Raw genomic sequence first — 111520 nt, forward strand, 5'->3', positions numbered from 1 at the left:
CGCCCCGGCCTCGGCCTGCGCCAATAGCGCGCGGATCAGAGCTAGAAGGCCGGTTTCTGCCGCGTCCAACTGATCGCGGACCCACAGTTTGAAGTCGGTCGCCACTTGGTCATTGCGGCTGCGGCCCGTGTGCAAACGGCCTGCAGGCTCACCAATAACTTCCTTCAGCCGCGCCTCGACATTCATGTGGATATCTTCCAGCGCGGTCGAGAACTGAAATTCTCCGTTCTGAATTTCTGACAAAACGGTGAGCAGCCCTTCCCGAATGGCTTCGGCGTCACTATCAGTAATAACGCCTGTGGCGGCCAGCATGGCGGCATGGGCGCGCGAGCCTGCGATGTCCTGGGCTGCCATCCGCTGATCGAACCCGATCGAGGCATTGATTGCCTCCATGATCGCGTCTGGACCGGCGGCAAAGCGGCCGCCCCACATCTGGTTCGAGGATTGATCGGTCATGTAAGAAAACCCGGAGTTGATATGCGCCTATTTCGTCTGATCCCCCTTTATATGGCCCTTGCGCTGGGTGCAAATGCCGCTTTGGCGACCGATGCCGAAACGCTCGGCCCCTTGCGTGAAGACAGCCTGAAACGGCTGATCCTACACAAAGAACCCAAACCGGTGACGCCGGTTGATTTCCAGCTAGAAGATGACGGCGGCACGGCCTCACTTGCGGACTATAAAGGCAAATACGTCCTGCTGAACTTCTGGGCCACCTGGTGCGCGCCTTGCCGCAAGGAAATGCCCCAGATCGCCGAGTTGCAAGACGAGTTCGGCGGCGACAAGTTCGAGGTTCTGACACTGGCAACTGGGCGCAACTCGCCTGCCGGGATCAAGAAATTCTTCGAGGAAAACGGCATCGTTAACCTGCCCCGCCATCAGGACCCCTCGCAAGCTGTGGCGCGTGAGATGGGTGTCATCGGACTGCCGATCACGGTCATCATCGACCCGGAGGGCAATGAAATCGCCCGCCTGATCGGCGATGCTGAATGGAACTCGGAGAGCGCGAAGGCGATCATTTCGACTTTGGTCGAGGCCAACAGCTAAGCTGACGCAACGCCACCTTTGACAGCCCATCCTCCGATCCGCACTCTGTGCGCAGGAGGATGGAATGCCACTGGAAATTCTGTTGGTGCTTGTGGTCGGCGGAATTGCCGGGGTCACTCTGTTGCTGCATCTGACCGGCAGATCGCAGCGGTGCGTTCTGTCTCCTGAAACCGCACGCGATCAATGGGTCCGGCATTTCCCGGAAGACACAATTATCGACGTCACAGTTGCCCATGATCGCCACGCCGCGCTGGTGCGGACGGAAAAAGGGCCGGGTCTCCTCTGGTCCTTTGGTGCGGATACTGTGGCGCAGCATCTGCTGGACTATGACTTGCTGGACCGCACCGACGGGTTCGAGATTCTGTTCCACGATTTCGGCACCCCCAAAGCTATCATCCACCTGGATGAGTTTGAGCGCCCCCACTGGCGCAACTTGATGGAGCCCGCATGACCGACCAGATCACCTTTCCCGATGCCGTCCAATGGGCCGTCCCGTTCTTCATCGCCGCAATTTTGGCCGAGTTCGTCTGGATCGCCGTTAAAGGTCGCGGCGGGCGATATGAGACGCGCGATGCCGTGACCTCCCTGATCATGGGGGCGGGCAATATTGCGTCGGGGTTTCTGCTGGGGTTCATCGCCTATGGGTTCTTCATGTGGCTGTGGCGGATCACGCCGCTCGATCTGGGTACGTCGATCCCGATCATCATCCTGTGCTTTGTGCTGGATGACCTGCGGTACTACTGGGTGCATCGGTTTGGCCACCGTATCCGCTGGGTCTGGGCCAGCCATGTGAACCATCACAGCTCGCAGCACTACAACCTGACCACCGCGCTACGGCAGACATGGACCTATACGTTTACCTTCATGATGGTGGTGCGCGCGCCGCTGATCCTGCTGGGCTTTCACCCGGCGATGGTGCTGTTCGTGGGCGGGCTGAACCTGATCTACCAGTTTTGGATTCACACAGAAGCCATCGGCAAAATGCCCCGCTGGTTCGAAGCTGTCATGAACACCCCTAGCCATCACCGGGCGCATCACGGGCGCAATGCGCGTTATCTGGATTGCAACTATGCTGGCGTTTTCATCATCTGGGACAAAATGTTCGGCACTTTTGTCCCTGAGCAAGATAACGACCGCGTTGACTACGGGCTGGTTCACAACATCGCCACCTTCAACCCGCTGCGCGTAGCCTTTCACGAATGGGTCGGCATCTGGCGCGATGCGACCCAACCGGGGCTGACGCTGAAGCAACGCCTCGCCTATTGTTTTGCCCCGCCCGGCTATAGCCATGATGGAAGCCGCGACAGCTCAGCGCAAATCAAGGCAAAGCATCTGGCCCGCCACCCTGAAGATCTCGGAACGCCCGGATTCGAGCAGACTCGCGAAAACTTGCCTAATTCCGCAGCAAAACAGGCCTGATCCTGGCGTTACACCACGCCGCTTTGGTTGAAATCCGGCCCGAACGGTCCATATGGAGCGTCAGGTGTGACGTAACCAGTGACCGGAGGCCGGAATGACCCGAGTGACAACCGTATCAACCACAGTCGGACTGCTAGGTGTGCTTCTGGCCATGTTTGCCGCCATCGCAACGGCAGCATCAGCGCTTGTCCTGATCGGGTTTTCCATGATGATCCTTGGCGTGATGGGCGCGGTGTTCGGCGCCGCGGCCTCCCTCAGCCACGCGGGGCAATCTGCGCGCTAATCATCACCTGCATTAACCGCAGATTCATCTGTTTGCTGCGACACTGCTACCGAAGAGCCATTCGGGGACAGCGCGCATGCGGGACAAGACAGTTGCAGAGTCACAGGACGGGCCAGACAGCCCTTTGACCTCTGCGGTTTTCGGTCGAGATCAATCTGTACTGCAGATGGCCTCGGATGCGGTGCGGCACAAACAATGCAAACTGGCCTTTCAGCCGGTGATGCAGGCACAGGCGCCTCATAACATTGCCTTCTATGAAGGGCTGATCCGCGTGTTGGATGAAACCGGACGGGTCATTCCTGCACGGGATTTCATGCCTCAGGTGGAAAACACGCCAATCGGACGTGAGTTGGATTGCATCGCGCTGGAGATGGGGTTGCAGACGCTGGTCAGGAACCCTCAGATCCGGTTGTCGATCAACATGTCGGCGCGCTCGATCGGGTATTCGCACTGGTCACGTATTCTGGATCGTTTTCTCAAACGGGATAGCAATCTGGGCGAACGACTGATTTTGGAGATCTCCGAGAAATCGGCGATGCAGGTGCCCGAGCTGGTGATCGACCTGATGGACAGGTTGCAGGAGCGTGGTATTGCCTTTGCTCTGGATGACTTTGGCGCAAGCAATTTCTGCTTTCGGCATTTCCGGGAATTCTTGTTTGATGGCGCCAAGATCGACGGTCAGTTCATTCGCGGTATCAGTACCGACCCCGACAACCAGGCCCTCGTCCGCGCATTGATCGCAGTCGCGCGAGAGTTCGAAATTCTGGTCACAGCCGAATCAGTCGAAAATCCGCAAGACGCAGCTTTTCTGAGCGCAAGCGGTGTCGACTGCATGCAGGGTTTCCTGTTTGGCGCGCCGTCGTTGTTGCCGCCGTGGAAGGCAGAAAGAAATTCCAAAACAGGGACTTAGTTGACCCACCGGCGCGCGAACACTTGCCTGATTGCCGCCTGAGGCAAGCTGTCCGTTGCTGCAAGTGCAGCATTGCGCTATTGCAGAAGGCACTAGAGGGGGGAGAAATTGGCGCTCTGGTACGGGCAGAGGGAGCCCTCTGCGGTCCGCGTCGTCACATTTCCCGCTGGACCACGACGGTAAAGGACAAATTATATGACCAATGTAGTAATCGCATCCGCCGCACGCACAGGTGTGGGCAGCTTTGGCGGCTCGTTTGCCAATACCCCCGCACATGATCTGGGCGCTGCCGTCCTCGAAGCCGTCGTCGAACGCGCCGGCGTCGACAAAGGCGAAGTCAGCGAAACCATCATGGGTCAGGTCCTGACCGCCGCTCAGGGCCAGAACCCTGCGCGTCAGGCGCATATCAACGCCGGTCTACCGCAGGAAAGCGCGGCTTGGGGCATCAACCAGGTTTGCGGCTCGGGCCTGCGCGCTGTTGCGCTGGGCGCTCAGCACATCCAACTGGGCGATGCGGATATCGTTGCCGCTGGTGGCCAGGAAAACATGACCCTGTCCCCCCACGCCGCAGCCCTGCGCGCTGGCCACAAGATGGGCGACATGAAATACATCGACACCATGATCCGCGACGGTCTGTGGGATGCGTTCAACGGCTACCATATGGGCCAAACCGCTGAGAACGTCGCCGAGAAATGGCAGATCAGCCGCGACATGCAGGACGAATTCGCCGTTGCCTCGCAAAACAAAGCTGAGGCTGCGCAGAACGCAGGCAAATTCGCGGATGAGATCGTTCCGTTCACCATCAAAACCCGCAAGGGCGACATCGTAATGGACAAGGACGAATACATCCGTCACGGCGCAACAATGGAAGCAATGGCCAAACTGCGCCCGGCCTTCACCAAAGACGGCTCGGTCACTGCGGCAAACGCCTCGGGCCTGAACGACGGCGCGGCGGCGACCCTGCTGATGTCGGCTGAGAACGCCGAAAAGCGCGGGATTGAACCTCTGGCCCGTATCGCATCCTACGCGACTGCCGGTCTTGACCCGTCGATCATGGGTGTTGGCCCGATCTATGCCTCGCGTAAAGCGTTGGAGAAAGCAGGTTGGTCGGTTGATGATCTGGATCTGGTCGAAGCCAACGAAGCCTTCGCCGCGCAGGCCTGCGCCGTGAACAAAGACATGGGCTGGGACCCGTCGATCGTGAACGTGAACGGTGGCGCGATTGCCATTGGCCACCCGATCGGAGCATCCGGTTGCCGTGTTCTGAACACGCTGCTGTTCGAAATGAAGCGCCGTGATGCCAAGAAGGGTCTGGCCACCCTCTGCATTGGTGGCGGCATGGGTGTCGCCCTCTGCGTGGAGCGCGACTAAGTGCGTTGACATCTAAATAGAAAAGGGCGTCCACTGGGCGCCCTTTTTTGTTACAATCAAGCTTTACACAACCGCTGCGACAATATCGCCAGACAGAAAGACAAGATCGAACACGAAACGATATTGCGCAACATTCTCTCTCAGAGTAACAGAATTACCAAGACGACCAAAATTGGAGGAGTCATCCATGGCACGTACAGCACTCGTAACCGGCGGTTCTCGCGGCATCGGCGCAGCAATTTCCAAGGCGCTCAAGGCCGAAGGATACAATGTTGCCGCCACCTATGCGGGGAATGACGAAGCCGCAGCAAAATTCACCGAGGAAACCGGCATCGCCACCTACAAGTGGAACGTGGCCGACTATGACGAATCCAAAGCGGGCATCGAAAAGGTCGAGGCCGAGGTCGGTCCCATCGACATCGTCGTCGCTAATGCGGGCATCACGCGCGACGCGCCCTTCCACAAGATGACGCCTGAACAGTGGCATCAGGTCATCGACACCAACCTGACCGGCGTTTTCAACACCGTACACCCCGTCTGGCCCGGCATGCGTGAACGCAAGTTTGGCCGCGTTATCGTCATCAGCTCGATCAACGGTCAGAAAGGCCAGTTCGCTCAGGTGAACTATGCAGCGACCAAAGCGGGTGATCTGGGTATCGTGAAGTCGCTCGCGCAGGAAGGCGCGCGTGCGGGCATCACTGCCAACGCGATCTGCCCTGGCTATATCGCAACCGAAATGGTTATGGCCGTGCCTGAGAAGGTCCGCGAGTCAATCATCGGCCAGATTCCGGCCGGCCGGTTAGGTGAGCCAGAAGAAATCGCGCGCTGCGTCGCATTCCTTGCGTCGGACGATTCGCAGTTCATCAATGGGTCGACCATCTCGGCCAACGGCGCTCAGTTCTTCGTCTGATTTCAGAGCATTGAACGAAAACGGGCCGGTCCTTTTGGACCGGCCCTTCTTTATCCCGTAAGTCCGCGCGCGCTGCGGTCAGCGGGAACCAAACACCCATCCCAGAACTTTGTGAACAAGCTTGCTGCGCTCTTCATGGGCACGACGAATTGCAATCTGGACAGACGGGTTTGTTGACATCTCGATCATGGCGGATCCCCTTTGCTAAAGCTGAACTTGACTTGCCCTAAACATGACCCTTGATTGAAAAAGGCACAAACGAGAGTTTTCAAGCATTCAGATAAGTATTACTTAAGTGACATGAGTGATCGCCTCCCCCCTCTCACCGCTTTGCGTGCCTTTGACGCTGCCGCGCGACACATGTCGTTCGCCAAGGCCGCAGACGAGTTGAACGTCACGCCCGCGGCGCTGTCCTTTCAGATCAAATCGCTTGAAGACCATTTGGGCCATCCGCTGTTTCGCCGCCTGAATCGCGCGGTTGAACTGACCGAGGCGGGCAAAGCCCTCGCCCCAGGAGCTGCCGAGGGGTTTGCGTCACTCAAAGCGGCTTGGGCCGCTACGCGAAGGCTTCAGGACAACAACACCCTCACCGTGACGGCCGGACCTGCGCTGACGGCCAAATGGCTGGCTCCACGCCTTTATGATTTTGCCCGCGCCCATCCCGAAATCGACCTGAGGTTTTCGGCCACCCTGCGCAATATGGACCTTGAGAGGGACGACGTGGATGTCGCGATCCGGTTTGGCTATGGCGGGGATGATGGGCTCTATTGCCTGCCGGTTCGCAAGGAATGGCTGACCCCCGTTATGACGCCCGAACTGGCCGCCGAGTTCACAACTCCCGAAAGCCTGCGTGACGCGCCACTGATACATGACGATTCGATTGCGTTTCTGAAGCCTCCGGCAGATTGGCCGACTTGGTTTAGGGCTGTTGGCGTCGAGTTCACGCCGACCCACGGGGCGCATTTTTCCAACGCAGACCACGCGATTGACGCGGCTGTCGCCGGAGTTGGCGTGGCCTTGGGGCGACGGGCGATGATCATCAAGGACATGATGGAGGGGAGGCTTGTCGCGCCGTTCAAAACCGCCATTGAGACCAAAGGCCGCTTTCGATTTCTCTGCCTGCCCGGAGCGGAGAACCGGCCTCAAGTCGCAGCATTTCGCGATTGGTTTGTTGCGGAGATTGAAAAAACCGCTCATATCTCGGATGAATTCACCATCGTTCCTGTAGAAGACGTCTCATCCACATGACCAGACAACGCGCCACCGCCATCGGCTTCATTGCGGTTTTGCTTTGGGCGCTGCTGGCCCTGTTCACGGTGGGGTCAGCTCCAACACCGCCGCTGCTGCTGAATGCGATCTGCTTCAGTATCGGCGGTACTTTGGGGCTTGTCTGGACGTGGCGATCGGGCGGGTTGTCCCAGCTGCGCCGCATCAGCTGGAAGGTCTACGCCTTTGGAACGGTGGGACTGTTCGGCTACCACGCGCTGTATTTCTCGGCCCTACGGATGGCCCCAGCGGCCGAGGCAGGGCTGATCGCCTATCTCTGGCCGCTGCTTATCGTTCTGTTCTCTGGCCTGTTACCCGGAGAAAACCTGCGCGCAGGCCACCTGATCGGGGCGTGCTTGGGCTTTGCCGGGGCCGCGCTGATCATCACCGGAGGCGGCAGCGCCGGGTTTCAAGCCGACCACCTACCGGGATACGCGCTGGCGTTCCTATGCGCATTGACATGGTCGGGCTATTCCGTGTTGTCACGGAAGCTGGGAGAAACGCCCACAAGCTCGGTCGCTGTGTTCTGCGTGTTCACGGCGATCGCCTCATGGGGCCTGCATTTCGCGCTAGAGGCACCGGTCTGGCCGGACACCACGCTCAGTTGGTTGTCGACACTGGCCCTTGGTCTGGGGCCGGTCGGTCTGGCGTTCTATGTCTGGGATATCGGGGTCAAGCAAGGCGACATTCAGATGCTGGGCACCAGCTCTTACGCGGCGCCTTTACTGTCTACCGTGGTTCTGGTTCTTGCCGGGATCGCCATGCCGACATGGACATTGGCGATCGCGGCGGTCTTGATCACCGGCGGGGCCGTGGTTGCGGCGCGCGCCAGTCTTAAAGGTTAAGTCGATAAGCGCTCGATCTCTTCCTTCAGCCTTAGCTTCTGTTTCTTTAGCTGGGCGATATGAAGATCATCAATGCCTGGCGCGCGTTGAGCTTGTTCCACTTCGAGACCGAGAGATTCGTGCTTCTTCTTCAGTTCCGTCAGATGTGCGCTCACGCTCATGGCGATCCTCCTTGTTTACGTGTCTAGATGTCACGTAAGAAGTTGAGCATATCGTTTCCACCCTGTCACGCCGCAGACGCGAAGAAAAAGTGATAAATCCGACAAATTCGGCTGGTCATTGCCGATTGACGTGAAACGGCCCCAACGCAGCGCCTTGCCGCAGCACATCCGAGAGTTCCGGCGTATAGCTGTCACCGTCGCGCTCATGCCGTTGACCGGTGTGCAGGATGACCGGCGCATGTAGCCGGAACGCCGCCCGCCCGCCTTTTCGGGCTCGTAGAATCACAAGCTCGGCCTCTCGCCCCACGCGGGCCGCAAGTGGCAGCACTTCGACCGAGCCCAGACGCCCCTGACAGGCCAAAAGCATATCGTGCAGGCGATCCGCCTTTTGGATCATGTGCAGATAGCCGCGCGGGGCCAGTCGTTTGGCCGCCACATCAATCCAATCGGCTAGGGGCGTCTCCTCTCCCAAAGCCACACTGCGCCCCCTGTCCGTGGCTGCGCTATGCGCGCCTGCGCGATAGTAGGGCGGGTTGGCGATCACATGGTCGAACTGGCGCTGCTTCAGATCGGAGGGCAGCTCATTCAGATCAGCCGAAACGACCTCCAACACCATGTTGTTTTCTACGGCATTGCGGCGGGCCAGATCCGCATAGGCCGTTTGCAGTTCAACACCGCACAGGTCCAAACCGGGGATTCGTGTCGCAAGGCACAGGATTGCAGCCCCTGCCCCGCAGCCAAGCTCCAGTACCGACTGACCAGAGGTTGCGGATACGCTGGCCGCCAGCAAAACAGGGTCGACCCCAGCGCGATAGCCAGACACGGGTTGCCATAGACGCAACCGCCCGCCGAGGAAATCGTTCCGGCTTAGCTCATCCTCCTTGAACCCGGTCATCGCCCCAGCGGGATCTCGTTGTCGCGCATCACACGCTCTGCTCGGGTCAGGTCGTCAGCCCGAACCATCAGGCGGCGGGGGAAAATTCCGATGCCGCCTTCGAGGATGCTCATATTTACGTCCATCTGAAAGCAGTCTATATCCTCGCCCTCAAGAAGAGCGGATGCAAAGGCCAGGATTGTCGGATCGGTGCTGCGCAATAGTTCTTTCATGGGGATGGATGTAAGGGCAAGGCAAGGCGAAAGTCGAGCCTTGTATCAGGAGTGTGATGGGCATCAGCACAATCTCGAAGCCGCACGAACGGCTGGCCGAAATGTTGACCGGCGAAATGGAGGCGGTGAATACGCTGATCCGGACCCGGATGGCGTCCGAACACGCGCCCCGTATCCCCGAGGTGACCGCGCATCTGGTCGAAGCGGGCGGCAAGCGCCTGCGCCCGATGCTGACATTGGCGGCGGCCCGGCTGTTTGGCTATACGGGCGAGCATCACGTGCGTCTGGCCGCGACGGTCGAGTTCATTCACACTGCGACCTTGTTGCACGACGATGTGGTCGACGAAAGCGCCCAACGACGCGGGCGCCCCACGGCGAACCTGCTGTGGGACAACAAATCCAGCGTGTTGGTCGGCGACTATCTGTTTTCCCGCAGCTTCCAGCTAATGGTAGAAACCGGATCGCTGCGTGTTCTGGATATCCTCGCCAATGCCTCGGCCACGATTGCCGAAGGCGAGGTGCTGCAGATGACCGCCGCCACCGATCTGAACACGGATGAGAGCATCTATCTGCAGGTCGTACGCGGCAAGACCGCGGCTTTGTTTTCCGCAGCGACCGAGGTTGGCGGCGTGATTTCTGAAGCCTCAGACGCGCAGGTCAAAGCTCTGTTCGACTATGGAGATGCCTTGGGCATTGCCTTCCAAATCGCCGACGATCTGCTGGATTATCAGGGTGACAGCAAGGCAACTGGCAAGAATGTGGGCGACGATTTCCGCGAACGCAAACTGACCCTGCCGGTGATCAAAGCCGTCGCGCAGGCCACCGCGGATGAGCGTATCTTCTGGGAGCGCACGATCGAGAAAGGCCGCCAGCAGGACGGCGATCTGGAGCATGCGCTTGGGCTTATGAACAAATACCAGACGCTCGAGGCGACACGTCAGGATGCGCTGGGATGGGCGAACAAGGCCAAAGCCTCGCTCGAGGTTCTGCCTGATCACGAAATCCGCACTCTGCTGCGCGATCTGGCCGACTACGTGGTCTCGCGCCTTAACTGAGCATCGTTGCGCGGCACCACCAATCTGGCTGGGCCGCGCCGATCTCATAGGCTGCGAAATGCGCGGCCTTCATCGACGGGTAGAGCGCAAAACAGGTAGACCCTGACCCCGACATTCGGGCCAGCAGCACATCCCTTGTGTCCGCCAATTCCTCCAACACACGCCCGATTTGCGGGGCCTGGCTTATGGCGGGCTGTTCAAGGTCGTTTCTCTGGTTCGAGAGCCACGCGACGCAGTCTTCCACGCCCGCGAATGAGGGGATTTGATCTGGCAATCCCGGATTGTCCCGCGACGCCAATGCGCCGAAGACCGATCCGGTCGGAACCTCGACACCCGGATTGACCAGAAGAGCGGGCAATGGGGGCAAAGCGACCCGTTCCACCTGCTCGCCAATCCCACGCATCCGCGCAGCCTCGGCCACCATGCAAACCGGAATATCGGCCCCTAACGCGGTCGGAAGATGCGTTGGGATATCAAATCCTTGCGCCGCCGCGTGGCGCAGCATGGCCGCCGCGTCCGAGGACCCTCCGCCAACGCCGCCGCCATGAGGCAGCGCCTTGTTCAACCTGACATGGCCCGTCCACCCGGTGCCCTCAGCCGCTTTCCAAACGAGATTTCGGCGGTCCGTGGGAACCCTGTCGGCATGCTCTCCGCTCACCGAGATCGAAATACCTACGCCCGGGTCAAACGTCAGCTGATCGCCAATGTCGGCAAAAGCCACTAGTGAATCCAACAGATGATAGCCATCGGCGCGCTGGCCGGTGACATGCAGGGTTAGATTGACCTTGGCGGGCGCAAAGGCGCTAGTTGCCATTGGCAACCTTCAACGGATCCGCGCCCTCTTCGGACAGAACCGTATCCAGACCGACCTCAAGCTTGCGTCGGATGCGTTCGGGATCAGCCTCACCATCGGTGTCTTCGGGATCAACGAAGGACAGGGCCCGTTTCCACTGGAATTCGGCCTCGCGGGCGCGTCCAACGGCCCAGTAGACATCGCCCAGATGGTCATTGACCACCGGATCCACCGGCATCAGCTCTACCGCGCGCTCCATATGCTCGACCGCTTCGTCATAGCGACCAAGGCGGAACAGGACCCAGCCAAGGCTGTCGACGATATAACCACTGTCGGGTCGCGCCGCGACGGCGCGTTCGATCATGTCCAGCGCCTCGTCCAGTTTCTCGCGCCGTTCGACAAGCGAATAGCCCAGATAGTTCAGAACCTGCGGCTGATCCGGGTTCAACTCAAGCGCACGCCGGAAATCGGCCTCGGCCTGATCCCATTGCTTGAGGCGCTCATGAGAAATCCCGCGCGCGTAGTGCAGGAACCAATTCGCGGCCGAGACACCCTCGGCCAGATCAATCGCCGTGTTGTAGGAGTCAACGGCGGCGGCATAGTTTTCCTCGCGGCGCTGCAGATCGGCCAAAGCGACATGGACACTGGGCAGATCAGGCTTTTCCGCAGCCAGTGATTGCAGAACCTCAACCGCCGCATCGGTTTTGCCGGATTGCCCCAAAACATCAGCCCGGCCCAGTTCGGCCACGTGGTGATCGGTGCTGTCCTTGGGAACCGCGCGATACGCTTCGACCGCAAGATCAAGCTGGTTGAGTTCCGACAGAAGCTCGGCGCTCATCAAAAGAGCATCGACGTGATCGGGGCGCAGGAAGCTAGCCGTGCGGGCATAAAGCAGAACGTAGTCCGGAGCGGCCTCCTCATTCAACGCAGCACCCACCGAAAAGAAGATCTCGGCCATGCCGTCTTGCGCCGTTCCTGCATGGGTGAAGGGCAGCGTTTCGCCATCAGACAATCGGCTTGTGTAATCTGTGATCGACGGATCGCTTCCGGCCTGAAACACATCGGCCAAGAAGGTCAGAGCGTCCTCATTCCGGTCAAGCTGCGACAGAACCTCGGTCCGGGCTAACGCGGCGCGGCGTGTGAACCGGGCCACGACCCCGTCATCGGCCGCGAAAATCGCCTCAGCCCCTTCGAAATCACCGATCGACGCCAAAGCCATCGCTTTGTGATAGAGGGCAAACTCGCGCAACCCTTCCTGGGTTGTAACCGAGTCGAACTGCTCCATCGCCTTGGTCATCTCACCCTGACCAAGATAGGCCCAGGCAATCATCAACCCATCGACCAATGGACCCACGCCCTGCGTTTCGGGATCACGTGACAGCAGGGTCTCCCAATCGCCCTCTGCGATCAGGTTTGCGGCGATGGCAATCCGGGCTGCTTGGCTCGGAAGGCCATTCTCTTCAATCGTCTCAGCGATGGGCAGTGCGCGCTCAACTTCGCCCAACGCCAGCCGCGCGACGACGACGCTTTCCAACAGCAATGCGTTCTGCGGATCAGACCGCAACGCCTGCGCATAATACCTTTCGGCGGCGGCATAGTCGTTTTCGTAGATTGCCTGACGTCCGGCTAAATAGGCTCCTGACCCGGTATCCGAAAACGCCGGGATTGCGACCGAGGATGAAAGCAGCGCGGCCAGTGCCACGCGACGAACCAGGGAAACCACCAGAATCCTGCCTTGCTATCGTTGACTGCACGTTAAGCTAGGGCCTCGGCCCGCAAGAGGCAATGGTTCAAGGTTCACGACGCCGCCATTGCACCGGTTTTCGCCTAAGAACTGGCCGCCCTGTTGCACGGATCAAGCAGAAGCGCCGTCCAACACTCAATGGCAACCCATCAATAGAGCTCTTAGTCAACTCACCCTAGCTGAGGACTTGGGTACCCAGCGCGTTTCACAAGGCACTTGTTTGGCTTGGGTGACTTCAACTCATTCAGAGTGAAATATTTTTCCAATTGCGCAAAAGACCGACTGACGGAATGGTGCTTCCAAACACTGTTGGCAAACCAGACACGGTATAAACATACGATGAAGTCACATGCGAAAGTAGTTGTGGTCGGGGGCGGCTGCGTTGGGGCCTCGATCCTGTATGGTCTGACCGAACATGGCTGCACGGATGCGGTGATGGTGGAACGGACAACGCTGACATCCGGGTCCACGTGGCATGCCGCCGGTCTGCTTGTGACCTTTGTGCGCTCGCATAACGTGTCGAAGATGACCATGGAGACCATCCGCATCTATTCCGAGGTTGAGGAAAAGATGGGCGCCTCGGTGGGCCTTCGCAAAGTGGGCCAGCTGCGCGTTGCCAATACCGAAAAGCGCTGGGATGAGTTCCAGTCCTATATCTCGATCGCCGAGGCCGCCGGGGTGCCGTGCAAGCTGCTGACACCGGAAGAGATTGCCGAGGTTCACCCCTTGCTGAACCAAAGCCCGGATATTCGCGGCGGCATCCTGCACACCGAAGACGGCTATGTGAATCCCGCCGACATCACCATGGCGCTGGTCAAGCTGGCGCGCGATGCCGGGGCCACGGTCTATCAGAACACCGAAGCCACCGCTTATGAAAAGCTTGAAAACGGCCACTGGAAAGTGACCACCAACCAGGGTGAGATCACCTGCGAGCATCTGATCTTTGCCACCGGCAACTACGCCCGCGAAAACGCGCGCCGTGTGGGACTCGACCTGCCCTGTATCCCGATCGTTCACCAATATTGGACAACCGAGACCGTTCCCTTGCTGAAAGAGCGCAAGGCACAGGGTCTGCCGGAATTCCCGATCCTGCGGGACGAGGACTATGGCGCCTATCTGCGCGAGGACGTGGGCGGCATCCAGTTTGGCCCCTATGAATTCACCAAGGACCTCAAGCTGTTCGCCGAAGACCGCGTGCCACCGGATTTCGGCGCCGACCTTCTGCCCGAAGATTTCGATGCTGTGGAAACCCAGTGGGAACGCGCAATCGAACGGGTTCCGACGCTGGGCGAGGTTGGCATCAAGGCCAACACCCGCGGTCCGTTCCAGATGACCCCGGACGAGCTGCCTCTGGCTGGCCCCGCGCCGGGGCACGAGAACCTGTGGCTGGCCGAAGGGATGCCCGGCGGCATCCTGTGGGGCGGCACGGTCGGGAACCGTCTGGCCAAATGGATCGTGGATGGCGATCCGGGCATGGACATGTCGGAACTCGACCCGCGCCGGTTCTCGGACTATGCCTCGAAACGGTGGACCATGGACAAGGTCCGCGAGACATGGGGAACCCATATGGATGCCCATGTCCCCGGTGAGGATTTCCCCGAGGCCCGCCCGATGAAAACCGCGGGCTCCTACGATCTGTTGACCGCGCAGGGTGCCGTCTGGACCAGCTTCAACGGCTATGAATTCCCGCGCTGGTTCGCCAAATCACCCGAGGAGGCGATCCCCGAACACTCCTTCCGCCGCACCAATCATATGGAGCTGGTTCAGGAAGAAGTGCGCCGCACGCGGGAAGAGGCAGGCTTCATCGAGATGTCTCCGATGACCAAATTCACCGTGCGCGGGCCGGGCGCGGCCAAATGGCTTGACGGCCTGATGGCGAACAAACTGCCCAAGGTGGGGCGCATGACCCTGTCGCTGATGCTGAACGACAAGGGCGGGATGGATGCGGAATACACCATCGTGCGCTACGCCGAAGATGATTTCTACCTGATCTCGACCCCAAATTGGCAGGCCTATAACTGGGACCAAATGCAACGTCTGCTGCCCAAAGAGGGCTCAGTCGTGATGGAGGATATCTCGGAACAGCTGGGCGTGATCGCTCTGGCCGGTCCGAAATCGCGCGAGATTCTGTCGAAACTGACCGACAATGATCTGTCGAACGAGGCCTTCCCGTGGCTCTCGGCCCAGATGGGTGAAGTCGGCTATGCCAAGGGCGTTCGCCTGCTGCGCGTCTCCTACACCGGTGAGCTGGGATGGGAGCTGCACCATCCGGCGGGCTACAACCGCCACCTCGTGGATCTGCTGCTGAAGGCGGGCGTGAAACCGTTCGGTCTTGAGGCGCTGGAATCCATGCGGCTCGAGAAATCCTACCGCGCCATCAACCGCGAGATCTGCAAGGACCTGACCCCGTTTGAGGCCGATCTGGGCCGGTTCGTCGCTATGACCGAGAAGATCGGCGGGCAAGTGGTCGAACGGGACTTCATCGGCAAACCCGCGCTGCTGAAACAGCAGGATGCGGGGGGATACAACACTCTGGTCACGTTGAAATTGCCATATTGCGATACGTCGGTGATGTTTGACGAAGGTGTCTACTCCGATGGTAGGTTGATCGGGCGCATCACCTCGGGCGGGTTCTCATACTATTGCAACCACGACATCGCGATGGCGCTGGTGCCGCAGAACATGACGGCACCGGGCACCAGAATGCAGGTGCTGGTCCATAACGAGCTGCGCGAGGCCGACGTCATCGACACCTGCGCCGTGGACCCCACCAGTGCCCGCGCACGCGCCTGACAAGAACAACAAGGGGGCTTGCGGTCCCTTTCACGAACACAAGGACAGGATTTGCCAATGACCGATATCTCGACGAAAACGCTCTCACTCCAAGAGGTTAGGGAATTGGCGAAATCCGTCCTTGTGGCTGTGGGCATGGATGATACGTGCAGCGACATGATCGCTGAGATCGTCGTCAAATCCGAACGTGACGGCCCGCGCAGCCACGGTTTGCGCATGCTACCGGTCTACGCGCAGAGCTTTACCTCGGGCTATGCCAACCCCGCTGCCCACCCTACGTTCGAGCGTATCGCGCCGGGTGTTCTGCGCGGCGACGCGGACAACGGGTACTACCAGATCGCCGCAGCCGCAGCCCGGGATGAGCTGATTGCGATGGCCCGTGAAAACGGGATCGCCGCCTTCACCTGCGCCAACAGTCACCACCTAGGCGCGTTGCGCTTTGACACCGAACCGCTGGCCGAGGCGGGGTTGGTGGCTTTGGCCGTAGTGAACTCACTGTCGATGGTGGTTCCGCAGGGCGGTGTGCGCCCGGTCTTTGGCACCAACCCGATGTCATTTGCCTGCCCGCGTGACGGCATGGAACCGATCGTCTGGGATCAGGCGTCCTCGACAGTGGCCTTGATGGATATCCGCATGGCCGCTGCCGAAGGGCATGACCTTCCGCGCCCAGCGGGTCTGGCCCCGGACGGCCAGCCCAGCGCTGATCCCAACGCCATCCTCGAAACTCGCAGCCTTCTGCCGTTCGGCGAACACAAAGGGGCCGCAATTGCCCTCCTGATCGAGGTCATGGGCGCGGCGTTGGCCGGGGGCACCCTCTCGGTCGACAATGCCGAGCGCGAGGCGCATGGCGCGCTGAACGTCAAGGGCGGCGCGACCCTGATTGCGATTGATCCGACACGGTTCGGAAATGCCGCCTTCAACGACTATGTCACGCGCATCTGCGCTGAGATCGAAGGCAATGGCACCGCGCGCATACCCGGTGACGGGCGGCTGAAGAACCGCGCGGCGTCTCAGGCCGATGGCGTCGTTGTCAGCACCGAAGTGCTGTCGCAGTTGCAAGACTTGCAGTAAGGCGTCCAACCGATGGCAAAGGTGGTTGTGATCGGCGGAGGCGTCGTAGGAATCTCCTGCGCGCTGGCGTTGCAGGCCGATAGGCACGCGGTTTCGGTTGTCGAGCCCGGACCCGTGGGAGAAGGGGCTAGCTGGGCCTCTTGCGGCTGCATCGCAATCGGTGAGATCGTTCCGCTGTCGCAGCCGGGCATGCTGATGAAGGTGCCGGGCTGGCTGCTGGACCCCGAGGCCCCCTTGACGCTGCGTCCGTCCTCGGCGCTGCGGGTCCTGCCCTGGTTCGCGCGCTTCACCGCGAATGCGCGCCGGGCGCGGATGCGGGCCATCGCGGCGGATCTGACGCGGCTGACCTTTGCCGCCACCGATGACTTCAAGGCGCAACTGGCCGATATCGGTCGACCCGAGTTGCTGGTCGAAAAGCCAGTGATCAAACTGTTCGACGATGACAGCGACCGCGCCACCATGGCCGTCGCCTTTGATCTGGCCCGAGAGCTGGGCTGTTCTATCGAATACATCCCCGGCCCCGCAGCGCATGAGATTGATCCGGCCATCGCGCCCGATTTCAAACACGCCGCCCTGCTGCATGACTGGAGCTTCGTGACCGAGCCCAAGCGCCTGGTCGAAGCCCTGCATCAGGCCTTTGCCAGCCGAGGAGGCACAGTATTCACAGGCGAGGCCGAGGCGTTCCAACACAACGGTCGCAAAATTCAGGGCGTGCGCCTTGCAGACGGTCAGGTTCTTACGGCGGACGAGTTCGTGCTGGCGGCGGGCACAAACTCACGCGGCTTGGCGCGGGATTTGGGCGTGCCAATCCAGTTGGAAGGGGTGATCGGCTACTCTACCGCCTTGCCTGACAGCGGTGTCGACCCGGCCCACACCGTGTTCTACGCCAAAGGCGGGTTTGGGATCACACCGTATGAGGACGCTCTGGCCGTGGCTGGGACCATCGAGTTCGCGGATGCCGACGCGAAACCCAACTGGAACCGCGCCGATATTCTGGTCAAACGCGCGAAACGCGTGTTGCCGCGGCTTGGAACGGACAAGGCCGAGCGCCGCATGGGGCGACGTCCTTTTACTCCCGATACCCGCCCCATTATTGGCCGCAGCGACCGATTGGCGAATGTCACTTTCGCCACCGGCCACGGACAGTTGGGCCTGACGCTTGGGGCGACAACCGCGCAGCTGGTGGCGGATGAGATCGCGGGCCGCGCGCCCTCAATCGACATTCAGGCCTTCAGACCGGACCGGTTCCAGGGTCAGGGCAGGCTCAGCTTGGCCATCCGCCCGCCATCGACCGTGTAGACCTGCCCTGTGATAAAGCCGCTTTCCTCGGCGGCCAGAAACGCCGCCAATGCGGCCACTTCTTCCGGCCTGCCGGTGCGTGCGACCGGGTGAATCTGGCCGATATCCCGGCGAAACGCATCAGGGTCGGGCATCGAGTCGATGAAGTCGAGGTTCAACTCGGTGTCGATCCAGCCCGGAGCGATGGCGTTGCAACGGATACCCTCGGCGCCGTGATCCACCGCCACGGCGCGGGTCAGCCCGTGCAGACCGGCCTTGGACGCGCAATAGGCCGCATGGCCGGGATTGCTGCCCAGCCCCTCGATCGAGCCGGTATTGACGATGCTGCCCTTGGTTTTGCGCAGATGGGGCAAAGCGGCCTGAATCATCAGGAAGGGCGCGGTCAAGTTGACGGCTAGGTTTTTCTGCCAGTCCTCCAACGTCATCTCTTCGACGCGGGCCTCCTGCATCATCCCGGCATTGTTGACCAGAACGTCCAGCTGCCCGGCACGGGCGATAGCCTCGGCTACTACCTGTGCAGGCGCGGCTGGGTCGGTGAAATCGGCTGCGATCCCTTCGCACCGGTCATCGCCACCGCGCTGAGCGGTGAAGACGCGCGCGCCTTCCTCCGTCAACCGTGCCGCGATGGCTTTCCCGATCCCAGAGCGACCGCCTGTAACCAGCGCAATTTTACCCTCAAACCGCTTCATGCGACCGGCTTCCCGCCATTGACCTCGACCAACGTGCCGCACATGTAGCGCGCCGCATCCGAGGCGAGGAACAGGACCACGTCGGCAATATCCTCAGGCTCGGCGATCCGACCAAGAGGCACGGTCTTACCCAGTTCGGTCACGGCCTCGTCAGGATCAAACCCGCGCTTGGCAAAGCCCGAGCGCAGCATCGGCGTGTTGACCTCATTCGGGCACACCGCGTTGATGCGGATGCCCTGATGTGCGTGATCCATCCCCATACATTCGGTCAGCGAGGCAATCGCCGCCTTGGTCATGCAATAGAGCGCATGGTTCGGCCCCGGCGCCTTGCCGCCCCAGCAGGACGCGGTGTTGACGATGGCCCCGCCACCCGCCTCGGCCATCAGCGGAATGGCGGCGCGGCAAATCCGGAACGGAGCTTCGACATTCACGCCCATGGACAGGGTCCAGTCGGCGTCCGACGTCTCGGTCACCGGGCCGCGGGTGATGACGCCGGCATTGTTGATGACGATATCGAGGCCGCCCAAAGCCTGTTGCGCGGCAGAGGCCAGTTGGTCGCAATAGGCCGGGTCCAGAAGATCGCCGGGCAGATGCGCCTCGGCCTCGATCCCATCGGTCGAGCGATCTGCAACCGCGACCCGAGCACCCTGCGCGCGCAGCTGTTTGACGATGGCCTGCCCGATCCCTCCGGCCGCACCGGTGACGAGGGCGTTTTTGTCCTGAAACATGTCTTAGTCTTCCCAGATTGCGACGGCCTGCCCCAGCAGGTCCCGGCTCATAGTCACGCCGAGGCCCGGCGCATCGGGCGGCAGAACGCCACCGTTTTCGATTGGGGCGTCGAACGCCCCGGTCTGGATCGTCACCATGTCGCGCGGGTCCAGAACGCAGCGCAGCAGCCGTTCGGGCACAGTCGCACCCATATGGAAGATCGACGCGGCAGACAGGGTTGACCCCACCGTGTCCTGCACACTGATCGTCAGCCCTGCAGCGCGGCAGATGTCGCGGTGACGGCGGGCATGGGTCAGCCCCCCGGCTTTCGAGATCTTCAGCCCGATGCCATCGGCCACATCCAGCGCCACCAGCTTGGCGATGTCGCCATCCTCTTGCGCCAACTCGTCCAGAATGATCGGCACATCGCAACGCTGGCGCAGGGAAAGCGTCTCACGCCATGTGGCACAGGGGGCCTCCAGCACAAAATCCAGCCTGTTCGGCAGGGCGCGGAGCATCCGCAGCGCGGTTTCCGGGATCAGGCCGCCATTGGCGTCAACGATGAAGTACTCACCCGGTTGCCGATCCGCCAATGAAGCCGCGATGCGTTCGGCATCAAGCGCCGGGCCGCCTTCGGAATCCATCGCCCCGACCTTAACCGAATGGCCCATATAGCCCATCGCGCGGTGTTCCGCGACGCGGGCGCGCATGTCCTCGGGCGTGCCCGCGTAGATCGAGCTGATCGCGGGCAGGCGATTGCCCGTCGCGCCGCCCAGCAGTTTATAGACCGGCAGACCAACCGTTTTGCCGAACAGGTCCCAACAGGCCAGATCAAGCGCCGATTTCGCGTGGTTGTGACCAATCAGCGCCTCATCCATCGCATCGTTGATCCGGTCCACATCGCGCGGGTCACGACCGATCAGATAGGGCGCGATTTCTTCAACCCCGGCGCGGGCGCCCCGCGCATGGGCGGCGATGTAGTTCGGACCGAAGGGAGTGGATTCGCCCCACCCTTCGGTCCCGTCATCGGCGGTGATACAGACGATGACACTGTCAAACCCGGTGTAGATACGCCCGCCCGACAGCTCGTAAGAGCCGCCCGCATAGGGCAGATGCAGTTCAAAAAGCTCGATCTTGCGGATTTTCATGAGGCCACCTGCGGCGGGATCAGCACCAGCTGCCCGGTATGCGTTTTGGTCAGAAACTCTTCCTGCGCCTTCGCGATCTCGCTCAGCGGATAGGTCTTGGCGACAACGGGACGGATTTCTCCTGCGTCGATGTATTTCACGAGGTTTTCGAACACGATGTCCTCTTGAAAGGTGCAGCCAAACAAGGTGAGGTCTTTGAGGTAGAGCGTCCGCACGTCGATTTCACAGATCGGTCCAGCGATGGCCCCGGCGGTCGCATAGCGCCCACCCCGGCGCAGCACGTCCAGCAGGCTGGGCCATTGCGGGCCGGCCACCAGATCGACCACCACGTCGATCGAGCCTTCACCCAGTTCCGCCACCAGATCAGCGTTCCGGTCCAGTACGCGATCTGCGCCCAGAGCCCGAACAGCCTCGGCCTTTGCGGGCGAGCACAGCCCGATCACGTTAGCTCCACGCCGTTTCGCCAGCTGCACCGCAGCCGAACCAACACCGCCCGAGGCACCGGTGACCAGAACGGTCTCGGCCCCGACGCTGGCGCGGTGCAGCATGCCCTCGGCCGTAGAATAGGCGCAGGGGATGGCGGCTAGTTCCACATCCTCCCAGTCGCAATTCACCGCGTGGGTTTCCTGCGATGGTGCGACGCAGAACTGGGCAAAACCCCCATCGCATTCGCTGCCGATGGTCCAGCATTCATAAGGGCGGTAGTCGACATAGGTCCGCAGCATGTTGCGCACGATCACGCGCTCGCCAACGCGCGCCGGGTCGACCCCATCACCTACGGTAGCAACATAGCCACAGACATCGGCGCCCTGAATGCGAGGGAAGATCAAGGGCGTGCCCGACCAACTGGCATCGTCATCGTCCACAGTCTCAAAACCCGAGGCACCGCCGGTATTGGTGTCCTCGGTGACAGCCTTAGAGTACCAGCCGATCCGCGTATTGATGTCGGTGTTGTTCACACCCGCGGCAGCGACCCGGATCAAAACCTCTCCGCGCCCCGGTGTCGGGACTGGCACGTCCGAGCGGTAGTCAAGCATCTCGATACCGCCATGGCCGGTCAGTTGAACCGCATGCATGGTTTCGGGGATCATGGTGTTCTCCTTAGTATGAGGCGACGGGTGCGCCGAACATCGTCTCGTCGGGGGTGACGCCCAGACCCGGCCCGGTCGGGCGCTGGATGTGACCGCCTTGGATGGTGATGCCGTTTTCGGGATCATAGTTGCCGTCGATATAAGGAGCGGCGAGCCATGCGCCTTCCATCAGTGTCGGACGCACGGTGGATGCAATCTGCGTGCTGGCGGCGGCGATGATGTCCCCGCCCCAGCTGTCATCACAGGTATGCGGCAGGTTGCGCGCCTCGCAGATGTCGCGGAAGGTGCGCATGTTCTGAAGGCCGCCGATCCGGGTGACTTTCATGCCAAACCCATCCACAAGCCCAGTCCCGGCGGCCGAGATCACGGTGTTTAGGTCGACGCTGTTTTCATCCATGTAGATGCCATGGGTCACCTGAGGGCGGATCTTTTCCAGGTCCTGATAGGTGTTGCAGGGCTGTTCCATGATAAACGGCACATCTGGGCATTCGCGAGTGACGCGCAGCGCATCGCGCGTGGTCCACCCGCGATTGCCATCGACCGCAAGGCGCATGCCTGTTCCGCAGACAACCTCCCAGACTTTGCGGATGGTTTCGATATCAATCTCGACAGGACGGCCACCCACTTTGATTTGCAGGCGAGGATAGCCCTCGGCCAGCTTCTCTTTGGCAAGGCGCGCGATATCGTCCGGCGCGCCCACACCCGTCGCATAGTAGGACGGCACGCGATCGGTCTGTGCCCCGCCCAGCAGATCGGCGACGTTGACGCCCAGCTTTTTGCCAATCAGGTCATGGGCGGCGATGTCGATGGCCGCCTTGGCATAATTGTGCCCGTTCAGCAGCCCGTTCATCCGGTGATGCAGGGCCACAGGCCACAGATCCGCGCCGATCAGACCTTTTGCCATCGCCTTCAACGCAGCCCGCGCGCCCTCTGCATGCGCTTCGGCATAGGTTGGGCCGACCGGGCAGGTTTCTCCCCAGCCGGTCGTGCCATCCTCGGCCACCAGCTTGACCAGCGTTGTGTCAAGCGCCCAGACCTCGGCATTGGCCATGGTGTATGGGCCGTTTTTGACCGGCAGATCATGGGCGTAGATGTGGATTTCCTTGATCTTCATTTCCGTCTCTTTTGTCGTTTGCCGGAAGCCCGGCCTAGTGAATATCGGCAGTGGCCAGCAACGCGCGGGCACAGCGCATCGTGGCCGAGGTTGCAGCCTCGGCACCCATTAAACGCGCGCTCTCGGTCAGACCTTCGTGCAGGATGAACAGAGCCTCGGCCAAAGCCTCGGCATCACAATCAGGAGCCACGTGGATCAGCCGCGCGCGGAACATGTCGCGGACATGCTGTTTGTGCGTCGTGACAGCGTCGCGGATCGCATCACTTTCGGGATAGGCCGCCAGTGCATTACGGAACAGGCATCCGGTGTTTGAAACCTCGCGCAGCCAGTCCGCCAGGCGGGTCAGAACGTGCAACACATGATCCGCGCCCTCGAGTTGTTCGGTTCCAGTCCAATCGGAATAGGAGGCATCGCGGTGATTCAACGCGCCTATGACCATCGCTTCGCGGCTGGGAAAATACTTGTAGAGCGTGCGCAGGGAAACATTCGCTCCCTCTCGCAAGGCTTCGACGCCTTGGGTGGCAAATCCCATCTCTGAAAACTGCCGGTCAAGATTCTCTGCGATTTTCTGCTGTGTCTCAGTCATGTCACGGTGGTAGAGCGATCACTCTACCTACACATCACCGTTTGCGACACAGACTTTCTTACCAACGACAAAAAATGCCACCGGCGGGACCGGTGGCATGGAACAAGGGCGGGATGGCGGCAGGGTCGCGCCGCCATTGCCGGAGTTTTCAGTTACATGTTGGGATAGTTCGGGCCGTCGCCACCCTGCGGAGTAGTCCATGTGATGTTCTGGCTCGGGTCCTTGATATCGCAGGTCTTGCAGTGGACGCAGTTCTGGAAGTTGATCACGAACCGCGGGCCGTCTTCATCCTCGACCATCTCATAGACGCCAGCCGGGCAATAACGCTGCGCGGGCTCGGCGAATTTGGGCAAGTTGACAGCAACCGGGATTGACGGGTCGCCCAGTTTCAGATGGCAGGGCTGGCTTTCCTCGTGGTTGGTCATTGCGAAGGACACGTTGGTCAAACGGTCAAAGGACAGCGTGCCATCGGGCTTGGGATAGTCGATCGGCTTGTGCTTGCTGGCCTCTTCGGTCGACTCGGCGTCGTTCTTGCCGTGACCCATTGTGCCGAACAGCGAAAAGCCCAGCGTATTGGTCCACATGTCCAGACCACCCAGCGCCAGCGAGGGCATGAGGCCCCATTTCGACCACATCGGCTTGACGTTGCGCACTTTCTTGAGGTCCTGACCAATGGCACCTTCGCGCACGTCGGTTTCATAGGCCGTCAGTTCATCACCGGAACGGTCAGCCTTGATGGCGTCAAAGGCGGCCTCTGCTGCGGCTTTGCCCGACAGCATCGCGTTGTGGTTGCCCTTGATGCGCGGCACGTTGACCATGCCCGCCGAGCAACCCAGCAGCGCCACGCCCGGAGCGACCAGCTTCGGCATCGACTGATAGCCACCCTCGGTGATCGCGCGGGCGCCGTAAGCCACGCGCTTACCGCCTTTCAGCAGCTCAGCCACCATCGGGTGATGCTTGAAGCGCTGGAACTCCATGTAGGGATACAGATGCGGGTTCTTGTAGTTCAGGTGAACCACAAAGCCGACATACACCTGGTTGTTTTCCAGGTGATAGATGAAGGAACCGCCACCTGCGTTGCTGCCCAGAGGCCAGCCCATGGTGTGCGTGACGCTGCCTTCCTTGTGTTTGGCCGGGTCGATCTCCCAGATCTCTTTCATGCCGACACCGTATTTCTGCGGCTCTTTGCCAGCAGACAGGTCGTATTTGGCGATGACTTCCTTGGACAGCGATCCGCGCACGCCTTCGGACAAGAACACATACTTGCCGTGCAGCTCCATGCCCGGTTCGGTGCCGGGGCCGTAGGAGCCATCTGCTTCCAGACCGAAGACACCGGCGACCACGCCTTTGACTTCGCCGTTTTCGCCGTAGACCAGCTCGGAACAAGCCATGCCGGGGAAGATTTCCACGCCCAGCTCTTCCGCTTGTTCGGCCATCCAGCGGCAGACGTTGCCCATCGAGACGATGTAGTTGCCGTGGTTGTTCATCAGCGGCGGCATCGGCGCGTTGGGGATACGCAGCTTTCCGGCCTCACCCAGCATATAGAAGTTATCTTCGTTCACCGGCGTGTTCAGCGGCGCGCCTTTTTCTTTCCAATCCGGGATCAGAGCGTCCAGCCCGCATGGATCCAGCACCGCGCCCGACAGGATATGCGCGCCCACTTCCGAGCCCTTTTCCAGAACCACGACATTCAGGTCGGCATCCAGCTGTTTCAGACGGATGGCCGCCGACAGGCCCGCGGGGCCTGCGCCCACGATCACCACATCGTATTCCATCGCTTCGCGTTCAATCTCGGCCATCGCGGGCTCCTTAGCTAACTTTCCGAATTGGCGCTTTTCTCATGCGGTCGGCGCAATTTTGTTTCTCGGCTGATTACATGGTGAGAAAGACTCAGGTCAATCGAAACACGGCGTAACAATGCCGCTATTCGACACTTCAAGTGCTTGGCGAGTCGCCCATAAGGTATCTGGGACCGCTACCATGTGATTTGGCGCGGTCATCGGGGTTGTAAAGAGCGCATTTCGGCAGGCTGAGGCACCCACAGCCGATGCAGCCGTCCAGATTGTCGCGCAATCGCGTCAGGGTATTGATTCGCTGATCCAGATGGGCACGCAGGGTAACGCTTATGTCTTTCCAGTCCTGCGGCGTCGGGGTTCGGTTGCCGGGCAGGCCCGATAGCACCTCGCGGATCTCGGGTAGGGTCAGGCCAAATTGCTGGGCGATCATCACAAAGCTCAACCGCCTGATATCGGCCCGTTGATACCGCCGCTGCCCGCCTGCATTGCGCCAGGGCGAGATCAACCCCTGCTCCTCATAGTAGCGGATCGCCGACACCGCCAACCCGGTACGCCGCGCCAAAGCGCCAATTGCCAGACCTTCGGAAGCCGCCATTTCACCCTCGTAAAAATACCTTGACCTAAAGTTAGGTTTAGGAATTACGCTGAGTCGTGACAAGCCTTAAAAATGAAAGGACCTGCCATGATGGCCTCGCTTGAACACACCAACTTTACCGTCAACGATCCCAAAGCCTCGGCCGCCTGGATGCACAAAGTGTTTGGATGGGACATCCGTTGGGAAGGCGCCGCGATGGCGGGCGGCTATACGGTGCATGTCGGCACAAAACACACCTATCTTGCCCTCTACCGCCCCGAACACCCCGAGCCATCAAACGAAAGCAGCTATGACGTGGTCGGCGGCCTGAACCACGTGGGCGTTCTGGTCGAGGATATCGATGCGACCGAGGCCAAGGTGCGCGCGGCAGGTTTTACACCGCATAACCACGCCGATTATGAGCCGGGCAAGCGGTTCTATTTCGACGATGACAACGGGATCGAGTTCGAGGTGGTGCAATATGATTGAGATGTTGTGGCTCTGCACCCCGTCACAGCGGTGGCGCAGGAACAAGCCCCCGGACCACCGCCACAGGCGCGAACCGCCTCAGCGGAACGGCGTTAAGTCGCAAATCGACGTGTGACGCCCTCTTGGCCTCTTGCATTTCACGCTCCATTTGGGTCAGGTACTGAACGACCCATCATTCGCCCCGACGCTTTCCCCGCGGCGGGGCGGCTCAATTTATGCGTGGACAACAAGATTATGGAAAAGATTCCAATGACGCCTGCGGGCAATGCCGCGCTCGAGGCGGAGCTGAAAAACCTCAAATCCGTCGAGCGCCCGGCGATCATCAAAGCCATCGCTTCGGCCCGCGAACTGGGTGATTTGAAGGAAAACGCCGAATACCACTCGGCCCGTGAAAAGCAGGGCTTCATCGAAGGCCGCATCAAAGAGCTTGAGGGCATCCTGTCGCTGGCCGATGTAATTGATCCGGCCAAACTGTCGGGTGCGATCAAGTTCGGCGCCAAGGTCACGCTGTTCGATGAAGACACCGATGAGGAAAAGACCTGGCAGATCGTGGGTGAATACGAGGCCAATATCGAAAAAGGCCTTCTGAACATCAAATCGCCCATGGCCCGCGCCTTGATTGGCAAGGACGAAGGCGACAGTGTCGAAGTTCGCACGCCCGGCGGTGTACGTTCCTACGAAGTTCTCAATATCGAATTCGCCTGACCCGGAGGGTCTGTCATGTCGGGGCCACAACCTGACCAGGAAAGCGAACGGCCGACCTCTTTGGGCATCTATGATCGCCCTCAGCGCCCGTCTGTGACCTCGATCGAGATTGCGGCCGGGGTGCTGAGTGTCATCTGGCTGGTGGTCTCGGTCCTGTTCCTTGTGCTGCCCGACCAGACACAAGGCGGCGGGTTCATTGTGACCCTGTTGGCGGTTTTCCTGCCGGTAGCGATGATCTGGGTCGCGGCGACGGCGATGCGCGCCAGCCGCGTCATGCGCGAGGAAAGCGCACGGTTGCAAACCGCGATTGACGCGATCCGTCAGGCCTATGTCGTTCAGCAACAGCGCGCCGCCAGCTCGTATGAGCCGACGGTGTCCAAGAAGCTGGACGAAATCGCCGCTGTGACCAAAAAGGCCGAGGACGCGCTGGCGACTTTTTCAAGCAAACGGCGTGAACCCTTGCAGGTCGACCCGCCTGCGCCGGGCGGACAAACCTCGCTGGCGCTGGGCACCACCGCCGAAGAGATCACACCGCCGCTGACCACCGATACCTTCATCCGCGCGCTAAACTTCCCCGAGACCGAGAAAGACACCGAAGGGTTCACCGCGCTGCGGATGGCGTTGAAGGATCGCAAAGCATCCAAACTGGTGCAGGCCTCTCAGGATGTTCTGACCCTACTCAGCCAAGAAGGCATCTATATGGATGACCTGCGCCCCGATATGGCACGGCCCGAGGTCTGGCGTCAGTTTGCGCAGGGCGCACGCGGACGCTCGGTCGCGGCTTTGGGCGGAATTCGGGATCGCTCGTCGCTGGCGTTGACGGCGGCGCGGATGAAACAGGACCCGATTTTCCGGGATGCAGCACATCACTTCCTGCGCCGCTTCGACAACATGATCGTCGAATTCGAAGCCAATGCCAGTGACGCGGAGCTGACCGCCCTTGGTGATACAAGAACCGCGCGGGCCTTCATGCTGTTGGGGCGTGTGGCCGGAACCTTCGACTAGGTGGTAGGTACAGGCCAGCTCATCTTGGTGGCGCGGCTGAAGCCGAACAGGTGCCGAAACGGGCCGGTTTTCTCAACACCCACAGGTTTGAACCCTTCGCGTTCATACAGGGCCTGCGCGCGTGGGTTGGTGTCGATCACATCCAGTTGCACCTCGGCCATACCACGGCGCTGCGCCTCGGCCTTGATGGCACAGAGCAGCGTCGTGCCTATGCCCTGCCCGCGGGCCTCATCCGCGACAAAGATGCCGTCCATCTGGAACACACCGGGCTGCAGATCGCGCTCCAACACGCTCAGAACCACACCGCGCCAGATCGCCCCGAACCAGCCATAGACGCGGGAGAGGTCCGACAGGCTGCCGCCCGCCAAGCCGCCTTTGTTGGTCTTGAACCCCGCAAGGCCCAGCATCCGGCCATCAGCGGCGCGCGCAACCAGCGCGAATTCCGGATCGAGGGCCGTTTCAAAGAAGGCCAACCCTTTTTCATCCGGCCCCATCACCTTGTGCAGCTTGGCCGCAAAGGCCTGCCAGAACAGGGTTGCGGCTTGGGGCCTTTCAACCTCGCTAAAGCCTTTGGAAACCGTGACCGTCACAGCCCAAAACTGCCGTAAGGGATAAAGCGCACCAGATCGCCCGGCTGGATGTGGCGCGCGCCGTCTTCGATCTCGACCAGCCCCTCGGCCCAGCTTAGCCCGCTGATCCGGCCAGAGCCTTCCGAGTGGAAAACCTCGACCCGCCCCTCGCGAATACGCGCGCGCAGATATTCGCGGCGACCGGGTTTCTTGCGTTTCTCAAAAGCGGCGGGCACCTCGAAACCCTGTGGCTCTGCCCACCCCTGCCCTGACATCTGGCACAGGGCAGGGCGGGCGAAGATCAAAGTACAGACCTTGGCGGCCACCGGGTTGCCGGGTAGGCCAAAGACCGGTGTGCCCGACCACATGCCCAACGCCAGAGGGCGACCGGGTTTAAGAGCAATCCGCCATTCCTGCATCGCCCCCGCCTCGCGCAGAAGGGCTGAGACATGGTCCTCATCCCCCGCCGAAGCGCCGCCGCTGGTCAGGATCACATCGGCCTGTGTTGCGGCCTCATCCAACCTCGCCCGCAGGGTTTCGCGGTCGTCGGCGACGCGCCCAAAATCGACAGGCGCAAATCCCATACGGTCGATCAAAGACAGCAGCATCGGCCTGTTCGCGTCAAATATCTGCCCGATGCCGACTGTCTCGCCCGGCTCGACAATCTCATCCCCGGTGGACAGAACGGCCACGCGCAGAGGTTTGCGTACGGGCACCTCGGAAGTACCGACCGCCGACAATAGCGCCATGTCGGCCGGTGTCAGCTTGCGACCGGCTGTCAGAGCCACCTCGCCCGCTGAAACATCCTCACCCGCGCGACGCGTGTTTGCGCCCTGCTTCAACGGGCCGTGAAAGGCAATGTGGCCGTCCCGAACCGTCACGTCCTCTTCCAGAATGACCGTGTCCACGCCTTCTGGCAGAGCCGCGCCGGTCAGGATGCGCAACGCGTGGCCTGAGGGAACCGTGCCATCGAACGGAATACCCGCCGCGGCGCGCCCCTCGGTCAGTGGCATCACCTGCGCGCCTTCGGTCACGGGGCCTGCAAACCCATAGCCATCTACTGCCGTGTTGGGCTGCGGCGGGTTCGAACGCTGCGCTACCACGTCCTCGGCCAGAACGCGGCCCAACGACTGCGCAAGCGGCACCACCTCGGCCCCTGTGACGGGGCGCAAACGATCCCGCAGCAACGCGAGCGCGTCATCCACGGGCGTCCAATTCACCCCGGCGGGTAAGGCAAAACAATCGTTTCGCAATGGCGGAGGCGATATGTTCGGTTTGTCCTGCGCTACACCCAAGATCCACCCCTCCTCTGAGGCTGAAACGTTCAACTGTCTGTCCAATTCCTGATCCGTCATCCACGACAGAGTCAAGACAACCTGTTCGACCTGCCACGCATCCTTGATCCGATCCGGCGGCGCTGCACCAAGGTTGAGCGAGGGCCAGATCTCGACAAACGCAACCGGTTTATCCAGTGTCTGAAAGGGCCAAATAGCGATCTTGCCCGCGAAATTGTGGCGGAGCCGGTTCAACACGGGCAGACCCATCATCACCTGTCCGCCGACGGCGCCTGCGCCTGCCATTTGCCAGCAGGTAAAACTGCCCTTGGCCAAACGCTCCACCGCGCGTCGATCCGGAAACGGGTTGTGATAGTCCTGTTTCGTGCGCGGCAGCCCGGCAATGTCGCGCTGCAGGCCATTCATCCAGAATGGACCTTTGCCACCAAAGCCCATATTGATCTGCCCCGCGAGGTCAAAACGGTTGTTGGCGGTCGGGAAATCCTTGATCCGATCTTGGAACCAGTCCCACAACGCAAGCGGATCATTTGTCCCGGTGATCGCTTTGGCAAAGCCTGCGGGATAACCGAAGGGGAAATCAAACCCCAGCATCAGGCGGCGACCTGCAGACAGTTCAGTGCCGATCAGACTGCGCAGCCAATCCTCGGCGGCCACCCGATTGCGCAGATAGTCTAGCGCCTGTATTGCGCCGTCGCGCACCACGCAGGCCCAGATGGCATCTTTGCGAGGGCGCGGTCCAGTGTCGTTGCCACCGGACCAATCGACCATCGCAAAGCTGTCGAAAAGGCTCACAAACCGACCTCGGAGAGGATGAAATCCGCAATCGCCGATGTGTCGTTTAGATCGAACACGGGTCGGTCCAACTCCAGCGGAGTATCACTGGCCACAGCGCGGATCGTGCCATCCGACGGGGCGATCAGGTTATTGCCCGGCTCAGCGCGGAAGGCCTCGACCTTGGGGTGGCGTTCGCGTTTATAGCCCTCGATCAACACCAGATCGACAGGCGAGAGGCGAGCGAGCAGAGAGACCAGCTTAGGCTCCTCTGCGCCACGTAGCTCCTGCATCAGGGCAACGCGTTGACCCGAGGCCAGAAGAACCTCGCTCGCGCCTGCCATTCTGTGGCGATGGCTGTCGCGACCCGGCTGATCGACGTCAAAGGAATGATGCGCGTGTTTGACGGTCGAGACGGTGTAGCCGCGTCCGGTGATCTCGGCCACCAGCCGCTCCATCAGCCCGGTTTTGCCTGCGTTCTTCCAGCCGGTGACGCCGTAGACTTTCATGCCTGCTCCAACAGTTTTTCGGCGCGCGCGAGATCGTCCGGTGTGTTGACATTGAAGAACGGATCGAACGGGTCGGCGGGAAAAAGCGCCTCGCGCCCGTCATGCTTGTCGGTCCACAGTACGACCTTACGCAGCCCGTCGTTCAAAGCGGCACGCAGATCATCGCGCAGCGCCACAGGCCAGAGGCCGAATGTCGGGTGCCGGTTGACCTTCTTGCCGCCTGACTTCAAGGCCTCGTCTCCGGTGCGGGGCGTCGTGGCAAGGACCAAAGGATGCGTTTGACCCTGAGCTTCGTCGGTCAGCCGCGCCACCAAATCACGCGGGAAGAACGGCGTGTCTGCGGCAGCGGTGACGATACTGTCTGCGTCCTGCTCTGCCGCCCAATCCAGCCCGGCCAAAACCCCGGCCAAAGGGCCTGCAAACCCTTCAATCGAGTCCGGCAGAACGGGCAGATTCCATTCCGCAAACCGCGCTGCGTCTCCGTTGGCGTTCAACGCGAGGCCATCCACCTGCGGGCCGAGCCGGTCGATGACGTGCGACAACAGGCTCTCCCCCCCGATCTGCAAAAGCCCTTTGTCTCCACCGCCCATCCGGGTCGCAAGGCCACCTGCGAGGATCACTCCTAGGGGTTTGGTCATACCATCAGCCATTGGCACTTTTCCTGCGATGTTTCTTGTCCTCGACGGCCACGCTCGCCGGGTCCACGTCGCGTAGCAGGCGATCCTCGCCGGACAGGCACACAAAGCGCTGCCCGCGCATGCGACCGATCAGCGTCAGGCCGACCTCGCGGGCGATCTCGACGCCCCAGGCGGTGAAACCGGACCGGGAGGCCAGAACCGGAATGCCCATCATCGCCGTTTTGATCACCATTTCCGAGGTCAAGCGCCCTGTCGTGTAGAGGATCTTGTCCTCCGCAGTCTCATTCTCGGACAGCATCCAGCCGGCGATTTTGTCGACGGCGTTGTGGCGACCCACATCTTCCATATACACAAGCGGCCGGTTTTCACGGCAGAGAACCGTGCCATGGATCGCACCGGCCTCAAGGTACAAGGAAGGCGTACGATTGATCTTGGCAGCCAGATCGTAGAGCCACGAGGTCCGGACCGACACCTGTGGCAAGCGCACGTCCTCCAACCCCTCCATCATGTCCCCAAAGACCGTGCCCACGGCACAGCCGCTGGTGCGGGTCTTTTTCTTCAGCTTGTCCTCATAGGAGGTTTCGCGGGCCGTCCGCACAACCACGGTTTCGAGGTCATCATCATAGTCGACCCGAGTGATTTCATCATCAGCCAGCAACATCCCCTGATTGCGCAGGAAGCCCAGCGCCAGATACTCGGGATAGTCGCCAATGGTCATCGCGGTCACGATTTCCTGGGAATTGAGGAAGATCGTCAGCGGGCGTTCCTCGACCACCGAAATCTGGCTGACTTCGCCATTCTGGTCCACGCCTTCAACCGCACGCGTCAAACGGGCCGCGCCGGGATCGGGGGCGATGATATAGTCCGAGACATCCAGTTCTGTCACCAATTGCAACCCCTTCCCAAGACCGCTACTGCTGCTGCGAATACCATAGGATTTAGCCATGGCAGACGCCACATCCAAGTCATACTTCTGGAAAGGGTTTCGCGACGGGACACCCTTCATTTTTGTCGCGATTCCATTTGGCACCCTGTTCGGGGTTTTCGCCGCCGAGGCCGGGCTGGATATCGTGCAAGTCGTCGCCTTCTCGGCCACGGTTTTCGCCGGAGCAGCGCAATTCACCGCCCTGCAATTGCTGCAGGAGAACGCGCCGACAGCCATTGTGCTGGCCTCGGCTCTTGCGGTGAATTTGAGAGTGGCGATGTATTCAGCCTCACTGACGCCGTTTCTGGGGGCTGCCCCCATGTGGCAGAGGGCCTGCGCCGCCTATCTGACGGTTGACCAATCCTATGCCTGCTCGATCGTGCAGTTCGAGAAAGAGCCAAAGATGACCGTGCCGCAGCGCATGGCTTACTTCGTCGGTTCGGTCACGCCGATCACACCCTGTTGGATTTTGGCGACCTATCTGGGCGCGGTTTTGGGCACCCGGATTCCCGAAAGCTGGGCTTTGGATTTCGCCTTGCCAATTACCTTTCTGGCCATGCTGGGGCCGATGATGCGGACGCTGCCCCATGTCATTGCGGCCCTTGTGGCGCTGATCGTATCATTACTGGCCGTAAGCGTGCCGTTCAATCTGGGCCTGTTGATCGCCGGAACCGCTGGCATGATCGCAGGCGCTCAGGCGGAGGTGGTCTTGAACCGCAGAAAGGCGCCTGCATGACCCAGATCGACTCCACCACCATGTGGACCGTCATTGTTGGCCTGGCCATCGGTAGCTTTGCCCTACGCTTTGTGTTCATCGGCTTTGTCGGAGACCGCCCGATGCCACCCTGGCTGCTGCGCCACCTGCGCTACACCGCCGTGGCAATCCTGCCCGCGCTGATCGCGCCGCTGGTCGTGTGGCCTGCCGCGACCGAGGGCCAACCCGATGCGGCCCGAATGGCGGCTGCGGCAGTGACGCTGTCTGTTGGAGTGTTCACCAAAAACGTGCTGGCCGCGATCTTTTCAGGCGCGGCCACACTTTATGGTCTGCTATATTTACTGGCTTGAAGCCGCGTCCAGCTGGTTAAGAGCGGCGTTATTGGCCGCCAGACCTTTTTGCAGATCGGCATCGTCATTCTCGCGATATTCTTCAGTGATGACACCGGGAATTTCGGCGAACTGTTCCGAAAGCTTAATCGGAAAGAAGGTTACTTCGATCTGCTCGAAGCCGGGCACCTGCTGCAATAGCCGCGCGGTTGAATTTGCGCAAAAAGACCCTGCGACCGGCCCGGTCTGCTTGGCCAGTTGCAGCGCTATCTCAGCCTGTTGCGGCGTAACCTGAATGGTCTGGATGCGGGCAAAATGCGTCTCGCGCGCGTGAGAGCTGCGATACGCACGCTCAACCGCTGGGGTGATGCCGTATAGAACATCATCCCGCACCGGAACGATATCCGCCCGGAACGAGCCTGCTGGGTCAAAAATCACCCTCTCGCTGGCACCGATCATCAACGAGGTATGCGCCCCCGAACCGGAGCGCGTGTTGATCATCGTATAGAGCGTCAGGGTCGACGGCCCAGGATCACGGTAGGACCGCGATACGATCTCAGCCTGATCTGCCTGAGGGCGTTTAGAATTCGCGCAGCCAGCCACTGTTGCCGCCAAAAGGCAGGCGATCAAAATCCTGAACACGGTCGACCCCGAAAGATTTAAGAAGCATAAAGCGCCAGCAGGAACGCCAGTATCGCAATGGCGACACAGCACCAGACGGTGGCCTTGATGAAGCCCTCAAAGGTTTTGGTTTGAACGGTGATGTCCATTTCGCCGTGCTTGTGTTCAGCCATGAGTCTCAGATTCCCAATTCGCGTGTTTATCCGCTGGATAATCGAAAATTCCGGGCCTGTCACCACGTCATTCCAGCGCAGGGGCTCTGTCACCCAACACAAAGCATCCTGGATAGCCAAATCCCCAGCGCCACGGCAGTCCGCTGCAGGGGCCGCCGCCGAATCGGACCGCGCCGTAGAGGGTGTCCGAGGTCAGCGAATGGACCGAGCGGATCTGCTCGGGCGTCATGTCATAGCGTTCCGCATAGGCCTGCGCGTGGGTCTCGCCATGGGTTTCGACACAGACCTGCAAAGCCTGATCGGCAGCAAGGCGCTCGTCATAACTTTCTCTGGCCGTCTGCGCACCACCGGCGTTGTGATAGGCACGGTCATGGGTAACGCAGCAGTACTCCCAAGGCGGATGTTCCTGATACAGCTCGCCGATCTGAGGGAACGTATCGGCCACCCAGCGCCAGCTGGCCGACAACCCGCCCGAGCATCCGTCAGTTTCGAACGGGATCAGTTCGGCATCGCCGCGTTGTGCGATCAGGGCACGGTGCGAGGGCATCTCGACCGCGCGCATCAGGTCTTGAGACGTGGCCGGGCTGGCCAGCAGAAACAGACCCAGCGCCAGTTTACGGGCTGTCATCGCGCATCGCCTCGGTATCGACTGTCATGCCGAAAGTTGTGGCAAGCCAAAGCAGCACGCGTTCCGCCGGGCCCATCTCGGCGCGGACGCGCAGAACCTCGCGCGCCATGGCCGGGCGGTCCGTGATCAACCCATCCACCCCCATCGAGGCCATCGCCGACATCTGCAGCGGATCGTTCACCGTCCAGACATAGATCTCCTTGCCCGCCGAGTGGACCGAGCGGATCAGTCCCGGAGACACGGTTGCCGCGTTCACAGCAACAAAATCGCCTTCCAGCCCCGCCAGATTGCCCACCGCCGTCGCAGCCAGAACACCGGCGCGCCAATCCGGGCGCAGCGCCTTCATCTTTTGCACGGCCGGATATTTGAGCGACATGGTGGCGATGTCGTCCTGCATTTCGAACTCTTCGACCAACGCGGCGACCCGGTTTTCCAGGTCAACGTCGTGGCCGTAATATTTCAGCTCGATAATGACTTTGGATTTGCCTTTTGTCGCCTCTAGCACCTCACGCAAGGTTGGGGTGCGTTGGTCGGCATATTCAGGGCCAAACCAGCTGCCGATGTCGATGGTTTCAACATCCTCCATCGTGGCGTCCCAGATTTTTGTCGGGACTCCGGCCAGTTTCATGAAGTCACTGTCATGGGCCACGATAACAACGCCATCGGCTGTTTCCTGCACGTCGATCTCAACCCAATCCGCGCCATCTTCGATTGCCTTAAGAACCGAGGCCATGGTGTTTTCGGGCCGCAGCGCCGCAGCCCCCCGGTGGCCAATAACATCGGCATGATCCTCGGCTTGAACACGTTCCAGCAGATTGTGGCCGAACCAGCCACCCAGCAGAAGGGCAGCTGCCGCCAGCCCGACCGCTGTGAACAGCGAGGCCTGCATGCGGCGCGGCTCGGGGTGTGGCGGCTCATCCGTCTGAGGTTCAAAGAACTTGTCCAGCAGAACCGCCAATGCGCCCAGCGCAGAGGCGGCCAGCACCAGCCCGGCCAGAGACCACAGCCCTGCAATCGCGAGGCTATAGGTCAGCGCCAATTTTAGGTTACTGCCGCCTTGCAACGGCACCAGTCCAAACAAAAGCCCGGCCACCCATGCAATCGCCGCTGCAATCGCAAGGCGCATCGCCAGCCATGCGACCAAGGCCAGTTTCAAGCGCCCGCGTTTGCCCTCCATCCGGGACGTGCTGATATTGAACACATGCGCCGGGTGGACGTTTTCAAACAGCACCACATGAAGTGACAGAGCCCAGCCCGACAGCTTGCGGATCAGCACCCAAGCCATGGCCAGAGCCACCGCGCCGATCAGGGCCACAGCCACCATAAAGGCGGGCGGGTGGAAGGTCAGGTAGTAGTTGATGTCGTATTCGGTCAGCGTCCACCATGCGATCAACGCGGCGACCGCCAGAAACGGCAGCGCCAATAGCAAAACCCGCAGAATAAACCGGGCCGCAAAGCCAAAAAGCGACGGCAGGCGCGACAGGACCAAGCCGATCGCCGCACTGCCTGCGCGCCACGGATCAGCCTCTCCCATCCGCAGAGAGGCTGCCATGACCGCAAAGACAAACACCTCGGCCAATAGAAAAAGGCTCAGTACCACGATGGCCGCGATGAAACCGGCGGGCGAGAGGATGAAGGCCGCGATATCCTGATCCGTCAGCGCGGTTTGATCGGACAGCGAAACCGCCAGATTGACCGCCAGAGCGACACCGGGTGCGACCAGCGCGATCAGCAGCAGCCGTACCGCCAGATAGATGGGCACAAAGACCCTGCGTCTTGCCCAGGCGCCGGAATAGGCATTTGTAACGGTTGAAAAAATGGACATGCGAGCACCCTTGAATGATGCATGCATTCAAGGGTGTGCAGGCGTGAATTGCAAGTCAGCTGTCTTCGAGATCCGCAGCCAGACGGAACCCGATGCGATTGGCGGGCTTGTCCTCTACCGATTTGGGCAAGGCGCGCAGCATCACGTTCAACTGGCTGACATGCTGCACCAGCTGCGTTCGCGCGCCTGTTCCATCCGAGCCGAAGAACGTGATGATATCTGGGTCGAAATAGCCCATCCCCTGAATCCGCATCACACCCGCGTCACCGCCGGTAAAGCCCATTGCGACCTCATGATCGCCATCCAGCGTTTTCTCGAAATTCTGGATGTAAAGGATCAGACGCTCATACGCCCATTGCGCGGCGCTCTTGGTTTCAACAGGTTTTTTCAGTTGCCCCGGCAGGGGCTGGGTGCCGGACCCGGCCTCGGAATCCGCGTGAACCTCATAGCACCGCGGCAGGGCATCCGCTTCGGCGGCCTCAGCCGAGGTTTCAATCTTGTCCTGCATTTATCACCCTTTGCGCTGAAACGTCCACGCCCCGTCCGCGCGTCGCGTCCGGGTAACAGCGCCACTGTGATGAAGATGGTTCATATGTGCAACCGCTTCGACCAGCGCCAGCCCGTATTCACCTTCACGAATGGTACGCTTGAACAGCGGGGCAAAGCACTCGGCGGCGGCTTTGGGTTGGTCCAGATATTCCAGCAGACGCTCTAGCGCGCCGTGGTGGTTCTCGATCAGCTGACGCATGCGCAGCGGCAGACCGGTAAAGGGCAATTTGTGGCCACCCAGAACCAGATGATCCGGGCGGGCCAGCTTTTGCAGCCGCTCGCAGGTCTCGATCCAGTCCGAGACCGGATCGGCCATGGGTTCAGTTGCATAGACACCCAGATTGGGGCTGATCGAGCCGAGGATCTGATCGCCGCTCAGCACCAAATGATCATCGCGGCTCCAGAGTGTTACATGTTCGGGCGCGTGACCATTGCCCATATGCACGTCCCAGTTGCGCCCACCGATGCGGATCACGTCACCCTGTTTGACCCGCGTGAAGCCGAGGGGCATGGGATAGACCGTATCGGCAAAGTTGAACGGACGATCGGCCTTGCGCTTTTCCAAAAACGCAGGGTCCATCCCGGCGCTTTGATAGAAATCCAGCGTCTCGTGCGGCCAGTTCTCCTGCACGTCCAGTGTCAGCATCCGCGAAAACAGCCATGCGGTGCGGCTGGTGACCAGCTCGACCCCATGTTCGGCCTGAAACCAACCGGCATTGCCCACGTGGTCGGGGTGGTGATGGGTGACAACAGCGCGCCGAATGGGCTTTCCGGTCAGAGGGCCCGACATCAACTCAGCCCAGATGCGGCGGGTTTTGTTCGAGGACATACCGGTATCAATCACCGTCCACCCGTCGCCGTCATCCAGCGCGTAAATATTCACATGGTCTAGCGCCATCGGCAGCGGCAGGCGCATCCACAACACGCCCTCGGCAATCTCGATGGCTTCACCGGGGGCGGGCGGCTCGGGCCAAGGGTATCTGATGCCCGATGGCTGCACGCCGTCCATCACGCGCCCAGATCCTCGGCGCTTAGGGCGAAGAGGTCATCCGCCCCGTTCTGCGCCTGCGCCAGCAGACCGAGATATTCGGGCAGCAAGGCATTGATGTAGTAGCGCGCCAGTCGCGCCCGCGGGCCATCCGGATCGGCAAGGGCTGCGGCCAGATGGTAGTGCCCGCCCAAAACCCGCGCAAAAGCGCGCAGGTAGGCCGCGGCACCCGCAAAGCGCGCGTTCATATTGTCCTGCGCCACCATCCATTCGGTCGCTTCGCGCAGGGATTCCGTGGCCTCCCAGACCGGACCGGCAAGGTCGGGCATCTTGGAGCGGGCCTGTTCGGCGTGATCTTCGATCTCATCGAGCAAACTGGCAGCAGCGTCTCCGCCATCCATCATCTTGCGGGCGACCAGATCCATCGCCTGAATGCCGTTGGTTCCCTCATAAATCGCGGTCACGCGGACATCGCGGTAGTACTGGGCTGCCCCTGTTTCTTCGACGAAGCCCATGCCGCCATGAACCTGAACACCTGTTTCGGCGACGCGCATCCCGGTCTGGGTGCCAAAGGCCTTTCCAATCGGGGTCAGCAGAGCAGCCCGCGCGGCCCAGTCGGCATCTCCGGTCGCCTGCGCCATATCAATCGCTGCGGCATTCGCCAGCATGATCGCCCGCGCCGCAAACACATCCGCCCGCATTTCGGTCAGCATCCGGCGCACGTCCGCGTGGTCGATGATCGTGCCCGAGGGCGTCTTGCCCTGTTTCCGCTCCATCGCGTAGGCCAGCGCGTGCTGATACGCGCCCTCGCCGACGCCGACGCCCTCACCGCCGACACCGAGACGCGCGTTGTTCATCATGATGAACATGGCCGCCATACCGCCGTGCTCTTGCCCGACCAGCCAACCCGTGGCCCCGTCATACTGCATCACACAGGTCGGAGATCCATGGAGACCCAACTTATGTTCAAGCGACACGACGCTCAGGTCGTTGGCAGCGCCGGGGTTGCCCTGCGCGTCGGGCAGGTATTTTGGAACCAAAAACAGCGAAATCCCCTTGGTGCCCGGAACCGCGTCGGGCAGACGGGCTAAAACCAGGTGGCAGATATTCTCGCAGAAATCATTGTCGCCCCAGGAGATATAGATCTTCTGTCCGGTGACCGCATAGGTGCCGTCACCATTGGGTTCTGCCCGCGTCGTCAAGGCACCCACATCCGACCCGGCCTGCGGCTCGGTCAGGTTCATCGTTCCAGAATAGGCACCAGACATCAGCTTGGGCAGGTACAGTTCCTTAAGCTCGTCACTGGCATGCGCCTCAAGCGCTTCGATCTGACCCTGCGACATCAAGGGGGCCACCTGCAGCGACAGGCAGGCCGCGCTCATCATCTCATTGACCGCCGAAGTGACAGCCATGGGCAGACCCATGCCGCCATAATCGGGGCTACCGCTCATCCCGATCCACCCGCCTTCGGCGATGGCTTTCCAACCGTCAGAGTATCCGGGTGAGGTGCGCACAACGCCGTTTTCCAGCCGTGCCGGTTCCAGATCACCGGGGCGTTGCAGCGGGGCAAGAACCTCTTCGCACATCTTTCCCGCTTCCGTAAGGATCGCGCTGACCACATCCGGGGTTGCGTCAGCGAATCTCTCGGTGGCCGTGATCTGATCCAGACCCACCACATGGCGGAACAGGAATTCATAGTCAGAAACTGGGGCGCGGTATGGCATGGCTTCCCTTGCGGTCTGTCGGCACGGCCGCACTTGGAATCTGCGATCAGCGCCGGTATGCATCTTTGCGTATTGGGATTACCTACTCTTCCCCATGTTGCAAGCAACCAAAACGCGGCGTCACCAGATATGATCCCCACCACTCTTGAGCTGACAGCCGACCCCGACGGCATCGCCCGCGCCGCTGATCTTTTGCGTCAGGGCCTGCTGGTCGCCTTCCCGACCGAGACGGTCTATGGCCTGGGAGGTGATGCCCGAAACGGTCAGGCCGTAGCCGGGATTTACGAGGCCAAGAGTCGGCCCAGTTTCAATCCACTGATCGCCCATGTCGCCTCGGTCGAGGCGGCGCAGCGGTTCGTGCAATGGTCGGATCAGGCCGAGCGTTTGGCGCATGCGTTCTGGCCCGGTCCTTTGACATTGGTCTTGCCGCTCAAACCCTGGCACGGGGTGTCGTCGCTGGTCACTGCAGGGTTGGATACTCTGGCGGTGCGCGTTCCCGCGCATCCTACGGCGCGCGCTTTGTTGGCGGCTGTTGACGGGCCGGTTGCGGCACCCTCAGCAAATCCTTCGGGTCAGATCAGCCCAACGACGGCAGCCCATGTGCATGCGGGCTTGGGTGGTCGGATCGCTGCTGTTCTGGATGACGGCCCCTGTGGTGTCGGGTTGGAATCCACCATTGTCGGACTGACCGGAGACCCCAGCTTGCTGCGCCCCGGAGGCGTCGCGCTGGAACAGATCGAGACCGTACTGAACACCCGCCTTCACCTGCACAAAGCGGGGGATATGCTGACCGCTCCGGGGCAGCTGCAATCGCACTACGCGCCAGATGCGCCTGTCCGACTGAATGCTGAGATTGTGCAGGGGGATGAGGTTTTGTTAGGCTTCGGCCCGGTCACCTGTGACATGAACCTGTCTGAAACAAGCAGTCTGACCGAGGCTGCGGCCAATCTGTTCGCCGCGCTACACAGCCTGAATGAAACCGGGCGTCCGATCGCCATCTCTCCGATCCCCGATCATGGGCTGGGGGCTGCGATCAATGACCGTCTTCGCCGCGCCGCAGCACCGCGCGACAGTTAGCTAGGCGCGGCCTGCGCTGGCCGAAAGGGTCAGCGGGTCGACGCCGAGCGTGGACAAGGCCTTTTCCCATTTGTCGTCATCGGGCACATCGAACACCAATTCCGACGATGCATCCGCCGTCAGCCAGCCATTCATCGCGATCTCATCCTCCAGCTGACCGGGTCCCCAGCCGGAATAGCCCAGAGTCAGCATCGCGTTCAGCGGGCCACGCCCTGCGGCCATATCCTCCAACACGTCCAGCGTGGCCGTCATGCTGAAATCATCCGAAATCTGCATCGAGTGCAGGTTGGCATCATAGTCGGAGCTATGCAGAACAAAGCCACGCGACATCTCGACCGGGCCTCCGAAATGCACCAGACGCTCGCCTATGATGGGAATGCGACACGGGATGTTGAGCTGCCCCAGCAGGGTTTTGAACCGCAGATCAGAGGGTTTGTTGATGATCAACCCCATCGCGCCATCGTCGCCGTAGCTGCAGATATACACAACCGAGTGATCAAAGCGCGGATCGCCCATCCCCGGCATCGCAATCAACAGTTTTCCGGTCAAGTCCATGCGAGGTTTCTCTTGCTCGTTACCCCTCAACAATGGCCCTGCGGCACTGGTATTGGCAAGAGAGCAAAGCTGATTTCAGCAGATTTCACACAGGTGACCCGAACGTGACTTGGATTTCAGGTCCGCACAGCGCATGTAATGGGGTATGATGACTCGTATGAAATCCTCGGTTGCCCTTCTGATCTCCTGTCTGGGCCTGTCCGCACCCGCCTCGGCGCAGGGTTTGGATGGGGTTGTTGCGCTGGATGTTCTGGACGGAGGGCGCACGGCCAATGGGACCTATCTGGGCGCGCTGCGTCTGACCCTCAAAGAGGGTTGGAAGACCTATTGGCGCGCGCCGGGCGACGCCGGGATCCCGCCGCAATTCGATTGGAGCGGGTCCGGAAACGTGGGCGACGTGCGTATCACCTGGCCCGCGCCCGAGATTTTCGACCAAAACGGCCTGAAATCCATCGGCTACGAGGATCAACTGGTGCTGCCGGTCGAGATTACCCCAAAGAACCCTGCCAAACCTGTGCGCCTGCGTGGTGAGATGGATTTGGGGGTCTGCAAGGACGTTTGCATCCCGCAGCGTCTAGATTTCGACCACAAGGTTAACACCAATGCCGGGCGCAACCCCGCAATTGCGGCCGCGTTGGCGCAGCGCCCCTACTCGGCCCGCGAAGCGCGTGTGGCAAAGGCCAGCTGCCACCTGACACCGACTTCGGACGGTATGCAGATCGAGGCGCGGGTGACCATGCCTTCGGCCGGAGGGCAAGAGGTTGCGGTGATCGAGCCAGGGAACCCGGTCCTTTGGGCCTCGCAACCCGAAACGCAGCGGCAGGGTGGCACACTGATTGCCCGATCCGAGGTGATCAGCGCCTCGGGCGCACCTTTTGCGCTGGATCGGTCCGAGATTCGGATCACGGTTCTGGGCGCCAACCACGCTGTGGACATTCAGGGATGCTCTGCAGGCTGACCCTATGACCCAATCCCCCAAGATCGGTGCGCTGGCCGTTGTCCTGCATCAAGAAAACGTTCTGCTAGTGCAACGCAGCAAGGAACCGGATCGAGGCCTGTGGGGGTTTCCCGGCGGCCATGTGGAATGGGGTGAAACCGTCCTTCAGGCCGCAGAACGAGAATTGCTTGAGGAAACATCGGTCGCGGCTGAACCGCTGCATTATTTGGACAATCTAGACCTGCTGCGGTGGGATGCGGATGGGCAGGTCCTGTCGCACTATTTGCTGGTCGGGGTGGCTTGCCGTTATCAATCGGGCACGCCTTTGGCCGGGGATGACGCGCTGGACGCGAAATGGTTTCCGATCGAGCAGATTCTTGATGGCGACCTGCCGATGAGCAACCGCGTAGCAAGCCTGTTGCAGCTTGCGCTGAAGGAGCGCTAGGCCCCGACCCGGCTCTTGAACCGGGCATAGAACATCCCGGACAGCAGCACGCTCAGGATCACGATGGGGATGGCACCCGCCACAAACGCTCCCAAACCCATGCGCAGAATCTCGGGGGCCTCTGCACCTCCATAAAGACCGACCAATGGGTCTACAGGCGCACCCGAGACCATCGGCCAGACCAGCGTCACTCCGAACCAGATCAGCAGCACCCCAGCCGTAGCGCCAAGTGCGGCCTGCACCACGCGGTCCCGCGCATAGATCGCCCGGCGCATCGCGGTCATTGGGCGCGCGAAATCGTTCAGGATCGCCAGTAGTGCGGGCACCAGAACCAGCACCAGTACCATTCCAAAACCCAGCCCATAAACCAGCGTGATCACCGTCGGTTTAAGGAATTGTGCCTGTTGCGAGCCTTCGTAGAGCAGCGGCGTCAGCCCCAGCACCGTCGTTAGCGTGGTCAGCATCACAGGTCGCAACCTGTCGGCTGTGCCTTCGATGATTGAAGGCACCAACCCCCTCTCCTGCTGGTAGCCATCAATAGTTGTCACCAGCACAATCGAGTCGTTGACTATAATGCCTGTCATGCCCAGAAGCCCGACAACGGTGAACATGCTCAGCGGCACGTCCCAGATATAGTGCCCCCAGATCGCGCCCACCAATCCGAACGGAATGATCGACATCACCACCAGAGGCCGCGACCAGCTGGCAAAAACCCAGGCCAGAACAAGATAAATGCCGGTCAGGCACAGGATCAGGCCGGTGCGCGCCTCGGACAGGAACTCGTCCTCTTGTTCGCTCAGGCCAGCCATACGCCAGTCGACCTGATATTCGCCCGCAATGCGCGGTAGGATCTCTTCGTTCATGGCACGACCGATTTCGGCGGCGCGGGCAGGATCATCCTCGGAGATATCGCCATTCACCGAAATCACCCGCAACCCGTTCTCGCGCCGGACGGTCGAAAAGCCTGATTTACGCTCGACCGAGACGATGTCGGCCAGCGGAACATAGACCCCGTCCGGCGTGCGCATCAGGGTGCGTTCAAGGAAATCGGCGGTCAACTCACCCTCGGGCAGTTCCACGCGGATCTCGGCGCTGCGGGGGCCATCGGGGAAGGTCGCGGCCTCGATCCCGTTCAACCGGTTGCGCAGCACGCGGCCCAGCGTTTCGATGCGGAAGCCCAGCGCCTGACCCTGTGCCGTTAGATCGAGAATGTATTCCTCTTTGTCATAGGCCAGATTGTCCTCAAGCGCCGAGACTTCTGGGTATTTTGACAGTTCGGTCTGCAAATCCTCAGAGGCGGCTTTCAGCGTGTCTACATCCGCGCCGTAGAACTGCACGTCAATCGCGTCCCCTCCGGGACCCGAGCGCCAGCCCCGGAAACTCAGCAGCTCAACCTTGGGATGGCGAGGGACGAAATCCTGTAACTCACCAACAAACTCGAAGCTGGAATAGGGGCGCAGGTCGGCGTCGATCAGCTCGATCGAGATACCACCCAGTAGGTCGTCATCCTTGCCCTCAGCGGCGGACAAACCGAACCCTGCGCTGCCACCAACCTCGGCCAGAACATATTCCAAAGGATTGCGCCCGTGGCGCTCCTCGTAGATCTGGCCCAACTCTTCGGTGGCGCGCTGCAATTCGCGCATCATGGCAATCGTGTCGGCGCGGGTTGCACCTTCGGCCATGATGAAATTACCGGTGACCGAGCCACGCTCGGGCGCGTTGAAAAACCGCCAGTTCACATCGCCGCGAATAAACAGGGCGGCCTGGGTCGCCAGGATTACCAGCATCAATGCAACCACGACATAGCGCGCCCAGATAACCCAGCCGATAAACGGCCGAAACAGGGTGTCCCGCACCCAGCGGAAGCCCCAGTTCACCACCCGGTTGGGCAGGTCGTACCAATGCTCCTTGGCGGAATGCGCAATGGCGTGGGACATATGGTTGGGCAGGATCAGGAAGCATTCGATAAGTGAGGCCGCCAGCACCGCGATCACCGTAAAGGGAATATCACGGATCAATTCTCCGAACCGGCCACCCACGAGGGTCAGGCCGAAAAAGGCGATCACGGTGGTGATTGTGGCGGCAAAGACCGGCATGGCCATGCGGCGGGCGGCGCGTTCGGCGGCCACGATGGGCGACTCCCCCAATCGGCGAGCTCGAAAATCGGCGTGTTCACCCACAACAATGGCGTCATCCACAACGATCCCCAGCGTGATGATCAAACCGAACAGAGACACCATGTTCAGCGACAAACCACCGATATACATCAGCGCAATCGCCGCCGACATCGCAACCGGAATGCCCGCTGCAACCCAGAACGCAATGCGCGCGTTCAGGAACAGGAACAGCAGACACACGACAAGGCCAAGGCCGACCAACCCATTGTCAATCAAAATATCCAGACGGTCGGTGATGGCCTGCGCGCGGGTACGGATCATCTCGACCGAGACACCTTCGGGCAGGCTGGCCTGCATCTCGGTCACCACATCCTCGACCGTGTGCTGGATCGCGATGGCATCCCCCAGATTGGACCTGTCCACCCGAACCGACATAGCCGGGTTGTCACCGACAAAGTAGCTGCGGTTGCGATTGACCCCTTCCACCCGTATCTGCGCAACATCGCCGACAAACAGCTTCGATCCGTCTGCAAAGGTCCGCAGAGCGATGGTTTCGATCTCTTCCGGTGTGCGCTTTTCCGCGCCGGTCCGGATGCGTGCGTTGGCGCCCGTCACATCCCCGGCAGGGCTGGCATTGACCTCGGCCGAGATGGCCGAGGCGATGTCGGCCAAAGCCACATCATTGGCAATCAACTGCGCGGTCGGCACCTCAACCACCACACGCGGGGCGGCGAGACCGCGGATCGTGGTACGGGTCACGCCAGCGGCAAACAGGCGGTTGATCAGCTCATCGGTAAACTTGGCCAGTTGGTCCGGATCAACCGGGCCGGTGACGACCACATCTGTCACCCGATCGCGCCAGGCCCCACGCCGGATCGTAGGTTCTTCGGCATCTTCGGGCAGATTGGTGACGCTGTCGACGGCGGTGCGCACCTCCTCAACGGCGCGGGACATGTCCCAGTTCGGCTCGAACTCCAGCCGGATACTGGCAGAGCCTTCGCGAGAGGTCGCCGTGGTGCTTGCCACACCTTCGACCGCCAGCAATTCGGGTTCGAGCAGTTGGACGATGCCATTGTCGACATCTTCCGGACCAGCCCCTTCCCATTCGACATTCACGTCGACCCGTTCCAGAACCACATCCGGAAAGAATTGGGCTCGCATATTCGGGATAGCCGCCGCGCCCAGAACCAGCATCACCAGCAACAACAGGTTGGCCACGGTTCTGTGCCGGGTGAAATAGCTCAGGATACCACCGGCAGCGCTAGGGATGTCGCGCATCATGGCGCTTAGCCCCCGGCCAGGTTTTCAATGCGACGCACCAGCGAGACCGGAACCTTCGCCTCTTCCAACTGGCCGAGCATGCGTGTTTTCTCGGCCTCAGGCATATCCTTTCTCGCCTCGACATGAGTGATCAGTTCGGCCCGTTTCGCATCGGTCAATTCAACCAGATCAGGATCGGCACTGGCCTCGGGACGCAGGGGGCGCACGCGAACCCCAGACCCCAGCAGAGGCGTGCGGCCTATCACGACCTCGCGCCCTTCCAGCCCTTCGCCACGCAACAGAACCTCATCGCCCTGACGGCGGATCAGTTGCACAGGCAGGACTTCCAGACGATCATCCGCACCCAGAACCAGAACGGTTCCAGCTGCGTCCAGAACCGAAGACGGAAGGCGTGCGACCTGTTCCAAGGGCTGTTCCTGAACCGTCACGGTCACGAAATCGCCGGGCTTGAACCCCGAGGCATCGTCGAGCCGGGCATAGATCAGACGCCCGGTTTGCCCCTCACCCGCCGAACCGCTGTCGCGATTGATCCGGCCCCTCGCGGTCAGGTCGGCCCCCGTGACCTCAAGCGAGATGGTGAAGGGAGCGTTGATCAGCGCTCCGTCTTTGTCAAGCAAACGCACGAATTGCGCGGTTGAAACGCGGAAGGCCACCTCCAATGCGTTGGGGTCAACCAATTCAGCCAGCTTCTCATTTGCTGAAACCAAACGCCCTTCGACCAGCGTGACATCTGTCAGCGTGCCTCCGAACCTTGCGCGGATGGTCATGTCCTCCAAGTCACGCTCTGCCGCTTCCTGCGCGATCCGCGCACGGGCCAGCAGGGTCGTGGCCTGATCCACCCGCGATTCCGCCTGCGCAAGGGCAATGCGGCGCGCCAGAACCGATTGTTGTGCGGCGGCGGCGATCAATTCGGCCTCTTCCACACTGGCGGGTGCCCCCACACCGCGGGATTCAAGATCGCGCTGACGCTGCAGGGCCCTTTCACGCAGCTCGGCCTGCGCCTCGGCCGATTTCAATTCATCCTGCGCCAACAGCAAAGACCGTTCGGCGTCGCGTTCTTCGAACTGCGCATCCAGAACGTCCGACTTGGCACGATCCAGCGCCGATTGCGCATCCGCCGGATCAAGCTCAACCAAAACCTCACCCGCGGTAACGGTGCCGCCATCCTCGAAATCATCCGCCAATGCGATCACGCGGCCGCCCAGCGCCGCGCGCAACTCCAGACGTCGGCGGCTCTGCACCTCGCCGAAGGCTTCGAGATTGGGCGTGACGGTTTCGAATACAGCCGGACGGACGGTTACCGCAAAGACCCGCTCGCGCGCTTTGGGTTGTTCATTCTCGCGGATCAGGACCTCTTGCACGGCGCCTGTGACGATCTGAACGGCGACAAACAGCAAGGCCAGCGTCAGCGACGCCAGAAACACACCGACCAGACTCTGCCTTAAGAAACGCATCTACTATTCATCCCGGTTGCAAATGGGCTGCCCTGCGGAAAATGTAGCGGAGGCACGAAATATGCCAAGCCACAAAGCGGTTATAAGGTGTTGAACGTGCGACCAGTCTACTTCCGTCGCAGATGTTCGTCCAATCTGGGCATTATTTCCACGAAATTGCAGGGTCGGTGGCGATAGTCGAGCTGTTTCTCGAGGATACCGTCCCAAGCGTCCTTGCATGCCCCGGGGCTGCCCGGAAGTGCAAAAAGGTAGGTTCCGCCCGCCACGCCACCCGTGGCGCGCGACTGCACCGCTGAGGTTCCGATCTTCTCCATCGAAATGATGGTGAAAACGGTCCCGAAGGCGTCGATTTCTTTCTCGTAGACGTCGCGATGCGCCTCGACCGTCACGTCCCGCCCAGTCAGCCCGGTGCCACCAGTCGAGATCACCACGTCGATTCCGGTATCCGCAACCCAGGCGCGCAGTTGATCGGCGATTTGGGCGCGCTCGTCCCGGATGATCTTGCGATCTGCAACCAGGTGCCCCGCCTTTTCGATGCGGTCAACCAATGTCTGGCCCGAACGATCCTCATCAACCGAGCGCGTATCCGAGACGGTCAGAACAGCGATGCGGATGGGAATGAATTCAATCGTTTCGTCGATACGTGACATGAGGCGTCAAGCCCTTTCCATGATAGCAAGCCGCAGCGCGAGCGCGGTGAAAATCCCGCCCGTTACCCATCCCATGATGCGCGAGGCGCGCGGGTTGCCGATCAGCAACCGGCCGGTACCGCCTGCGAACACGCCAACCAATCCGTTCACGACAAAACCACCCAATGCGATGATCGCGCCAAAGATCAGGAATTGCCCAAGGATCGGGCCCGCCGCAGGATCAACAAATTGAGGGATAAAGGCCAGAACAAACAGAATAATCTTGGGGTTGGTCAGGTTGACCACCATCCCGTCTCGGAACGCCATGCGCGTCGGCCTTGCTGACCCTTCGGTCGAGACCGCTCCGTTTCGGATCGCGCCCCAGGCCAGATACAGTAGATAAGCAACACCCATCCAGCGGATGACATCAAACAGCCATGGCATTGAGTTGACCAAGGCCCCAAGGCCCAGCCCTGCCAACAGAACATGCACCATCAGACCCAGTGATATCCCGGCACTTGCCACCAGCGCCGGTCGGGGTCCGGATTTCAGGCCCTGCCCGAAGCAAAACATCATGTCAGCGCCGGGCGTGAAATTCAGCACCATCGCGGCGGGGATAAAGGCCAGCAGAGTAACGGTTTCGATCATACCGCAACCTCAAACCAATTTGGTCTGGGGCCAAGATTGGCGATTTCCGAACGACCCAATGACCCGCGATAGCCCCAGCTATCGTGGATATGCCCGCAAAAGACCAGTTCGGGCTGCAGGCGTTCCACCGCATCGCGCACGGCGACCGATCCGACGGACACACCTTGCGACGTAGTATCGCCAAACCCCTTGGGCGGAGAGTGAACGACCAGCACATCCGCCCCATCGCAACGATCCAGCATCTCTGCGGCTTCGGCCTCGCTCAGGTCACAGGACCAGTCGCCAAACGGCGTGACTGGCACGCCGTAGCCCAAACCAAACAAGCGCAAGCCGTCGACCGTCATGCCCGTGCCATGCAGCACGTGGACCCCCTCAGGGGCCGCGTCCGTCAACTCAGCGGCGCTTTCGGCATTGCCGGGGACCAGAACCAGAGGTGCCCCAATGCCCGAGAGCATCTGCATCGCCTCATCCAGCCCCTGCCGCATGTTGCAATAGTCTCCGGCCCCGATCACCAAATCCGCATCGGCGCTGGCGGCCACCAGATCAGTCGCCCGGTTGCGTGCCATGTGAAGATCTGAGAACGCCAGGATACGCATCACCCGGCCCCCAGTCGCGCTTTCAGCTCAAGCAAATCCGCCCAGGCCTGTCGTTTCATCTGCGGCTGTCGCAGTAAGAAGGCGGGGTGGAACATCGGGATGACGGGCAGGTCCAGCGCCTGATCCCAATTCCCGCGCAAGCGTGTGATGCCGCGTTTGCCCAAAACCGCCTGACAGCTGATATTGCCCATCACCACCAGCACCTCGGGTTTGGCAAGCGCCACGTGACGTTCCAGAAACGGCTTCATCATGCCGATCTCTTCGGGTTTGGGGTCGCGGTTCTGCGGTGGGCGCCACGGCAGCACATTGGTGATGTAGACATCCTGCGCGCGGTCCAGATCAATCGCCGCCAACATACGGTCCAACAGCTGCCCGGCCCGACCAACAAAGGGTTTGCCTTCGCGATCCTCATCCCGGCCCGGAGCCTCGCCAATGATCATCACCCGCGCACCCGGAATGCCATCGGCAAAGACCAACTGGCGCGCGCCGCGCTTCAGCTCACAATGATCGAACGCCTCCATCGCCGCGCGCAGTTGGTCCAGAGACCCGGCACCTTGGGCGGCAACTTTGGCAATCGCAACCGGATCAATCTGTTTGGGCTTGTCCGGCGCGGCTTGAGGGGTTGCGGGCTTTTTCGTCTTGGGCGTCGTATCCGGCAAGGCATAGCGGTCTACCGGCGCGTCCCCGATCGCCTCGGTCGCGCCCAGTTCGATCTGCCATTCCAGCAGCGCCTTTGCAGTATGATAGTCCAAGCCCGATTCCATGCCCCTCAATCTAACCAGCTTTTGCCTGAGGGAAAGCGAATAGACCTTGCCTCGGCACCAGGACAGACCGACCATGCGGGCGTCATGCTGTCTTTTCTGCGATTCCTTCTGCTTTGCCTGGTGCTTGCCTTCGGCGGCGAGTCCACCTCGGCCCAGTTGCTTGGCGGGGCGGATCAATGCCGGGCGGGTCAGTTCGCCTGCGGCAGTCGGTGCTGCTCGGGCGGGCAGAGGTGCAGCTTTGATGGTCACTGCATTCCCTTGGGCGGAACCTATTGCGGCGGCGGGCGCACCTGCGGCCCTTTTGAGCGCTGCGTCGCGGGTGGCACACGCTGTGCGCCTGCCAGGGCAAACGCCTGCACCTCAAGTCTCGATTGCCCCTCAGGCAGCTTTTGCAGTGCGCGTGGCCAATGTGAAAAAACCATACCCGACTTGAACCCCAGTTTGCCCGAGGCCCTTGACCCGCCGCAGATATGCGATGATGGCCTGACCTGCGCGCGCGGGTCGTCGTGCCTGCCGGGGGGCGGATGCACGCGTCCCGGATGGTTTCTATGCGAGGAAACCGGATCGCAATGCCGCCCCGGTTTCAAATGCTCGGAACATCAGGGATGCGTTCCGATCAAGGCCATCGACTGCGGCTACGGCAAGTGGTGCAAACCCGGCGAGCAATGCCTGCCCGAAGGCGGGTGCGAGAAACTGCCCGAAGAGTCGGAACCATAGAGCGTTTCGGGTTTGATTTGAAACACCAATACCCTGCCACGCCTGCGGCGTTCTCGGGACATTCGTGTCGCAGAGTGATTCAGACAAAACCCGAAACGCTTTAGGTTGCCTCTCCCCGCGTGGCTTTCTATAAGCGGTCCGATTGTCAGACAGGAGCCCGCCATGCGTTTTGCCCATCGTCACCTTCTTGGCATCGAGCATCTGTCGCAATCCGATATCACCGCCATTCTGGATCTGGCCGAAAAATACGTCGACCTGAACCGGCAATCGACCAAGCATTCGGATGTGCTGTCGGGTCTGACGCAGATCAACATGTTTTTCGAGAATTCGACCCGTACCCAGGCCAGTTTCGAACTGGCGGGCAAGCGGCTCGGCGCGGATGTGATGAATATGGCGATGCAAGCCAGTTCGATCAAAAAGGGCGAGACGCTGATCGATACCGCCATGACGCTGAACGCGATGCATCCCGACCTGTTGGTGGTGCGACATCCGCATTCCGGGGCCGTGGATCTGCTGGCGCAGAAGGTGAACTGCGCGGTTCTGAACGCAGGTGACGGCAAGCACGAACACCCGACACAGGCCTTGCTGGACGCGCTGACGATCCGCCGGGCCAAGGGCCGGTTGCATCGCCTGAACATCGCCATTTGCGGTGACGTTGCACATTCCCGCGTGGCGCGATCGAACCTGATCCTACTGGGCAAGATGGAGAACCGCATCCGCCTGATCGGCCCGCCGACACTGGTCCCCTCGCAATTCGCCGAGTTTGGGGCCGAGATCTATGACGACATGAACAAGGGCCTCAAAGACGTCGACGTGGTGATGATGCTGCGCCTTCAGAAAGAGCGGATGGATGGCGGCTTCATCCCCTCGGAGCGTGAGTATTATCACCGCTACGGTTTGGATGCCGCCAAACTGGCGCAGGCCAAGCCAGATGCCATCGTCATGCACCCCGGACCGATGAACCGCGGGGTTGAGATCGACGGTACGCTGGCCGACGACATCAACCGCTCGGTCATTCAGGAACAGGTCGAAATGGGCGTCGCCGTACGTATGGCTGCGATGGAGCTTCTGGCCCGCAACTTGCGTGAGGTCGCATGAACGATCTGACTGTCGCCCCCCAGGAACACGGCGTGATCCGCCTGTTCGCGCTGGACATGCGCCCGGAAGAGGCGAAATTCCTGCGCGAACCCGGTGCGGCGGATCAGGTTCTGGGAGTCGATGGTCTGGACCCCGATCAAATCGATATCTTCCCGGTCTCCGACCTCGAAGACCTTGGGCTTTATGGATACCTGCACGAAGGCGGTGGCGTGTCCGATGATCAGCTGGACCGCAGCATGCTCGAATCCATCGACGGCTGGGTCCTGGTCGTCCGCAGTGCGGCCTTTGGCGGGCGCGCAGCGCAACTGAACCCTGATCCTCGCCTGCATTTGCTGGGTCTATTCACTGAAGAAGCCGCGAACTGGACCGGCGGTGCGATAGAAACTGAAAGCGCCAAGCCGTTCTCTGCCCCGCAGGCGCCCATCGACAATGATGCCACTCGCCGTGTCGGATCGGCCCTGATGGCGGTTCTCGCCCTGCTTGTTATCGGAGGTGCCCTATGGCTGATCCTTTGACCTTCACCCCGGACAAACGCGCCTATGTCCAGACCAACCTGACCCTCGCCGCCATTGCGATGGCGGGGGCGATGCTGGTGCTGTGGTTGATCGGCAACCCCTATGTCTGGACCGGCGCGCCTGCCGGGTTAGCCGCAATCGGGTTGCGCGCCTGGTATCTGGCCTCGGAAGAGCTGAACAATACGTGGGAGTTGTCTGACACCACCCTCACCGGCCCCGGCCCTCGGGTCGTCGCGCTGAACCAGATCGAAGCCGTCAATACGATGGGCAGCTTTGTTCAGGTGGTGACACGGGGCGGTGACAAGCACCTCATCAAATATCAGGCGAACCCCGCTGCCACCAAAGCCGCCATCGAAAGGGCCGCGGGATGAGCGACGGGTGGTGGCGAACCCATATCCCTGAGGGCGAAGAGATCCTCTGGACCGGGCAACCTCATCAGGGTTATTTTCCGCCCCATGTGGCATGGGCTTATCGGCTTCTGATCCTGAGCCTCGGTCTGGCATGGCTGGCTAGCCCGTGGTTCGCCGACACCCTGCGCGACTATTGGAAACTGATCGGGTCCACGGGTTTCGTCATATTTCTCATTTGGTACGACCGCCTGTTGCGCAGGTGTCGTGTCTATGTGGTGACCACCCGCAATGCATGGTGGATCAGCAAGATCTTCAAGCCCAAACACGTCCCGATCGACCACGCGTTGAACTATCATCGCAGCGGTCAGAACGTGGTGTTTTCGCGCCGCCTGTTTCTTGTCTTCGAATACCTTTCCGACCCTAGTGCCGCTTTGGCGGCTTTGAACCAAGCCCGAGAGGCCTCTGCATGACTTCTGTCGTTTTCACCAATGCCCGCTTGATCAACCCGGAAACTGGCACGGAGAGCCTGGGCTGGCTACACGCCGAAAACGGACGCATTGTGGCGCTGGGGGATGGAAACGCCCCAGCCATCAGCGGAGACGTCATCGACTGCAACGGCAAATGCCTGGCCCCCGGTATCGTCGATATCGGCGTTAAGGTGTGCGAACCGGGTGAGCGGCATAAGGAAAGCTACAAATCTGCCGGGCTGGCGGCGGCGGCGGGTGGGGTGACCACCATCGTAACCCGACCCGATACGCTGCCCGCCGTCGACACGCCTGAAACGCTGGAATTTGCCACAAGGCGGGCGCAAGCGGATGCGCCTGTAAACGTCCTGCCCATGGCCGCCCTTACCAAGGGGCGCGAAGGGCGGGAGATGACCGAGATCGGCTTTCTGCAGGACGCGGGCGCGGTCGCCTTCACCGATTGCGATCACGTCATAACCAACACCAAAGTGTTTTCCCGCGCGCTGACCTACGCCAAATCCTGCGGCGCGTTGGTCATCGCGCACCCCCAGGAACCGGGATTGAGCAAAGGGGCGGCTGCGACCAGCGGCAAGTTTGCCGCCTTGCGCGGGTTACCAGCCGTCTCACCCATGGCAGAACGGATGGGGCTGGACCGCGACATTGCCCTGCTAGAGATGACCGGGGCCGCCTATCACGCCGACCAGATCACCACCACCCGCGCCCTGCCTGCGCTGGAGCGCGCCAAGCGCAACGGGCTGAACATTACCGCCGGGACCTCGATCCATCATCTGACGCTGAATGAGTTGGACGTGGCCGACTATCGCACCTTCTTCAAGGTCAAGCCGCCCCTGCGGTCTGAGGATGACCGGCAGGCCGTGATCGAAGCGGTGCGGACGGGTCTGATCGACATCATCAGTTCGATGCACACGCCGCAGGACGAAGAAAGCAAACGCCTGCCGTTTGAAGAGGCCGCCTCGGGCGCGGTTGCGTTGGAGACCTTCCTGCCTGCAGCTTTGCGCCTGTTTCATGCAGGGCAATTGGATCTGCCCACTCTGTTCCGTGCCATGGCGCTGAATCCGGCGAAACGGTTGGGGCTGGACAGCGGGCGTCTGGCGCATGGCGCGCCTGCCGATCTGGTTATGTTCGACCCGGATGTGCCTTTTGTGCTGGACCGGTTTGCCCTGAAATCGAAATCGCAGAACACACCGTTTGACGGGCAGCGCATGCAAGGTAAGGTCCTTGCAACCTATGTGGCCGGCAAAGACGTCTACCGGAGAACCTGATGCCCGAAATCGACAGCTCAATGACCGTACTCGCCCTGTGGGCGGCCTTGGGATATCTGATCGGATCGGTCCCTTTCGGCCTGATCATCGCGCGCGTCATGGGGCTGGGCAATTTGCGGCAGATCGGATCAGGCAATATTGGCGCAACAAATGTTCTGCGTACTGGCAGCAAACCCGCCGCCGCGCTGACGCTGCTGCTGGATGGCGGCAAAGGGGCGCTGGCAGTCCTGTTGGCACGCGCCTACGCGGGAGAGGACGCGGCGCAGATTGCCGCCCTGATGGCCTTTCTCGGCCATTGTCTGCCCATTTGGCTGGCCTTCAAAGGCGGCAAGGGCGTCGCAACCTTCATTGGCCTTTGGCTGGCGCTAGACTGGCGCGTCGGTGTTGCTTGCTGTCTGACCTGGCTGGTCTCCGTCGCGATCTGGCGCATGTCCTCGGCCGGAGCGCTGGCCGCAGCGGCCTTGTCGACCACTTGGATCATCACCCTGACAGACGGTTCGACATTCATCCTCGGAATTGCCCTGACCTTCCTGATCTACTGGCGTCATAAGGACAACGTGGCACGCATCAAATCCCGGACCGAGCCGAAAATCGGGAAATCGTGACCCCGCCAGAGGATTTTCTGTCGGCGCTTTTCGCCCTGCCCACCGGTACGTTCTCTGGCCGAGCAGACGCCAAGCGCTATGTGGTCTCGCGGCAGGTTCTGGCCGGAGGCAAATCCCACAAGCTTGTCGCGCATGAGCTGGGCGGGACGGACTATATCAGCCTGAACCTCTACCAGACGCGAAACAGCGGCGCGCTGCTGCGTCCCTGTGAAATGCCCGCCCCCAAAGTGGTGGATTTCGTATTGGCGCTGACCCCGGATATCTGATTGATATTCCGCATTTTTGCACAGCACCTCTGTGTCTTGGCACAATCACAATTCATTGTTTTGAACGTGATCAACCCGCCTCCCATCTGCAGTCCGTGGCGGCCAATTACCGGTCTCACAAGATAAAATCCCGGGTCCGCAAATCGCAATTCAGGCGAGGTCGCGCGGCCCTTTCACGAAAGGTGAAGCTATGAACACGTTTAAATCTCTGATCGGCGGCGTTGCCCTGTCTGTTGCTCTGGCCACTTCGACCTTGGCCGCTGGTGTTGAACTCAACGCAAGCTCGACCGGTCTGGCGATGCAGGGCTACGACCCGGTTGCCTATTTCACCGCTGGCGAAGCAACCAAAGGCGACTACCGCATCACCACCCTGCACAACGACGCTCTGTACCGCTTCTCTTCGGAAGAAAACAAAGTGGCATTTGAAGCCAACCCGGAGGCGTACCTGCCCGCATATGGTGGCTACTGCGCATTCGGTGCGGCCATGGGCTTCAAGTTCGACGGCGACCCGAACCACTGGAAAATCGTCGACAACAAACTGTACCTGAACCTGTCGCAAGACATCCAGGAACGTTGGGAAGGCGACATCCCGGGCTTCATCGAGCAAGCCAGCACCAACTGGGAAACCATCGCAGACAAAAGCCCGGCTGAACTGCAGCAATAATCCGCTGAAATTGACAGCACGCGTCGGCGGCAGAGTGATCTGCCGCCGCATTTCATTTGAAGCTTTGAAAACACTAACTATCTTATTGAGACAGACCCGGATTTAGCGGGCGGACATAGGGCCAAACGGCCTGAACGATCCAAGATCTAGTACGGAATATGCCACAAACGATGATCCGGTCCTGAGGCAGGGCCGTATTTGAGTATGGATATGCGTAGCCAGACCCACAAATTGGCGCGCGGTTATTTGGAATGAAAGGATCAAGACATGATAGGCAGATTGGCACTTGTGACAGCGGCGTCCACCCTGGCGGCAGGGGCCGCTATGGCCCAATCCTCAGGCAACTGGACAGGGTTCTACGGCGGTCTGCAATTGGGCTATATCGACGTGGACACCAGCGTCTCCGGCGTCGATGGCGATGGCGCGATTGGCGGTATCATCCTTGGATATGACTATGATCTGGGCGACTGGGTCGTGGGCGGCGGCTTTGACTATGACTGGACCAATATCGATCTCGGCCCCGCGACGGTCGAGGACGTCTGGCGGATCAAAGTGCGCGCTGGCTACAAGGTGAACCCTCAGGGTCTTCTATACGGCGTTGGCGGCTATGCGGATGCTGGCACCGACAATCTGGGCAGCGACGACGGCTGGTTCATCGGCGCAGGCTATGAGCAGATCGTGGCCCCGAATGTCAGCATCGCAGGCGAATTGCTGTATCACGAGTTCAACAACTTCAACTCGTCCAGCGTGGATGTTGACGCCACAACACTGCAGATCCGAGCGGCCTACCGCTTCTGATTTTTCCGATTTTGTGCTGGAGCAGACCCGGCGTCCTGCGCCGGGTCTTTGCGTTTATAAGTCCAGAATTGTGCTGCCGGTGGTTTGCCGCGCCTCTAGCGCGCGGTGCGCTTCTGCGATCTGATCCAGAGGGAAGCGCTGGTCGATATGGATCTTGACCTCTCCGCCCTGCACCTTGCCAAACAACCGCCGCGCCATGGCCTGACAGACCGCATGGTCCGCAATATGCGTGAACAGCGTCGGCCGAGTGATCTTGAGTGAGCCTTTCTGCCCTAGAATGCCGATATTCAACGGCGGCACCGGCCCGGATGCATTGCCGAAGGATATCATCATGCCCAAGGGCTTCAGACAGTCCAAAGAACCGTCAAACGTATCGGCCCCGACGGAATCCATAACCACATCGACACCTTTACCGCCGGTCAACTCGGCGACGCGTTCGGCGAAGTTCTCGGTCCGGTAGTTGATGCAATGGGCCGCACCGTTGAATTGCGCCAGGCTGCACTTCTCATCCGTTCCCGCGGTTCCGATCAGTTTGATGCCCTCGGATTTCGCCCATTGGCAGGCGATCAGGCCGACACCGCCTGCAGCGGCGTGAAACAGAACCGTGTCGCCGCGCTTCAAGGGGGTGGTGCGATGGAACAGGTATTCGACCGTCAGACCTTTCAACATCATCCCGGCGGCTATTTCGAAGGGGATGCCATCCGGCAGCGGGCATACCTGTGCCGCAGGCATCACCCGCGCCTCGCAATAGGCGCCGGACGGAGCGCTGGCATAGGCCGCGCGTTGGCCCGGCTGCAAATGCGTCACGCCTTCGCCGACAGCCTCGATCACGCCCGCAGCCTCCATGCCCAATGCATGCGGCAATTCAAGGGGATAGAGGCCCGTTCGTTGATAGACATCAATGAAGTTCAACCCGCAAGCCTCGTGGCGAATGCGAACTTCGCCGGGGCCGGGATCGCCCAAAGGTTGGTCCTTGATCTGTAGGACCTCAGGTCCGCCGAATTCCTCAATGACAACTGTACGCGCAGTTTGCTGCATTCTGACCTCCTCTTGCCTTTGCTCAAGCTAACACGCTTGCGCGGCAAGACAATCCGGGCGATGCGGCGGCAGCAATTCGGGAATTTCCAAAACTGTGCTATACTTCACGCAGGCGTTGCCGGCTGGTCCGGCCACGAGCAACCCTCAGCCGGATCCATTCCGCGGCGCACCACTCGCCAAGGAAGGGAACAAAATGGCAAAAACTATCGGTAATCCGATCAGCTGGGCGGCCCAAAGCCTTGGAGCAACCAGCGATCACGTCTCGGAAAGCGTCTCGCGCATGGGCAGTTCGGACGTGCACCACCTGCCCATGGTGCAGCCACTCACATTCGACGACCTGAAATACTGCCTGAGGGCGGGATACACGGACTTTCTGGAAACCCGCGCGGATGCGATCTTTATTGTGCTGATCTACCCGATTGCCGGGCTGTTGATGGTGGGCTTTGCAATGAACATGGACTTGGTGCCGTTGCTGGCCCCCCTGATCGCAGGCTTCGCTCTGATCGGCCCAATCGCAGCCGTTGGTCTTTATGAAATCAGCCGTAAGCGCGAACAAGGCGGAGAGGCCCATTGGCTGGACGCGTTCGGCGTATTCCGCTCGCCCTCCTTCGGGGCCATTCTCGCGCTCGGGTTCTATTTAGTCCTGCTGCTGCTTGTCTGGCTGATGGTCGCTCAAAGCGTCTATGCGCAGACGCTCGGCCCTGAACCGCCTGCCTCTCTGGGCGCGTTTGCGACCGAGGTTCTGACAACAGGCGCGGGGTGGACAATGGTCATCTTCGGCACTGCTGCGGGGTTCTTTTTCGCACTAATTGCGCTGGCGGTCAGCGTTGTCAGCTTCCCGCTTCTTTTAGACCGTAAAGTAGGGCTGCCCGTGGCCGTTGTGACATCCGTTCGCGTGCTGCGCCACAATCCCGGCGTCATCATGGGTTGGGGCTTTATCGTCGCGACCCTGCTGGTGCTGGGCGCGATCCCGATGCTGCTGGGGCTGATCATAGTAATGCCCGTTCTGGGTCACGCAACATGGCACCTCTATCGGCGCGCCGTGGCGTGACCCAAAAGGCGTCAGCCTGAGACGTTCAGAACGATCTTGCCAATATGCTGCGAGCTTTCCATGAGCGCGTGCGCCGCAGCAGCCTCGGCCAGAGGGAATTCGCTATGCATCACCGGCGCGACCTTGCCTGCAGAGAGCAGCGGCCAGACGGCCTCGTGCAGGTCCTGAGCGATCTTTGCCTTGGCCAGATCGCTTTGCGGACGCAGGGTGCTGCCGGTCAGCGTCAGGCGTTTCACCATCATCAGGGCAAAGTTCAGCTCGGTCACGGGTCCTTGCAAAAAGGCGATCTGAACCAGACGTCCATCCTCGGCTAGCGCCTTTACGTTGCGCGGGATATAGTCGCCGCCAACCATATCGAGGATCAGGTTCGCGCCACCTTCGGCCCGCATAACCCCGACAAAATCCTCATCCCGATAGTTGATCGCTTTTTCGGCGCCCAAGCTGCGGCAGGCCTCGCACTTCTCAGCCGAGCCCGCAGTCGCAAAGACACGCGCGCCAAACGCGTTCGCCAATTGGATCGCCGTCGTCCCGATACCGCTAGATCCACCATGGACAAGGAACCGCTCACCTGCTTTCAGGCCTCCGCGTGTGAAGACATTCGACCAGACTGTGAAAAAGGTCTCGGGCAGGCAGGCGGCTTGCTTTAGGTCCATGCCATCGGGGACAGGCAGGCAATGCGCGGCGGGCGTGGCGACATATTCAGCATATCCGCCGCCCGGAAGCAGCGCGCAGACTTTGTCACCGATCGAGAGCCCCTCAACACCCGCACCTAGGGCAACCACTTCGCCCGAGGCCTCAAGCCCCGGTAGATCGCTTGCACCGGGAGGCGGATCATAGGCCCCGGCGCGCTGCAACGCGTCCGGTCGGTTCACGCCAGCATAGGCCACTTTCAAAACAACCTGCCCGGCCGCCGGCTCGGGAATCGGTCGTTCGGTCAGTTGCAGGACATCAGGGCCGCCGGGTTCGGTGATTTCGACGGCACGCATTGTCTGGGTCTCAGGCGAAGTCATGGGTAAATCTCCTTTGCCCAATGCCTAGCAGGCCAAAAAGCAAAGGCCCAGATGCTTACTTGCGCGGGTTCAACATCCCCGGCAAATCAGCCCGCATCTTCATCGGTGGTTTCACCTGAGCTGCAAACCAATTGGGAACGGCCAGCAAGGGCTTGAGCAGCGGGTTACCGTTCACCTGCGCCTTGAGCTTTTCGAACTGCATCACGTTTTCGATCCGGCGGTCCAGAAACGCCCAACTGTTCTGGTGATCCGGCGAATCATCCCCCAGCCAGAATAGCAGCGTCGATGAATAGACCCCCGACAGGGTTGCGCGCTTGGTGTACCAGTTCACATCATCCGACGTATCGCCCAGTGCATCCCAGATCAGATCACAGGTGCCCCAAACGGCCTTTGCCCCGTCCGCGGCGTGGTTGGGCAGCGAAAACAGGGTCATGCCCCGGCGCACCAGTTCCTTGTCCTCGACCGCCTCAAGCCGGAACCGAACGGCGGCGGCGACCTTTTCGCGAAACTTCAGCTCGCTCATGTCAGTGGACTTGATCCTATCCAGCATGACCTGATCGCCCCGCGCGTGGTAGGCCAGCGCCAGATCGACCGCGCCGCGCGGGCAGATCGCACGGGCCAGACCGTCATCCAGATCGCAATCAACAACGGCCGCGCGAAAACTGGCCTCGGACCAGCCATCGAACGGAACATGCATCAAGATCGCGTCCAGCAGCTGTTGTTTGGTGTCTTCGTAAGTGACGGTCATGGCGGTTCTCCGGTGCTTGGGCACAGTACTAGACAAGATAGAGCCGCTTTGCTATACGGCCAACTCCTGCAATTTCCTTGCAACTCTATCTAGAAAGGTGGTGACAACCACATGCAGGTTAGTGTTCGCGACAATAACGTCGATCAGGCGCTTCGTGCCCTGAAGAAAAAGCTGCAGCGCGAAGGCGTGTTCCGTGAAATGAAGCTAAAGCAACATTTCGAGAAACCGTCCGAGAAAAAAGCGCGCGAGAAGGCTGAAGCGATCCGTCGTGCCCGTAAACTGGCACGTAAGAAAGCACAGCGCGAAGGTTTGCTCTAAGTACCTGACGCTCGTCCAGCTTTGGATGACACTATTTGACGACCCCCGAGGCATCGCCCGGGGGTTTGTCGTTTCTAAGTGCGTTTTTGCCCGCGCCCCTGCACAACCAGTGCGATAACTCGCCGAGCCTTAGTCTCGCCTCTTTCTCGGCGTTTTCCAGCGCAGCGAATCTGCGTCCGACTGCATCGTCTCGCCGAAAAGTGCCGATTTTCATCGCCTCTCTGTTCATGTCTTTGGTGGCCCCGATAACTGGGCTCGTCCACTCAGACAAAACATAAAACGGAGGCAAAAATGTCTACAGCAAGTGAAGTAGAACGAGAGATGCTAGCGCTCATCAACCAAGAGCGCACATCCCGCGGTCTGGACCCCCTGCAACTTGAAAGACAGCTTAACGAGTCATCAGAAGACCACAGCGCATGGATGCTGAACACGGACCGGTTCAGCCACACCGGATCGGGCGGATCCAGCGCAACCCAGCGCATGCAGTCGGCCGGTTTCGATCTGGAAGGCAGTTGGCGCACGGGCGAAAATATCGCCTGGCAATCCGAGCGCGGCGCCCCAGGCATCAGCGATGATGTCGCGCAACTGCATCAGAACCTGATGAACAGCCCCGGCCACAGGGCCAACATTCTGAACCCCGATTTCAAATATATCGGGATCGGCGTTGAGACGGGCGACATGCAGGGCTTTGACGCGGTCATGGTGACGCAGAACTTTGCCACCACTGACGCAGAGGTCGTGTTGGACAGCGACGACACCGCTATGACGCCGCCCCCGGCTGAAGATCCAGTGCCCGAGGAGCCGGAAACAGATGTGACGGAAACCGAAGACGCAACTCAGGAACAACCGGTAACCGATGTCACCGAGACGGAAGATCCGGAACCGGAACAGCCTGAGACTGATGTCACAGAGACAGAGGACCCGGAACCCGAGCAGCCCGAAACTGACGTCACCGAGACCGAAGACCCAGAGCCCGAGCAGCCTGAAACTGACGTCACCGAGACCGAAGACCCGGAACCGGAACAGCCCGAAACCGATGTCACCGAGACCGAGGACCCGGAACCCGAACAGCCCGAAACTGACGTTACTGAGACTGAAGACCCGGAACCCGAGCAGCCCGAGACCGATGTCACCGAGACCGAGGACCCTGATAGCGGTTGTTTCGACGTCGCAGCTTTCCTCGCCGAAATTGAGGCGTTCATTCAACAGCTGCAGACGCAGTTGGATCAATTCGCCTGGAATGATGACGTCATGACTCCGGAAGAACCCGAGGATGACTTGGATCTGGTGATGGTCGACGATATGGACCCATACTCGGATGACACGTCGTGCCCGGAGATGGCATCGGACGATTCCGGAGACGTCTTCTTCGTCAACTTCTTCAATTTCGATTGCATGATGGACGTCGCCTGACGGCTTATCTTGATGCGAGGCAGTCCGCTGCCTCGCATCCTCACAACACGATCAGTAGATCTTGGGCACGTGCAGCTCATCGGGCAGAACGCGGCGTTCGTAGTCCGGATTGTAGCGGCGATCGGGCAGATTGACCCTCTCATGCGGAACGTCCGTATAGGGGATCATGGTCAGAAGATGCTCGATACAATTCAGGCGCTCGCGTTTCTTGTCATTACCTTCCACAATGTACCATGGCGCCTCGGGGATATTGGTGCGGAAGAACATATCCTCTTTCGCCTTGGTGTAGGATTCCCACCGGATGCGGGATTCCAGGTCCATCGGCGAAAGCTTCCACTGTTTCATCGGATCATGGATACGCATAAGGAAGCGCAGCTGTTGTTCTTCATCCGTGATCGAGAACCAGTATTTCAGCAAGATGATCCCAGAGCGCACCAACATACGCTCAAATTCCGGAACGTCCTGAAAGAACTGTTCGACCTGATCCTCGGTCGCAAAACCCATTACGCGTTCCACGCCTGCACGGTTGTACCAGGAGCGATCGAACAGAACGATCTCACCGGCCGCCGGCAGGTGCGGCACGTAGCGCTGGAAATACCACTGGCTTTGTTCCCGGCGGCTGGGGGCTGGCAGGGCAACCACCCGCGCCACGCGCGGATTGAGGCGCTGGGTGATCCGCTTGATCACGCCCCCCTTGCCCGCACTGTCACGGCCTTCAAACAGTATACAGACCTTGGCACCGGTGTGCTGAACCCAGTCCTGCACCTTGATCAACTCAGCCTGAAGGCGCAGCAGGTTGCGGAAATAGACCTTTCGGTCCAGCATGTCCGGATGCTGTTCCCGATAGATCTTGCGAACTTCCATCGACAGCATCGGCTCGCTGAATTCGATCTCGAAGTCCTCATCCAGCGTATCTTCCAGCTCAGCCTCCAGCCAGTCTTTGGGGGCGCCATCGTTTTCGTAGGCCAAGGTCAACTCCTTATTATTCTTCGGGTTCCCACCCTGGCAGGTTTGTGTAACCGCCTGATGTCATCAGATGAATTGATGACATCGCGCTGCCGGGATCACGGGGAGGTGCAGCGCGAGGGTCTCATCGTCTCAATTTTGGACGCCCCGCCCCGGGGATACAAGCCGTAGAATTGACGCAAGGCAGTCCTTTGCCTTTCTGCGCGCAGAAAATAGGCGCCGTTCAAACTGGCAGGGCGGTTGTTTTGAACACCGTGCGCAAAGCGAACGAACTTTGCATCTGCGCCACTTTGGGCAATCGCGACAGGTATTGACGGTGGATCCGCGCGAAATCCTCGGTATCTTCGGCCACCACTTTCAGGATGTAGTCAGCGGTTCCGGCCATCAGGTGACATTCTAGAACGTCCGGGATGCGCGAAACCGCCTTTTCGAACGCGTCCAGAACTTCTTCGGCCTGGCCCTGCAATGTGATCTCGACAAAGACAGTAGTTGGCACATTCATCTTGCGCGCATCCAGCAAAGCCACGTAGTTGCGGATATAGCCGTCAGCCTCAAGCCGTTGCACCCGGCGATGGCACGCCGAGGGGGACAGATTCACCTGCTCCGACAGCTCGGCATTCGACATTCGACCATTGCGCTGCAGCGCAGAAAGTATCTTCCGATCAGTCGTGTCTAGGCTCATTGCTGCAAATCCTTTGCGAGATTTTTGCAGTCTACGCGAAAATCTTCCGACAAAAAACACAAAGCCCCGTCTTGTTTCACAAAAATTGCGCCTTGAATTGCACATAATTTAGGCAGTTTATGAACGGAGACGGTGCAGATGAAAATCGGTTGCCCCAAGGAAATCAAACCCCAGGAATTTCGCGTCGGCATGACGCCCAACGCCGCGCAGGAAGCGGTTGCGCGCGGACACGACGTGCTGATCGAATCTGGTGCCGGCATTGGCGCTGGATTCGATGATGCCGCCTATATCGCTGCTGGCGCGGGCATCGTGGACACCGCAGAAGAGGTTTTTGCCACGGCCGACATGATCGTGAAGGTCAAAGAACCTCAGGCCGGTGAGCGTAAGATGCTGCGCGAAGGCCAGTTGCTGTTCACCTACCTGCATCTCGCCCCGGACCCAGATCAGACCCACGACCTGCTGGCCTCAGGCTGTACCGCAATCGCCTATGAGACCGTCACAGACGCAAGCGGCGGTCTTCCTCTGCTCGCGCCCATGTCCGAGGTTGCGGGCCGTCTGGCGCCTCAGGTCGGGTCGTGGACCCTGCAGAAGGCCAATGGTGGCCGAGGCGTGCTGATGGGTGGCGTTCCCGGCGTTGGTCCGGCCAAGGTCGTCGTGATTGGTGGAGGTGTCGTCGGCACTCACGCGGCTAAGATCGCTGCAGGCATGGGTGCAGATGTGACGGTTCTTGACCGCTCACTGCCTCGGCTGCGCTATCTGGATGACGTGTTCGGCGGGCAGTTCAAGAACCAATACTCGACGGCTGGCGCGACGGCTGAACTGATCCAGGACGCCGATATGGTGATCGGAGCCGTTCTGATTCCGGGCGCTGCCGCTCCGAAGCTGATCAGTCGAGAGCAGCTGTCGACGATGAAGCCAGGTGCGGTGCTGGTGGACGTGGCTATCGACCAGGGCGGCTGCTTTGAAACCTCGCGCGCAACGACCCATGCCGACCCGATCTACGAGGTCGATGGTGTGATGCACTATTGCGTGGCCAACATGCCGGGCGCGGTGGCCCGGACCTCGACCATCGCTTTGGGCAACGCGACGATGCCGTTTATGCTGGCGCTGGCCGATAAAGGTTGGAAACAGGCCTGTCAGGACGACCCACACCTGCTGGCGGGTCTGAACGTTCACGCCGGACAACTGACCTATTATGCGGTTGGTAAAGCCCTTGGCATCGACGTTGTCTCCCCCAATGTAGTGATCAAGTCGTAACAACTCCCGCCCCTGAAATCACCTTTTTGCCGAAAGGCGATTTACAGCGTTGGGCATGGCGCCACGCCTATTGGCGCGGCGCGGTTGGTCTTGATTGACACCCCATCCGCAAAAACGAAAGCGCCGCACGAATGTGCGGCGCTTGGCCCAACGGGAGGAGGGCATTCCCAATGCCGGCGCGACGAGCGGGAGCGTTCAGCCCTCTTTGTGGATCTCCACCGAATGTGGGTAGGGGATTGAGACGCCCTTCGCATCGAAGGCTTCTTTCACAGCTTTAGTCAGTTCGAATTTCACATCCCAATAGTCCGCCGCTGCGCACCACAGACGTGCGGTCAGATCGACCGAACTGTCACCGAGATTGGTCACACGCACCCAAGGCTCGGGGTCTTTGTGAATACGCGCATCCGCGTTCGCCACGTCCAGAATGATCTTCATCGCTTCATCCGCACTGTCGCCATAGTCGATCCCGAACACCAGATCCACACGGCGCGTGTCATGTGCCGAGTAGTTGGTGATGATCGACCCCCAGGATTGCCCGTTTGGCACGATGATCTGCACATTGTCCGGCGTCACCAATTCGGTCGTGAACAGGTTGAGGTCTTTCACTGTCCCGGCTGTCCCGCCGATGTCGACAAACTGGCCCAGTTTATACGGACGGAACACGACCAGCATCACACCAGCTGCCAGGTCGCTGAGTGTCCCTTGCAGCGCCAGACCAATCGCCAGAGACGCGGCACCCAGAATGGCAACGATGCTTGTTGCCTGGATCCCGAAAATCCCGAGAACAGCAACCAGAACCATCGCCAGGATCGCCCATTTGACAAGGCTGGCCATGAAGTTCCCTAGTGTCGGGTCGATCTGCGGCGTTGCGTTGATGCGCCGCCGCACCATGCCAGCGATTGCTCCAGCAACGATCCAGCCCAAAATCAGTACGATCAGCGCCTTGACCGCGCTCATGATCAAAGGCGCAAAAGCACCCACCTGTGTTGCAACTTCATCCACGCGCATTTCCTTTCTCAAACATCAATCCCGCGGCTTTCGCGCGGGACTCGCTGAATTGTGAGTGAAAAACGCAAATCGGTCTAGGTGCGAGTTGCGGCAGTTTTCCCCATTGTTCGCCAGCAAACAACGGGTGACCTACACTGCACAGCTTGGGGGGCTGACAAATACACGACTCCATGCCTAACTCGAACGGAACCGCCCGAACAGGAGCTTTCGCATGCTGGACACCGCCTCTTTCCCGATCATGGCCAAATGGCCGCCGCAACACCCCGATCGCCTTCAGCTTTATTCCTTCCCGACACCCAACGGGGTCAAAGCCTCGATCATGTTGGAAGAAACCGGCCTGCCTTATGAGGCGCACAAGGTTACCCTGGCCGATGCCGATGTCAAAAGCCCCGAGTTTCTGTCGCTGAACCCCAACAACAAGATCCCCGCGATCATCGACCCCAACGGCCCGGATGGCACCCCCATCGGCGTGTTCGAGAGCGGCGCGATCCTGCTCTATCTGGCCGAGAAAACCGGGCAGTTCATTGGTCAATCCGCCACCGACAAGCATCGCATCACGCAATGGCTGATGTTCCAGATGGGGGGCCTTGGGCCGATGCTCGGACAATTGGGCTTTTTCTACAAGTTCGCCGGCAGTGAGATCGAAGACCCCCGCCCGCGCGAGCGCTATATCAACGAAGCCAAGCGCCTGCTCAACGTCCTGAACCAGGAACTCGAGGGTCAGGACTGGATCGCCGGAGACTACTCGATCGCAGATATGGCCATCGCGCCTTGGCTGCGCGGGCTGGATTTCTATGGCGCTAAAGAGGTCGTTGGGTGGGATGACCACGCCAATCTCACGGCCTATCTGGATCGGTTCCTTGACCGCCCGGCCGTACAAAAAGGCTTGGTGACGCCCGCCCGCGATTAACCTCAAAAGGGCTTGCGACCATCCCGGCGCGCAAGCCCTTTTCGCAGCCTAGCCCGGTAGTTCGCCGGTCAGAACATAGCGCAGGATTTCCACCACCTGGCGCGGTTCCTCCGCGACTGCCAGCGCGGCGGCATCGACCTCTTTCAACGCGTGCTGGTGATCGGCGCCGTGCAGCACAATGATCGACTTGCCCAACGCAGCCGCATATCCCGCATCAAACGCGGCGTTCCACTGCTTGTATTTGTCTCCGAACCGGACAACCACCACATCAGCATCCGAGATGCCTTTGCGTGTCCGGATCGCGTTGACCATCGCGCCCTTGTGATCATGCCAGTACTTGTTCGGCTCTGCGCCCAAAACGGCCACGCCACAATCATCACTGGCCGCGTGATCAGTCACCGGGCTGCTGAACGTGACATCCAATCCCTCGGCACCCGAAATGATCTGCTCACGCCAATCGGTGTGAATCTCGCCAGAAAGATAAACTTTCAACATCTTGCGTTTCCTCCCAAGAAAAAGGGGCGCACCCCGCCCCTTCATCTTTTAAAAATACTCCCGCCGGAGGCGGAATAAACCCTAGCCGCGCAGAACGCCGCCTGTGGCTTTCGACACCTTGGCGATGATCTTCTCAGCCACGGCCTCGATATCCTTTTCCTTCAACGTCGCATCTTTTGGCTGCAAACGCACAGTGATGGCCAGAGATTTCTTGCCCTCACCCAGGCTCCCGCCGATGAACTCGTCAAAAACGCGAACGTCTTCGATCAGAGCCTTGTCGGCCCCCGCCGCAGCGTTCACCAAAGTCAGAGCTTCGACAGTATCATCGACCACAAAGGCAAAGTCACGCTCGACGGCTTGCAGATCGCGCAGTTCCAGCGCGGCGCGGGTTGCGCCAGATTTACGCGGCAGCGGAACCTCATCCGGCCAGATGGTAAACGCCATCGCCGGACCTTTGATATCCATCGCCTGCAGGATGCGCGGGTGCAATTCACCGAACACGCCCAGAACCTTTTTCGGACCCAAGCAGATCTTGCCGTGACGACCCGGATGCCACCAGGCGTCACCGTCGCGCAGAATCTGAACCTTGGCGGGTGCGCCGATTGCGGCCAGAACCGCCTCGGCATCCGCTTTGGCATCAAACAGATCAACAGCGCGAGACGCGCCGTGGACGTCTTTAGGACCGTTGCGGCCAACAAGCAGGCCGGAAATCTGTGTCTTTTGATCACCGGGCTCGCCGTCATGGAAGACCGGGCCGACCTCGAACAAGGCCACGTCAGCATAACCGCGTGCCTGATTGCGCGCCGCCGCTTGCAACAGGCTTGGCAGCAGGTCCGGGCGCATATGGCTCATCTCGGACGAGATCGGGTTCTCCAGACGCGTCGCATCATCTCCGCCGCCGAACAGCGCAGCCGAGGCCTGATCAATGAAGGTATATGAGACGCATTCGTTATACCCCAACGCGGCACAGGTACGTCGCGCCATCGACTGACGACGCTGTGTCGGGGTCATTACGGGCTTGGGAATGCCATCGGTCACGCGCGGCAAGGGCTTGCCCTGCAGCTTAGTCAAAGACGCGATCCGCGCGACCTCTTCCACCAGATCGGCCTCACCCATGACATCTGGACGCCAGCTGGGCACATGCGCCATCTCGCCTTCCAGACGGAAGCCCAGACGCGTCAGGGTCTGGCGCTGCTCGCTTTCGGGAATATCCATCCCGACCAGAGACTGCACACGCGCCGCGTCCAGCTTGTAGGCGCGCGCATGGTTCGGAGCCCTGCCGGCCTCAACCACTTTGGAAACCTCACCGCCGCAGATATCCAGGATCATCTGCGTCGCCTGCTCCAACCCTTCCAGCGTGTATTCCGGGTCAATCCCACGCTCGAACCGATAGCGCGCGTCCGAGTTGATCTTGAGCGCACGACCGGTCAGTGCGATTTGCACGTGATCCCAGAACGCGCTTTCGAGGAAGACGTTCACGGTCTCGTCAGTACAACCAGTTTCCTCACCGCCCATGATACCGGCGATGGATTCAGGGCCATTGTCGTCCGAGATCACCATCATGCCGGGTTGCAGCGTGTATTCTTTCTCATCCAGCGCCACCAGTTTCTCACCGCCCTTGGCACGGTGAACGCGCAGATTGCCCTGCACCTTGTCCGCGTCAAACACATGCAGGGGGCGGTTCTGGTCGTAGGTCATGTAGTTGGTGATATCGACTAAAGCCGAGATCGGACGTAGACCAATTGACTTCAACTGATCCTGCAACCACTGCGGGCTAGGACCATTCTTCACGCCACGGATCAGACGACCGGTGAAATGCGGCGCGCCGTCCAGCGTATCCTCATCAATTGTCACCTTGATCGGGCTGTCGAAATCGCCCGGTACCGGCGCATAGGCGCGCTCTTTCAGCGTGCCAACGCCGCGCGCAGCCAGATCGCGCGCAATCCCCGCAACACCCAACGCATCCGGGCGGTTGGGGGTGATCGCAATCTCGATCATCGGATCGATCTTGGACGGGTCATTCTCGGCCAGCCAGTCGACGAATGTGTCGCCAACCTCGCCCGAAGGCAGCTCGATGATGCCGTCATGCTCATCCGACAGCTCCAACTCACGCTCCGAGGCCATCATGCCAAAGCTCTCAACGCCCCGGATCTTGCCGACGCTGATGGTGATATCCAGACCGGGGATATACATGCCCGGCTTGCAGACAACGACCGTAATGCCTTCGCGCGCGTTTGGGGCGCCGCAGATGATCTGCAAATCGCCCTCATCCGTTGCTACCGTGCAGACGCGCAGCTTGTCGGCGTCGGGATGTTTCTCGGCATGTTTCACATGGCCCAGCGTAAAGCCCGCCAGACGGTCCGCCGGGTTCACGACCTCTTCGACCTCAAGGCCAAGATCGGTCAGCGCCTCAGTGATCTCATCAACCGACGCATCGGTGTCGAGGTGGTCTTTCAGCCAGGACAGAGTGAATTTCATTGCTCGGGGCCTTTTTTGGCAAACATCCAGTCGGCACAGGCAATGACAAAGAATGCGCCAAGGTGCAAGCGCTGCGGGTCACGGATAGGTGGGGGTGCGGCCCAAAAGCTCGTCCAATTGCCGCCCGATCCAGCCATGGGGGATGAAATGCCCGCCGGGATGGGTATCCAGCACCACCTGCCCCTGCGCGCAATCGGTCCACTCCACCCGGCTGAGGGTCAGGATCGGCACCACGCTCCAATCCCCGCGCGGGGTCGCATCGTGGCAGTCGTATTTCGCGCGCCAAAGGGCCACCGGATAGGTCGTGTCGCCATTCGCGCCATAGGGAAAATCCATCACCGTATCGCTGAGGCCATGCACATGGCGCGCCTCAAGCGGGGCTTCGGGGCAGTCTTCAGTCTGGCGGATGCTGCCGGCAACGGCCAGCAAGGCGGCAACGTCATTGCCCGACTGGCAGACATAGCGCCACGCCATCGCGCCGCCGAAGGAATAGCCCGAGACATAGATACGCTCCGGATCAACCGGGTAGCGCTTGGCGACATCCTCCAACACGCGGTCGGCAAAGGGCACATCGCCCGTGCCCGAGGTCCAGAAATCCCAGCTTTTGCCCAGCCCGTTCGGGGCCACCAGCAAAACGCCCCGCAGCTTGGTCGCCCCGGCAATGCGCTCATGATTCACCACCACAGTCCCCTGCCGCGCCCAGCCGTGGAAATGCAGCAATACGGGCAGAGGCGTTTCGCCGTCCCACCCTGCAGGCTCCAGCACATGGTAGGAGCGGTCGCCGACCTCACAGGCCGTATCGCCATGGCAATCGGATTTCCAAGGTCCCATGGCGAGTGCCGGGGTTGCGGTCAGCAGCAGAAGAAGCAGTCGATAGATCATAGGCCGGAGCCTAGCCGCCTGACGCCAACTGTCACGTCACAACCCTGTGGGAACCTGTAACAAGCTGCGCGATCGCCCATTGGTCATATCAGATCACAAGCCGCGCTGTCGCCAGACCGCGGGGTGGCGATCCTCGGTCGGTGTTGGGCACTTTATGCCAGCCAAATCCGCGCGCTGTTCGAACGTTGCGCGAGCGGAGACAAATCGCCAGCCCGTGCGGGCGGTCTGGCGATAGCGCGGCGGCCTATCGGCCTTTGCTCCGCGCACAAATTAACTGGCACCATTTACTGCAAGAACAGACGCAGCCAGACCCTTAAACGCAGAAATCGCACCATCTACTGTCAACGCGACACCGCGCGTTTCAGCTTCCTTCAAAAGCTTCTTCCAAAAGCGCTCGTCACGCACGGCATCAAGAAACTCGTAGCCATTCCACGTAATTTCCCAGAACTGATAGTCACTGTGCTCGCACATTGACTTCTTTATCAGACCACCCTGCTCCATGATATCCAAATGAAACAGGAACTCCTCTGAATGATCTGATCGCAGCTGACGCTCTCGCATATCATGATCAGTCCAGTCCCATGAGCCAATTTCAAAGCACCGGTCTTCTGATTTTTCAGCCTTTAAAAGAATGTCACGAACAAGAGCAAGGTTTCGCTTCACCGCGACAAACCACCATGCAGGTTCGGCATATCCAGCGCTGCAAACCCGTAGTGCCGCAGCCAGCGCAGGTCAGAGTCAAAGAACGCACGCAGGTCAGGAATTCCATATTTCAGCATCGCCAGACGGTCGATGCCGATGCCGAACGCAAAGCCCTGATAGACCTCGGGATCAATGCCACCGGCGGCGATCACCTTGGGGTGGACCATGCCGGAGCCGAGGATCTCCATCCAGTCGTCGCCCTCTCCGATCTTCAGCTGGCCGTTGTCCCAGGAACAGCGGATATCGACCTCGGCCGACGGCTCGGTGAAGGGGAAGTGCGATGCGCGGAAGCGCAGCTCGACATCGTCGACCTCGAAGAAGGCCTTTACGAACTCTTCCAGAACCCATTTCAGGTTTGCCATCGAGATGTCTTTGTCGATGGCCAGCCCCTCGACCTGATGGAACATCGGCGTGTGGGTCTGGTCATAGTCGGCACGGTACACACCGCCCGGACAGATCACGCGGATCGGCGCGCCCTGTTTCTCCATCGAGCGGATTTGGACCGGAGAGGTATGGGTCCGCAGCACATGCGGAGGGCGATTGTCGCCCTCCGCACGGTGCATGTAAAACGTGTCCATCTCGGCCCGCGCGGGGTGGTGGCCGGGGATGTTCAGGGCGTCGAAGTTATACCAGTCGTCTTCAATGCGCGGCCCTTCGGCGACGGAGAAGCCCAGCTCGGCAAAGATCGCGGTCAGCTCCTCGGTCGCCTGGCTGACCGGGTGGATCGAGCCCTGACGCCGCGCGCGGGTCGGCAGGGTGACGTCCAACCATTCGGTGCGCAAACGCTCATCCAGCGCGGCATCGGCCAAAGCGGCTTTTTTCGCGGACAGCGCCGAGTTGATCTCATCCTTCAGGGCATTAAGCGCGGGGCCTGCGACCTGACGCTCTTCGGGCGTCATCTTGCCCAGCTCGCGCATCTTCAGCGCGACCTCGCCTTTTTTGCCAACGGCAGCGACGCGGATCGCCTCAAGCGCGTTCTCGTCGCCAGCCTCGGCGATTTGGCCCAGATATTTTGCCTTAAGATCGTCCATGACGCCCTCTGAATTTGGTCGCCAACCTGCTATCGGGCCAGCCCCGCGAATGCAAGCGGGACCGGGCGGATCAATAGCTGTATTCGGGGAAAATCCGGGTCAGGTCACCGTTCCAGTCGCCATTGTAGTGTTCCAGCAACTCATCGGCAGGCACCTTGCCGGTGTCGATGCTTTCCTTTAGCGCGTTCAGGAAGTGCGTCTCATCCGGGACCAGACCGCCAGCACCAGGGAAAGCACGAGCTTTCAAACCGGCCTCAGAGATCGCCACGACCTCACGCGCCAGATCGTGCATGTTGATGTCCCCGACTTGGGCCTGCAACCCGTTGACCGCGGCCTGAACACGCAATCCTTCGCGGGTTTCAGCATCCCAGCCTTTGACCAGATCCCACGCTGCATCAAGCGCGGTCTGGTCATAGGTCAGGCCAACCCAGAAGGCGGGCAGCGCGCACAGACGACGCCATGGGCCGCCATCGGCACCACGCATCTCCATGAATTTCTTGATCCGCGCTTCGGGGAAGGCCGTGGTCAGATGGTCAGCCCAATCGGACAGTGTCGGTGTCTCACCAGGCAGAGCGGGCAGCTCGCCCTTCAGGAAGTCGCGGAAGGACATTCCCAGCGCGTTGATATATTGGCCGTCGCGATAGACGAAATACATCGGCACATCGAGCGCGTATTGAACGTAACGCTCGAACCCGAAGCCCTCTTCGAACACGAAAGGCAACATTCCGGTGCGCGCATCGTCCAGATGCCGCCAGATATGGCTGCGCCAGCTTTTCTGGCCGTTCACCTTGCCCTCAAAGAACGGAGAGTTCGCGAACAGTGCTGTCGCCACAGGTTGCAGCGCCAGCGCCACGCGCAGTTTTTGCACCATGTCGGCCTCAGACCCAAAGTCGATATTGACCTGAACGGTACAGGTCCGGCGCATCATAGCGCGGCCCATAGTGCCGACTTCTTCCATGTAGTCGTTCATCAGCCGATAGCGCCCTTTGGGCATCAGCGGCATCTCTTCGTGGGTCCAAATCGGAGCCGCGCCCAGACCGATGAACCCCACGCCGATCTCATCGGCGATATCCTTCACCTCGCGTAGGTGGGTGTTAACCTCATCGCATGTCTCGTGGATCGTCTCGAGCGGAGCGCCTGACAATTCCAACGCGCCGCCAGGTTCCAGGCTGACATTCGCGCCGTCTTTCTCAAGACCGATCAAGTGGCCTGCTTCGCGCACCTCAGCCCAGCCATGGCGGTCACGCAGCCCTTCAAGCACCGCAACGATGGAACGTTTTCCTTCAAATGGCAGGGGTTTGAGGGTGTCTTTGCAATAGCCGAACTTCTCATGTTCGGTCCCGATACGCCAATCGGCCTTGGGCTTGCAGCCCGATTCCAGATATTCGGCCAATTGCTCGTGGCGCTCGATCGGGCCGCCGCCGGACTGAGGGATGGACATGAACCGATCTCCGATCCTGATGTGTCTGTCTTATCGGTCAGTCCTGAGCGCAAACCGCGCCAGTGTCAATGCAGCCGAAGATGAGCCGGGCGCGAGGAGGTTTTTTCCCAGATCACCACCGGATGGCGCGACCCGCCGTGGAGTTCGGCCAGCATCTGTTGCGTTTTCAAACCAGGGAGCGCCGAGAACACATCAAACAGTGCCTCGGCCCCTTCTGCATTCACAGGAATGTGAAGCGTAGGTTGCCCCGGTTGGTCCAACACCCAGTGCGCCGGGCTTGAAGTCGGATCAAGCGCGAGTCGCTCAATCTCGCGCGTTGCCACCATGCCGCCATCCAGCGGACCGAGATAGGTGATCTGCCCCTCATCGACGCTGACCACGCCCTGCCCGCCTGCCCCGGTCCGAAACCGGGCACGCTGCACGCCGATCACGGTCAGAGCGGCTGCGACAGCCACCAGCACCCAGCCCAGAACGCCCAGCAGACCGGCGGGTCCACTGACCCAGCTGAGGCCCAGAACCAGCACAAAACCGGCGGCGACAACCTCGCGCCAGCGCCAGAGGGCCAATTTGGCTTCGGGTCGAATGAAACTCATATCGGTGTTCCTGTTTCAGCGCTTGGACGTGATGGGCGATCCCCAACCCCCTCAAAATCGGGCCGAGCGGTACAGAGTTCAAGGGGGCGCTTCGTTTCCCGACCTAATCACGGAAAGCGCGGTCTTTGACGCGGATCACCGGTTTGGTCAGATACTCCAGCACCGTCTTCGGCTCGGACAGCATATCGACCTGCGCAACCATGCCCGGGTTCTCGTCCGGCATTCGCCCAGCCCTTGGCCCAACCGCTCTGTCAAAAGCTGAAGATGTTTGATCAGCGGGTCTGTGGCGGTTGGGGTCATGGGAATATCACAAGGTTGGGTCGATCGGCTGTGCGACGCCCAGCGCATCCAGAATATCGCCTGTCACCGCAAGCACCGCATATTCGGCCCGACGCGCTTGTGCCTCAAGCTGGATGACCCGGACCTGCGCCAAATTTAGTTCTCGAATAGCGTCCAGAATCTGCACGATGGTTGAACGTCCGATATCGAACTGTCCCCGCGCCGCATCAAGCGCCTGTTCGTTGATCTCGACCGCACGACGGGCCGTCGCAAGACGCCGCTGGATCGAGTTCGTCTCTTCCAGAGCCTGAGACAGATTGCGCTGCAATTCGCGGCGCAGCTCTTCCGCTTCGGCCTCACTTTGCTGGAGGTTGGCCCTTGCCGTTTCCACATTGGCGCGGGCCGAGCCACCCTGATAGATCGGGACATTCACGCCCAGACGGGCTTGCGCCCCATTGTCGATACTGCCTTCGTTAAAGTCGGTTTCTAGGATCGCGGACAAGGTTGGGCGCGTCGCGCGCTCGGCCACGACAACCTCTTGCTGGCGCACCTCACTGACGGCGACCTGTGTTAGTAGACGCGGGCTGCGTTCGACCATGGCCTGCGAAGTCGTGCCCGCCAGAACCGGAGCCGGTGGGATGGTTGGAATGGCACTCGGTCGGCTGCCGAACACTTCGATCCAGGTGGCGGTTGCCAGTTCGACATCCGTTTCGGCCTGCGCCAACTCGGTCTCAGCATTGGATTGGCGGCCCTGACCCGCCAGCAGATCCGCCACCGATGCGACACCGGCGTCGAACCGGGATTGCAAGTCGCTGACCAGTGCCTCGGTGCGTTCAAGGTTTTGTCGGGCCTGATCTTCAAGACGACGGCTGCGGTCGAGGTCGATGATGGCCTCGATCGCCTCAAAGCTTTGGGCGCTCAGCTCGGACAGTTCGCTCAGCCAGGTCTGACGCGCCTCGATCTGGCGCAGCCCGACACGGCCTGAGATCTTGCCGCCGTCATAGATGATCTGGCTTAGGCGTAGGATCGGAACCGTATCCCCATCGGACGTCAGAGAGGTTTCGGCGTTCAGCTGGGGCCGGTACGCACCCCTTTCAGCCTCGATCCGAGATTTCGAGGCTAGAACATTGGCGGTTCCGGCCGCAGTCGTCGGAGAGGTGGCGACGGATCTGCGCACAAGCTCGGCAAATTCCGTTCGCGCAACACTACCATTCAGGTTGCTTCGCGCCGCCACAGGCTGCGCGGCGGGTTCGGCCGCAGGGTCAAATGACCGCGTGCCCCGCAAATCCTTACTGCACCCCGCCAAAACGATTAAGGTCATCACAACCGACAACCAAGTCTTCATGGTGCCAATGCTCCTGGTTTCAATTCAACTTTGAATAGCAAAAAATCGGTTAAAGGATTCTTAAGAACCGTTCGGACAGCTCTCTGTCCCGGCTGACCGGTTCACCTATCTCGCCAACACAAGCCGGGTCCTTCCAGTCGCCTAAGATATGACCTTCAACGATAGGAAAAACTGAAAACCTCAGCAGCAACTGACGTAGACTAAGGAATGGTACGTCGCCCTGCAGCAAAACGATACTTTGACAATCCAGTGTCATTTCGGCCGGCCACTACAATCCAAATGACCCCAAGGCACATATTTTGCAAAAACCATTGTCGAACAGGCGCCACCAGCGCGAACAAACACTGTCCTGAGCGAGAGGTTGCAGCTTTGTGGAAAGAATTCGAGCCTTTCGGACGGAAAGATCCTATTTTTTAGTGGTGTAGCTAAGACAGAAATCCGTCATTTCTTACAGGGGCGCTTCAGAACCAATCCCCTAAGGCCTGCTGCCACATGGTCAAGGCAGCCACCGCCGCTGTATCAGCGCGCAGGATTCGCGGGCCGAGGCTAACCACATGTGCGAAGGGCAGTGCGGTCAAACGGGCGCGTTCTTGGTCCGAAAACCCTCCTTCGGGGCCAATCAGAATGGCCCATGGATGACCTTTTTCCTGAGCGGCCAATCGTAGCGCTGAACCGACCTCGGCCTCATTGCAGAACATCAATTGCCGATCCTGAGGCCAAGTATCCAGCACGCGGTCCAGTTTTTGCAGATCCGCGACCTCGGGCACAAAGGTACCGCCGCATTGTTCGGCGGCCTCGACCGCATGCGCCTGAAGTCGGTCCTGCCGGATACGCTCGGAGTTTGTGTAGTCTGTCTGCACAGGTAGAATGCGCGCGGCCCCCATTTCTGCGGCCTTCTCGACAATGAAATCCGTGCGCGCCTTTTTGATTGGCGCAAAAAGGAACCACAAATCCGGCGGCAGTTGCAAAGGCTTGGTCTGCTGCAGGCAGGACAGAACGCCGCCGCGCTTGCCCGCCTCAGAGACTTCGGCCAACCATTCACCATCCCGGCCATTAAACAGCGCAATCTGCGCGCCGACGGATTGCCGCATCACGCCGAACAGGTAATGCGCCTGCTCACGCGTCAAAGGAACCGATTGCCCCTGACCCAAGGGCTGCTCTACATACAGTCTGATCTTCGCACTCATGAGACCCTACATATGCAAGGCAATGCTCCAACACCAGACGGTCAGGTCGCTGATGCTGTCACGGGCAATTGGGTGGACACCCGCGCGCCCGCCTTCACCCGCCCCTACCTGCGGCTGAGCCGGGCGGACCGGCCGATCGGAACGTGGCTGTTGCTGATCCCTTGCTGGTGGGGGCTGGTGCTTGCGATCCTGGGCGATGGCACGCCGCGGTTGGAGGATGCATGGATCGCGATCGGCTGTGCTATTGGCGCCTTTTTGATGCGCGGCGCGGGATGCACGTGGAACGACATCACCGACCGCCATTTCGACGCGCAGGTCGAACGCACAAAATCCCGCCCGATCCCCTCGGGTCAGGTTAGTGTGCGGCAAGCCGTGATCTGGATGGGTCTGCAGGCGCTTATATCGCTGGGGATTCTGCTTAGTTTCAATACTGGAGCTATCCTCATGGGCGTTCTGTCACTGTTGCCAGTTGCCCTCTATCCCTTTGCCAAACGCTTCACATGGTGGCCGCAGGTGTTTCTGGGACTGGCCTTCAACTGGGGGGCGCTGCTGGCCTGGGTTGCCCATACCGGATCGCTGGGCTGGCCTGCGGTGATGCTGTATCTGGCGGGTATCGCGTGGACGCTGTTCTACGACACGATTTATGCGCATCAGGATACCGAGGACGACGCGCTGATCGGCGTCAAATCCACCGCGCGGTTGTTTGGGGCGGATACGGCCAGATGGCTCAAGTATTTTCTGATCGCCACAGTCTCGCTGATGGGGCTGGCGATCATCGACGCAGGTGTGCCGGAGTCGCCGTTCTGGATTGTCACGATTGCATTGGGCGGGCCATGGGCCATGGGCTGGCACATGTTGTGGCAGCTGCGCAATCTGAACATCGAGGACAATGCCAAACTTCTGATGCTGTTCCGGTCGAACCGGGATACCGGCCTAATTCCGCTGATCTTCCTCTGCGTCGCGCTGCTGCTCTGATTGCACCTGCGCGCCGGGGCCTGTACAACCCCGCCCAAACGCCCGAGGAGTCTGAAGCCCGCATATGCGTCTGCCCTATTTTGTAGCTGTTTGTCTGATCTTCCTTGTCTCTGCAGGTCTGTCCCTTTTGGCTGCGGGCTTTGCCGTGACAAAGGTCGAAGACGCCTCGGAATTCGCCGTCCGACGTGCACTGGACCTGAAAGGTCACAACTGGGCCGAGGTCGAATCCGACGGCCTGCGCGTCATACTCACGGGCACCGCGCCGGATGAGGCGATCCGCTTCAATGCCCTGACCGCTGCTGGGACCGAGGTCGACACTTCTCGCGTCATTGATGAGATGGACGTAGCCGCCACATCAGCACTGGCCGCCCCCAGGTTTTCCGTAGAAATCCTGCGCAATGACAGCGGTGTCTCGGTAATCGGCCTGATCCCGGCCAGCGAGGACCGCGAGTCCCTTATGGACGGGTTACAGGCGCTGGACAGCGACCATTCCGTCTCAGATCTGGTCGAAACCGCCGACTACCCGAAACCCGATGGCTGGGATGATGCGCTGGCCTATGCCGTGCTGGCCCTGTCCGATCTGCCGCGCGCCAAGATATCGGCCAGTCCCGGCCTTGTCCGGATCACTGCGATTGCCAACAGCCAGCAGGAAAAAGAGCGGTTGGAGCAGGACCTGACCCGCGCCGCGCCGCCAAGTGTTCGGATCGGTCTGTCCATATCAGCCCCGCGCCCAGTGATCACGCCCTTCACTCTGCGCTACCTGATTGACGAGGCCGGAGGGCAGTTTGACGCCTGCTCCGCCCAAGATGAAGACGCCCGCGATCAGATCATCGCAGCGGCAGAGGAAGCCGGTCTTGCCGGACCCTCGTTCTGTACCATTGGTCTGGGTGTACCCTCCCCCCGCTGGGCAGAAGCCGCAGAAAAGAGCATCAACGCGCTTGCTGAAATCGGGCAAGGATCGGTGACGATGTCGGATGCGGATATCACTCTGGTCGCGGCTCAAGGCACGAACTCGGAGCTGTTCGACCGCGTCGTGGGTGAGCTGGAAAACGCACTGCCCGCGGTGTTCGCCCTTCATGCCGTGCTGCCCGAGCCCGAGGTCGCGGATGAAACCGGACCCGTGGAGTTCTCTGCCACCCGCAGTCCCGAGGGTCTGATTCAATTGCGCGGCCGCGTCGGTGACGACGTTCTGCGCGACATGGTCGACAGCTACGCCCGTGCGGCGTTTGGGTCCGACAATGTCTATACCGCGACCCGCATCACCTCGGATTTGCCGATGGATTGGCCCGTGCGCGTTCTGGCCGGGCTTGAGGCCCTGTCACAACTGCATAACGGCGCACTGACCGTAACGCCCGAGTTGGTTGACCTGAACGGCATCAGCCATGATGAAGAAGCCAAGGCCCGGATCGCGGGTCTGCTGTCGGACAAGCTGGGCGATGCGCAGAACTTCACCCTGTCGATCACCTATGTCGCCCCGCCCGAACCTGAAGACGCCCTGCCCGATCCTGAACTCTGTGAAGAAGGTATCGCTGAAATTCAGGCCACCAGCAAAATCGCGTTCGAGCCAGGCTCGGCCACCATCGCTGCTGAGTCGCGCGATACGGTCAATCAGATCGCAGATATCCTGCGTGATTGCGGCCCGATCCGGATGGAGATTCAAGGTCATACAGACAGTCAGGGCCGTGAAGAAATGAACCAGCAACTCAGCCAAGCGCGGGCTCAGTCGATCCTGAACGAGCTGCGCGGACGGCGCATTCCGACCTCAAGCTATACAGCCGTCGGCTATGGTGAAACACAGCCAATCGCCGACAATGACACCGAAGAGGGCCGCGAAGAAAACCGCCGGATTGAGTTCCGCCTGATCCGGCCGGAACCCACTGAGGCCTCGGAAACCGGACTCGAGGCGCTTGAGACCGGGGCGGAAGACCAGACCGAGACGTCCGCATCAGAAGACCAGACCGAGACGACCGCGCCGGATGCGGAAGCAGAGGACCAGTAAGTTGAACAGAGTAGAATTCATCATCGCCACCGCCGTCATCCTGTTCGCGGCTTTCTGCATGGGATGGTTTGCAAACTGGCTGGCCCATCGCCTGTCCCGTGTGCGCCAAAGTGACGTTGCCGATCTGGACCGTATGAGCCAGGAACTGCACGAGGCCGAGGAAACCCGCGATCAGGCCATCACCTATCTGCAGCAGCGCGAGGCCGAGCTGACCAACCAGCTGACCCAGACCGAGGCAGAACTGGCCGCTGCCATGGACGGCCTCCGCGCCGCCCGGCAAGAGGCCGAAGAAATGCGCGGACGCATCAACAACGCGGACTAATACGACCCGCTGAGTCTTTTTCTCACGCTCCGCTGATCAGACGACAGGTGAGTAAGCACCGCCACTAGGAGTGATTGGTGGCGTTTCGGATTTTACCTGAGTCATCCGGCAACACGAACGTCCCAAGACTGCTGAAAGCGCGGCAGAGTCTTCGTATCCCGGGTTAAACCCGAAGCGCCTGCGCGGCTTGGTTCGGCGGGTTTTAGCCGATCTGACTCCGGTTTCTTTAGTTTTTCAACAAATTCAACATAATGAATGAGTGTGTTTTTGCCTGCACACAGAATTGTCCTTTTTCTGTAAAACTGGAGTCTATCATGAATTTCCAAGTTACTTTGAAAACCGCCGCTACCCTTGCCGCATTTGGCACAACTGCCGCCTTCGCCTCGAGCGATGTGATCCCTTCCGAGAATGACACGTTTTCGAAATGGGGCGAGGAATCCGGTTGGACCATCTATGTGGATGATACCCGCGGCTCTTGCCTCATTGAGCGTGTCGACGAAAATAACAACGTCGTACAAATGGGCCTGACCAAGGATCAGGAAATGGGATACCTTGGTGTCTTCACTCAGAATGACATTGGCCTGAAAGGCAAAAAGGAAGACATCATCCTGTCACTGGACGGCAATGTCTACGAAGCCAAAGCCTACAAGAAGACCAAGCATCTCGCGGAAGGGTATACAGGAGGCTACATTCTGGCCAACAACCCGCAATTCGTTGAGGACGTCATGAAAAAGTACGATATGACAGTCTTCCCGGAAAAAGAGAGCGGATTTACCGTAAGTCTTGATGGCACCTTGAAAGCGATCGAGGCGGCGCGGACCTGCAATACGGAGCAGAATAGCTAAGCTATTCCATTTGGCCCGGCACTTGGAAACGGGTGCCGGAGCCGACCTCTACCACCGCGTCAGGGCGTCTTCGTCTTCGTCCTTGGCGGCCACCCATTCGGCACCGGAATTGGTGATCTCTTTCTTCCAGAACGGCGCGCGGGATTTCAGGTAGTCCATCAGATATTCTGCCGCCTCGAACGCATCCTTGCGATGCGGTGCGGCTGTTGCGACCATCATGATCCGATCGCCCGGGGCCAGCCTGCCGTGGCGGTGGATCACCAGAACATCGCCCAAAGACCAACGCTGCTGCGCCTCTTGTGCGATCTTGGTCAGCGCGCGTTCGGTCATGCCGGGATAATGCTCGATCTCCATCACATCCAGATTGCCCGAGGCCAGATCGCGCACGACACCCGTAAAGGTCACGATCGCGCCGTTGGCGTCATCACCAGCTGCAAAGGCATTGGCCTCGGCCCCCAGGTCAAACGCCTCTTCCTGAACCGCGATCCGCATCTCAGCCGCCCGTCATCGGTGGAAAGAACGCAACCTCACGCACTCCGGCCAAGGGGGCATCAAAATCCGACAGCTCCTGATCCAAGGCCACTCGAAGCGCAGAGAGATCGGCAAAGGCCGCAGCATAACGATCCTCACGCGCGCTGAGTTCAGCTACCAGATCAGACACGGTCGCAGCTTGCGTTTCGACCTTTTCTTTCGGCAGGCCGATGCGTTCGCGGACCCAGGCGAAATACAGCACGTCCATCGGTTAGCTCTCCTTCAAATGCGGCATGGCTTTACGTAGGTAGTCATAGCCGCTGATCAATGTCAGCGTGGCGGCAATCCAAAGCAGCCACAGGCCAATGCGACCTGACCAGAACATTCCCTCAAGGTGCCAGCGGATGTTGTTGATGTCCTCAGCCTCTCCGGTCAAGACCTGATCTATGATCGTGGGATCCATGCCGAAGGTCGCCATGACGAAATTATGCTCAAAAATCCCCTGCGAGAACAGGATTGCGATGGCAAACATCTGGGCCGTGGTCTTCCACTTGGCCAGCTTCGTCACCTTGAGCGTTCCGGCAACATCACCCAGATATTCACGCAGGCCCGAGACGAACACTTCACGAAACAGGATCACGGTGGCGGGCAGCACCAGCCACGGGGTCCAATGCTCGGTCGAATAGCCGACGAGGATCATCAGCGCGATCACGACCATGGCCTTGTCGGCAATCGGATCCAGCATCGCGCCCATCTTGGTTTCCTGTTTCCAGGCCCGCGCCAGATAGCCATCAAACCAGTCAGTGATCGCGGCGGACATGAACAGGATCAGGGCGAACCAGTCGGCATAAGGACGGGTGAAATACAAAAACATCACGGCCAGACCGGGCGCTGCCAGCAGGCGGAGCAAGGTCAGAATATTGGGCAAGTTCCACTTCATGAACCGACACTACATCGCCGCCCAGGGACAGAAAAGACAGACAAATGAAAAACTGACCCGTTCACAGAGGGTTGTGGAGCAAAAAGTCAAAGGGTCGCAACCAGGAACTCTCGGGCAGATACAGCTTGGCCCGGGGCGGCTTTGCGGTCAGATTGGCGCACGGCTCAGCAGCGACGGAAGACCATGACCGCACATATTCGAACCGACCCCCGATCAAACCTGATCGGAAGCGCATGGATGATCGCCGGCATGGCACTGTTCGCGCTCGAGGATGCGCTTTTGAAAGGGGCCTCGGCACATTTGCCGATCTGGCAGATCCTGATCCTGTTTGGTGCCGGTGGCGCGATCATCTTTGCCGCCGTCGCCCTGCTGCGTGGCGCCAGCTTGTTGCATCGGGATGTGCTGTCACGGCCCATGAAAGTGCGCGTTCTGTTCGAAATCCTAGGACGGATGTTCTACGTGCTGGCAATCACGCTGACACCTCTGTCAGCGGCGACTGTGATCCTGCAGGCGACCCCTCTGGTCGTAGTGGCAGGTGCCGCGTTGTTTTTCGGCGAAACTGTCGGCTGGCGACGGTGGAGCGCGATTCTGGTTGGTCTGATTGGCGTCGTGGTCATCATTCAACCAACCGGAGACAGCTTCTCGGCCCTGTCGATCCTGGCTGTTCTGGGTATGCTTGGCTTCGCCGGGCGTGATCTGGCCAGCCGCGCCGCCCCCGCGACACTGGGGACCGAGGTCTTGGGCTTCTACGGCTTCCTCTGCATTATCGTCGCCGGTCTGGCCTATCAGTTCTGGGAAGGGGTGCCGATGGCTCCGCTGGACCTGAACACTAGCCTGCACGTGGGCGGAGCGATCCTGATGGGCACTGCCGCCTATGCCTCGCTCATGAAAGCCATGCGAACGGGTGAGGTCTCGGCCGTTACGCCGTTCCGCTATTCCCGCCTACTGTTTGGCGTCGGGCTGGGCGTGGTGATGTTTGGCGAGACGTTGGATCAGACCATGTGGATCGGCAGCGCACTGATCGTGGCCTCGGGGCTGTATATCCTGTGGCGCGGCCGAAGGGCCTAGCCCTTGTCGTGGAAGAAATCATAAACCTTCTGCGCCAACCCGGCCGAGATCCCTTCGACCGCTTTCAGATCCGCAAGATTGGCCCGGCTGACCGCCTTGGCACTGCCGAAATGAGCGAGCAGTGCACGTTTGCGAGCGGCCCCTACACCGGGGATTTCATCCAATGGTGTCGCGCCCACGGCCTTGGCCCGTTTCGCGCGGTGGGTACCGATGGCAAATCGGTGCGCCTCATCCCTCAAGCGCTGAATGAAATACAGCACGGGGTCGTTACGCTTCAGGGCAAAAGCACGCTGACCGATCCGGTGGAATTCCTCTTTGCCGTGATCCCGATCAACGCCCTTGGCGACGCCGACCATCGGGATGTCTTCGACGCCATGCTCGACCATGATCTCATGCACGGCACTCACCTGCCCGGCCCCGCCGTCGATCAGCAAGAGATCGGGCCACATGCCCTTTTCACGATCCGGGTCTTCCTTTTGCAGGCGGGTGAAGCGGCGGGTCAGAACCTCTTTCATCATCCCGAAGTCATCGCCGGGCGTCAGATCGTCACCGCGAATGTTGAATTTGCGATAGGCGTTTTTCATGAAGCCTTCGGGGCCAGCGACGATCATGCCGCCGACCGCATTGGTGCCCTGAATGTGAGAGTTATCGTAGACCTCAATCCGATCCGGAGGCGCGTCGAGATCAAACGCCTCAGCCACACCGCGCAGCAATTTGGCCTGCGTGGCACTTTCCGACATGCGGCGGGCAAGCGACTCACGCGCGTTGCGCAGGGCCCCGGCGACCAGTTCCTGTTTCTCACCGCGCTGGGGCACGAGGATTTCAACCTTGCGCCCGGCTTTCTCAGTCAGCGCCTGCTCCATCAGATCCGCGTTTTCGATCCCGTCCGACAGGATCAGTTGACGCGGTGGTTCCTTGTTGTCGTAGAACTGGCCGAGGAACGCCTCCATCACCTCAGCCGGGGACACATCCGCACCGACCCGAGGGTAGAAATCCTTATTCCCCCAGTTCTGGTTCGCGCGGATGAAGAACACCTGCACACAGGCCTGCCCGCTATCCATATAAAGGCCAATCACATCCGCCTCGGTCACGCCGCGCGGATTAATGCCTTGACTGGTTTGAACCTGCGTCAGCGCACGAATACGATCCCGCAGGCCGGCGGCACGTTCGAACTCCATCGCCTCCGAGGCGGCCATCATCTGTTCGGCCAACTCCTCCTGCACCTTGGTGGACCGGCCCGAGAGGAAGCGTTCGGCATCCTTGACGCTTTCGCGGTAGTCACCCTCGGAAATCAAACCGACACATGGTCCCGAACACCGCTTGATCTGATAGAGAAGACAGGGGCGCGTGCGGCTGTCGAACATGGAATCCGAGCAATTGCGCAGAAGGAATGCTTTTTGCAGCTGGTTCAGCGTCCGGTTCACTGCACCTGCGCTGGCAAATGGGCCGAAATACGCGCCCTTCTCTTTCTTGGCACCGCGATGCTTTTTGATCTGAGGATAAGCATGATCCTTGGCGACCAGAATGTTCGGGAAACTCTTGTCGTCGCGCAGCAGCACGTTGTACTTGGGCTTGAGCTGCTTGATCAGGTTCTGCTCCAGCAGCAGCGCCTCGGTCTCGGTCCTTGTGGTCAGGAACATCATCGAGGCGGTCGAGGCGATCATTTTCTCGATCCGTCCCGAATGCCCCGGGCGCGTGTAGTTCGACACCCGCGCTTTAAGGTTCCGCGCCTTGCCTACATACAAAACCCGACTGTCCGCATCCAACATCCGATACACACCGGGCGAGCTGTCCAGCGTTTTCACATAGCGCTGGATGCAGGCATAACCGGTGGGCTGAAGCTCGGGTGTCGATTCGTCCTGGGTTGTCATGGGCCTGAGATATGATTCTCTGTCTATGGCTGCAATCTTGGGCGCTTCAGTTCAAGAGAAAACAAATCCACGGTTTCTGTGGATAAGTATGAAGATAAGTTTCCGTGAGCGTAGAATCTTCCTTGTTTCCTTGCTTGTTCGTCAATTTGCACAAAAAACAGGCATATACTTAAGTGATTGTTTTTTATCGATATTTTTTTACACGCTTAGCAAGTGTATGAAAAATAAGACGTTTTTGTAACGGCTAAGTAACGCCAATGAGAGCGGTGCAAAACTTGCAACGGATTTACTTATTCTACGCCCAGCACATCCGGCGTTTGCCATCCCAAATGCTGCCCACCATCCACGCACAAAAGCTGCCCAGTGACAGCATGCGCGTCCAGAAAATAGCCCAGTGCTGCGGTGATATCTGACGGGTTCGAGCCCCGCTCCAGCACTGTGTTGGCGCGCTGGGTTTTGAAGTGCTGTTCGCTCTGACGATGTCCCTGCATGGTCGGTCCGGGACCGATGGCGTTGACGCGGATTGCGGGTGTCAGCGCTTGGGCAGCCGTGCGCGTCAGGGCCCACAGGCCCATCTTGGCGATGGTGTAGCTCATGAATTCGGGCGTCAGTTTCCGCACCCGCATATCGACCATGTTGACGATCAAGCCAGAGGCCTGCGGCTCTCCCTGCGCATCCGTCTCAGGTTGCAAGCCCTGTTCGGCCATAGCCTGAGTCAGAACGAAGGGCGCGCGCAGGTTGCTGTCGAGGTGCCGGTCCCAGCTTTTGCGCGTGGCCGTATGGATATTGTCATACTCAAAAACCGACGCGTTGTTGACCAGACAAGTGATCGGCCCACCCAGAGCCTCAGCCGCGCGAGGCAGCAGGGCGGTCACCTGCGCCTCATCCAGAAGATCGGCCTGTAGCGCCACAGCTTTGCGGCCCAGCGCCTGAACTTCTGCAACCGTCTCAGCCGCGGGCTGTTCCGAGGTCGCATAGTGTACGGCGACATCATACCCGCGCCCTGCCAGATAAAGGGCCATGGCTCGGCCCAAGCGGATGCCGGCTCCGGTTACTAGCGCTCGGGACATGGATACCTCTTTCCGTCAGATCACATCAGCAATGTGGTGACATAAAGCGCATAAAGGAAAGTCAACACCAGACCCCAGATCCGCGAAATATCCTGTTTGAAGAACACAAACGGGATCAGCAGCAGCGAGGCGCCCAGCATGACCCACAGGTCGAATTCAAGGAATTCCGGGTCGACCGGGATGTTTCCGAACCACGTGGCAATACCGACGATTGCCAGCAGGTTGAACATGTTCGAGCCGATCACGTTGCCGAGCGCAACGTCCGCCTGACGCCGTAGCGCCGCCATAACGGTCGTTGCCAGTTCAGGCAGAGACGTTCCGACAGCCACAAGTGTCAAACCGATCACCGTTTCGGTGATCCCGTACATCAGGGCGATTTCGGTGGCGTTTTCGACCAATAGATGCGCGCCCATGGGCAGACCGATCAGGCCAAGGACCACGTAGATCGATATCTTCCAATAGGGCATGTTCGGATCGGCCTCTTCCAAACCGTCCAGCTCTTCGTCGTCGCCACATGCCCCGGCTGCATCGGCGCAGGCTTTGCGATGAGCCTTGGCTTCGCGAAACGCGTTCCACAACACAAGCCCAAGGGCAGCCAGCAGAATGGCGCCGCTGATCAGATTGAATACCCCGCAGAAGGCCAGGCCGATGAAGAGGACGCTCGCCAACAGCATGAAGACATAGTTCTTGCGGCTATCGCATTCGCTGGTGTGCAGCGTTGCCAACAAGGCAGGCAAGCCCAGAACCAAAAGGATATTCGCGGTGTTGGAGCCGACGACGTTACCCAATGCGATGCCCGGTGCGTTCTCCTTCACCGCGCTGATCGCAATCAGCAACTCAGGTGCCGAAGTGCCAAAGGCAACGATCGTCAGGCTGACGATCAAGGCGGGGACACCCAGCCGCAGGCTTAGGTTCACCGCACCGCGTACAAGTGCATCGCCTGCCAGCAACAGGATCACCAATCCGAGGCCGGAGAGCAGCCATGCCGTCATGTCCGGCCTCCTTTTTCACAGGCACAGGGGCCTTTGCCGATCTTGAACCGACCGCAACGCGGACATTTGGCAGAACTCAACCGGTTTTGGCCCGGAAAGCGCAGCTTGCCGAACATCGCCAAAACCCCCATGGCGACCAGAAACAGAGTGACGATCTTGATGATCACGTTACAGACCGAAACGCGCGAAGGCCGCCCGCTCCTCTAGCCCCGCTACGGCGTCCTGCGCCAGCGCGGCCCCGAAACGTGACCATATTGGTTTGCGCACGCCGTAGCGGCGGAACTTCACCTTGTCGCCGAAACGCTCCTGCATCTTGGGTTTCAGATGGGCGATGCCTTCGATCAAGCCCAGTTCCCGCGCGCGTCGCGCCAGCCAGATTTCACCAGTGAACAGATCAGCATCCGCATCCAGCTTGTCCCCACGACGGGTTTTGACATGGGTGATGAAATTCTCGTGGATGTCTTCCAGCAGGCGTTCCAGCCGCGCGACATCCTCTTCCTTTTCCGGGCGGAACGGGTCGAGCATGGATTTAGATTTCCCGGCCGTATGAACGCGCCGCTCAAAACCTTGTTTCACCAGAAACTCATGTGCGCCGAACCCGGCCGAGATCACCCCGATCGACCCGAGGACGGAGCTGTCATCGGCCCAGATCTCATCCGCTGCCGCCGCCAGCCAATACCCACCCGAGGCCGCAACGTCTTCGACAAAGGCCACGACCGGTATCTCAAGCTCGTCCGACAGCCGCCGGATACGCGCGCCGATCAGAGAGCTTTGCACAGGCGACCCGCCGGGCGAGTTGACCTCGAGCGCGACGGCCGCAGGCTTGCCTTTGCGAAAGGCCTTTTCCAGAACAGGTGCCAGCGAGGTATCATTCAACGCGCCGCGCCCGGCCATGCCGATGGCACCGGACAGGCGAACGATGGCCACGACGGGCGGTTTTTTGACAAAAGGCAGGCTGAGTTTCATGGGTGCCGATGTAGAGTGCCCCCATCGGCGAAACAAGGGACTCGCCGAACGCAAAACGCGGCGTTAGACAATTTCCTCACACCGATGGGCAAAAATGCAACGCCATAAAGCGTTTTGCGTTTTAGCTGAGACAATGCCACCGAGATGCGTGTTCGACCGCAGGGAGAGGCAGCGCATTTCCGTTCAAATCAAACGCAAAGCGATCTAGCTGCGGATACGCCAGCCGGTTTTGAAGATCCACCAGATGATCGCAAGGCACAGTCCAGTGAAAGCCACGATGGCCAAAAGACTGAACACGATCGGTACATCCGCAAGCCCATAGAACGACCAGCGGAAGCCTGAAATCAGATAGACCACAGGGTTGAACAAGGTGATCGTCTGCCACAGCGGCGGCAGCATCGAGATCGAATAGAACGTGCCCCCCAGAAAGATCAGTGGCGTGACAACCAGCTGCGGCACCAGCGACATCTGCTCAAAATTGCTGGCCCATATCCCGATTATGAACCCCAAAAGCGAAAAGCTGAGGCAAGACAGCACCAAAAACGTGGCCATCGCCAGCGGATGCTCGATCCGGATGTCGACAAAGAATGTCGCCGTCACAAGGATCACCAGACCGACGAACAGCGCCTTGGTGGCGGCCGCGCCTACGTAACCTATGACAATCTCGATGAAATTGACTGGGGCGGAGAGCAACTCATAGATCGTGCCCAGAAACTTGGGAAAATAGATCCCGAACGACGCGTTCGAGATCGCGAGCGTGACCACCGACAACATGATCAGCCCGGGCACGATGAATGCCCCGTATGATACGCCCTCCACCTCTTGAATCCGGCTGCCGATGGCCGTGCCGAAGACCACAAAATACAGTGAGGTCGACAGGACCGGCGACAGAAAGCTCTGAGCCAGAGTGCGGAAGAAGCGGGCCATCTCAAACCGGTAGATGGCGGCAATGGCGGTCCAGTTCATGCGGCCTCTCCCGACACCAGATTGACGAATATCTCTTCCAGACTGGATTGTCTTGTCTGCACATCCCTCAGAACCAGCCCCGATTGGGCCACGTCATTCAGCAGCGTTGTGATCCCGGTCCGATCCGCATTGGTGTCATAGGTATAGATCAGCGCATCGCCATTGCCGTTCAGAACCAGATTATGCGCAGCCAACCCGTCCGGTATGGCCGAGATCGGCTCGGTCAGCATGACCTCGATCTGTTTCTTACCCATCTGCGCCATCAGAGTATCCTTGTCCTGCACCAGCAGCAGCTCACCCTTGTCGATGACGCCCACACGGTCGGCGATGGCTTCGGCCTCTTCGATGTAGTGCGTGGTCAAAATGATGGTGACGCCCGCCTGCTTGAGCTCGGCGACGATCTCCCACATATCCTTGCGCAGTTCGACATCGACACCGGCTGTCGGCTCATCCAGAAACAGAATGCGCGGTTCATGGGCCAAAGCCTTGGCGATCAGAACCCGGCGCTTCATGCCCCCGGACAGTTCTTTGATCGCGTTCTTGCGTTTGTCCCAAAGCGACAGTTTGCGCAGGATCTCTTCGATCCGCGCGCTGTCATTGCCATAGCCAAACAACCCGCGGGAAAACCGGACGGTATTGTAGACCTTCTCGAACGGCTCCAGCGCGATCTCCTGCGGCACCAACCCGATCATCTTTCGGGCGGCGCGGAACTCGGCCTGGATATCGTGCCCACCGACCGAGACACTGCCCGAGGTCGGCGTGGTGATCCCGCAAATGGTCGAGATAAGCGTTGTCTTCCCCGCCCCGTTCGGCCCGAGCAGAGCAAGGATTTCACCTTCCTCAATGTCCAGCGACACGCCTTTCAGCGCCTCAAACCCGTCCGCATAGGATTTGCGCAAATCATTGATCGACAAAATGGTAGTCATGCCTGTTTCCCCGTTCTGGCAGAGACCCTATCGTTTCGCCTCCCGGTGGAACAGGCCAATTTCGCACAGAGCTCTGCGCAGAATTGCTGTAGGGTCTGGGGAACGCTGCACATACCGGAGAGATCCATGCTGAACGGAATACGCATTATCGAGCTCGAAGGCCTGGGCCCCGGCCCTTTCGCCGCCATGTTGCTGGCTGATCTCGGCGCGGATGTGATCACCATCCACCGCAAGGGCGGCGGCGTGACACCCGGCATGCCGGAACGCTCTGTGCTTGACCGGGGCAAACGGTCCGTTGCGCTTGATCTCAAGGATGCAACCGACTTGAACACCGCCAAGGAACTCATCACCACCGCCGACGCACTGATCGAAGGCTTCCGCCCCGGCGTGATGGAGAAACTGGGACTGGGGCCTGACATATGCCATGCGCTGAACCCCAAACTGGTCTACGGCCGCATGACCGGCTGGGGACAGGACAGCCCTTTGTCACACACCGCCGGGCATGACCTGAACTACATCGCCCTTTCGGGCGCGCTTTGGTACGCGGCGCAACCTGAAACACCGCCGCAAACCCCAGCTACTCTCGTCGGAGACATTGGCGGCGGGGCGATGTATCTGGTCACAGGCCTCCTTGCCGGTTTGCTCAACGCCCAGCGCACCGGTCAGGGCACCGTCGTCGATGCGGCCATCTACGATGGTTCGGCGCATATGATGAACCTGCTGATGAGCATGCGCCAAACCGGCAACCTGTCAGAAACGCGCGGCCAAAGCCTGCTTGACGGTCCACATTGGAGCCGCACCTACCGCTGCGCCGATAATGGCTTTGTGACGGTCCAGTGCCTTGAGCCAAAATTCTATGCCGAATTCCTGAACATTCTGGACCTGTCACAAACCCCCGACTTGCAGGAGCAATTCAACCCAAAGCTCTGGCCGGACCAAACGAAGAAACTGACAGACCTGTTCCTGAGCAAACCCCGAGACCACTGGGCCGCGCTGTTTCACGAAACCAATGCCTGCGTCGCCCCAGTCCTTGATCCGGTCGAGGCACAAAACCACCCCATGAACACCGTCCGCCAAACCTGGCAAACCGTGGATGGCACCTTGCAAGCCGCCGCCGCGCCCCGTTTCTCGACCACGCAATGGAGTGCCAAACCCAGCCCGGCCCGAGGCGAACACACCCAAGACATTCTGGACGAACTCTCCGACCAGACCCGATCCGCCCCTTCATCTGGCGAAAAACATCCCGGGGGATGAATTGGCCGAAGGCCAAGAAGGGGGCTGGCCCCCTTCCTTTTACCGCCCGCGCACCGTGTCGATCATCAACTGCACGTTCTCAGGATCCGCATCCGGCGTAATCCCGTGGCCGAGGTTGAAGATATGCGGTCCTTTGGAGAACGCCTCAACAACCCGCCGCGTCTCATCAACCAGCGCCTGACCGCCCGTCACCATATGGGACGAGGCCAGGTTCCCCTGCACACAGCCATCCACCTGCACATGCGCCGCCGCCCAGTCAGGCGCGACCGAGTTGTCCAACGCTACACAATCCACACCAGTTGCCTTGGCGAACCCGACATAGCCCTCTCCCGCCTCGCGCGGGAAGCCAATGACCGGAATACCGGGATGACGCGCCTTGATGGCCTGAGTGATCACACGGCACGGCTCAACCGCGTATTTCTGGAACGCGTCGCCTTTCAACGACCCGGCCCAGCTGTCAAAGATCTTGACCACCTCGGCCCCGGCCTCGATCTGAGCCGACAGATACTCGATCGTCGCCAGTGTGATCCGCTCCAACAGAGCCTCGAACAGGGCGTTATTCTCCTCGCGCAGCGCATGCGCTGGACCCTGATCAGGCGTGCCACGCCCTGCGATCATATAGGTCGCGACAGTCCACGGCGCGCCTGCAAATCCGATCAATGTCGTCTCGGACGGCAGTTCCTTCGACAGGATACGCACAGTTTCATAGACCGGGGACAGGGTCTCATGAATGTCCTCAACCGGCTTCAACACGTCAAAGTCGGATTGCTGCGTGATCGTCGAAAGGCGCGGGCCTTCACCTGTCACAAACCACAAGTCCGCACCCAGCGCTTGAGGAACCAGAAGGATGTCAGCAAACAGGATCGCCGCGTCGAACCCATAGCGGCGAATGGGCTGCAGCGTGACCTCGGCCGCCAGTTCAGGATTGTAGCACAGCGACAGGAAATCCCCGGCCTGCGCGCGTGTTGCGCGATATTCCGGCAGATACCGCCCGGCTTGACGCATCATCCAGATCGGCGGAGTGTCCTGAACCTCTCCGGCCAGTGCCCGCAGCAATTTCTTCGTCTCAGCCATCATCGCCCTCAATCTTGCGTTTCGTCCACGGGTCGGCGCTCAGTGGCAATTTGTCAAGCACCGCCCCCATTGTCAGGGCAAAGTGACGCGACTAAAGCTGGTGTCCATGACATTGACTCTGCCCACCCCCGCATCGCCGCTGAAAATTGGCACCCGAGGCTCTCCGCTGGCTTTGGCACAAGCTTATGAGACCCGCCAGAGGCTGCGCAATGCTTTTGGGTTGAGCGATGAGGCGTTTGAGATCGTCGTGATCAAAACCACCGGCGACAACCGCGCCATGATCGATGCAGATCGCCCGTTGAAAGAGATCGGCAACAAGGGCCTCTTCACCAAGGAAATCGAAGAGGCGATGCTGCGCGGCGATATCGACATCGCCGTCCATTCCACCAAGGATATGCCGGTTGAACAGCCCGCTGGGCTAGTGCTGGATACGTTTCTGCCGCGCGAGGATGTCCGCGATGCGTTCATTTCCCCGCAATTCACCTCGATCCACAACCTACCTGAAGGCGCCGTTGTCGGCACCTCATCCCTGCGGCGTCGGGCACAATTGCTGAACCGTCGCCCAGACCTGAATGTGGTCGAATTTCGCGGCAATGTTCAGACCCGCCTGAAGAAACTGACGGACGGTGTGGCCGATTGTACCTTTCTGGCCATGGCGGGCATCCGCAGACTGGGGATGGAGGACATCCCCGCCACCGCCATTTCAACCGACGATATTTTACCCGCCATCGCACAAGGCGCGATCGGCATTGAGCGCCGAGAAACAGACAGCCGGGCCGCCGAACTGCTTGAAGCGATTCATCACGCTGAAACCGGTCAACGTCTGACAGCGGAGCGTGCGCTACTGGCCGGGTTGGACGGGTCTTGCGAGACCCCCATCGCCGGGCTTTGCGAAATCGAGAGCGGCCAAATGCGGCTGCGGGGCGAAGTTCTGCGCCCCGACGGGTCCGAGGCCATTGCGGAAAACACAACGGGCGCAATTGAAGACGCCACCGAGATGGGCCGGGAAATGGCCGACACTCTGCTGCGTCAGGCAGGCCCCGGTTTCTTCGATTGGAAAAAATCCTAAATAATTTTAGCCAAAGTGAACTTGTTCACTGTGGCATTCCGAAAAGACAGGCATTAATAGGCCATACCGGTTGCAAGACTGGATAGCCTCGAAAGTATCGAAAGTTTTCAGATTGTTGGTGTTTTAACAAGTATTCGAGGGGGCGAGGCTACGCCCAGACTGCAATAGGTGAACGGGTCGCTGTCAATTTCGACAGCGGCCCGTTTTCTTTTGATTAGCCGAGTACCGCGACCGCTCGCTTCACCGCTTCGCGCGTTTGCTCCAGATCGGCCTCTGTCACGGCAAGAGACGGGTAGAGTTTGCCCGGCGATTTGAAAATCCCGTTCTCCCGTAGAACATCATTGTAGAGCTCGTTCCGTTTGGGGTCGTCGTGTCTAGCGCTGCGGTAGTCGCGGCAGGGGGTTTCGGTGAAATAGACGTCAAACAGCGTTTCGTCGCCGCAGATCTGATGAGGAATACCCGCTTTGGTTAGCTCATCCACCTGCATCTGCTGCAAGGCCGCGCCTGTTGCGCGCAGCTGCTCATATGTCCCCTCGCGCTGCAGAATCTCCATCGTTTTCAACCCAGCGACTGAGGCTACGGGGTTGCCGGACAGAGTGCCCAGCTGCATCAGCCATCCGGTCTCACCCACCTGCGATTTGTCGAAATGCTTCATGATCTCAGCGCTTGCGCCCAGCGCAGCAAGAGGAAAACCGCCGCCGGTGATTTTACCCAGAGTGCAGATATCGGGCGTCACACCATACCGTTCCTGCGCCCCGCCATAGGCCAGACGGAATCCGGTGACGATCTCATCAAAGATCAGCAGCACATTGTATTTGTCGCACAGCGCGCGCAGACCCTGCAGATATCCCGGCATCGGAGGAATGATACGCTGCAAAGGCTCTGCCATGATCGCGGCGATATCGTCATGTTCGTTCATTAGGGTCTCGACGGCCTCAAGGTCATTGAAAGGCGCGATCAGCATCTGTTCGGCGACGCCTGAAGGAATACCAGCACTGTCAGGCACGGCTTGCGGGAAATTCACCTCACGGCTGGGGGCGAGGCTCATCTGCGCCTCGGCGCTCATGCCGTGATAGCCGCCTTCGAATTTCAGGATCTTGTCCCGCCCGGTATAGGCGCGGGCCAGACGAATCGCGTACATATCAGCCTCGCCGCCCGAAGCGACAAAGCGCACCTGTTCACAGCAGGGCACGGCGTCAATGATCGCCTCGGCTAGTTCGACACCTTTGCTGTTATTGGCAAAGAAGGTCATGCCCTTGGGCAGTTGCTCCATAACGGCCTCAAGCACTTCGGGGTGGCCATGACCCAAAAGCATCGGGCCGGAGCCGATCAGGTAGTCGATGTATTCGTTGCCATCCTCATCCCAGACGCGGCTGCCTTCGCCGCGTGAGATCATGATGCCGGGGTCGAAATTGCCGAAGCCACCCGCAGGCAGAGCCGCCTTGGCGCGGTCGATCCATTCGGATTGAGTGTTGATCTTGAGCATATCACGCGATCTCCATCGTCAAGAAAATCAGAGTCTGTAAACGGCCGCCGGGGCGCCCAGAGCGTCTTCGTCGGGATGCACACCAAGGCCGGGCGTGTCGGGCAGATGCAGATGGCCGTCCACGTTGCGCGGGCCGCGCCCGCCTGCGATGTCGACGGTGATCATGTCCTGACAGGCCCAGACGGCGTGGCAATTGTCATCTGGGATGGTGGCGGCCAGATGCAGCGCCTCGGTATCGGCCAGCACGGTTCCTCCGGTCGCCATGACGAACATGTCGATCCCATGGGCTAGCGCGATGTCCCGCATCCGCGCGGCCTTGGTCAGCCCACCGACCCGGTTCAGCTTGATCCCGAATATCTCGGCCAGACCATCCCGTGCAATCCGGGCGGCATCCTGCAAGGTGACAAGAGACTCGTCCACCGAGACGGGTGACGCATGTTTCGCCGAAATCGCTGCGATGTCATCCAGCGTCTCTCCCGGCTGCTCGAACATCACATTCAGGTCCTCACAGGCGCTCATCACCCTCAGGGCCTGCTGCCGGGTCCAGCCCCGGTTAACGTCATAGAGGACAATCTCACCCGGACGGCGGAGGCTTTCCACATCCCGAACACGAGCGATGTCTCTCTCCACATCGCCGCCGATCTTGACCGAATGCGCGATGTAACCCCGGCTTCGAAAACGTTCGATGACTTCGCGCGTTTCTTCAACGGTCTTTGCCCCGACGGACGAGGCAATCGGGCGCGGTGTGCGGGAGCCTCCGCCCATCAGATCAGCAATCGATAGGCCCGCCGCCTGACCGGCGATATCCCAACACGCCATATCAATCGGGCTTTTGGCATAGAGGTGACCGGGCAGTGCGAGGTCCATCGCGCGCTCGACCTCCAGCACCTTGCGGGGATCAAGACCCAGAATGAACGGAGCCATGGTTTCGACCCCCGCCCGGATACCCGGCCCATGCGCGGGCACATAGGTGTGGCCCCAGGGCGTGCCTTCGCCCCATCCAGTCAGGCCCGCATCCGTTTCAACCTTCACAATCGTTGCGTCGAGATTTTCAAACTTCAGCCGACCACCAGACAGCCAATAGGGATGCTCCAGCGGCAGATCGACCTGAAAAACCGATAGTCGAGTGATCTTCATTTCAGTTCCACTTCGACAAAGGACATGGGCTGGTCCCCCGCGTTGATCACATTGTGTTCGACCCCTTGGTCCCGGCGGTAGGATGTTCCGGCAGGCACTGTCACCTCATTGACCGTTCCATCAGGCAATTCCAAACGCATGTGGCAATCGGTGACGGCGGTGATCACATAGTCCATCGCATGGCGGTGCCAGCCGGTTTCAGCGCCGGGGGCAAAGTCAAACCGAGTCACTCGTACGCGCGCGTCGTCAATCATCTGGGTTGCTTTGGCTTGGTCTCTCACAGGCGGAACTCCTCTACCGGTGCGCCGAGGCTTTCAAAATCCGGCGTCACCCCCAACCCAGGCGTATCCGAAGCATAGAGCTTGCCATTCCGAGACTCCGGGCCGCCAATTCCGGTCGACCGAATGTTGTAGTTCATCAGGTCAGTCGTGTTCTGAAGATACTCGGGCGGGGTCGATGCCGCAAAATGCGCCACGACCGCGCTTGTGATTTCACCTCCCCAGGTGTCTTCGCTGACCACGGGTATACGGTTTTCGACCAGATAGTCCCGCACCCGCCGCGCCTTGCTGAGCCCACCGAGGTTCGAGATTTTCAGACAGCAGATCTCGGCCCCACGGTCGGCGACAATCCGTTGCGCCATGTGGATACCCGTCACGCATTCATCCAGCTTCATCGGCTGTTCGGCGACACGGCGGACCTGCTGACATTCTTCATAGGTGCGGCAGGGCTGTTCGAGGATGAAATCCAGATCCCGCGTCGCGCGCGCCACCCGGATTGCATTGTCGACGCGCCAGCCCTGATTGGCATCCGCCATCGCTTTTTCGCCCGGCTGCAGCAAAGGAACCGTGGTGCGAATACGGTCAATATCGGTGACCCAGTCTCCCCCGACCTTGATCTGAAATTGTCGGTAGCCTTGATCGCGATAGGCATTCATCTCGGCCACGGTCTCATCTACCGCTTTTTGCGGCGCGACCCGGTACATGGGCGCGCCATCGGTCAGCTTTCCACCCAGCAGCATCCAGACTGGCTGATCACAGGCCCGCCCGAGGATATCCCAGCAAGCCGCATCGAACGGAGCCTTCGCGTAGCCATGCCCCTGCACCAGATGATCCATCAATTGCTCGATCCGGCCAACCTGACGGGGGTCTTCCCCCAGCAAGTGCGGCGCGACCAGTCGTGCCAGCGCGACAACGCCTTCGGAATGCGCGACCATGTAGTTCTCGCCGCAGGGCGTGAACTCACCACAACCCTGCAAGCCTGCATCCGTGTCGATGACCACGACCGAGGCCGTGGCCGTCTCGATGGCATTCCCCGCGCCCCAGACATAGGCCCCGCCGACATAGGGCAGCCCGGTTTGAAACACGCGGATCCGGGTGATCTTCATGCTGCATTCATTCTGGGCAGATCGCCCATCCCTTCGCCGCGCCAAAGCACAAAGGTCAGGATCGGCTGATCCGTCGTGGTCATCGCGTGGCTTTGCCAACTTTCATGACTGCGGGTCTGACCCTCGGCTACAAACGCCTCATCCCCATCGACTTTGAACAGAGCACCCCCAGCCAGCGTCAGGTAAAGCTCCTCCGCCTGATGGCTGTGCCAGTCATAGGCCAGACCCGGCCCCCAATAGCCGACATAACCGCGCAGCTGGGTTGAATGAAAATGACCGGTCGGGCCGAACAATTCGTAGTAGCCATAGCGGCTGAGGAACTCGGCACCGACCTCCTCCACCGTGTAGGTGTGTTTCCACTGGGCCAAATGCGCAGTCGCCTTGATCGCCTCGACCAAAGCCTGCGTCACAGCACTTCCTGGAAGGGTCAACTCGCGCACCTGATCCGCAGCAGGGATATGGTTCGGCTCAAGTTCTACCGCCGACAGGTCAGACGGCCACGCGCCAAAGGCGGACAGATCAGGGTGCGTTTGATGCACCAAATACGCGGCCTGCAGCACATCATCCAAGGTCATGGGATCACCACGATATTGCCGGTGTGTTGCTTGGCAATGAACGCAGCTTGCGCTTCCCGAAGCTCCTCAAGCGGATAGGTGGCTGCCAAGGCCGGTTTGATCTCACCCGCTTCAAGGTACTTCACAAGGTTCTGCATGACCTGCGGGTCAATCACAGTTGAGCCTGTGAAGGTCAGATCGCGCAGGTAGAACGTACGCAGGTCAAATTCGACCATCGGGCCAGCGATGGCACCCGAACAGGTGTAGCGCCCACCTCGTTCCAGAATGTCGATCAGCTTCGCCCAGTAGGGACCACCGACCACGTCGGCCACCACGGTGATCTTCTGATCGCCCAGCGCAGCACGCAGATTTTCCGGCGCACGCGGCAGGATCATATCTGGACCCAGAGCGGCAACATCGGCGTGTTTCGCCTCGGACGCCAACGCGATCACCCGCGCGCCACGCCGCTTGGCCAGCTGCACAAGTGCGCCACCAACACCACCAGAGGCTCCCGGCACCAGAACCGTGTCTTTGTCCGTGACATTTGCCCGGGTCAGCATGCCCTCGGCCGTGGAATAGGAACAGGAGAAGGTCGCCAGTTCGGCATCCGACAGGTTTGATGTGATCGGCACCGCGTTGACGGCCAGCGTCGTTGCGTATTCAGCAAAACCGCCATCCCGTTCGGACCCGTAGTAGCCCGTTTTATCCATGTTTTCTGGATCGTCCGGGTCGCGCAGCCAGCCATCGGTGATCACCCTTTGGCCAACGCGCGCAGCATCCACGCCCGCACCGACGGCAACGATTTCACCGCAAATATCGGCACCCTGAATGCGCGGGAAAGTGATGGGCGCGCCGCCCCAGGTTGGGTCATCCTCGCCCACCTCTTCAAACGCACCGCCCGTGGTCGCATCTGTGACGGTCTTGGAGTACCAGCCCGAGCGTGTGTTCACATCCGTGTTGTTCAGCCCGCAGGCGGCAACCTTGATCAACACCTCACCCGCAGCGGGCTCCGGGCGGGGCCAGTTTTCATGCAGCACCATCTGCTCCAACCCGCCGTGACCCATGGTCACCATCGCCTTCATTGTGTCAGGCAAACTCATCCAGTAGTCTCCTCAAATGCGCCGCAGGTCGGCAGAGGTGTTTCGGGGGCCACATACCGGCGTTTTCGACCATCTTGGTGCGCCCAGTGTGCGAATCTGCTCGACAGGCTAATTTCACAAGTGTACCACGGTCAACAATGAATGACACAAATGTATCATCAATCGTTCTCGACCGTCTGGCCGAGGAATGGGAGGCCCTGACACCCGAGGCCCAAAAGGCCGCGCGCTATGTGTTGGAGAACCCCACAGATGTCGGTGTCTCGACCGTGCGTGAAATTGCCGAAGCCGCCAATGTCAAACCCAACACCTTTGTCCGCATGGCGCGACAAGTCGGCTTTGAAGGCTACGAGGATTTTCGCGCCCCGTTCCGACAGGCGATCCGACAAGGATCGGTCTCATTTCCTGACCGCGCCCGGTGGCTTCAGGACATCGGCAAGTCCGGCGAGTTGGGCGGGCTTTACGCCGACATGATCGGCGCAGCGATCCGCAATATCGAAGAGACCTTTGCCAGGATCGACGCCAAACAACTGCAGGCAGCCGCCGAAGATATCTGGAATTGCCGCCAGATCTTTACGCTGGGCGTCGGGGTAAACAACTCGAACGCCCGCAACTTCACCTATCTCGCCTCGACCGGCATGAAGCAGTTTCATGCCATCCCCCGTTCGGGCTCAACCCCGGTGGATGATCTGGCCTGGGCGGATGAACAGGACGTGCTGATTGCGATCACCTGCCACCCCTATCGGACCGAAGTGATCGAGGCGATCAAGCTGGCGCGCCAGCAGGGTATGACGGTCGTTGGCATCTCGGACAGCCCGGCCAGCCCAGTAATCCTGAACGCACAGCACGGGTTTGTTCTGTCTGCGGACACGCCACAATTCTTCCCCTCGTCGGTCTCGACAATTGCTTTGCTTGAGACGCTTCTGTCCTTCGTGATCGCTGTTTCCAGTGATGAGATCGTCGATCGGGTTGCGCGGTTCCACCAGCGCAGGCATGAGCTTGGTCTCTATGCGGAAGAGCCCGAATAGTCACACCTGACCCCGCTCTAAAAACCTGTCATGAAATCGCCACATGGGCGCGACAAACACGGGTCGCGTGCCCGCCGTGGTCAATCCATGCGCGAAGCGCATTCTGCCGATTGCATGCATGACGAGAGTGAACTAACGATAGCCCAATGCGTTTTTTGACGGCCTTATTTCTATCGTTTCTTTTCTGCGCTCCCACACTGGTGACAGCGCAAGAGAAAGCGCTTTCCCCAACCGAGCTTAGCCCCTCGGGGCAGGACTATCTAAAGGCCGTTCGCTATCGCGGGATTGACACGGATGTAGTGTATTTTGACCCCACCCAACCGGCACCTCCGCTGGACACCAAATTCTCACCCACACCTGACGAAGAGTCTCAAACCGTCTCGCTTGATACCAACTGGACGATGGGGATCGTCTCGGCACTGGTTCTGGCCGTGTTGGCATGGATCCTGTACCTCAGCGTGGGCCGAACGTCAGTTTCTTTCCGGTCAGGGGCGGGCAACGCAAAGCGCGCCGGAAAGCCGTCAGTGGACACGGCAGAGACGGATGAGGAATTGCCCGATCTGGACACCATTCTAAGGCAGGAGGATCGCAACCAGGCCGTCGTTGGATTGGCGCAACTGGTCCTGACCCGTTGCCTCAGCGCCAATGAGGTTTTGTTCAAGCGCAGCTGGACCCATCGCGAGGCGCTGCGCAGCCTACCGCAGAGCCTCTGGTACATCCCCGATTTACGTGCGCTGGTGCTGGAAAGTGAACGGGTGCATTTCGGCCACCGCTCCATCAGCGATCCCGACTTCAACGCGCTGCTGGCACGCATCTGCCCCATCCTGCGCGAGGTTCGCGCATGAGCGATACCGCCAATATTGCAGCACCCGAGCGGGTCCGGGTCGACTGGATCATCTTTGGCATCATCGGCGCGCTGTGCATCGGCATATTCCTTTATGTGATGGCGGGTCGACAATATGCGCTGCGCGACTCCTCGACTGGGTTCGACGGGCTAGAGCTGTGGCTGCGCGATCAAGGCCACACCGCGCAAACCTTTACCGGAGGCTGGCCGCTGGACCGCAGCACCATCGGCCTTTTGATCCAGCCCATCTATGACACTCAGCCGGGCAAAGACCGCGCACGCGCGCAGACCAAAGACGAACTGCTGCTGCAACCGGATGAGTTCGATCAGACTCTGGACGTGATCCGCGACAAGGCGCTCTCGACTCCAAGCCTTGTGATCTTGCCCAAATGGCGCTCGGGCCTGAGGCTGACCGGGTTGGGGCACCCTATTCTATTGTCCCCCGAAGAAGGGACCGAGGCGGTTCTGCATGGGATCGTTGGTTCGAATGTCGGCACAATCCGCTCGGCCCGAGTTCCGTTCACTGACTTTGACGTGGCCTCTGACGATGCGCTGACCGCCCGCCTCTACGCGGCGCAGGTCTTTGACGGACAAGGCTGCGAGCCGCTGGTGGGCCGTCAGGGCGCTATGGTTCTGGGCCTTTGCCCACTGCCGGGCGATGGTGAGCAGCAGAAGGTCCATGTTCTGTCCGACCCGGATTTGTTGAACAACCATGGGCTGGTTCTGGGCGACAATGCCCGGATCGCGGCGCAAGTGCTGCCCGAGATCGCGGGCGAGAAGCGGATCATCATCGACTATAGCGACCGCAACTGGCTGACTGACCCGCAACAGCAAGTCGCACGCGAACGCACCTGGGACGACCTGAAACGCCTGTTCGAACCACCTTTCCTGACCCTGTGGATCGGCGCAGGTCTTCTACTGGCCCTCGCGGTCTGGCGCGGCGGGGTGCGCAGCGGGCCGGTTGCTGATCTGTCGCTGGGTCTCGGGTCAGGCAAACGAACTGCCAATCGGGTCCGTGCGCGGCTGATGCGGATGACCGATCAGGACGGGGCACTGCTGTCGGATTTCATCGACACCCGCCTGCGCGCGCGCGCGGCGTCGGTGTTCGGTACCTCGCACGCCCTGCGCGGCACGCCTGAAGACGCGTACCTCACCTATATTCGCGCCCGAAAACCGGACCTGACCGCAAAACTGGAAGATCTGATCGCATCTATCCGCGCACTTCCCCCGCATCTGGGGCCGGAACATGCCATTCCCTATGTGGATCAATTTGAGTTGATACTGGAGCAACTTGCCGATGAAGCTTGATGAATTGTTTTCCCATGCCGAAAGCCTCAGGGCTGAGATCGGTAAAGTTGTGCAAGGCCAGGAAGAGGCGGTCGATCTACTGCTGACGGCGCTGTTTGCGCGCGGCCACGTGCTGCTTGAGGGGCCTCCGGGCACCGCCAAGACGCTGCTGGCGCGCAGCTTTGCAGGGGCACTGAACCTTGAGTTCGGGCGCATTCAGTTCACGCCTGACCTGATGCCCGGCGACGTTCTGGGCACCTCAATCTACAATTTCCAAACCAGCGAGTTTGTTCTGACCAAAGGCCCCGTCTTCAGCCAGATCCTGCTGGCCGATGAGATCAACCGCGCGCCGCCCAAGACCCAAGCCGCCTTGCTGCAGGCGATGAACGAACGCATGGTGACCATCGACGGCACCGACCATTCGCTGGGGTCCGAGTTCATCGTTGTTGCCACCCAGAACCCGATTGAACAACAAGGCACTTACCCGCTGCCAGAGGCGCAGTTGGACCGTTTCCTGTTCAAGGTAAACCTGAGCTTCCCGCCCAAGGATGTTGAACTGTCGATCCTGCGCAAACACGCCAATGCACCGCTGGATCCCCTGGGAGCAACGCAAACAGTGCGCCCTCTGCTGGATGCCCCGACGATGGCAACGGCCCGGCAGTTGATTGATGAGATCGTGCTGGATGACGATATTCTCGCCTACATTCTGCGTCTTGTGCGCGCCACACGGGAAAGCGCGGATATCGCCTTTGGGGCCTCGACCCGCGCTGCGGATGCCATCGCCGGGGCGACCCGTGCAACGGCTGCGCTGAACGGGCGCGATTTTGCCATTCCTGATGACGTCAAAACACTGATCATCCACGCGCTGCAACACCGCATCGTTCTGTCCCCCGCCGCCGAAATCGAAGGCCGCGGGCCTCAGCAGGTATTGGAGAACATCCTCAACCAGATCGAGGCCCCCCGCTGATCCGTCCCTCGCGCATATTGCTGGTGGCGGCCTGCGTGGCGCTTGGCCTGTCACTGGTCGCCGTTGTCATGGGCGAAGCAACCCGCACCGTAGCCGGGGTGCCGTGGGTGGTTCTGTGCGTGCTGGCCGTAGGTGACCTGCTACTGTCCTGGCCGCGCCGCCGTTCTGTCTCGGTCGAGCCGCTGGGTGATATCTTCGTGGGCGAACAGGATGAGATCGCCTTGACTGTAACCCCTGTGACCTCGGGCATGACCGGGCAAGTACACTGGCCCGAAGGGATCGAAGGACCTGCCCGGTTCGACCTGTCCAGCGGTCAGGTGAGTATTCCGTTTCGCGCCATTCGCCGGGGAAAATGGCGCCTCTCGCATCTATGGCTCAGCTGGTCTTCCAGGTTCAAACTGTTAGAATTCGTCCCGAAACTCGCCTTTGGTCTTGAACTGGCCGTCGTACCCAACATCCGCCGGGTGCAATCGGGTGAGATTTCGACGACGGTTCAATCGCGGCTGTTCGGCGTAAAGGAAAACCGCGCCATCGGCGAGGGCACCGAATTTCACCAATTGCGGGATTTCGTCCCCGGCATGGATGCGAACTCAATCGACTGGAAGCGGTCCGCGCGGCATCGGTCTTTGGTCGCCAAAGAGGTTCGGGCCGAGCGCAACCACCATGTCATCGTCGCCTTGGACAACGGCTATCAGATGCGCGAGGAGATTGCGGGCCTGCCCAAGATCGACCATGCCATCACCGCGGCACTTGCTACCGCCTGGGCCGCAGCCATCGGGGGGGATCTGGTCGGGCTCTATGCCTATGACGCCAAGCCGCGCATGTTCCTACCCCCCGAACCGGGCCGCGCGGCGTTCACCCGACTGCGCAGCCGCACGGCCGAGCTGCAATATGAAAGCGTCGAGACCAACCACACCCTCGCTATGACCGAGCTGAACGGGCGCACCCCGAAGCGCAGTCTGATCATCGTGTTTTCGGATTTCGTCGATACCACCTCAGCCGAATTGATGGTCGAGAACATCAACGCGCTGGCCAAGCGGCACCTGATCGTTTTCGTCACCCTGCGTGATCCGATCCTCGAGGCGCAGGTCAACACGGCCCCACAGGACATGAACGACGTGGCCGAGACCGTCTCGACCGGGCAGCTTCTGCGCGAACGTCGCCTTGTGCTGGAACGGCTGCAACAGATCGGTGTGACAGTGATTGACGCCGAACCTGGCGAGATCTCGGCGCGATTGATCTCGACCTATCTGGAAATCAAAGCGCGAGAGATGATCTGATGTCTGATGCTGATCTGATCCGCTCGACCCGGTTCCGGCAGGAACGCGAAAGCGACTGGAGACGCTTGTCCGATCTCGTTGACAAGGCCGAAGGTCAGGGCCTGCACCGCATGAGCTTTCAAGAGGCGCGTGATCTGGCCGACCTCTACCGGCAGGCCACAACATCACTATCCATCGCGCGCGAAATCTCATTGGATCGCGGGTTGCTGGAGTATCTCGAGGCGCTGACAAGCCGCGCCTATCTGAGTGTCTACGCTCCGCAACAGCGGCTGGGCGGGATCATCCGCAAGTTCCTGACCAGCGGTGGGCCACAAGCGATGCGGTCCTCCTGGCGCGTCACCCTTCTGGGGTTTCTTTGCATGGCGGCTGGCGCTATCGCCGGGTATTTCTTCTACTTCGACAATCCCGAATGGTTCTTTGTCTTCATGCCCACCGAACTGGCCGGAGGGCGCGGGCCGGACGCCAGCACGGACTACCTGCGCTCGGTCATTTACGGAGAAGAGGACGGCTCCGGTCTGGGGGCTTTCGCCACTTACCTGTTCTCGCACAACACGCGCATCGCGATCTTTGTATTCGGATTGGGGGCGTTCCTATGTGCGCCAACGGTTCTTTTGCTGTTCTATAACGGATTGATTTTGGGCGTTTTTTACGCACTACACATTGATCGGGGATTGGGCTGGGACCTGTTTGGCTGGCTGTCGGTCCACGGCGTGACCGAGCTGTCGGCGATTTGCATCGCAGGCGCGGGCGGTTTGAAACTGGGCCTTGCCGTACTGTTCCCCGGCCAGCTCACACGCCGCGCGGCATTGCGGGCCGCCGGGCATGACGCAGTGAAACTGGCGCTGATCGCCGCCATGATGCTGGTGGTTGCTGCGCTGCTGGAAGGCTTCGGCCGGCAGTTGGTACAGGACCGCACCACGCGCATCGCCATCGGCTGGGGGATCGGCGCGCTGTGGTTGCTGTGGTTCTGCATGGGCGGAAGGAAGCGGTCATGACGCAACCCAAGCTCGACCGCCTACTGCCCCCCGAAGGTGTGCCGCTCTATTTCCGGGTTGCGGGTGTGGGCGTGCGTATGGCCGCCCAATTCGCTGATATCTTGATCACCGGGGTGGGTGCCATCGCCCTCTTCTTGCTTTTGCTGGCCATCGACGTTGTCCCGCCCGAGGCGCTGGTGGCCGTTGCTGCGATGCTGTTCTTCATCATCCGCATCCCCTACTACGCTGCGTCCGAGCTGGTGTGGAACGGCCAGACCATCGGTAAGCGCATGATGAAGATCAAGGTTGTCTCGGCAGATGGTCAAGCGCTGACGACGCAATCGCTTGTCGTTCGCAACCTGATGAAAGAGGCCGAGATTTTCCTGCCTGGCACGCTGGTTCTGACCCTGAATGCCGAGGCTCTGATCCCGTCTCTGATCTCGCTGGCCTGGATACTGGGCGTGGTTGCGGTGCCGGTGTTCAACAAGCGCAGCCAGCGGTTGGGGGACATTATCGCAGGCACCTATGTGATCCACCTGCCTAAGCCGATCCTGCTACCCGATATGTCCAAAGCGATCAAACCCGCCACCGCGACCCAGCCCCGGTTCCAGTTTCTGACCCATCAGCTGGAACATTACGGCGCGTTCGAGTTGCAGACCCTCGAAGGGTTTCTGCGCGGCGCAGCACGCGCGACCGGGCCCGAGGCACACAAACGGAAAAAGGAAATCATGGCCGCAATTGTCGAGCAGGTCCGGCGCAAGATCGACTATGCCGATGCGGTACGACCAGAAGACCAGCTTGCCTTTCTCGAGGCCTTCTACAAAGCACAACGCGCCTTTCTGGAACAGCGCCAGTTGTTTGGCGACAAACGCGCCGATAAATTCCACGCCGAGGCAGAGAAACAAGGCTAACCACGCCTGTTGCAGATTTACCCAAGCGAGAAGCAGAAAAACGAAACTCGTCTTGAGGATGAACCCGTTCTAAAGGCTCTATCAGAGACAGAACACAAAAGTAGTTTGGAACAAAAAATGACAGATACAGCCAACTCCGAATACCCCGAGGCTCACATGCCTCTTGGCGTCGGCGCCATTGTCGGCGAGACGTTTTCGATCTTTTTCAAAAAGATCCACCTTGTGCTTCTGCTGGGATTCATTCCGGCGCTGATCGAAGTCATAGTGAACAACTATGCGGTGGGGCAGTCTCTCGATGACATTGGCACCGCCGGTTTCGACAATACCGCCTTCTATTCTGGTGTGATCGTGTCGGCTCTGATCACATTGCTCGCATATGCCGTCACCACGGCCGTGATAATACAGTTCGCCTATGACGCAAAATTGGGGCGCGCGGCGCGTATTGGCAGTTATTTCTCGGCGGCTGTCGTCAACCTGCCTGCCATTGCAGTTCTGTCGATCGTAACCACGATCTTGTATTTTATCGGACTTGTTTTTCTGGTCGTGCCGGGTATCTGGATCTACGCCGTATTCTCCGTCATCGTACCGGCCATTGTGATCGACAGGGCCGGGTTCGGCGCGATGGGACGCAGCGCGACTCTGACCAAGAACTACCGTTGGCCCATCATCGGCGCGCTGATCCTGATGGGTCTATGTATTGTGCTGGTCGTCATGGTAGTAACATTTGTTTTCGCAGCTGCGTTCGGGTTCTCCGGAATTGCTGATCCAACAGCATCTTTGGGTCCATGGGCCTTCTTCGAGGCCGCACTCAACGCGATTGCCTATGGTTGGCTCAGCATCACCATCGCTCTGATCTTTGCCCGCCTAAAAGAGATCAAGGAAGGCGTCAGCGTCTCGGATCTGGTGGACGTGTTCAAGTAAGTCCACGCCCCGCAGTCTGGTCACAGGGCTGCGGGCATCCGCGCGTCTCTGCGTGACATTTTCGCGTACATTTCACAGGCCAATCACACCAACATGTCCGCAACGGCTGGCGGCGCGTGCTTTGCTGCTGTATCACTCCGGTGGTAATGCAGGACGGCGGGGTCATATCTTCACAACAACAGGGCGATCTGGGGCAGCGGCGCCAGGTCTCGGTCCTGTTTGCGGATATGGTTGGCTATACGTCGATCGTCTCGAAACTGGACGAAGAACAAGCGTTGGAGTTTGTGCGTCTGGTCTACGACACCCTCTCGGGTGCGGTATCACAGCATGGCGGCACGGTCCGCGATTTTGCCGGGGACAGCATCATGGCGCTGTTCGGCATCCCTGACGCGCTAGAGGACCCGGCCGAACGGGCCTGCCGCGCCGCCGACGCCATTCATCACGCTTTCCGCGCATCCGCCCAAAAGATCGAGGCCCGCTTTGGTGTGCGCCCTCAGATGCGAGTCGGCATCAGTTCCGGCACGGTTCTGATGGCCGCCGTACAGGGCGCGGACGGGCCTGCAACAGCGGTGGGAAGCACGGTCAACATGGCCTCGCGCATCGAAAACCTGGCACCCTCGGGTGGTACGCTGATCTGCGACAAGACCCGCAGCCTTGTCGAATGGGTGACTGAGCTGCGCTTTGATGGGGAACATCAGCTCAAAGGTCTCGCTGCCCCTCAGAAACTGTGGCAACTACAATCCGTACGGGCCGATGCCTCGCGATTTGATGCCTCAGTCGCGCGTGGTCTCAGTACCTATGTGGGGCGCGACAGCGAACTGACTCAATTGGCCGATGCGCTGGCTCAGGCGCGCAACGGCGTTTCGGTGGTGGATCTGGTGGCGGAACCAGGCTTGGGCAAAACCCGGCTTGTGTTCGAATTCCTAAACCGCCTGCCCCGCGGTCAGATTGACGTCCTGACTGGCTATTGTTTTGCGGATCGGCAGCAGGTTCCCTTCCTACCAATCATCGAGATTGTCCGAACCGGTTTCCGCATCAAGGATCAGGACAACCCAACCCGCATCGCCTACAAGATCGAAACCGGCCTGAAGGCTTGGGAGTGCTTTTCTCAACAGAACCTAGGCCTGCTGATGAACCTGCTTGGCCTGACGCCCCCTCCGGACGCATTGGACGGGCTTGACGGCGTTCTCATTGGCCTTCGCACCCGTGAATTACTGCCTGAACTGCTTAAGGCGCGATGCGCCAAGCAGCCCGTGATCCTGTTCATCGAAGACAGCCACTGGATCGATAGCGCCTCGGAGGAGTTGCTGCAGGGCATCGTCAACCGGTCGGACCTGACCAACCTGCTGCTGATCCAGACGCACCGCCCGGAATACACACCTGCGTGGCGCGACGACGACAAGGTTCGGACCATCGCACTGAAACCGCTGGTGACCGAAGATTTCGCCAACCTGGCGCGCAACCGACTGGGCGTAACCACTCTGCCTGCGGGGCTGGACAAGCAACTGGCCGAACGTGCCGGTGGTAACCCTCTGTTTGGCGAAGAAATCCTGACCTACATGTTGGAGCAAGGCAGCCTTCGGGTCGACGCGGCCGAGGCGCATCTGGATATCGACATGGCGCAAGCCGACCTGCCGGCCAGCATGCTGAACCTGCTGACCGCCCGCGTTGACCGCCTGTCGACCGAGGATCGGGACCTGCTGCAAGCCGCCGCCGTAATTGGGCGACGGTTTGATCCGGGTCTGCTCTCACAACTGGCCAAAGACCCTGCTGAAACCGGTGACGCCCTGCAGCGACTTCAGGCTCAGGACGTGTTGTATCGCGACGAAAACTCCTCGGACTACGTGTTCAAGCATGTTCTGCTGCGCGATGCCGTTTATCAGAGCCTTGTCGCCACCCGCCGCGCGGGCCTGCATCTGGAAGTGGCTGAGTGTCTGGTCCTGCGCAACGCAAACCGCCTGCAGGAAGTGGCCGAAATGTTGGCCTACCACTACGGCCAGACGGACCAGACCGACAAAGCGTTTCGATATACGGCGATGGCCGGGGACAAGTCTCTGGGCGTCTATTCGCTGGATGAGGCCAACAATTACTACACGGCAGCCTACGCCCTCTATGAAAGCGACCCGGACTGCGCCTCAAAGCCCGAATTCGCCGCGTTTCTGGCCAGCTTTGCGCTGTGTTCGAACATCTCGCTCAGGGTCAAAACGATCATTGACCTTGCCGGGTCCGTACGCCCCATCCTTGAGCAGGTGGGCGACAGCTCTCATCACGCGCTGTTCCTGCACCACTACGTGTCCTGTCTTGTCTGTAATGGCAAATACCGCGAGGCCCACTGGGTGCAACAGGATCTTACCGCCATGGCCGAACGTCTGGGCGATCCGGCCTCACGGGCCTATGCCATGGTGAATGAGCTTTCGGTGTCGATCTATTTCTCCCCGATTTCAAACGCCGAATTCGAAGCCAAAGCGCGCGTGATCGAGGCCGAGCTGGAAAAGATCGACGACGCCTAT

Annotated in this window: 116 protein-coding genes (2 of these 116 running past the window's edge); 52 read left to right on the forward strand and 64 right to left on the reverse strand. The window is 60.1% G+C overall.

Translation table 11 applies throughout. The features are described from left to right. On the reverse strand, positions 1-456 hold the 5' portion of the coding sequence (argH, locus tag ACR0C3_RS10210) for an argininosuccinate lyase (protein WP_170691532.1). 933 nt of this gene lie to the left of the window's left edge; the window shows 456 of its 1389 coding nt (coding positions 1-456); the start codon lies at positions 454-456; its stop codon lies beyond the left edge, outside the window. A gap of 21 nt (positions 457-477) precedes the next feature. Here argH and ACR0C3_RS10215 point away from each other — a divergent pair, with 21 nt between their 5' ends. The 9 genes from ACR0C3_RS10215 (at position 478) to yddG (ending at position 8048) form a co-directional block, all read left to right on the forward strand. Then, positions 478-1044, forward strand: a complete 567-nt coding sequence (locus tag ACR0C3_RS10215; protein ID WP_170379012.1) for a TlpA disulfide reductase family protein — start codon at positions 478-480, stop codon at positions 1042-1044. A 64-nt stretch (positions 1045-1108) separates the two neighbouring features. Then, positions 1109-1495 carry a hypothetical protein gene (locus ACR0C3_RS10220; RefSeq protein ID WP_480758315.1) on the forward strand — a complete coding sequence of 129 codons (387 nt, stop codon included), beginning with the start codon at positions 1109-1111 and terminating at the stop codon, positions 1493-1495. After that, positions 1492-2463, forward strand: coding sequence for a sterol desaturase family protein (locus tag ACR0C3_RS10225; RefSeq protein WP_480758317.1), 972 nt, complete (start codon positions 1492-1494; stop codon positions 2461-2463). Before ACR0C3_RS10220 ends, ACR0C3_RS10225 begins: the two co-directional genes overlap by 4 nt. Before the next feature lie 94 nt (positions 2464-2557). Next, positions 2558-2746, forward strand: coding sequence for a hypothetical protein (locus tag ACR0C3_RS10230; protein WP_480758318.1), 189 nt, complete (start codon positions 2558-2560; stop codon positions 2744-2746). 76 nt (positions 2747-2822) lie between these two features. Further along, positions 2823-3656 carry an EAL domain-containing protein gene (locus ACR0C3_RS10235; RefSeq protein WP_480758319.1) on the forward strand — a complete coding sequence of 278 codons (834 nt, stop codon included), beginning with the start codon at positions 2823-2825 and terminating at the stop codon, positions 3654-3656. Between the two features lie 195 nt (positions 3657-3851). After that, complete coding sequence (locus ACR0C3_RS10240) at positions 3852-5027, forward strand: acetyl-CoA C-acetyltransferase (RefSeq protein ID WP_170379022.1); 1176 nt, start codon at positions 3852-3854, stop codon at positions 5025-5027. A 187-nt stretch (positions 5028-5214) separates the two neighbouring features. Beyond that, a complete protein-coding gene (gene phbB, locus ACR0C3_RS10245; RefSeq protein WP_170379024.1) occupies positions 5215-5937 on the forward strand; it encodes an acetoacetyl-CoA reductase in 723 nt (240 codons plus the stop codon). Positions 5938-6237: 300 nt separating this feature from the next. Beyond that, positions 6238-7185, forward strand: coding sequence for a transcriptional regulator GcvA (locus ACR0C3_RS10250; protein WP_480758321.1), 948 nt, complete (start codon positions 6238-6240; stop codon positions 7183-7185). Continuing rightward, positions 7182-8048: an aromatic amino acid exporter YddG gene (gene yddG / locus ACR0C3_RS10255; RefSeq protein ID WP_480758322.1), complete on the forward strand. Its 867-nt coding sequence runs from the start codon at positions 7182-7184 to the stop codon at positions 8046-8048. The genes ACR0C3_RS10250 and yddG overlap by 4 nt, the downstream gene beginning before the upstream one ends. Here yddG and ACR0C3_RS10260 read toward each other — a convergent pair. The 3 genes from ACR0C3_RS10260 to ACR0C3_RS10270 form a co-directional block, all read right to left on the reverse strand. Next, on the reverse strand, positions 8045-8209 hold the full coding sequence (locus ACR0C3_RS10260) for a YdcH family protein (protein WP_170379030.1): 165 nt from the start codon (positions 8207-8209) through the stop codon (positions 8045-8047). The two genes, yddG and ACR0C3_RS10260, sit on opposite strands and share 4 nt — an antisense overlap. A gap of 115 nt (positions 8210-8324) precedes the next feature. Next, positions 8325-9104 carry a tRNA1(Val) (adenine(37)-N6)-methyltransferase gene (locus ACR0C3_RS10265; protein ID WP_480758324.1) on the reverse strand — a complete coding sequence of 260 codons (780 nt, stop codon included), beginning with the start codon at positions 9102-9104 and terminating at the stop codon, positions 8325-8327. Next, on the reverse strand, positions 9101-9316 hold the full coding sequence (locus ACR0C3_RS10270) for a putative signal transducing protein (protein WP_037316655.1): 216 nt from the start codon (positions 9314-9316) through the stop codon (positions 9101-9103). The genes ACR0C3_RS10265 and ACR0C3_RS10270 overlap by 4 nt, the downstream gene beginning before the upstream one ends. Before the next feature lie 56 nt (positions 9317-9372). On the opposite strand from ACR0C3_RS10270, the gene ACR0C3_RS10275 reads away from it, so the two are divergent. Continuing rightward, positions 9373-10371 (forward strand): polyprenyl synthetase family protein, encoded by a 999-nt coding sequence (locus ACR0C3_RS10275; RefSeq protein ID WP_480758325.1) that lies wholly within the window; start codon positions 9373-9375, stop codon positions 10369-10371. Here ACR0C3_RS10275 and ACR0C3_RS10280 read toward each other — a convergent pair. Both ACR0C3_RS10280 and ACR0C3_RS10285 read right to left on the reverse strand, forming a co-directional pair. Continuing rightward, positions 10364-11185, reverse strand: coding sequence for a 4-(cytidine 5'-diphospho)-2-C-methyl-D-erythritol kinase (locus ACR0C3_RS10280; RefSeq protein ID WP_480758327.1), 822 nt, complete (start codon positions 11183-11185; stop codon positions 10364-10366). The genes ACR0C3_RS10275 and ACR0C3_RS10280 overlap by 8 nt on opposite strands. Further along, the gene (locus ACR0C3_RS10285; protein WP_480758489.1) at positions 11175-12890 is read right to left on the reverse strand and encodes a tetratricopeptide repeat protein; all 1716 of its coding nucleotides are present in this window, start codon (positions 12888-12890) and stop codon (positions 11175-11177) included. Before ACR0C3_RS10285 ends, ACR0C3_RS10280 begins: the two co-directional genes overlap by 11 nt. A gap of 357 nt (positions 12891-13247) precedes the next feature. Here ACR0C3_RS10285 and ACR0C3_RS10290 point away from each other — a divergent pair, with 357 nt between their 5' ends. From ACR0C3_RS10290 to ACR0C3_RS10300, 3 genes are read left to right on the forward strand one after another with little or no spacing between them, the layout of a single operon-like run. Then, complete coding sequence (locus tag ACR0C3_RS10290) at positions 13248-15701, forward strand: GcvT family protein (RefSeq protein WP_480758329.1); 2454 nt, start codon at positions 13248-13250, stop codon at positions 15699-15701. Positions 15702-15758: 57 nt separating this feature from the next. Beyond that, positions 15759-16772, forward strand: a complete 1014-nt coding sequence (locus ACR0C3_RS10295; RefSeq protein ID WP_480758331.1) for an Ldh family oxidoreductase — start codon at positions 15759-15761, stop codon at positions 16770-16772. 12 nt (positions 16773-16784) lie between these two features. Then, on the forward strand, positions 16785-18071 hold the full coding sequence (locus tag ACR0C3_RS10300) for an NAD(P)/FAD-dependent oxidoreductase (protein WP_480758332.1): 1287 nt from the start codon (positions 16785-16787) through the stop codon (positions 18069-18071). Here the strand turns inward: ACR0C3_RS10300 and ACR0C3_RS10305 are convergent. The 8 genes from ACR0C3_RS10305 to soxR form a co-directional block, all read right to left on the reverse strand. After that, a complete protein-coding gene (locus ACR0C3_RS10305; protein WP_480758334.1) occupies positions 18026-18760 on the reverse strand; it encodes an SDR family NAD(P)-dependent oxidoreductase in 735 nt (244 codons plus the stop codon). The two genes, ACR0C3_RS10300 and ACR0C3_RS10305, sit on opposite strands and share 46 nt — an antisense overlap. Then, entirely contained in the window at positions 18757-19488 is a 732-nt protein-coding gene (locus ACR0C3_RS10310; protein WP_480758336.1) for an SDR family NAD(P)-dependent oxidoreductase, read from the reverse strand. The genes ACR0C3_RS10305 and ACR0C3_RS10310 overlap by 4 nt, the downstream gene beginning before the upstream one ends. Before the next feature lie 3 nt (positions 19489-19491). Next, entirely contained in the window at positions 19492-20616 is a 1125-nt protein-coding gene (locus ACR0C3_RS10315; RefSeq protein WP_480758338.1) for a mandelate racemase/muconate lactonizing enzyme family protein, read from the reverse strand. Beyond that, positions 20613-21707 carry an alcohol dehydrogenase family protein gene (locus tag ACR0C3_RS10320; protein ID WP_480758339.1) on the reverse strand — a complete coding sequence of 365 codons (1095 nt, stop codon included), beginning with the start codon at positions 21705-21707 and terminating at the stop codon, positions 20613-20615. The genes ACR0C3_RS10315 and ACR0C3_RS10320 overlap by 4 nt, the downstream gene beginning before the upstream one ends. 10 nt (positions 21708-21717) lie before the next feature. Then, entirely contained in the window at positions 21718-22821 is a 1104-nt protein-coding gene (locus tag ACR0C3_RS10325) for a mandelate racemase/muconate lactonizing enzyme family protein (RefSeq protein ID WP_480758341.1), read from the reverse strand. Positions 22822-22855: 34 nt separating this feature from the next. Then, positions 22856-23407 carry a TetR/AcrR family transcriptional regulator gene (locus tag ACR0C3_RS10330; protein ID WP_480758342.1) on the reverse strand — a complete coding sequence of 184 codons (552 nt, stop codon included), beginning with the start codon at positions 23405-23407 and terminating at the stop codon, positions 22856-22858. Positions 23408-23559: 152 nt separating this feature from the next. Beyond that, positions 23560-25206: an electron transfer flavoprotein-ubiquinone oxidoreductase gene (locus tag ACR0C3_RS10335; RefSeq protein ID WP_480758343.1), complete on the reverse strand. Its 1647-nt coding sequence runs from the start codon at positions 25204-25206 to the stop codon at positions 23560-23562. Between the two features lie 136 nt (positions 25207-25342). Further along, entirely contained in the window at positions 25343-25798 is a 456-nt protein-coding gene (gene soxR / locus ACR0C3_RS10340) for a redox-sensitive transcriptional activator SoxR (protein WP_480758345.1), read from the reverse strand. 87 nt (positions 25799-25885) lie between these two features. Here soxR and ACR0C3_RS10345 point away from each other — a divergent pair, with 87 nt between their 5' ends. From ACR0C3_RS10345 to ACR0C3_RS10355, 3 genes are all read left to right on the forward strand, one after another. Continuing rightward, complete coding sequence (locus ACR0C3_RS10345) at positions 25886-26266, forward strand: VOC family protein (protein WP_480758491.1); 381 nt, start codon at positions 25886-25888, stop codon at positions 26264-26266. A 234-nt stretch (positions 26267-26500) separates the two neighbouring features. Then, positions 26501-26971, forward strand: coding sequence for a transcription elongation factor GreA (greA, locus tag ACR0C3_RS10350; protein WP_480758346.1), 471 nt, complete (start codon positions 26501-26503; stop codon positions 26969-26971). A 15-nt stretch (positions 26972-26986) separates the two neighbouring features. Next, entirely contained in the window at positions 26987-27976 is a 990-nt protein-coding gene (locus ACR0C3_RS10355; protein WP_170691560.1) for a hypothetical protein, read from the forward strand. On the opposite strand, the gene ACR0C3_RS10360 is transcribed toward ACR0C3_RS10355, so the two are convergent. The 5 genes from ACR0C3_RS10360 to ACR0C3_RS10380 are packed head-to-tail and all read right to left on the reverse strand — an operon-like array spanning position 27973 to position 32653. Beyond that, complete coding sequence (locus ACR0C3_RS10360) at positions 27973-28566, reverse strand: GNAT family N-acetyltransferase (RefSeq protein ID WP_480758347.1); 594 nt, start codon at positions 28564-28566, stop codon at positions 27973-27975. The two genes, ACR0C3_RS10355 and ACR0C3_RS10360, sit on opposite strands and share 4 nt — an antisense overlap. Next, a complete protein-coding gene (locus ACR0C3_RS10365) occupies positions 28563-30608 on the reverse strand; it encodes a molybdopterin-binding protein (RefSeq protein ID WP_480758492.1) in 2046 nt (681 codons plus the stop codon). The genes ACR0C3_RS10360 and ACR0C3_RS10365 overlap by 4 nt, the downstream gene beginning before the upstream one ends. 20 nt (positions 30609-30628) lie before the next feature. Further along, positions 30629-31120 carry a molybdopterin-guanine dinucleotide biosynthesis protein B gene (gene mobB / locus ACR0C3_RS10370; RefSeq protein ID WP_480758348.1) on the reverse strand — a complete coding sequence of 164 codons (492 nt, stop codon included), beginning with the start codon at positions 31118-31120 and terminating at the stop codon, positions 30629-30631. Beyond that, entirely contained in the window at positions 31117-31758 is a 642-nt protein-coding gene (gene mobA, locus ACR0C3_RS10375; RefSeq protein WP_480758350.1) for a molybdenum cofactor guanylyltransferase MobA, read from the reverse strand. Before mobA ends, mobB begins: the two co-directional genes overlap by 4 nt. 4 nt (positions 31759-31762) lie before the next feature. After that, the gene (locus ACR0C3_RS10380) at positions 31763-32653 is read right to left on the reverse strand and encodes a formate dehydrogenase accessory sulfurtransferase FdhD (RefSeq protein ID WP_170462781.1); all 891 of its coding nucleotides are present in this window, start codon (positions 32651-32653) and stop codon (positions 31763-31765) included. Between the two features lie 49 nt (positions 32654-32702). On the opposite strand from ACR0C3_RS10380, the gene ACR0C3_RS10385 reads away from it, so the two are divergent. Beyond that, on the forward strand, positions 32703-33419 hold the full coding sequence (locus ACR0C3_RS10385; RefSeq protein WP_480758351.1) for an AzlC family ABC transporter permease: 717 nt from the start codon (positions 32703-32705) through the stop codon (positions 33417-33419). Continuing rightward, entirely contained in the window at positions 33416-33748 is a 333-nt protein-coding gene (locus ACR0C3_RS10390) for an AzlD domain-containing protein (RefSeq protein WP_480758352.1), read from the forward strand. The genes ACR0C3_RS10385 and ACR0C3_RS10390 overlap by 4 nt, the downstream gene beginning before the upstream one ends. Here ACR0C3_RS10390 and ACR0C3_RS10395 read toward each other — a convergent pair. From ACR0C3_RS10395 to ACR0C3_RS10425, 7 genes are all read right to left on the reverse strand, one after another. Next, entirely contained in the window at positions 33737-34369 is a 633-nt protein-coding gene (locus tag ACR0C3_RS10395; RefSeq protein WP_170379075.1) for a hypothetical protein, read from the reverse strand. The two genes, ACR0C3_RS10390 and ACR0C3_RS10395, sit on opposite strands and share 12 nt — an antisense overlap. Positions 34370-34386: 17 nt before the next feature. Further along, on the reverse strand, positions 34387-34521 hold the full coding sequence (locus ACR0C3_RS10400) for an aa3-type cytochrome c oxidase subunit IV (protein ID WP_170379077.1): 135 nt from the start codon (positions 34519-34521) through the stop codon (positions 34387-34389). Positions 34522-34588: 67 nt separating this feature from the next. Beyond that, positions 34589-35149 carry a hypothetical protein gene (locus ACR0C3_RS10405; protein WP_480758354.1) on the reverse strand — a complete coding sequence of 187 codons (561 nt, stop codon included), beginning with the start codon at positions 35147-35149 and terminating at the stop codon, positions 34589-34591. Next, the gene (locus ACR0C3_RS10410; RefSeq protein WP_480758355.1) at positions 35136-36974 is read right to left on the reverse strand and encodes a glycerophosphodiester phosphodiesterase; all 1839 of its coding nucleotides are present in this window, start codon (positions 36972-36974) and stop codon (positions 35136-35138) included. Before ACR0C3_RS10410 ends, ACR0C3_RS10405 begins: the two co-directional genes overlap by 14 nt. A gap of 55 nt (positions 36975-37029) precedes the next feature. Then, a complete protein-coding gene (locus ACR0C3_RS10415; RefSeq protein WP_480758356.1) occupies positions 37030-37482 on the reverse strand; it encodes a DUF6173 family protein in 453 nt (150 codons plus the stop codon). 3 nt (positions 37483-37485) lie between these two features. Further along, entirely contained in the window at positions 37486-38532 is a 1047-nt protein-coding gene (locus tag ACR0C3_RS10420; RefSeq protein ID WP_480758493.1) for an MBL fold metallo-hydrolase, read from the reverse strand. Then, positions 38532-40235: an acyl-CoA dehydrogenase gene (locus ACR0C3_RS10425; RefSeq protein ID WP_480758358.1), complete on the reverse strand. Its 1704-nt coding sequence runs from the start codon at positions 40233-40235 to the stop codon at positions 38532-38534. Before ACR0C3_RS10425 ends, ACR0C3_RS10420 begins: the two co-directional genes overlap by 1 nt. Before the next feature lie 129 nt (positions 40236-40364). Here ACR0C3_RS10425 and ACR0C3_RS10430 point away from each other — a divergent pair, with 129 nt between their 5' ends. Further along, a complete protein-coding gene (locus ACR0C3_RS10430; protein WP_480758359.1) occupies positions 40365-41312 on the forward strand; it encodes an L-threonylcarbamoyladenylate synthase in 948 nt (315 codons plus the stop codon). Here ACR0C3_RS10430 and ACR0C3_RS10435 read toward each other — a convergent pair whose 3' ends face one another. After that, positions 41313-41867: a YqgE/AlgH family protein gene (locus ACR0C3_RS10435; protein WP_480758360.1), complete on the reverse strand. Its 555-nt coding sequence runs from the start codon at positions 41865-41867 to the stop codon at positions 41313-41315. It abuts the gene before it with no gap. Between the two features lie 145 nt (positions 41868-42012). Between ACR0C3_RS10435 and ACR0C3_RS10440 the strand changes: the two genes are divergently transcribed. Next, on the forward strand, positions 42013-42825 hold the full coding sequence (locus ACR0C3_RS10440) for a protein-disulfide reductase DsbD domain-containing protein (RefSeq protein WP_480758362.1): 813 nt from the start codon (positions 42013-42015) through the stop codon (positions 42823-42825). Between the two features lie 4 nt (positions 42826-42829). Next, positions 42830-43249, forward strand: a complete 420-nt coding sequence (locus tag ACR0C3_RS10445; RefSeq protein ID WP_480758363.1) for an NUDIX hydrolase — start codon at positions 42830-42832, stop codon at positions 43247-43249. Here ACR0C3_RS10445 and ACR0C3_RS10450 read toward each other — a convergent pair. The 6 genes from ACR0C3_RS10450 to ACR0C3_RS10475 all read right to left on the reverse strand — a co-directional run bounded on the left by ACR0C3_RS10450 (position 43246) and on the right by ACR0C3_RS10475 (position 50738). Next, a complete protein-coding gene (locus ACR0C3_RS10450) occupies positions 43246-46647 on the reverse strand; it encodes an efflux RND transporter permease subunit (RefSeq protein WP_480758364.1) in 3402 nt (1133 codons plus the stop codon). The genes ACR0C3_RS10445 and ACR0C3_RS10450 overlap by 4 nt on opposite strands. Positions 46648-46652: 5 nt before the next feature. Next, a complete protein-coding gene (locus tag ACR0C3_RS10455; RefSeq protein ID WP_480758365.1) occupies positions 46653-48101 on the reverse strand; it encodes an efflux RND transporter periplasmic adaptor subunit in 1449 nt (482 codons plus the stop codon). Positions 48102-48208: 107 nt separating this feature from the next. Then, a complete protein-coding gene (moaB, locus tag ACR0C3_RS10460; protein WP_480758367.1) occupies positions 48209-48751 on the reverse strand; it encodes a molybdenum cofactor biosynthesis protein B in 543 nt (180 codons plus the stop codon). Positions 48752-48757: 6 nt separating this feature from the next. Next, positions 48758-49378, reverse strand: coding sequence for a LysE family translocator (locus ACR0C3_RS10465; RefSeq protein WP_480758368.1), 621 nt, complete (start codon positions 49376-49378; stop codon positions 48758-48760). Next, on the reverse strand, positions 49375-49974 hold the full coding sequence (locus tag ACR0C3_RS10470) for a metallophosphoesterase family protein (protein WP_480758369.1): 600 nt from the start codon (positions 49972-49974) through the stop codon (positions 49375-49377). Before ACR0C3_RS10470 ends, ACR0C3_RS10465 begins: the two co-directional genes overlap by 4 nt. Further along, positions 49974-50738 carry a uracil-DNA glycosylase gene (locus ACR0C3_RS10475; RefSeq protein WP_480758495.1) on the reverse strand — a complete coding sequence of 255 codons (765 nt, stop codon included), beginning with the start codon at positions 50736-50738 and terminating at the stop codon, positions 49974-49976. The genes ACR0C3_RS10470 and ACR0C3_RS10475 overlap by 1 nt, the downstream gene beginning before the upstream one ends. A gap of 429 nt (positions 50739-51167) precedes the next feature. Here ACR0C3_RS10475 and ACR0C3_RS10480 point away from each other — a divergent pair, with 429 nt between their 5' ends. From ACR0C3_RS10480 to ACR0C3_RS10525, 10 genes are all read left to right on the forward strand, one after another. Further along, the gene (locus ACR0C3_RS10480) at positions 51168-51455 is read left to right on the forward strand and encodes a hypothetical protein (RefSeq protein ID WP_480758370.1); all 288 of its coding nucleotides are present in this window, start codon (positions 51168-51170) and stop codon (positions 51453-51455) included. Positions 51456-51617: 162 nt separating this feature from the next. After that, positions 51618-52553, forward strand: a complete 936-nt coding sequence (locus ACR0C3_RS10485) for an aspartate carbamoyltransferase catalytic subunit (protein WP_480527307.1) — start codon at positions 51618-51620, stop codon at positions 52551-52553. Further along, positions 52550-53068, forward strand: a complete 519-nt coding sequence (locus ACR0C3_RS10490) for a hypothetical protein (protein ID WP_480758372.1) — start codon at positions 52550-52552, stop codon at positions 53066-53068. Before ACR0C3_RS10485 ends, ACR0C3_RS10490 begins: the two co-directional genes overlap by 4 nt. Next, the gene (locus ACR0C3_RS10495; RefSeq protein WP_480758374.1) at positions 53053-53439 is read left to right on the forward strand and encodes a hypothetical protein; all 387 of its coding nucleotides are present in this window, start codon (positions 53053-53055) and stop codon (positions 53437-53439) included. Before ACR0C3_RS10490 ends, ACR0C3_RS10495 begins: the two co-directional genes overlap by 16 nt. Then, a complete protein-coding gene (locus ACR0C3_RS10500; RefSeq protein ID WP_480758375.1) occupies positions 53436-53888 on the forward strand; it encodes a hypothetical protein in 453 nt (150 codons plus the stop codon). The genes ACR0C3_RS10495 and ACR0C3_RS10500 overlap by 4 nt, the downstream gene beginning before the upstream one ends. Next, positions 53885-55165 carry a dihydroorotase gene (gene pyrC, locus ACR0C3_RS10505; protein ID WP_480758376.1) on the forward strand — a complete coding sequence of 427 codons (1281 nt, stop codon included), beginning with the start codon at positions 53885-53887 and terminating at the stop codon, positions 55163-55165. Before ACR0C3_RS10500 ends, pyrC begins: the two co-directional genes overlap by 4 nt. Beyond that, a complete protein-coding gene (plsY, locus tag ACR0C3_RS10510) occupies positions 55165-55770 on the forward strand; it encodes a glycerol-3-phosphate 1-O-acyltransferase PlsY (RefSeq protein ID WP_480758378.1) in 606 nt (201 codons plus the stop codon). Before pyrC ends, plsY begins: the two co-directional genes overlap by 1 nt. Further along, positions 55767-56036 carry a hypothetical protein gene (locus ACR0C3_RS10515; RefSeq protein ID WP_480723976.1) on the forward strand — a complete coding sequence of 90 codons (270 nt, stop codon included), beginning with the start codon at positions 55767-55769 and terminating at the stop codon, positions 56034-56036. Before plsY ends, ACR0C3_RS10515 begins: the two co-directional genes overlap by 4 nt. Before the next feature lie 190 nt (positions 56037-56226). Then, positions 56227-56700, forward strand: a complete 474-nt coding sequence (locus ACR0C3_RS10520; RefSeq protein ID WP_170553758.1) for a YHS domain-containing (seleno)protein — start codon at positions 56227-56229, stop codon at positions 56698-56700. Positions 56701-56967: 267 nt separating this feature from the next. Next, complete coding sequence (locus ACR0C3_RS10525; protein ID WP_170379125.1) at positions 56968-57498, forward strand: porin family protein; 531 nt, start codon at positions 56968-56970, stop codon at positions 57496-57498. A gap of 54 nt (positions 57499-57552) precedes the next feature. Here the strand turns inward: ACR0C3_RS10525 and ACR0C3_RS10530 are convergent, their stop codons facing one another. Next, a complete protein-coding gene (locus ACR0C3_RS10530; protein WP_480758379.1) occupies positions 57553-58536 on the reverse strand; it encodes a quinone oxidoreductase family protein in 984 nt (327 codons plus the stop codon). A 193-nt stretch (positions 58537-58729) separates the two neighbouring features. Between ACR0C3_RS10530 and ACR0C3_RS10535 the strand changes: the two genes are divergently transcribed. Continuing rightward, positions 58730-59587 carry a DUF2189 domain-containing protein gene (locus ACR0C3_RS10535; RefSeq protein WP_480758380.1) on the forward strand — a complete coding sequence of 286 codons (858 nt, stop codon included), beginning with the start codon at positions 58730-58732 and terminating at the stop codon, positions 59585-59587. Positions 59588-59598: 11 nt separating this feature from the next. Here the strand turns inward: ACR0C3_RS10535 and ACR0C3_RS10540 are convergent, their stop codons facing one another. Together ACR0C3_RS10540 and ACR0C3_RS10545 are read right to left on the reverse strand one after the other, a co-directional pair. Next, entirely contained in the window at positions 59599-60597 is a 999-nt protein-coding gene (locus ACR0C3_RS10540; protein ID WP_480758381.1) for an NAD(P)H-quinone oxidoreductase, read from the reverse strand. Positions 60598-60652: 55 nt separating this feature from the next. Continuing rightward, positions 60653-61345, reverse strand: a complete 693-nt coding sequence (locus ACR0C3_RS10545) for a COQ9 family protein (protein ID WP_170379132.1) — start codon at positions 61343-61345, stop codon at positions 60653-60655. 111 nt (positions 61346-61456) lie between these two features. On the opposite strand from ACR0C3_RS10545, the gene rpsU reads away from it, so the two are divergent. Further along, entirely contained in the window at positions 61457-61663 is a 207-nt protein-coding gene (gene rpsU / locus ACR0C3_RS10550) for a 30S ribosomal protein S21 (RefSeq protein ID WP_005614280.1), read from the forward strand. A gap of 291 nt (positions 61664-61954) precedes the next feature. Then, on the forward strand, positions 61955-63076 hold the full coding sequence (locus ACR0C3_RS10555; protein ID WP_480758382.1) for a CAP domain-containing protein: 1122 nt from the start codon (positions 61955-61957) through the stop codon (positions 63074-63076). Between the two features lie 51 nt (positions 63077-63127). On the opposite strand, the gene ppk2 is transcribed toward ACR0C3_RS10555, so the two are convergent. Continuing rightward, positions 63128-64045: a polyphosphate kinase 2 gene (gene ppk2, locus ACR0C3_RS10560; RefSeq protein WP_170379135.1), complete on the reverse strand. Its 918-nt coding sequence runs from the start codon at positions 64043-64045 to the stop codon at positions 63128-63130. Positions 64046-64265: 220 nt separating this feature from the next. Then, positions 64266-64724, reverse strand: a complete 459-nt coding sequence (locus ACR0C3_RS10565; protein WP_170553779.1) for an Lrp/AsnC family transcriptional regulator — start codon at positions 64722-64724, stop codon at positions 64266-64268. Between the two features lie 138 nt (positions 64725-64862). Between ACR0C3_RS10565 and ald the strand changes: the two genes are divergently transcribed. Then, the gene (ald, locus tag ACR0C3_RS10570; protein ID WP_480541146.1) at positions 64863-65981 is read left to right on the forward strand and encodes an alanine dehydrogenase; all 1119 of its coding nucleotides are present in this window, start codon (positions 64863-64865) and stop codon (positions 65979-65981) included. Between the two features lie 195 nt (positions 65982-66176). Here ald and ACR0C3_RS10575 read toward each other — a convergent pair whose 3' ends face one another. Continuing rightward, complete coding sequence (locus tag ACR0C3_RS10575; RefSeq protein WP_425084416.1) at positions 66177-66938, reverse strand: mechanosensitive ion channel family protein; 762 nt, start codon at positions 66936-66938, stop codon at positions 66177-66179. Between the two features lie 262 nt (positions 66939-67200). Here ACR0C3_RS10575 and ACR0C3_RS10580 point away from each other — a divergent pair, with 262 nt between their 5' ends. Next, a complete protein-coding gene (locus ACR0C3_RS10580; RefSeq protein ID WP_170553782.1) occupies positions 67201-67899 on the forward strand; it encodes a glutathione S-transferase N-terminal domain-containing protein in 699 nt (232 codons plus the stop codon). A gap of 48 nt (positions 67900-67947) precedes the next feature. Here the strand turns inward: ACR0C3_RS10580 and ACR0C3_RS10585 are convergent, their stop codons facing one another. The 9 genes from ACR0C3_RS10585 to ACR0C3_RS10625 form a co-directional block, all read right to left on the reverse strand. After that, positions 67948-68394 (reverse strand): YtoQ family protein, encoded by a 447-nt coding sequence (locus ACR0C3_RS10585; protein ID WP_480758384.1) that lies wholly within the window; start codon positions 68392-68394, stop codon positions 67948-67950. 81 nt (positions 68395-68475) lie between these two features. Next, positions 68476-70872, reverse strand: a complete 2397-nt coding sequence (pheT, locus tag ACR0C3_RS10590; RefSeq protein ID WP_480758386.1) for a phenylalanine--tRNA ligase subunit beta — start codon at positions 70870-70872, stop codon at positions 68476-68478. Positions 70873-70950: 78 nt separating this feature from the next. After that, positions 70951-71754 (reverse strand): CE1 family esterase, encoded by an 804-nt coding sequence (locus tag ACR0C3_RS10595; protein ID WP_480758387.1) that lies wholly within the window; start codon positions 71752-71754, stop codon positions 70951-70953. Between the two features lie 270 nt (positions 71755-72024). Further along, on the reverse strand, positions 72025-72417 hold the full coding sequence (locus ACR0C3_RS10600; RefSeq protein WP_480758389.1) for a DUF2513 domain-containing protein: 393 nt from the start codon (positions 72415-72417) through the stop codon (positions 72025-72027). Continuing rightward, complete coding sequence (pheS, locus tag ACR0C3_RS10605; RefSeq protein WP_171122733.1) at positions 72414-73487, reverse strand: phenylalanine--tRNA ligase subunit alpha; 1074 nt, start codon at positions 73485-73487, stop codon at positions 72414-72416. Before pheS ends, ACR0C3_RS10600 begins: the two co-directional genes overlap by 4 nt. A 70-nt stretch (positions 73488-73557) precedes the next feature. Then, positions 73558-74928 (reverse strand): glutamate--cysteine ligase, encoded by a 1371-nt coding sequence (locus ACR0C3_RS10610; RefSeq protein ID WP_170462582.1) that lies wholly within the window; start codon positions 74926-74928, stop codon positions 73558-73560. A 65-nt stretch (positions 74929-74993) separates the two neighbouring features. Then, the gene (locus tag ACR0C3_RS10615) at positions 74994-75521 is read right to left on the reverse strand and encodes a hypothetical protein (RefSeq protein WP_480758391.1); all 528 of its coding nucleotides are present in this window, start codon (positions 75519-75521) and stop codon (positions 74994-74996) included. A 307-nt stretch (positions 75522-75828) separates the two neighbouring features. Further along, positions 75829-77145, reverse strand: a complete 1317-nt coding sequence (locus ACR0C3_RS10620; protein WP_480758392.1) for a TolC family protein — start codon at positions 77143-77145, stop codon at positions 75829-75831. A 461-nt stretch (positions 77146-77606) separates the two neighbouring features. Then, positions 77607-78332 (reverse strand): 16S rRNA (uracil(1498)-N(3))-methyltransferase, encoded by a 726-nt coding sequence (locus ACR0C3_RS10625; protein ID WP_480758394.1) that lies wholly within the window; start codon positions 78330-78332, stop codon positions 77607-77609. A gap of 12 nt (positions 78333-78344) precedes the next feature. Between ACR0C3_RS10625 and ubiA the strand changes: the two genes are divergently transcribed. The 4 genes from ubiA to ACR0C3_RS10645 all read left to right on the forward strand — a co-directional run bounded on the left by ubiA (position 78345) and on the right by ACR0C3_RS10645 (position 82473). Further along, positions 78345-79307, forward strand: a complete 963-nt coding sequence (ubiA, locus tag ACR0C3_RS10630) for a 4-hydroxybenzoate octaprenyltransferase (RefSeq protein ID WP_419740495.1) — start codon at positions 78345-78347, stop codon at positions 79305-79307. A 64-nt stretch (positions 79308-79371) separates the two neighbouring features. Further along, positions 79372-81306, forward strand: a complete 1935-nt coding sequence (locus tag ACR0C3_RS10635) for an OmpA family protein (protein WP_480758395.1) — start codon at positions 79372-79374, stop codon at positions 81304-81306. A 1-nt stretch (position 81307) separates the two neighbouring features. After that, positions 81308-81628 carry a hypothetical protein gene (locus tag ACR0C3_RS10640; RefSeq protein WP_170379160.1) on the forward strand — a complete coding sequence of 107 codons (321 nt, stop codon included), beginning with the start codon at positions 81308-81310 and terminating at the stop codon, positions 81626-81628. A 314-nt stretch (positions 81629-81942) separates the two neighbouring features. After that, on the forward strand, positions 81943-82473 hold the full coding sequence (locus ACR0C3_RS10645; RefSeq protein WP_170553823.1) for a hypothetical protein: 531 nt from the start codon (positions 81943-81945) through the stop codon (positions 82471-82473). Between the two features lie 48 nt (positions 82474-82521). Here ACR0C3_RS10645 and ACR0C3_RS10650 read toward each other — a convergent pair whose 3' ends face one another. From ACR0C3_RS10650 to pgsA, 3 genes are read right to left on the reverse strand one after another with little or no spacing between them, the layout of a single operon-like run. Further along, positions 82522-82965 (reverse strand): molybdenum cofactor biosynthesis protein MoaE, encoded by a 444-nt coding sequence (locus ACR0C3_RS10650; RefSeq protein WP_480758397.1) that lies wholly within the window; start codon positions 82963-82965, stop codon positions 82522-82524. Position 82966: 1 nt separating this feature from the next. Next, on the reverse strand, positions 82967-83212 hold the full coding sequence (gene moaD, locus ACR0C3_RS10655) for a molybdopterin converting factor subunit 1 (RefSeq protein ID WP_170379166.1): 246 nt from the start codon (positions 83210-83212) through the stop codon (positions 82967-82969). A gap of 3 nt (positions 83213-83215) precedes the next feature. Then, positions 83216-83884 carry a CDP-diacylglycerol--glycerol-3-phosphate 3-phosphatidyltransferase gene (gene pgsA, locus ACR0C3_RS10660; protein WP_170379168.1) on the reverse strand — a complete coding sequence of 223 codons (669 nt, stop codon included), beginning with the start codon at positions 83882-83884 and terminating at the stop codon, positions 83216-83218. A gap of 183 nt (positions 83885-84067) precedes the next feature. Between pgsA and ACR0C3_RS10665 the strand changes: the two genes are divergently transcribed. Beyond that, entirely contained in the window at positions 84068-84952 is an 885-nt protein-coding gene (locus tag ACR0C3_RS10665; protein ID WP_480758398.1) for a DMT family transporter, read from the forward strand. On the opposite strand, the gene uvrC is transcribed toward ACR0C3_RS10665, so the two are convergent. The 6 genes from uvrC to ACR0C3_RS10695 all read right to left on the reverse strand — a co-directional run bounded on the left by uvrC (position 84949) and on the right by ACR0C3_RS10695 (position 91743). Continuing rightward, entirely contained in the window at positions 84949-86823 is a 1875-nt protein-coding gene (uvrC, locus tag ACR0C3_RS10670) for an excinuclease ABC subunit UvrC (protein ID WP_480758400.1), read from the reverse strand. The two genes, ACR0C3_RS10665 and uvrC, sit on opposite strands and share 4 nt — an antisense overlap. Before the next feature lie 290 nt (positions 86824-87113). Continuing rightward, positions 87114-87893 carry an SDR family oxidoreductase gene (locus tag ACR0C3_RS10675; protein ID WP_170681589.1) on the reverse strand — a complete coding sequence of 260 codons (780 nt, stop codon included), beginning with the start codon at positions 87891-87893 and terminating at the stop codon, positions 87114-87116. Positions 87894-87913: 20 nt separating this feature from the next. Further along, a complete protein-coding gene (locus ACR0C3_RS10680) occupies positions 87914-88885 on the reverse strand; it encodes a calcium/sodium antiporter (RefSeq protein ID WP_170681587.1) in 972 nt (323 codons plus the stop codon). A 168-nt stretch (positions 88886-89053) separates the two neighbouring features. Further along, positions 89054-89851, reverse strand: a complete 798-nt coding sequence (locus ACR0C3_RS10685; RefSeq protein WP_480758401.1) for a S49 family peptidase — start codon at positions 89849-89851, stop codon at positions 89054-89056. A gap of 204 nt (positions 89852-90055) precedes the next feature. Beyond that, the gene (locus ACR0C3_RS10690) at positions 90056-90817 is read right to left on the reverse strand and encodes an ABC transporter permease (RefSeq protein ID WP_480758403.1); all 762 of its coding nucleotides are present in this window, start codon (positions 90815-90817) and stop codon (positions 90056-90058) included. Next, positions 90814-91743 (reverse strand): ABC transporter ATP-binding protein, encoded by a 930-nt coding sequence (locus tag ACR0C3_RS10695; protein ID WP_480758405.1) that lies wholly within the window; start codon positions 91741-91743, stop codon positions 90814-90816. The genes ACR0C3_RS10690 and ACR0C3_RS10695 overlap by 4 nt, the downstream gene beginning before the upstream one ends. 126 nt (positions 91744-91869) lie before the next feature. On the opposite strand from ACR0C3_RS10695, the gene ACR0C3_RS10700 reads away from it, so the two are divergent. Continuing rightward, positions 91870-92997 carry a CaiB/BaiF CoA transferase family protein gene (locus tag ACR0C3_RS10700; RefSeq protein ID WP_480758407.1) on the forward strand — a complete coding sequence of 376 codons (1128 nt, stop codon included), beginning with the start codon at positions 91870-91872 and terminating at the stop codon, positions 92995-92997. A gap of 39 nt (positions 92998-93036) precedes the next feature. Here ACR0C3_RS10700 and hemE read toward each other — a convergent pair whose 3' ends face one another. Continuing rightward, positions 93037-94071, reverse strand: coding sequence for a uroporphyrinogen decarboxylase (hemE, locus tag ACR0C3_RS10705; RefSeq protein WP_480758408.1), 1035 nt, complete (start codon positions 94069-94071; stop codon positions 93037-93039). Positions 94072-94177: 106 nt separating this feature from the next. Here hemE and hemC point away from each other — a divergent pair, with 106 nt between their 5' ends. Continuing rightward, positions 94178-95140 carry a hydroxymethylbilane synthase gene (hemC, locus tag ACR0C3_RS10710; protein ID WP_480758409.1) on the forward strand — a complete coding sequence of 321 codons (963 nt, stop codon included), beginning with the start codon at positions 94178-94180 and terminating at the stop codon, positions 95138-95140. 214 nt (positions 95141-95354) lie between these two features. Here hemC and ACR0C3_RS10715 read toward each other — a convergent pair whose 3' ends face one another. The 6 genes from ACR0C3_RS10715 to ACR0C3_RS10740 are packed head-to-tail and all read right to left on the reverse strand — an operon-like array spanning position 95355 to position 100801. Beyond that, complete coding sequence (locus ACR0C3_RS10715; RefSeq protein ID WP_480758411.1) at positions 95355-96626, reverse strand: aspartate aminotransferase family protein; 1272 nt, start codon at positions 96624-96626, stop codon at positions 95355-95357. Positions 96627-96653: 27 nt separating this feature from the next. Next, positions 96654-97763, reverse strand: coding sequence for a mandelate racemase/muconate lactonizing enzyme family protein (locus ACR0C3_RS10720; RefSeq protein WP_480758413.1), 1110 nt, complete (start codon positions 97761-97763; stop codon positions 96654-96656). Then, a complete protein-coding gene (locus ACR0C3_RS10725) occupies positions 97760-98017 on the reverse strand; it encodes a cupin domain-containing protein (RefSeq protein WP_170491353.1) in 258 nt (85 codons plus the stop codon). The genes ACR0C3_RS10720 and ACR0C3_RS10725 overlap by 4 nt, the downstream gene beginning before the upstream one ends. A gap of 23 nt (positions 98018-98040) precedes the next feature. Continuing rightward, positions 98041-99147, reverse strand: a complete 1107-nt coding sequence (locus ACR0C3_RS10730; protein WP_480758415.1) for a mandelate racemase/muconate lactonizing enzyme family protein — start codon at positions 99145-99147, stop codon at positions 98041-98043. Then, complete coding sequence (locus ACR0C3_RS10735) at positions 99144-99722, reverse strand: dimethylsulfonioproprionate lyase family protein (protein ID WP_480758416.1); 579 nt, start codon at positions 99720-99722, stop codon at positions 99144-99146. The genes ACR0C3_RS10730 and ACR0C3_RS10735 overlap by 4 nt, the downstream gene beginning before the upstream one ends. Further along, positions 99719-100801, reverse strand: coding sequence for an alcohol dehydrogenase family protein (locus ACR0C3_RS10740; protein WP_480527244.1), 1083 nt, complete (start codon positions 100799-100801; stop codon positions 99719-99721). Before ACR0C3_RS10740 ends, ACR0C3_RS10735 begins: the two co-directional genes overlap by 4 nt. A 137-nt stretch (positions 100802-100938) precedes the next feature. On the opposite strand from ACR0C3_RS10740, the gene ACR0C3_RS10745 reads away from it, so the two are divergent. The 9 genes from ACR0C3_RS10745 to ACR0C3_RS10785 form a co-directional block, all read left to right on the forward strand. Further along, positions 100939-101826, forward strand: a complete 888-nt coding sequence (locus ACR0C3_RS10745; protein WP_170379200.1) for a MurR/RpiR family transcriptional regulator — start codon at positions 100939-100941, stop codon at positions 101824-101826. 200 nt (positions 101827-102026) lie between these two features. Continuing rightward, complete coding sequence (locus ACR0C3_RS10750; protein WP_480758418.1) at positions 102027-102671, forward strand: DUF4129 domain-containing protein; 645 nt, start codon at positions 102027-102029, stop codon at positions 102669-102671. Further along, positions 102668-103978 (forward strand): hypothetical protein, encoded by a 1311-nt coding sequence (locus tag ACR0C3_RS10755; protein WP_480758420.1) that lies wholly within the window; start codon positions 102668-102670, stop codon positions 103976-103978. Before ACR0C3_RS10750 ends, ACR0C3_RS10755 begins: the two co-directional genes overlap by 4 nt. Beyond that, positions 103968-104924: an AAA family ATPase gene (locus ACR0C3_RS10760; RefSeq protein WP_480758421.1), complete on the forward strand. Its 957-nt coding sequence runs from the start codon at positions 103968-103970 to the stop codon at positions 104922-104924. The genes ACR0C3_RS10755 and ACR0C3_RS10760 overlap by 11 nt, the downstream gene beginning before the upstream one ends. 35 nt (positions 104925-104959) lie before the next feature. Next, positions 104960-106204, forward strand: a complete 1245-nt coding sequence (locus tag ACR0C3_RS10765; RefSeq protein WP_480758422.1) for a DUF58 domain-containing protein — start codon at positions 104960-104962, stop codon at positions 106202-106204. Then, positions 106204-107199, forward strand: a complete 996-nt coding sequence (locus ACR0C3_RS10770; RefSeq protein WP_480758423.1) for a stage II sporulation protein M — start codon at positions 106204-106206, stop codon at positions 107197-107199. The genes ACR0C3_RS10765 and ACR0C3_RS10770 overlap by 1 nt, the downstream gene beginning before the upstream one ends. Continuing rightward, on the forward strand, positions 107196-108089 hold the full coding sequence (locus tag ACR0C3_RS10775) for an RDD family protein (protein WP_480758424.1): 894 nt from the start codon (positions 107196-107198) through the stop codon (positions 108087-108089). The genes ACR0C3_RS10770 and ACR0C3_RS10775 overlap by 4 nt, the downstream gene beginning before the upstream one ends. A gap of 117 nt (positions 108090-108206) precedes the next feature. Then, on the forward strand, positions 108207-109010 hold the full coding sequence (locus ACR0C3_RS10780; RefSeq protein ID WP_480758426.1) for a hypothetical protein: 804 nt from the start codon (positions 108207-108209) through the stop codon (positions 109008-109010). A gap of 146 nt (positions 109011-109156) precedes the next feature. Beyond that, positions 109157-111520, forward strand: the 5' portion of a protein-coding gene (locus tag ACR0C3_RS10785) for an ATP-binding protein (RefSeq protein WP_480758427.1). Its footprint extends 822 nt past the window's final position; only the first 2364 of its 3186 coding nucleotides appear in the window; its start codon is at positions 109157-109159; the stop codon falls past the right edge of the window.

Source organism: Ruegeria sp. CK3, from assembly GCF_056536565.1.

Bases quoted from the DNA above. Each gene is read 5' to 3' on its own strand.
- ACR0C3_RS10530 (WP_480758379.1), bottom strand. From the start codon at position 58,536: ATGCAGCAAACTGCGCGTACAGTTGTCATTGAGGAATTCGGCGGACCT.
- mobA (WP_480758350.1), bottom strand. From the start codon at position 31,758: ATGACCAAACCCCTAGGAGTGATCCTCGCAGGTGGCCTTGCGACCCGG.
- ACR0C3_RS10760 (WP_480758421.1), top strand. From the start codon at position 103,968: ATGAAGCTTGATGAATTGTTTTCCCATGCCGAAAGCCTCAGGGCTGAG.
- hemC (WP_480758409.1), top strand. From the start codon at position 94,178: ATGACATTGACTCTGCCCACCCCCGCATCGCCGCTGAAAATTGGCACC.
- ACR0C3_RS10315 (WP_480758338.1), bottom strand. From the start codon at position 20,616: ATGAAAATCCGCAAGATCGAGCTTTTTGAACTGCATCTGCCCTATGCG.
- ACR0C3_RS10755 (WP_480758420.1), top strand. From the start codon at position 102,668: ATGAGCGATACCGCCAATATTGCAGCACCCGAGCGGGTCCGGGTCGAC.
- ACR0C3_RS10290 (WP_480758329.1), top strand. From the start codon at position 13,248: ATGAAGTCACATGCGAAAGTAGTTGTGGTCGGGGGCGGCTGCGTTGGG.
- ACR0C3_RS10435 (WP_480758360.1), bottom strand. From the start codon at position 41,867: ATGGACTTGACCGGAAAACTGTTGATTGCGATGCCGGGGATGGGCGAT.
- pheT (WP_480758386.1), bottom strand. From the start codon at position 70,872: ATGAAATTCACTCTGTCCTGGCTGAAAGACCACCTCGACACCGATGCG.
- ACR0C3_RS10470 (WP_480758369.1), bottom strand. From the start codon at position 49,974: ATGCGTATCCTGGCGTTCTCAGATCTTCACATGGCACGCAACCGGGCG.
- ACR0C3_RS10335 (WP_480758343.1), bottom strand. From the start codon at position 25,206: ATGGCCGAGATTGAACGCGAAGCGATGGAATACGATGTGGTGATCGTG.
- ACR0C3_RS10610 (WP_170462582.1), bottom strand. From the start codon at position 74,928: ATGTCCATCCCTCAGTCCGGCGGCGGCCCGATCGAGCGCCACGAGCAA.
- ACR0C3_RS10305 (WP_480758334.1), bottom strand. From the start codon at position 18,760: ATGAAGCGGTTTGAGGGTAAAATTGCGCTGGTTACAGGCGGTCGCTCT.
- rpsU (WP_005614280.1), top strand. From the start codon at position 61,457: ATGCAGGTTAGTGTTCGCGACAATAACGTCGATCAGGCGCTTCGTGCC.
- ACR0C3_RS10345 (WP_480758491.1), top strand. From the start codon at position 25,886: ATGATGGCCTCGCTTGAACACACCAACTTTACCGTCAACGATCCCAAA.
- ACR0C3_RS10445 (WP_480758363.1), top strand. From the start codon at position 42,830: ATGACCCAATCCCCCAAGATCGGTGCGCTGGCCGTTGTCCTGCATCAA.
- ACR0C3_RS10425 (WP_480758358.1), bottom strand. From the start codon at position 40,235: ATGCCATACCGCGCCCCAGTTTCTGACTATGAATTCCTGTTCCGCCAT.
- ACR0C3_RS10390 (WP_480758352.1), top strand. From the start codon at position 33,416: ATGACCCAGATCGACTCCACCACCATGTGGACCGTCATTGTTGGCCTG.
- ACR0C3_RS10620 (WP_480758392.1), bottom strand. From the start codon at position 77,145: ATGAAGACTTGGTTGTCGGTTGTGATGACCTTAATCGTTTTGGCGGGG.
- ACR0C3_RS10235 (WP_480758319.1), top strand. From the start codon at position 2,823: ATGCGGGACAAGACAGTTGCAGAGTCACAGGACGGGCCAGACAGCCCT.
- ACR0C3_RS10450 (WP_480758364.1), bottom strand. From the start codon at position 46,647: ATGATGCGCGACATCCCTAGCGCTGCCGGTGGTATCCTGAGCTATTTC.
- ACR0C3_RS10695 (WP_480758405.1), bottom strand. From the start codon at position 91,743: ATGACTACCATTTTGTCGATCAATGATTTGCGCAAATCCTATGCGGAC.
- ACR0C3_RS10580 (WP_170553782.1), top strand. From the start codon at position 67,201: ATGCTGGACACCGCCTCTTTCCCGATCATGGCCAAATGGCCGCCGCAA.
- ACR0C3_RS10700 (WP_480758407.1), top strand. From the start codon at position 91,870: ATGCTGAACGGAATACGCATTATCGAGCTCGAAGGCCTGGGCCCCGGC.
- ACR0C3_RS10585 (WP_480758384.1), bottom strand. From the start codon at position 68,394: ATGTTGAAAGTTTATCTTTCTGGCGAGATTCACACCGATTGGCGTGAG.
- ACR0C3_RS10430 (WP_480758359.1), top strand. From the start codon at position 40,365: ATGATCCCCACCACTCTTGAGCTGACAGCCGACCCCGACGGCATCGCC.
- ACR0C3_RS10535 (WP_480758380.1), top strand. From the start codon at position 58,730: ATGGCAAAAACTATCGGTAATCCGATCAGCTGGGCGGCCCAAAGCCTT.
- ACR0C3_RS10675 (WP_170681589.1), bottom strand. From the start codon at position 87,893: ATGTCCCGAGCGCTAGTAACCGGAGCCGGCATCCGCTTGGGCCGAGCC.
- hemE (WP_480758408.1), bottom strand. From the start codon at position 94,071: ATGGCTGAGACGAAGAAATTGCTGCGGGCACTGGCCGGAGAGGTTCAG.
- yddG (WP_480758322.1), top strand. From the start codon at position 7,182: ATGACCAGACAACGCGCCACCGCCATCGGCTTCATTGCGGTTTTGCTT.
- ACR0C3_RS10725 (WP_170491353.1), bottom strand. From the start codon at position 98,017: ATGATTGACGACGCGCGCGTACGAGTGACTCGGTTTGACTTTGCCCCC.
- ACR0C3_RS10295 (WP_480758331.1), top strand. From the start codon at position 15,759: ATGACCGATATCTCGACGAAAACGCTCTCACTCCAAGAGGTTAGGGAA.
- ACR0C3_RS10440 (WP_480758362.1), top strand. From the start codon at position 42,013: ATGATGACTCGTATGAAATCCTCGGTTGCCCTTCTGATCTCCTGTCTG.
- ACR0C3_RS10465 (WP_480758368.1), bottom strand. From the start codon at position 49,378: ATGATCGAAACCGTTACTCTGCTGGCCTTTATCCCCGCCGCGATGGTG.
- ACR0C3_RS10540 (WP_480758381.1), bottom strand. From the start codon at position 60,597: ATGACTTCGCCTGAGACCCAGACAATGCGTGCCGTCGAAATCACCGAA.
- ACR0C3_RS10645 (WP_170553823.1), top strand. From the start codon at position 81,943: ATGAATTTCCAAGTTACTTTGAAAACCGCCGCTACCCTTGCCGCATTT.
- ACR0C3_RS10625 (WP_480758394.1), bottom strand. From the start codon at position 78,332: ATGAGTGCGAAGATCAGACTGTATGTAGAGCAGCCCTTGGGTCAGGGG.
- ACR0C3_RS10575 (WP_425084416.1), bottom strand. From the start codon at position 66,938: ATGAGCGCGGTCAAGGCGCTGATCGTACTGATTTTGGGCTGGATCGTT.
- ACR0C3_RS10455 (WP_480758365.1), bottom strand. From the start codon at position 48,101: ATGCGTTTCTTAAGGCAGAGTCTGGTCGGTGTGTTTCTGGCGTCGCTG.
- ACR0C3_RS10770 (WP_480758423.1), top strand. From the start codon at position 106,204: ATGTCTGATGCTGATCTGATCCGCTCGACCCGGTTCCGGCAGGAACGC.
- ald (WP_480541146.1), top strand. From the start codon at position 64,863: ATGAAAATCGGTTGCCCCAAGGAAATCAAACCCCAGGAATTTCGCGTC.
- ACR0C3_RS10685 (WP_480758401.1), bottom strand. From the start codon at position 89,851: ATGAAACTCAGCCTGCCTTTTGTCAAAAAACCGCCCGTCGTGGCCATC.
- greA (WP_480758346.1), top strand. From the start codon at position 26,501: ATGGAAAAGATTCCAATGACGCCTGCGGGCAATGCCGCGCTCGAGGCG.
- mobB (WP_480758348.1), bottom strand. From the start codon at position 31,120: ATGAAAGTCTACGGCGTCACCGGCTGGAAGAACGCAGGCAAAACCGGG.
- soxR (WP_480758345.1), bottom strand. From the start codon at position 25,798: ATGGCGGCTTCCGAAGGTCTGGCAATTGGCGCTTTGGCGCGGCGTACC.
- ACR0C3_RS10250 (WP_480758321.1), top strand. From the start codon at position 6,238: ATGAGTGATCGCCTCCCCCCTCTCACCGCTTTGCGTGCCTTTGACGCT.
- ACR0C3_RS10240 (WP_170379022.1), top strand. From the start codon at position 3,852: ATGACCAATGTAGTAATCGCATCCGCCGCACGCACAGGTGTGGGCAGC.
- ACR0C3_RS10320 (WP_480758339.1), bottom strand. From the start codon at position 21,707: ATGATCCCCGAAACCATGCATGCGGTTCAACTGACCGGCCATGGCGGT.
- ACR0C3_RS10740 (WP_480527244.1), bottom strand. From the start codon at position 100,801: ATGAGTTTGCCTGACACAATGAAGGCGATGGTGACCATGGGTCACGGC.
- pgsA (WP_170379168.1), bottom strand. From the start codon at position 83,884: ATGAAGTGGAACTTGCCCAATATTCTGACCTTGCTCCGCCTGCTGGCA.
- ACR0C3_RS10680 (WP_170681587.1), bottom strand. From the start codon at position 88,885: ATGACGGCATGGCTGCTCTCCGGCCTCGGATTGGTGATCCTGTTGCTG.
- ACR0C3_RS10690 (WP_480758403.1), bottom strand. From the start codon at position 90,817: ATGAACTGGACCGCCATTGCCGCCATCTACCGGTTTGAGATGGCCCGC.
- ACR0C3_RS10555 (WP_480758382.1), top strand. From the start codon at position 61,955: ATGTCTACAGCAAGTGAAGTAGAACGAGAGATGCTAGCGCTCATCAAC.
- ACR0C3_RS10330 (WP_480758342.1), bottom strand. From the start codon at position 23,407: ATGACTGAGACACAGCAGAAAATCGCAGAGAATCTTGACCGGCAGTTT.
- ACR0C3_RS10615 (WP_480758391.1), bottom strand. From the start codon at position 75,521: ATGAGTTTCATTCGACCCGAAGCCAAATTGGCCCTCTGGCGCTGGCGC.
- ACR0C3_RS10325 (WP_480758341.1), bottom strand. From the start codon at position 22,821: ATGAAGATCAAGGAAATCCACATCTACGCCCATGATCTGCCGGTCAAA.
- ACR0C3_RS10260 (WP_170379030.1), bottom strand. From the start codon at position 8,209: ATGAGCGTGAGCGCACATCTGACGGAACTGAAGAAGAAGCACGAATCT.
- ACR0C3_RS10420 (WP_480758493.1), bottom strand. From the start codon at position 38,532: ATGGACGGCGTGCAGCCATCGGGCATCAGATACCCTTGGCCCGAGCCG.
- ACR0C3_RS10265 (WP_480758324.1), bottom strand. From the start codon at position 9,104: ATGACCGGGTTCAAGGAGGATGAGCTAAGCCGGAACGATTTCCTCGGC.
- ACR0C3_RS10405 (WP_480758354.1), bottom strand. From the start codon at position 35,149: ATGACAGCCCGTAAACTGGCGCTGGGTCTGTTTCTGCTGGCCAGCCCG.
- ubiA (WP_419740495.1), top strand. From the start codon at position 78,345: ATGCAAGGCAATGCTCCAACACCAGACGGTCAGGTCGCTGATGCTGTC.
- ACR0C3_RS10715 (WP_480758411.1), bottom strand. From the start codon at position 96,626: ATGCTCAAGATCAACACTCAATCCGAATGGATCGACCGCGCCAAGGCG.
- ACR0C3_RS10385 (WP_480758351.1), top strand. From the start codon at position 32,703: ATGGCAGACGCCACATCCAAGTCATACTTCTGGAAAGGGTTTCGCGAC.
- ACR0C3_RS10545 (WP_170379132.1), bottom strand. From the start codon at position 61,345: ATGACCGTCACTTACGAAGACACCAAACAACAGCTGCTGGACGCGATC.
- pyrC (WP_480758376.1), top strand. From the start codon at position 53,885: ATGACTTCTGTCGTTTTCACCAATGCCCGCTTGATCAACCCGGAAACT.
- ACR0C3_RS10215 (WP_170379012.1), top strand. From the start codon at position 478: ATGCGCCTATTTCGTCTGATCCCCCTTTATATGGCCCTTGCGCTGGGT.
- plsY (WP_480758378.1), top strand. From the start codon at position 55,165: ATGCCCGAAATCGACAGCTCAATGACCGTACTCGCCCTGTGGGCGGCC.
- ACR0C3_RS10565 (WP_170553779.1), bottom strand. From the start codon at position 64,724: ATGAGCCTAGACACGACTGATCGGAAGATACTTTCTGCGCTGCAGCGC.
- ACR0C3_RS10220 (WP_480758315.1), top strand. From the start codon at position 1,109: ATGCCACTGGAAATTCTGTTGGTGCTTGTGGTCGGCGGAATTGCCGGG.
- ACR0C3_RS10720 (WP_480758413.1), bottom strand. From the start codon at position 97,763: ATGAAGATCACTCGACTATCGGTTTTTCAGGTCGATCTGCCGCTGGAG.
- ACR0C3_RS10280 (WP_480758327.1), bottom strand. From the start codon at position 11,185: ATGGCAACTAGCGCCTTTGCGCCCGCCAAGGTCAATCTAACCCTGCAT.
- ACR0C3_RS10775 (WP_480758424.1), top strand. From the start codon at position 107,196: ATGACGCAACCCAAGCTCGACCGCCTACTGCCCCCCGAAGGTGTGCCG.
- ACR0C3_RS10400 (WP_170379077.1), bottom strand. From the start codon at position 34,521: ATGGCTGAACACAAGCACGGCGAAATGGACATCACCGTTCAAACCAAA.
- ACR0C3_RS10500 (WP_480758375.1), top strand. From the start codon at position 53,436: ATGAGCGACGGGTGGTGGCGAACCCATATCCCTGAGGGCGAAGAGATC.
- moaD (WP_170379166.1), bottom strand. From the start codon at position 83,212: ATGGACGTGCTGTATTTCGCCTGGGTCCGCGAACGCATCGGCCTGCCG.
- ACR0C3_RS10355 (WP_170691560.1), top strand. From the start codon at position 26,987: ATGTCGGGGCCACAACCTGACCAGGAAAGCGAACGGCCGACCTCTTTG.
- ACR0C3_RS10485 (WP_480527307.1), top strand. From the start codon at position 51,618: ATGCGTTTTGCCCATCGTCACCTTCTTGGCATCGAGCATCTGTCGCAA.
- phbB (WP_170379024.1), top strand. From the start codon at position 5,215: ATGGCACGTACAGCACTCGTAACCGGCGGTTCTCGCGGCATCGGCGCA.
- ACR0C3_RS10520 (WP_170553758.1), top strand. From the start codon at position 56,227: ATGAACACGTTTAAATCTCTGATCGGCGGCGTTGCCCTGTCTGTTGCT.
- ACR0C3_RS10365 (WP_480758492.1), bottom strand. From the start codon at position 30,608: ATGGTCGATTGGTCCGGTGGCAACGACACTGGACCGCGCCCTCGCAAA.
- ACR0C3_RS10735 (WP_480758416.1), bottom strand. From the start codon at position 99,722: ATGACCTTGGATGATGTGCTGCAGGCCGCGTATTTGGTGCATCAAACG.
- ACR0C3_RS10495 (WP_480758374.1), top strand. From the start codon at position 53,053: ATGGCTGATCCTTTGACCTTCACCCCGGACAAACGCGCCTATGTCCAG.
- ACR0C3_RS10275 (WP_480758325.1), top strand. From the start codon at position 9,373: ATGGGCATCAGCACAATCTCGAAGCCGCACGAACGGCTGGCCGAAATG.
- ACR0C3_RS10415 (WP_480758356.1), bottom strand. From the start codon at position 37,482: ATGCAGGACAAGATTGAAACCTCGGCTGAGGCCGCCGAAGCGGATGCC.
- ACR0C3_RS10410 (WP_480758355.1), bottom strand. From the start codon at position 36,974: ATGTCCATTTTTTCAACCGTTACAAATGCCTATTCCGGCGCCTGGGCA.
- ACR0C3_RS10650 (WP_480758397.1), bottom strand. From the start codon at position 82,965: ATGCGGATCGCGGTTCAGGAAGAGGCGTTTGACCTGGGGGCCGAGGCC.
- ACR0C3_RS10475 (WP_480758495.1), bottom strand. From the start codon at position 50,738: ATGGAATCGGGCTTGGACTATCATACTGCAAAGGCGCTGCTGGAATGG.
- ACR0C3_RS10665 (WP_480758398.1), top strand. From the start codon at position 84,068: ATGACCGCACATATTCGAACCGACCCCCGATCAAACCTGATCGGAAGC.
- ACR0C3_RS10230 (WP_480758318.1), top strand. From the start codon at position 2,558: ATGACCCGAGTGACAACCGTATCAACCACAGTCGGACTGCTAGGTGTG.
- ACR0C3_RS10525 (WP_170379125.1), top strand. From the start codon at position 56,968: ATGATAGGCAGATTGGCACTTGTGACAGCGGCGTCCACCCTGGCGGCA.
- ACR0C3_RS10300 (WP_480758332.1), top strand. From the start codon at position 16,785: ATGGCAAAGGTGGTTGTGATCGGCGGAGGCGTCGTAGGAATCTCCTGC.
- uvrC (WP_480758400.1), bottom strand. From the start codon at position 86,823: ATGACAACCCAGGACGAATCGACACCCGAGCTTCAGCCCACCGGTTAT.
- ACR0C3_RS10595 (WP_480758387.1), bottom strand. From the start codon at position 71,754: ATGATCTATCGACTGCTTCTTCTGCTGCTGACCGCAACCCCGGCACTC.
- ACR0C3_RS10730 (WP_480758415.1), bottom strand. From the start codon at position 99,147: ATGAAGATCACCCGGATCCGCGTGTTTCAAACCGGGCTGCCCTATGTC.
- ACR0C3_RS10310 (WP_480758336.1), bottom strand. From the start codon at position 19,488: ATGTTTCAGGACAAAAACGCCCTCGTCACCGGTGCGGCCGGAGGGATC.
- ACR0C3_RS10635 (WP_480758395.1), top strand. From the start codon at position 79,372: ATGCGTCTGCCCTATTTTGTAGCTGTTTGTCTGATCTTCCTTGTCTCT.
- ACR0C3_RS10490 (WP_480758372.1), top strand. From the start codon at position 52,550: ATGAACGATCTGACTGTCGCCCCCCAGGAACACGGCGTGATCCGCCTG.
- ACR0C3_RS10225 (WP_480758317.1), top strand. From the start codon at position 1,492: ATGACCGACCAGATCACCTTTCCCGATGCCGTCCAATGGGCCGTCCCG.
- ACR0C3_RS10745 (WP_170379200.1), top strand. From the start codon at position 100,939: ATGAATGACACAAATGTATCATCAATCGTTCTCGACCGTCTGGCCGAG.
- ACR0C3_RS10780 (WP_480758426.1), top strand. From the start codon at position 108,207: ATGACAGATACAGCCAACTCCGAATACCCCGAGGCTCACATGCCTCTT.
- moaB (WP_480758367.1), bottom strand. From the start codon at position 48,751: ATGTCACGTATCGACGAAACGATTGAATTCATTCCCATCCGCATCGCT.
- ACR0C3_RS10270 (WP_037316655.1), bottom strand. From the start codon at position 9,316: ATGAAAGAACTATTGCGCAGCACCGATCCGACAATCCTGGCCTTTGCA.
- pheS (WP_171122733.1), bottom strand. From the start codon at position 73,487: ATGGACGATCTTAAGGCAAAATATCTGGGCCAAATCGCCGAGGCTGGC.